This window comes from Aeromonas sp. EERV15, assembly GCF_900079845.1.
Lineage (GTDB): Bacteria > Pseudomonadota > Gammaproteobacteria > Enterobacterales > Aeromonadaceae > Aeromonas > Aeromonas sobria.
Genome location: NZ_FKKY02000019.1, coordinates 1 through 109,657, shown reverse-complemented (window position 1 = coordinate 109,657; position 109,657 = coordinate 1). Strand labels below are relative to the sequence as shown.

Here is a 109,657-nt window from a genome sequence, read left to right as displayed (position 1 = left end):
ATCATCAATGCAGAGGGATGGCCAACCTGCTGGCCCGAGTGAAACACTTCATGGATACCGTGTCTCCTTTCCCGGGGAATGGCTATGGCACAGCGAAGGTGTAGCACTATTAGGATCAGTTATTTAGCTCAGGTAAAATAATGAGATCAACTTGCTTACCTCGTTCATTTCGTTCATCATCATCGGTGCGCTGTGCATCAATGTGTTTACACACTAGAAGGGCGACTTCCGCGACATGACGTCGATGTTTAGATCGAAAACTTGCATTATTTAGCATTAATCCATAGTTATTAAAATCAGAAATTCTCGGTAGTTTAGATTGAACCATAGCGACCGTTAAATTATTTTTACATTCTTTCCAATCAAGAAAAACTTGCTCAACCAAACCAAGCATTTGAGTATTCTGACAGTAGTTTTCTTTAAGAACAGCCAATCGTTCATCAACAAGCTTTTTAACACTATCGACAGACCATATTGTAGGCCATATGTAACCCTGATCATTTACCGATATACCGGGCCAGATTAAAAGCTTTGATAGTAACGTGGTCAGCCAATGGGAAATTTGTGCTGATTCACCACCAATGGATTGTGGCGTATTCATCATGCCTACGGCCCTTTTGTCACCGCTGCTTTTTATTCCACGATAACCTATTTTAGGCTCAATACTAGAGCTAAAACCTGACCAATCAACATTACCTATTAAACTAGAACGTATACATATAGCGACGCGTTGTAAAATTCTTATTTCAATCTGATCGCTATGCAGATGTGTACTGAGTGCAGAAGAGGCACTAAATTTAGGTTTCACTTCTAAATTAGCATCAAATAAATAAAAGCTAGGTGGTGAGGTATATACAGCACCAACTAATTTTACTTTTGTTGCCTCAATATCTATAAACTCATATGAACCACATTTAGCAAGATTAGCTGCGTTGCAGAGAAGCGATCTCATCAACTTTAAGGCCATCAACTCATTATTAAATGGATTATCTGCACGCTGTATTAACCTTAATAAGGATTGTTCACCATCAATCTTATCGAGAGGAGTTCGTAAAGGATTAAGATCTACATTATGTAGCTTTATTAAATCTTTAACTTGCGTCTGTTTTACCCAAGCATATGTAAGTGGACGTGCATGTCTAATAAGTGCTTTGAAAAAGATAATATCTTGTAATGCAATTTTTGATAGAACTATTACACATTTTTCTAAATCTAGCTTTTCAAACAAGCTAGCAATCGCACGATTAAGAGGCTTAACGTCAGTGGTCAACTGCTTTGCCAGCAATATGTTTGCTGCTAGTTGATCGACATCTATAACCTTTTCAATGGCTATATCCCTAAAACCATTAATTAACTTTATAATGAAGTCGAAATTATGATCGCATGACTCTTTTTCTAAAGTACTATCAAGCCTCACAAGCAGCAAAAACCTTGCCTGCTTAGCTAATAACTCAAAGCCTTCCTCACCATCACTTTCAAACCTCTGACATAGCTGTACTGCTTCACGTTGAAGCTCTTCAAAAAAGGTCTCGTGGTCTGCATGTAACGGAATGTACTTAGGATCAAGGCGATGAATTGTTATAGCAGCATGCCTAAATATTTCTGATAGGCAATACTCAGCAACAGCAATGATCTTAGGATTTTCATCCCTGAGCTTCTCATTTAACTGTTCAAGGATAGGGCTTAATATTTTAACACAAGGAAAGAGCTCCAATCCTTTCTTTAATAAAAGTACTAATGATGGGTCTTGGGACCAACAAGCGATAAGTCGCCTTGCTAATCTTTCTTGCTGATAGTCCCAATCGCAGGGGATAGGATGACCATGTTTATCTATAGCATGAGCCGTATAGTTACGAATCACCTTTAATATCCTAGCGATCTTGTTTGTTGCAAATCTTTTTAAAGTATCGCCCCTCACATCCATATGTGGCTGCTCAATCAATGCCAAACGATTTGGTTTACATCTGTCACCTTGTTCGTATCCTTCTACTTCTGAAGACATAAACAAAAGGGCTTCTAGTTGACCAAGATATTCTTGTGAATCATCAAATGGAATTGGACCACTTAAACGTTGTTGAAGTTTATTCAATTCACCAGATATTCCTTTTAGCCTCGGCTTATACGATTCAAGCTTGGTTTTTTTGCTATTTAAACTTATTGCATCGGTAGTATGTTTTTTCAACAACACGTCAACATACTCGGCAATAAATTCCTTTACCTTGTTATGATATGATCTTACAATATTTTCTTTTTTGTATTCATCTGACAATGCGGAGTACTTAGGGGCTGAGATAGTTAAACGCATGTCATCAACATAACGACAATAGTCAATTAATGTTATCTGAACACCTTTATCTTCAGATATTTCTTTGCCAATAATATTGGTCATGGCTTGATCAAAAGACAACAAGTAGATATTAGCAAGAAACCCCCCTGCAACCAACCCCTGCGGTATGCCTCTTGGTGCACTAGGTACGCTATCTGATTTACATAATAACTCATATTCGTTAGAGGCTTGCTCACTCCATTGCCAATTTTCAAACGCAGATAGAAATTGATTGATAAGATTTTTTTCATCTACTTGCGAGGTTGTTTTTTTAGCAAAGTCTCTAATTTTTTCACAAAGTGTTACTCTATCAACTAAATCGAAAAATTTTGACAAATCTAATTCTATCAGGAATATTTCCTGATCATCACTTAACTCCTTTTTGGCAATTTCGGCGAAATAGTATGGGCGTTCCAAGAAGAGACGGTTGTCGGAAAAATACTTGCTATAAATAGTCGTAGCGCCATAGCTATGATCTGCATTACCCTCTTCGTCATAACGGCAATAGAGTCTATTTCCATAATTTACAACTTTTTTTTCATGTACTCGATCAAATTTTGTAGCAGGATCTCCTTGTGCAGTTTCTACATCATTCGCAAGGCACATCATCAGCAATGTCATCATGCTTTGTTCGCGAACAGGTATATGAGCAAGTGGCCTTAGCTGTAGCTTTACTTCTTTAGGCTCTATACATGATTGTTGGCCATACTCTTCAAGTTCTTCCTTATTAGGGTGCCAATATAAACACTCATCACCAGTAGCAGTGTCTGGTTTATTTTTATGAAAGCTCCATTTATATTGTTTAGGTGCTGGCACAAGTTCTAACTCCTTAAATAGGAGATCTCTACTTTTAATATCTTCACACCACTTTTTGACAGTCGTTGATAATGAGAGCGCAGACAAATCCAGCTCAAAATTATCTGCATACCAGTTTGTGGTTCTTACATAGTGATGACTTTTCTTCCAAGCTAGAGTCATCAGCAAACTATCAGTTAAATATTCATCAGTTAATGCTAATTTTTGATACTTTTTCTCGATCATTGTCATACCCTAGCTCCTAGACTGGTGTTATTGGACAGGCGAGACACTCGGTGGAGCACGAGTAGGGTCAGTTTATATCCTAAGATTGAATCGCTCATAGTATCAGTACACATGACGCCACGCTGTCTAAGTTAGACAACAAAAATGTACCACGATGTGCATCAAGAAAGACTTGATTTAGGTCGCACGATTAACCAATTGATTAAAGTTTGGACAGAGCAGGAAATGAACATTACATTTGGATACTGCCTTTCAGAAACACAGCTTGTACGAAGACAAGTCTACAGCCTTCGTGCCAAACCATATTGCCTTTATCTCAGCCATCAATTCCTCGCTCATGGAGAAATGCTAACGACCAGGGTAGATAGTCTCTAAGCTCGACTTCGACACTCCTCTGCTCGGTATGGTAAGGAAAGCATGTCTTGAAACAAACACAAGAGTCCAACAAGCAATACAGTCCAGAAGACGAATTGAGGCTGCTGCTTTCCAGATTGAGCTCACGTCAACCAAGATATTCATTCCACACACCGGATGATACTGGTAAATATGAAGGCACGTTTAAAGACAGCTGGCTCACATCGGCAGCCTTGTTGTGTTGAGACGTATTGACAGTAAAATGAAGTAACTTACCCATGATACTGATGTGAAGTGGTTTTGGTAATCAGAACCTCAATGGCGATAGCGGTTCCGTTTGGAGTGCAATCTTTTCGAGAGTAACGCCATGTATGGTTACATTCTGTTCTGTGTATCGGAGAGAATGACTACCCCATTTTTTTGGCATATGCGTATACGCACACTACAGGGCACTTTAAGTGCGATTAACGACGTAATAATTGATACAAAAACAAGTAGGACCCGAGCATGAGCTACCAGATATTTTCCGCCACCACGGCCAGCATCACCGAATTTAAACGCAACCCAATGGGCACACTCAAGAAAGGAAATGGTTCTACCATTGCCATCCTCAACCGCAACGAACCAGCCTTCTACTGTGTGCCACCCAATCTCTTTGCCTACTATGTAGAGCTGGCCGAAGATGCGGAGCTTAACCAAATAGTGGATGAACGCTTGTCCTCACTAGAGAGGGTCAGCATCTCACTGGATGACCTATGACGCATACCATGCTGTTTGACCGTAGCATTGAAGCTATTGGTATTGGATGGTCTAGTGCCGAGGTCTTGCCCATTGGGATGACGATAGGAGGGTTAGTGTTGAGAGAAAAACCATTCAGAGGTAGATAATGTTGTAACACTCCAGACTTAAATGCCACCCAACAAAAACAACTTTCACACAGCAACTACTTCACCGACCTCAGATGCATATTATGAAAGAGAAAATCACTAACATCGATTACGTACGGTTTTTTAGTTATGAAAACATCCTCCTTCGCTTCAAGCGGGCCAAAAGCGAAGATACACTCGACCTCATGTACCGAGGAGCCGTCAAAAATGTCCATGAGAAACTACAAGGTAAAGAGCTGTACTTGGCGCAAATAGCAATCGAGCGGGCCTTGAATCAGTGCCAACAAGATTTCGATACTTCTCTGCTCGGTATCGCCAGAAAAACAAACCATGCCTTGAAACAAACACAGGATCCATGCAAACAGTACAATCCCGAAGACGAGTTGAGGCGACTACTCTCCAACTTATGCTAACTACGACCAAGATGCTCATTCACTCTCGTATGAACTTGGACTTCTGGCTCTCCTCAGCACTAAAGTGTAAGAAAAACGGGGTCATAATGCCCACTCAGCCATTTTTATTACCATTTCAAAAAAAAACGACAGAAAAATGTCAGATCTTCGCATGCAAAAAAACCAACAAACAACTGAAAGTAATAACAAAAAAAATTTTCACCACTCTATATAACCAGTCATTCATTAAAAATCTTACATGTACTACCGTTCTAAGAACAGAAATATTGAAAAGGCCCTGATAAATCAGGGTCTTTTTTTATGCACTCAAGGCTGAGCCTGTCAGCCAGACAGGAATATGACGTTTTATGGTGGCCTCTCTTATGGTGATGGATATTCTCGACAGGAGCGCTTTGTGAAAGGTGCAATGCAGCTGATCACCACTTTATTGCTACTGCTGGCCAGCTTGCTGCCCGGCCAGTTACTGGCCAAGCCACTCAAGGTTGGGGTCAGCTTTGCCATTCCCCCCTATGTAATCAAAGACGCTCACCGTGGCATCGAGCTGGATCTGCTGAAAGAGGCGTTCGCCGGTAGCGGCTATGAGCCCAGCTTTGAATTTCTGCCGCTGGAGCGAACCTTCCGCCTGTTCGAGTCAGGAAAGCTGGATGCCATCATCAATGTCAGACCCGGCATGGTTGATCCCCACTTTCTGACCCGGCCCGTAATTACGTTCCATAACCGGATCTTCACCCTGCGCAGCACCCATATCAGCACCCTGGACGATCTGCATACAAAGCGAGTCACCGCCTTTCAACGGGCAAGGATCATTCTGGGGGGCGCGTTCGCCACCATGGCCAACCAGAATCCCCACTATGAGGAGGTAGCCAAGCAGCAGGGGCAGGTGCATCAGCTGATGCGCGGCAGGGTCGATGCCGTGGTACTGGAGGAGCGGGTGTTCTACTACTATCTGGACCAGCTGATCGCCGCAGCCCAGACTGGCGAGCGCTACCAGCGCAATCAGGTCAGGCAGGCGGACCTCTTCCCACCCACCGTCTATCACTTTGCCTTCCGTGCGGCCGATGTCCGCAACCTGTTTGATGAACGCCTTGAGGCAATGCGTCAGGATGGTCGCTATCGCCAGATTTTCGCGGCTTACGGCGCCACGCCGTGAGCCACAAACATAAAAGCCAGCCGTTAAGGGCTGGCTTTGTACTGGCTCCGAAGGAACAGCAGTAGAGGAGCGTTACTTCATTGCGCTGCCGTTTTTCAGATCTGCTTTCTGACGTTTGGCTTCGCGTTTCTCTTTCAGTGATAGCTGCGGTTTTTTCTTGGCATCTTTGCCGTTGTGATGTTCTTTGTTACTCATCATCAAACTCCAAAAATGTTATCTAGACAGTTGGAGCCGCGAGGGATCCAGCATGCCATCCGAATCATCAACTTCAGTACGCTTGGTGTGATGGCAGGGGCCATCAACAGAACCAGCATACCCTCCACTCGAATCCGGATCCAGCCTCATTCTCACCAAAAAATAGCTACGAGCAGTCCCTTGGAACATCAAGCCCAATGGGCTCGATACGAAAAACCAAAAAAGAGTGATTTGCATTATTAAATGTTGTCACGCTTATATTAAGGCAGCACTTCCGAGATATTTTCACGGATAAATATAAATCTCTCTCATTATTTATTGCTGTTTAAGCGGCCACCATTTTAATAAGCATTCGCAATATCACCAGAAACATCAGGTTACAACACCTAATAGGTTATTTCCGGTCAGCCAGATATAATGCGCGCCGCACCGAAATATCCGTTTTTATTCAGGAAGCTGTGACATGAACAGAAAAACCAGAGCAGCCATGGTATCCGTCTGCTCCAATATCAGCCTGATCATCATGAAGGTAATGGCAGGTATCGCCAGTGGCTCGGTCAGTATCATCTCGGAAGCCATCCACTCCGCGATGGATCTGGTGGCGGCGCTGATCGCCCTGTTCGCAGTGAAAAAGTCAGACCTTCCTCCCGATGAGCGCCACCCTTATGGCCACGACAAAATTGAAAATGTCTCCGGTGTTATAGAGGCCCTGCTGATCTTGCTGGCCGCAGGATGGATTATTTTCGAGGCGGTCGACAAACTGTTCCACCCTGCAGCCATCGAAAGTATCGGCTGGGGCGTGCTTGTCATGGTGATTTCAGCGGTAGTTAACAGTGGTGTATCCGCCTACTTATATAAGGTGGCGAAAGAAGAGGAGTCTGTCGCGCTGGCTGCAGATGCACTTCATCTGAAGGCTGACGTGCTCACCTCCGCCGGAGTGGCCATCGGTCTTGGCGGTATCTGGCTGGCCAGTCTGTTTGGCCACTCACTCGCCATCCTCGACCCACTGGTGGCAATTGCTGTCGCCATCTTTATTGTCAGGGAGGCGATCAGCATGCTCAATGAAGCCTTCCACCCCCTGCTCGACCATAGCATGAGCCACGAGGAGCTGGAGACGACCAGCCGCATCATCACTAAATGTTGCCCTGCCGCCAGCGGTTTTCACGATTTGCGCAGCCGCCGTGCTGGTCGTCGTCGCCATATTGATTTTCACCTCACCCTGCCAACCGAGATGACTATTGGTGAAGCTCACGATATATGTGACCGCATCGAACATGAGATCATAGAGCAACTACCTCACGCCATTGTGTTGATCCATGTCGAGCCAGACGAGCAGATGGCGCTATCTCCACTGGCCATCACCTGACATGCGGTAAACAAGCGCTAAAGTTGCCGCGAAATCTCGGGAACCTGGCTCTAACTGGTGTTTTTGCCGCTGGAATGCCGATTGCATAAGAAGTGATCGGCACAACTGTGTTAGGGTATCTAACCCCCCTGCCGCAGGAGCGCGCTGTGAAAAAGCTGGAAATGAAAGATCTGACCGAGGCTGAAAAAGCTGAAATAGCCTTGTTATTGCAGAAAGCGCAAGCCAATGCAGACCACCAGCTGACCAACGGAGAGCGGAACAAGATCCGTGAAGAGGGTCGCCTGAAAATTGTGGCAGATCGCGCCGAAGCAGCCAAAGCGGCCTCCAAGCTTGCTCGCGAGAAAGCAAAAGAGCGCGCCAAGAATCAGGTACTGCCAGAAACCTTTAGCTGGATAGATTCAGTCAGCAACAAGTTTCGCAGCAAACGCTAATTCCCTGCTTAGTGAAAATGCCCGCTCGCACTTGGTGCTGAGCGGGCATTTTCATTTATAGCCCCGAGCGCGCACTGCCCACAAGCGTGAAGCATTTCAATCTGATCATGAGCGTCATCTTTACTGCCAAACCTGGCTACATTAGTGATACAAAAAAGCGTAAGCGAGATTCCTTAGAAGCGGTTCCCGTTAAAATGGGACATTCTATACACTTGAAATAAATAGCTTTTACCAAAAAACAACCAACCTCACGTTCGTTACAAAAAATTAATATAGAGATAAGGTTTGCTTTAACAATGAGAGCGTGTTTTAATCTCTCTCGATGGTTCGGCAGTTCAGACCTGATTATGTTAGGCAGTCATTTTAGTAAAGCAGTGATTAGTGTAAGCGTTATCCTAGGATAATTCTTACAAAATAATTCTCCTTCTTTAGTGCTCCCCATACGTATTGCTGACGAAAAATCACCGATTGCTACATTTTGTAGCATTTCAAATACTATTTAAGGAAATTATTATGTCTAACAAAATGACTGGTACCGTTAAGTTCTTCAACGCTGAAAAAGGTTTTGGCTTCATCTCCCCGGCTGACGGCAGCAAAGACGTGTTCGTACACTTCTCCGCTATCCAGTCCACCAGCTTCAAAACCCTGGACGAAGGTCAGCGCGTTGAGTTCACCATCGAGCAAGGCCAGAAAGGCCCGGCTGCAGCCAACGTAGTTGGTCTGTAATTCAAGCTTGAGCACATTGCTTGTGGCTAACGCCATTCGCTAATCGCTCAGCAAGAATTTAAAAAACCCGCCTCAGGCGGGTTTTTTGTTATTCCATTTTCCCACCAATTCCCCTCCTCAGAAACACCTCACACTGACTTTCCTCCCTTTTGAGTCTGCACTTGAACTCCGAATGGGCCCTTTATGCAAAATATTGATGAAAAAGTCAGGTTACCCACTGCATTTTCCGCGAATTCTTGCTATTTTGCGCGCCACAAAAGCAAACGATTTCCTTCACACTTTTAGGATAAGTTATGGCAAAGCAAGATATGGCCGCCAACGGCACCACCGGTGGCTTTTTGGATTCTTATTTTTCCATTTCTGCGCGCGGTAGTAGTGTGCGCCAGGAACTGTTGGCCGGTTTGACCACCTTCCTGGCCATGGTCTACAGCATCATAGTTGTGCCGAATATGCTGGGTGCCGCCGGTTTTGAGCAGGGCCCGGTCTTTGTGGCCACCTGTTTGATCGCCGCCTTCGGCTCCCTGCTGATGGGGCTGTGGGCCAAGCTGCCGATGGCTATCGGTTGTGCTATCTCCCTCACCGCCTTTACTGCGTTCAGTCTGGTACTGGGGCAGGGACTGAGTATTCCGGTCGCCCTCGGCGCCATCTTCCTGATGGGTGTGCTGTTCACCCTGATCAGCATCACTGGCGTGCGCCAGTGGATCCTCGATAACCTCCCCTCCGGCATTGCCCACGGCACCGGCATAGGTATCGGTCTGTTCCTGCTGCTGATCGCCACCAACGGCGTCGGCATGGTGATCAAGAACGAAGGGGCCGGTCTGCCGGTTCAACTGGGTGAAGTGACCTCCTTCCCGGTCATCATGACGGTGCTGGGTCTGGCCGCCATCTTCGGTCTGGAGCGTCGCAAGGTGCCGGGCGGCATCCTGATGGTGATCATCGCCATCTCCATCCTTGGCCTTATCTTCGACCCGAACGTGACCTGGCAGGGCTTCTTCGCCATGCCGAGCCTGACTGGTGCGAACGGTTCGCTGGTGGGCAGCATGGATCTGCTGGGCGCCCTCAATCCGGTGGTGATCCCCACCGTGCTGGCGCTGGTGATGACTGCCGTATTTGACGCTACCGGCACCATCCGTGCCGTGGCCGGTCAGGCGGGCCTCATCAACGAACGTGGCCACATCATCAGCGGCGGCAAGGCCCTGACTGCCGACTCTGTCAGCAGCATGGTGGCGGGTGTAGTAGGTGGTGCCCCAGCGGCCGTCTACATCGAATCTGCCGCAGGCACCGCCGCCGGTGGCAAGACCGGTCTGACCGCGGCGCTGGTCGGCGTGCTGTTCCTGATGATGATTTTCCTGTCGCCACTGAGCTATCTGGTACCGGCCTACGCCACCGCACCGGCCCTGATGTACGTCGGCCTGCTGATGCTGGGCAACGTCACCAAGCTGGACTTCAGTGACTCGGTCGATGCGCTGGCCGGTATGCTGTGCGCCGTCTTCATCGTGCTCACCTGCAACATCGTTACCGGTATCATGCTGGGCTTCGTGGCGCTGGTCGTTGGTCGTCTGTTTGCCGCCGAGTGGAAGAAACTCAACGTCGGTACCGTCATCATCGCCGTGGCACTGGTAGTCTTCTATGCCGGTGGCTGGGCCATCTAACACTCGCGGCTATCAACACGCGCCGGCACTTTAGTTGCTGTTATAAAAATGCCCCACCTTCCGGCGGGGCATTTTTCGTTTGAGGGAGTGACTTACCCACGTCATCCATTACCTCGGTTAAAAGCCCCGTAGCTTACCCCTCCATCAACTCTTCTGCTGTCATGGGCCGCAATACCTTGCAGGGATTACCTACCGCCACCACATTGGCGGGCACGTCTTTGGTCACCACCGAGCCTGCGCCAATCACGCTGTTGTCACCGATAGTGACGCCGGGACAAATCACCGTGCTGCCGCCGATCCAGACGTTGTGACCGATCCGCACCGGCTTGCCAAACTCCACCCCCTTGATGCGCGGTGCGACGGCAACGGGGTGAGCCGCAGTGTAGATCTGCACCCCGGGCGCCAGCAGCACGTTGTCACCGATATGCACCTCGCACACGTCGAGGATGGTGCAGTTAAAGTTGGCGTAAAAATTCTTCCCCACATGGATATTGGTGCCGTAGTCGCAAAAAAATGGCGGGGTAATAAAGCAGCGTTCAGCACGGCTACCGAGCAAACGCGTGAGGCGCTCATCCCACCCTGGGGAATTGGTCGACTCCCGGTTCAGTTCACCCAGCAATGCACGACACTGCTCGCGTGCAGCAACCAGCGCGGGATCCCCCGCATCATAGGGATCACCGGCCACCATCTTCTGCCACTCGGCACCACGCGCATGCTGCTGTTCAGCCGCAACCATTTCCTCGCTCATCCACTACTCCATCAGCCAGATCAGGGATTCATAAGGGCGCAGCATACAAGATTGCGACTTGGCCGGACTATCGGGGTAGTTGCCCAGCAGCAGCCGACCTGCAGCAGCTTGCAGCTCGGCAGGCAAGGTAAATTCAACCGGCTCGCCATAGAAGTTGCTCACCACCAGCAGGGTCTGGCCGTTGGTACTGCGGGTATAGGCCCAGACTTTCTCATGCCCCGCCAGCAGCTCCTGATAATCCCCTTGCGTGAAGATGGGGTAATCCTTACGCAGGCGAATCAAATCCCGATAGTGCCAGAACACCGAGTTCTGGTCGGCCAGCGCCGCCCCGGCATTGATCTCGGGGTAGTTGGCCGCAGGCGTGAGCCAAGGAGTGCCTGCCGTAAAACCGGCGTTAGGCGCGGCGCTCCACTGCATCGGGGTACGGGAGTTATCGCGGGACTTGGCCCCCAGAATCGCCAGGATCTCGGCCTCGTTCATCCCTTCCGCCTGCTTGATGGCGAAAATGTTACGGCTCTCCACATCCTGATAGTCATCGATGCTTTGATAGCCGGGGTTGGTCATGCCTATCTCCTCCCCCTGATAGATGTAGGGAGTGCCTTGCAGGCCGTGCAGGGTGCTGGCCAGCATCTTGGCGGCCACCACCCGATGCTCGCCCTCGTCGCCGAAGCGGGAGACGATGCGCGGCTGATCGTGGTTGCACCAGAACAGCGCCGACCACCCCTTGCCGTGCATGCCGCTCTGCCAGTGGTTGAAGATGCGCTTGAGTTCGAGGAAATCGAACGGCGCCTTGGTCCACTTGTCACCGTTGGGGTAATCCACCTTGAGATGGTGGAAGTTGAACACCATGGAGAGCTCGGAGCCATCCAGTGCACCGTAGCGCTGGCAATGTTCCAGACTGGTCGATGACATCTCCCCCACCGTCATGGCCCCCACCGGGGCGAACACATCGCGGCTCACATCCTGCAAAAATTCGTGGATGCGCGGCCCGTCGGTGTAGAAGCGGCGGCCATCGCCAATCTCGTCGTTGGGGAATGCCTGATCCTTGGAGATAAGGTTGATGACGTCGAGGCGGAAACCGTCCACCCCCTTCTTCGCCCAGAAGTGGATGATATTTTTCACCTCGGCGCGCACCGCCGGGTTCTCCCAGTTGAGGTCCGCCTGCTCGCGGGCAAACAGATGCAGGTAGTACTGACCGGTAATCTCATCCAGCGCCCAGGCGCTGCCGCCAAACTTGGATTGCCAGTTGTTGGGCACACCGCCCGCCACCGGATCCTGCCAGATGTAGTAGTCGCGATAGGGGCTGTTCTTGTCCCCCAGCGCCGACTTGAACCAGGCGTGCTCGGTGGAGGTGTGGTTGACCACGATATCCATCACGATGCGGATGTCCCGCGCGTGAGCGGCGGCCAGCAGCGCCTCAAAATCTTCCATGGTGCCGTAGGCGGGGTCGATGGCGTAGTAGTCGGCGATGTCGTAACCGTTGTCCACCTGCGGGGAAACGTAGACCGGGGTCAGCCAGAGGGCGTCGACGCCGAGGGTCTTGAGGTAGTCGAGGCGGGCCATGATCCCCTTGAGATCACCGGTGCCACGGGCGCCGGAATCCTGAAAGCTCTTGGGGTAGATCTGGTAAATCACGGCACTCTGCCACCAGGGTGTTTGGCTCATGGGTCTTTCTCTTGTCTCGAATAGGAAATGGAGAGGGCGACCCATCGGTCGCCCTGATAATCAGTGTCAGGCGCTGGCTTGGGCCAACTTGCCAGCGGCTTGCTGGCGCTTGTAGACCAGCAGGGTCAGTACCACCGGCACCACGATGGCAACCAGCATGGCGATGGAGTAAACGGCCCAATATTGTGGCTGGATGGAGAGAATGCCCGGCAGGCCGCCCACCCCGATGCCGTTGGCCATCACCCCGGCGAAGCCGCAGATAAGCGCCGCCAGACTGGAGCCCACCATGGCGCACAGCATGGGGAACTTGTACTTGAGGTTGATACCGTACATGGCCGGTTCGGTCACGCCCAAGTAAGCCGAGATGGCGGCAGGCACCGAGATCTCCCGTTCGTTCTCCTTGCGGCTAATCAGGATGATGCCCACCACGGCAGAAGCCTGAGCGATGTTGGAGAGCGCAATGATCGGCCAGATCGGCGTGCCACCCATGCTCTGCATCAGCTGCAGATCCACCGCGTTGGTGGTGTGGTGGATACCGGTAATGACCAGCGGTGCGTAGAGGAAACCGAACAGGGCTGCGCCGATGGGAGCAAAGGAGCCGGTCATGGCGGCCTTGGCAGCGAAGCCGACGCCCTCACCAATCCAGCGACCGAACGGGCCGATAAAGGCGTGGGCCACGATCACCGCCAGCAGCAGCGAGACAAACGGCACAATCACCAGATAGAGGTAGGCCGGAATGATCCGCTTGAGGTTGGTCTCCACCCAGGCCAGGAATACCCCCGCCAACAGCGCCGGAATAACCTGCGCCTGATAACCCACCTTCTGGATGACGAACAGTCCGAAGTCCCACACCTCGGGGGTCTGCTGACCAATGCCGTAGGCGTTCATCAACTGTGGCGACACCAGGGTCACCCCCAGCACGATACCCAGGATCTCTGAGCCACCCATCTTCTTCACCGCAGACCAGCAGACACCGACCGGCAGGAAGTGGAAGATCGCCTCGCCCAGCAGCCAGAGGAAGGCGTGGACCTGAGCCCAGAACTGGCTGATCTCGGTGAGGGTATGCGTGCCATCGTCGAACATCTTGATGTCGCCGATGACGTTGCGAAAGCCCAGGATCAGACCGCCGGTGATGATGGCGGGCAACAAGGGAACGAAGATCTCCGCCAGATGGGAGATGCCCCGCTCCAGCGGATTCATGTTATGACGGGCAGCCTGCTTGGCGGCCTCCTTGCTGCCGCAGCTGACGCCGATCTCTTCGGTCAGCGCCTTGTACCACTGCTCTACCTCGTTGCCGATCACCACCTGGAACTGACCGCCCTGGGTGAAGCTCCCCTTCACTGCCGGGATGGTTTCGATGGCCTTGCTGTCGGCTTTGGCCGGATCGTTCAGGACGAAGCGCAACCGGGTCAGGCAGTGACTGACGGTGGCGATGTTCTCCTTGCCGCCGATCTTGTCGATCAGGGTGGCAAGCTGTTGTGCGTTGATCTTGGACATGGGTCTTCCCTCTGTGACGCCATTGAATAGTGGTCTGTATCGCCCTTTTGAGCCAGTCTGTCGGCTGGAGCGTTTTTGGTATCGTTCCCATTTAGCATGCCGACAATCTGGCCAGATCGAAATGGGAACGTTCCCAATTCGTGGCCAGCGTCACAAAAAGCGCGTTTTTTGTTCAGTCGGAAGTGATGGGGCTCACAGGGTTCGGCAGGGGGCTATGGTCACCAACGGCGGCTGCTCCTGCTCAATCTGACCGAGCAGCTGGCGCGCTGCCTGCTCCCCCGCCCCCTTGTAGCCCAGATCGAGACTAAGGGCGTTGGGGAAGAGGAAGCTGAGCATGGGGTTGTTGCCAAGGCCGGTCACCAGCACCTCGCTACGTCCTTGTTCTTGCAGGTATTTTGCCGCACCGATGGCGAGGGTATCGCTGGCGCAAACTAGCGCCTGGGTGGCGGGAGTAAGCAGCTCGGCAGCCAGCCGGTAGCCACTCTGCAGGCTGAGATCGCCGAGGGCGCTGCGCGGGCTCAACCCCTGCTCTGCGCAGTAAGCGAGATAGGCGTCGAGGCGACGCTGGCCGGTGGTGAGATCCGAGGCATCCACCCCCAGATAGGCGATGTCGCGGGCGCCACGGCTGGCCAGCTGCGCCAGCATGGTGCGCACCGCACCGGCGTCATCGAAGCAGACCGAGGAGAAATCGGGATATTCGCGGGCAACCAGCACCAGCTTATCTTTCAGCGGGGCCATGGCGGCATAGTCCAAATCATTGAAGGCGAACAGGATGATGCCATCCACCCCGCGTCGCTCCAGCACCGACAGATGCTCCTGCACCTTGGCGGGGGAGAACTTGCTCTCCATCAGCACGGCGTCGTAACCGCGCTGGTAGAGGGTCTCCAGCATGCCGCGCACCGCCTGATTCTCCGAGCTGGAGTCGAGCCGCGAGACGATGATCCCCACCACCTGCTGGCTCTGGCTGCGCATCGCCCGGGCCGACTTGCTCGGCACAAAGCCGTGTTCGGCGATGATCTGCTCCACCCGCTCGCGGGTCTCCTGCTTCACCTTGGGATCCTGATTAAGCACCCGGGAGACGGTCGACTTGCCGACGCCACTCAGTCGGGCGATATCGAGGATGGTCAGTTTCTTGTCCATGAATTGGCTCACAGGAGGCTAGGCGGTGGAATTGCCCACATTGTTGTGATTAACCCCTGTGAATACAAGCCCATGGCGTTAGAATGCATTTTTGCCCCGCCACCAGGGCGTGTGGGCACAGCACAGGACGCTATCATGGATCTGCTGGCCAGTCTGCTCTTCTCCCTCTCCATCACAGGCCCCATCTGCGTGGTGCTGTTGCTCGGGATCTGGCTCAAGCGGCTGGGATTGCTGCCGGATCCTTTTATCGAGTCGGCCTCCCGGCTGGTGTTTCAGGTCACCCTGCCCGCCCTGCTCTTTTTGAGCATTCTCGGTACCAATTTCGCCACCATGCCAAGCCTATGGTTTATCGGCTATGGCCTGCTCGCCACCGTTATCAGCTATCTGCTGCTGGAACTGCTGGCGGGGCGTTTTATCACGGCGCAGCGGCTGCGCGGCATCTTCGTGCAGGGCAGCTTTCGCGGCAACAGCGCCATCATAGGGCTCGCCTATGTGCAAAACGCCTACGGCCACGACGGGCTGGGGGCGGCGGCCTTCTATGTCGGTGCGGTGACCGTTCTCTACAACATTCTCGCTGTCATTACCCTCACCCGCAGTCTCGGCGGCGCCACCGGTATCCGCCCCATCCTGCTCGGCATCATCAAGAATCCGCTGATCATCGCCATTGTGGCGGCGCTGCCGTTTACCCTGCTCGGCATCAAGATGCCGCAACTGCTGCTCACCACCGGCAGCTACTTCGCCAACATGACGCTGCCGCTGGCGCTGCTCTGTACCGGCGCCTCCCTCAGCCTCGACGCCCTGCGCGGTGGGGCAGCGCTGGCTGGCTGGGCTGCGGTGATGCGCCTGTGCCTCATCCCGGCCGCCTTCACCATGGGGGCGGCCCTGCTCGGCTTCAGTCATCTGGAGCTGGGCATCCTGTTTCTGATCAGCGCCACCCCGACCGCCGCAGCCAGCTATGTGATGACACGTGCCATGGGGGGCGACAGTGCATTGGCAGCCAATATCATTGCCGTCACGACTCTCGGCTCACTGGTCACCACCAGTCTGGGGGCAACCCTGATGAACTATCTGGGCTTGATGTACTGATATCTTTGCCTTGCCGGAGTCGGCTGCGTGCAGGCACTCTCATCATCGCCACCACGACCCTGGACTCGCAGGTCACTGCAAGTCCAGGGGCAACCCTGATGAACTATCTGGGGTTGACGTACTGACATCTTGACCTTGCCGGAGGCGGCAGCTTTAGGCTGGCGTTCATCAACAGAGGAGATACCCCATGACCATCGAACTCACCGTGTCCGGCATGTCCTGTGGTGGCTGCGCCGCCAGCCTGCAAAAAGCCCTGCTGGCCCAGAGCGCTGTCGCGACGGCTACCGTCGATTTCGCCAGCAGCAAGGCCGTTATCGAAAGTGATCTGAGCAAAGCAGCGCTGATCGCTCTGATCGAAGCCCAGGGCTTTCAGGTAGGTTAATTTATCTCTATAGAGGTATAAAACAGGTTAAAAATCTGTACTCACCTGTCTTTTGGTGAGTTTTATCACAACAAACCGCTACAGAAAGCGCAAAATCGCTGCAATTTCCCCTCTCAGAAGGATTTGCCGCATGACCTTACCGATCCGCAAGACCCTGCTCGCCGCCGTTGTTGGCCTGACCCTATCCCCGATGGCTATGGCCCTGCCCAACGTCCACATTCTGGCCACTGGCGGCACCATCGCCGGTGCGGGTCAGTCTGCCACCCAATCCAACTACGAGGCGGGTAAAGTCGCCATCGAAACCCTGATTGCCGCCGTGCCCGAGATGAAAAACGTGGCCGATGTGCAGGGTGAGCAAGTGGTCAAGATCGGCTCCCAGGACATGAACGACGAGGTGTGGCTCAAGCTGGCCAAGCGGGTCAACGAGCTGCTGGCCAAGGATGACGTGGATGGCATCGTCATCACCCACGGCACCGACACCATGGAAGAGACCGCCTACTTCCTCAACCTGACCGTCAAGAGCGACAAGCCGGTGGTGCTGGTTGGCGCCATGCGCCCCTCCACAGCCATGAGTGCCGATGGCCCGCTCAACCTCTATAACGCCGTGGTGACCGCCTCCGACCCGAGCTCCAAAGGCCGTGGCGTGATGGTAGCGATGAACGATACCGTGCTGGATGCCCGCGACGTCACCAAGACCAACACCACCGGGGTGCAGACCTTCGCCTCCCCCAACTTTGGCCCGCTGGGTTACATCCACAACGGCAAGATCGACTATCAGCGCACCCCGGCCCGCCTGCACACCAGCAAGACCCCGTTCGACGTGAGCAAGCTCGACAAGCTGCCGCAAGTGGGCATCGTCTACAACTATGCCAACGCCACCGATCTGCCGGCCAAGGCAATGGTAGATGCCAAGTTCGACGGCATCGTCAGTGCTGGCGTGGGTAACGGCAACCTCTACCACACCCTGTTCGATACCCTGACCCAGGCGAGCAAGGATGGTATCCGCGTGGTGCGCTCTGCCCGCGTACCAACTGGCGCCACCACCCTGGATGCCGAGATCGACGATGCCAAATACGGCTTTGTGGCCTCTGGCACCCTCAACCCGCAAAAATCCCGCATCCTGCTGATGCTCTCTCTGACCCAGAGCAAGGATCCGGCCCAGATCCAGCGCTGGTTCCAGCAGTTCTGATCAGCTCAGCCTGACAGACCATACCAAGGGCGGGATTTCCCGCCCTTTTGCATCAGCCCACCCCATCCGGATCATCTCTGCCAGCCATGCCAAGCCAACGTCATAAAATGAACCCGCTGCAACACCTGCTTTCACAAGCACATCTGCGCCAAATTCATTACACTGCCCACGATCTTCTCTCTCTCTAAGAGGCACGACTGCAGTATGGAAATCTTGATCCTGTTGGGATTGATTTTGCTTAATGGCATTTTTGCCATGTCAGAAATCGCCATCGTCACCGCTCGCAAAGCGCGCCTTGGCAAGCTTGCCAGTGAAGGCAACCGTTCCGCCGCTATCGCCCTCAAGCTGGGCGAAGATCCAACCAACTTTCTCTCCGCTGTGCAGATCGGCATCACCAGTATCGGCCTGCTCAACGGTATCTATGGCGAGTCCCTGCTGGCTCAGCCCTTCTCGCTCTGGCTGCAGGAGTGGGGACTCTCGGCTAAAAGTAGTGGCCTGCTCGCTACCGTTATCGTCATTGTGGTTGTCACCTACCTCTCCATCGTGGTGGGGGAGTTGGTGCCCAAACGGCTGGGGCAGCTGAATGCCGAGCGCATCGCCTGTCTGGTGGCTCGCCCCATGCACTGGCTCGCCACCCTGACCCGCCCCTTCGTCTGGCTGCTGTCCGCCTCGACCAATGCCGGCCTGCGGCTGCTGCGGGTCAACCAGAATGGCAATAGCAACGTCACCGAGGAGGAGATCCACGCCATGCTGGTGGAAGGGTCGGAAGCCGGGGTAATCGAAGACCACGAGCACACCATGCTGCGCAACGTGTTTCGGCTTGACGAGCGCAGCCTCTCCTCACTGATGGTGCCACGCAGCGATATCCACTATCTGGATCTGGCCCAGCCGCTGGCGGTCAACCTGCAACGACTGGTGGAGTACCGCCACAACTTCTTCCCGGTCTGCAATGGCAGCCTGTCGGAACTGGTTGGGATCATCAACGTGAACACCCTGCTACTGGCCTATATCAAGGGGGAGCCCATCGATCTGGCGGCCCTGACCGAGGAGGGTAGCCTGCTGCCAGAGACCCTGGACGGCCTGGAGCTGCTCAACCATTTTCGTTCCCATGCCGAGCACATGGTGCTGGTGGTTGATGAATATGGCGAGCTGCAAGGTCTGGTCACCCAGCAGGATCTGCTGGAGGCTCTGGCGGGGGATTTCCAGCAGGAGGATGGCTCTGATAACTGGGCATTCCAGCGTGCCGATGGCAGCTGGCTGCTCGACGGCCTGATCCCGCTGCCGGAGTTGAAGGACTGTCTGGAGCTGGTTCGGCTGCCAGAAGAAGAAAAACATCACTATCACACCCTTGGAGGGCTTATCATGCTGCTCCTTGGTCGTGTTCCAAAAACCGGAGATCTGGTGACACTGGAACAGTGGCAACTGGAGATAGTTGACATGGATGGTCTGCGCATCGACAAGGTGCTCGCCATGCCCTTGACCGATCAACCCAGCTAACCTGCGGAGTTTGCAAGATGGAGCAGTTTTACCAACTGGCTCACGCCTTTATGAATCATGATCTGAACACCCTTTCCGATCCCAAGATGGCCTTCATGATCTGTGGTGTGATTTTGACGTTTCTGGTATTGGAAAACGGATTCATCCCTACCGCCTTTCTACCCGGTGACAGCCTGCTGATCCTCACCGGCGTGCTGATTTATCAAGACGTATTGTCCCTCGGGGTGATCCCGCTGTTGATCATGGCCACCTTTGTCGGCACCTGGCTTGGCTATATGCAAGGGCGCGTCCTCGGCCACACCCAGATGTACCATCGGCTGATGTCCCATGTGGAAGAGCGACACCAGCAGAAGGTTTACCACCTGCTGGACAAGTACGGGATCATCACCCTGATCACCGCTCGCTATATCGCCTTCGTGCGCACCGCCTACCCCTATATCGTCGGTGCCACCGAGCTGCCGCAGGGGCGCTTTCTCATTGTCAACCTGATCAGCTCCATCATGTGGATCTGCCCGCTGGTCGGTTTCGGTTATTATCTGAGCCATACCAAGCTGGCGGCGGAATACCAGACCCAGTTCCTCAACATCATCATCTATCTGCCGGTGGTGCTGCTGGTGGGTGGCATGGTGGCACTGGTCTGGCGCTGGATCAGCAAACGCAGGGCAGTACAGCCACGGGATTGATCTGTCACCCAAACCTAAAAGCCCTCACCCGAGGGCTTTTTTGATCGCGCTTTTGCGCAAACAAGATAAATAGTCTCGAAAGGCCCTTGTAAAGCAGGGGCAAAAATGAGTGAATCTAGCGCCTTTTTTGGATGGGAATGGAGTCGGTTGTATGCGGTATCGGATTCGCGCAGTAGCGCTGGTTGTCGGCTTGATGGGAATGCTGGGATTGCCTGGGGTCAACGCCGCCCCCAACCCTGCCAAACTGGATGTTCGCTCCAGCAGCGCGCTGGTTCTTGATGTCAACACGGGCAAGACGCTCTATCAAAAAAATGCCACCAAGGTGCGCCCCATTGCCTCCCTCACCAAGCTGATGACCGCGTTGGTAGTGCTGGATGCCAAACAGAATCTCAGTCAGACCCTGACGGTTGACAAGAACGATCTGGATCGGGTCAAACACACCCATTCACGCATCCGCATGGGCACCAAGGTGACCCGCCGTGATGCGCTGCATCTGGCGTTGATGTCCTCAGAGAACCGGATGGCCTCCGCACTGGCGCGTCACTATCCGGGTGGCCGCAGTGCCTTCGTGCGGGCCATGAACAACAAGGCCAGACAGCTGGGTATGCGTAATACCCACTTCTACGACTCCACCGGCCTCTCCACCCGCAACGTCTCCACCGCCCAGGATCTGGGCAAGCTGGCCGCCGCCGCCTATCGCCAGCCGCTGATCCGTCAGTTCACTCAGGATGAGAACCGGGAGATGCGCTTCAGCGCCCCCGCCTACAGCCTGATGTTCAACAACACCAACCCGCTGGTGAAAAACCCGGATTGGGACGTGCGACTCTCCAAGACCGGTTTTACCGATGAAGCGGGCCGCTGTCTGGTGATGCGCGCCAAGCCCGACCGCCAGGAGCTTGCCATTGTGCTGCTCAACTCGGTGGGCAAACGCACCCCGATCGGCGATGCCAATCGTATTCGCAAGTGGCTGAAAAGCTGAGTTGACCTTCTCACGTCAAAAGGATGCTGCGGCATCCTTTTTTATTACCCGTAAAACACCACTGCTGGTGGTACAAGGGGTTGGCTGTTACGCCCTGAGCGATGACATGGCACGCTATCCCCCGTTGCAGCAACAGACATACAGAGCGCAGGCAGAAGCGGTAATAGAGATAGGGGGTAACCCTGGTCAGAAAACCGGTACCCAATAGCGGGAAGCGAAGCAGAAGAGATGGCAAGAGCAGATCGACAGGACGGTGGACGACCCGTCACCACGGAAGCAGATCCGCACCACAGAGGTGAATTTCGCATATAAAAAAACAGCCCCGACCTGAGTCGAGGCTGTCTATATGGTGCGCCCGGGAGGATTCGAACCTCCGACCACCTGGTTCGTAGCCAGGTACTCTATCCAGCTGAGCTACGGGCGCTCATAAACTTTTTAATACTGCTTTCAAATATGGTGCGCCCGGGAGGATTCGAACCTCCGACCACCTGGTTCGTAGCCAGGTACTCTATCCAGCTGAGCTACGGGCGCTCACAAACTTTTTAGTACTGCTTTCAAAAATGGTGCGCCCGGGAGGATTCGAACCTCCGACCACCTGGTTCGTAGCCAGGTACTCTATCCAGCTGAGCTACGGGCGCTCACAAACTTTTTGATACTGCTTTCAAATATGGTGCGCCCGGGAGGATTCGAACCTCCGACCACCTGGTTCGTAGCCAGGTACTCTATCCAGCTGAGCTACGGGCGCTCTGTTTTAAAACGATAAAAAAAGCTTACTTATCAGTAAGCCTTTTTCAAAGTGCCGACTTGCTGATGGTCAACACATGACTCTTGCTTGAGTCTAAATATGGTGCGCCCGGGAGGATTCGAACCTCCGACCACCTGGTTCGTAGCCAGGTACTCTATCCAGCTGAGCTACGGGCGCAAATGGCGGAGAAGGGGGGATTCGAACCCCCGATGCGGGTATAAGCCGCATACTCCCTTAGCAGGGGAGCGCCTTCAGCCTCTCGGCCACCTCTCCGTTTGCGGGGCTGATAATACTTCACAGGGATTTTTAGTCAAACACTTTTTTGGAGAAAAAAGCGCGTTCGCTCAGCATTTGGTCAAAGCGTGGAATATTCAAGCAATATCACTACTTAGGGCACCGTTTTGCCCGTTGCAGGGCAATGTCAGCTATCAGAAAAACAAAAGGCGACACATAAGGTGTCGCCTTGTCACAGTCATCAACCGCTACTTAGAAGTTAGGTTGTGCCGGCACTTTTTCAGCCTGGATACGCTGGTAAATCTCTTCACGGTGTACAGAGACCTCTTTCGGTGCGTTGACACCGATACGGACCTGGTTACCTTTAACGCCCAATACGGTGACAGTCACTTCATCACCAATCATCAGGGTTTCCCCAACACGACGAGTCAAAATAAGCATTCGCTTGCTCCTGTATCTTGTTTTGTTTTTATATCGATATGCGACATTATCTTACAAAGATACCGATATGGTAAATGGTTGAAACTAAATCAATCAGAGATTGTTAGCCCAAGGGCTGCTCCAGAGGCGCCTGATCCAACCCGAAAGCCGCGTGCAGGGCCCGCACTGCCAGCTCCAGGTACTTCTCGTCAATCACCACAGAGATCTTGATTTCAGAGGTCGAGATCAACTGCATGTTGATCCCCTCCTCGCCCAATACCTTGAACATGGTGCGAGCAACCCCGGGGTGGTTCCACATGCCGACACCGACAATGGAGACTTTGGCTATCTCGCCATTCCCTTGGACACAGGAGGCGCCCAGCGCAGTGGCGGTCTCCTCCAGCAATGCCCGGGCACGACGATAGTCATCACGATTCACCGTAAAGGTGAAGTCGGCAGTGCCATCACCCAGGGTGTTCTGCACAATCATGTCGACATCAATGTTGGCGTCGCTGATCGGATTGAGGATCTGCGCGGCAACGGTTGGTCTGTCAGGCACGCCCAGAATGGTCAGGCTGGCCTCGTTGCGGTTAAAAGCGATCCCGGATACCAGGGGAGCTTCCATCCTTTCACCTCCATATGTGATTAAGGTTCCCTCTCCAGCGATAAAGCTCGACAGCACCCGCAGCGGGACACGGTACTTGCCCGCAAACTCCACCGAGCGGATCTGCAGCACCTTGGCCCCCAGACTGGCCATCTCCAGCATCTCCTCGAAGGTGATGGTATCGAGACGCCGGGCCTTGGGTTCGATGCGCGGATCCGTGGTGTACACCCCATCCACATCGGTAAATATCTGGCACTCATCGGCCTTGATGGCCGCCGCCACCGCAACCGCAGTGGTGTCCGAGCCACCGCGGCCCAGCGTCGTGATGGCGTTATGCTCGTCACGGCCCTGGAAACCGGCGATCACCACCACCTTGCCCGCCCCCAGCTCAGTCTGAACCCGTTCGGTGTCAATGTGGGTGATACGCGCCTTGCCATAGGCGGAATCGGTATGAATACGCACCTGATCACCGGTCATTGAGACCGCCGGGCAACCACGCTGATTCAAGGCGATCGCCAGCAGCGCTATGGTGACCTGCTCACCGGTGGAGACCAGCACATCCATCTCGCGCCGGTTGGCATCAGGGTCCAGCTGCTGGGCCATGCCCAGCAACCGGTTGGTTTCGCCCGACATGGCAGAGACAACCACCACCACATCATGTCCTTGGGCGCGGGTCTGTTGAACCCGCTCCGCTACCGCCGCGATCCGCTCGAGAGTGCCGACCGACGTGCCGCCGTACTTCTGTACATAGAGTGCCACAGATCACCTCACCTGCTTACAGGCGCTCTTCCAGCCAGGAGTGAACAGATTGCAGCGCCGCAGGCACAGCTTCCGGCAGAGTACCACCCGCCTGAGCCATGTCTGGACGGCCACCGCCCTTGCCACCCACCTGCAGGGCAACCAGATTGACCAGCTCACCAGCCTTGACCTTGCTGGTCAAATCGCTGGTGACACCGGCGATCAGGTTGACCTTGTCATCACCGCTGGTTGCCAGTAAGACGACACCGGACTTCATGCGGTTTTTCAGCTCGTCCAGCATGCCACGCAGGGCTTTTGGATCGGCCCCTTCCAGCGCGGCAATCAGTACTTTCTGACCGTTAATCTCGATCACCTGGCTCAGCAAGTCACTACCGGCCTGAGCCGCCAGTTTGGCCTTGAGCTGCTCCAGCTCGCGCTCCATCATCTTGGATTTATCCAACATCTGGCGCACCTTGCTGCCGATGGAGAACTGATCGCCTTTCACCAGCGCGGCAGCCTCTTCAAACTGCTCGGCCAGCTGGTGCATGAAGTCGATAGCGCCCTTACCAGTCACCGCTTCGATACGACGAATGCCTGCCGCGATACCACTCTCGGCGATGATCTTGAAGAAGCCGATATCACCGGTGCGCTTGGCGTGAGTACCACCACACAGCTCGGTGGAGTAGTCGCCCATGCGCACGACACGCACGTCATCTTCGTACTTTTCACCAAACAGCGCCATGGCACCGGCAGACTTGGCTGCATCCAGATCCATCACCTGAGTGTCGATCTCATGGTTGGCACGGATCTGGGCGTTGACCAGCTCTTCGATGCGACGAATGGTCGCCATGGTCAGCCCTTCGAAGTGAGAGAAGTCAAAGCGCATACGCTCGGCCCCCACCAGAGAACCTTTCTGGGTCACGTGATCCCCCAGCGACTGACGCAGGGCGGCGTGCAACAGGTGCGTCACCGAGTGGTTCAACGCCACGTCCTGACGACGAGCATCATCAACCACAGCTTCAACCTCGGCGCCCTTCTCCAGGGTGCCCAGCTCCATGTAACCTTTATGGATGATCGCCTTACCCGCCTTCAGGGTATCGGTCACGGCAAAGATGCCGTCGTCCACTTTCAGGGTACCGCTGTCACCTACCTGACCACCGGATTCGGCGTAGAAGGGGGTCTGCTCCAGCACGATGACGGCTTCGTCACCGGCGATCAGGCCGCTCACCTCTTCGGTGCCCTTGTAGATGCCGAGCACACGGGTGCGCTCGCTCAGGTTCTGGTAACCGGTAAACGGCGTTTCGAAGTCGAGCTTGAGCATCTCGTTGTAGTTCACGCCGAAGCTGGATGCCTCTTTGGCGCGAGCACGCTGCTTCTGCATCTCGACGGTGAAGCCCTCTTCATCGATGCTGATGTCGCGCTCGCGCACTACGTCAGCAGTCAGGTCAGCTGGGAAGCCGTAGGTGTCATACAGCTTGAACACCACCTCACCCGGCACGACTTTGGCGTCGCCCAGGTTGGCCAGCACATCTTCCAGCAGCAGCAGACCACGATCCAGAGTGCGGACAAACTGCTCTTCCTCGATGCGCAGCACGCGCTCGACCAGCGGCAGCTGGGCGATCAACTCACCCGCCACATCCTTCATCTGCACCGCCAGCTCGGCAGCCAGTTTGAAGAAGAAGACGTCGGTAGCGCCCAGCTTGCGACCGTGGCGCACGGCGCGGCGGATGATGCGGCGCAGCACATAGCCACGACCTTCGTTGGACGGCATCACGCCATCTGCGATCAGGAAGGCACAAGAACGAATGTGGTCGGCGATGACGCGCAGAGACTGGTTGCTGAGATCAGTGGTACCGACGATCTCGGCCGCTTTCTTGATCAGCGCCTGGAAGATGTCTATTTCGTAGTTGGAGTGCACACCCTGCATGATGGCGGAGATACGCTCCAGACCCATACCGGTATCCACGGACGGACGGGGCAGCGGCTCCATGGTGCCGTCAGCCTGACGGTTGAACTGCATGAACACCACGTTCCAGATCTCGATGAAACGGTCGCCATCCTCTTCCGGTGAGCCGGGACGGCCACCCCAGATGTGATCGCCGTGGTCATAGAAGATCTCGGTGCAAGGACCGCACGGGCCGGTATCACCCATAGCCCAGAAGTTGTCGGACGCATAAGGAGCGCCTTTGTTGTCACCGATGCGCACGATGCGATCGGCCGGTACACCGACCTCTTTTTCCCAGATATCGAACGCTTCATCGTCAGTCGCGTAGACAGTTACCAACAGGCGCTCTTTCGGCAGCTGCAGCACTTCAGTCAGGAATGCCCAGGCAAACTTGATGGCGTCATGCTTGAAGTAATCGCCGAAGCTGAAGTTACCCAGCATTTCGAAGAAAGTGTGGTGACGGGCGGTATAGCCGACGTTTTCCAGGTCATTGTGTTTACCACCGGCACGGACACAACGCTGGGACGTGGTGGCGCGGTTGTAGGCACGCTTCTCGGCGCCAAGGAACACATCCTTGAACTGGTTCATACCCGCGTTGGTAAACAACAGAGTCGGGTCGTTATGCGGTACCAGCGAGCTGGAGGAGACAACCTGGTGTTCCTGGGAACGGAAATACTCGAGAAACGCCGCGCGTATCTCTGACGTGGACATATACATGGAAAACCCTGCTTGATTCGAATACGGACTTTTAATCGCATTAATGTAAGTTTTCTGCGGGGCAAAGTAAAACGTACCAGCCAGTCACGGGCGAAAAAGCGCGCATAAACGGATACGAAGAGAAAAGAGAGGCAAACAGCGGCTTTTTGAGCCAGAGATCAAGCCAAAAGCAGAGGAAAATAGGCGAGTGACACGGAAGAATCGGCCTTTTGCCATACCCGACACCCAAGCCACTGAATGGGCAGGGAAAATCCTATAAAGGTGAAATAAGGGGTATCACCGAGGGATGCAAGGAAGAGGAAAGATCGCTGCCGGAGCGCAGGAACAACCATACGCGGCATGGACTGCGGATCGCCATCAGCACGAGCCGAAACAACAACACCATCCCGTGCTCAATATGTCTAGCAATAAGGCGGGCACAACATCGCCTCACGACCTTGCATCACGGGACAAGGCACCGGCCCCGTTACTCTGCGGCCGACTCTTGCAGGGCTGAGATCGCATAACGCGCCTGATCCTGGGTAAAGCCACGCCCCAGCAGGTACTTGAGCCACTTCATCCGCAGCTTGAAATCCGCCAGATCAGCCACCCGGGCGCGCCGTTCGAGCAGGGCAAACGCCAGCTCGAACCAATCCAGCTCCGGCTGATCGAAGGCGGCATCGATCTGCATATCGTCGAGCCCCTTGCGACGCAGATCGAAGCGGATCTTGATGGGGCCATGCCCCTTGGCCGCACCGGCCCGCACCGCCATGCCGCCGTAACGTTCGTCGTTGACCCAGTTGTAACCGCGGCAGTAGTCAACCACCGCCGCAATCACCTCTTCCTTGAAGCCCTGCTGGCGCAGCCGATTGGCCAGCTCAGACTCGGCGCTCTCGCGGCGGGCCAGACTGCGCATGGCAAAAGCGCGGGCGGCAGCAAACAGCTCTTCAAAGGAGGGTTCAACGGGTTCAGGGGCGTGACCAGAGGAAGATTCATCGACCATAAATGACAAGGCCGGGTATCAACCCGGCCTCCTTTACCTTATTCGAACTCTTGTTCGCTTTCATCTTCGAGCTCTTCGTCAGCCACTACCGGCTTTTCGGCGGGAACCGCACCGGATAGCAGCAGCTCACGCAAGCGCACCTCGATCTCGGCGGCCATCGTCTTGTTCTCGGCAAACAGCTTCATCACGTTGGCCTTGCCCTGACCAATCTTCTCGCCGTTGTAGCTGTACCAGGCACCGGCTTTGTCGATCAGCTTGTGCTTGACCCCCAGATCCACCAGCTCGCCCTCTTTGGAGATACCGACACCGTAGAAAATCTGGAATTCAGCCTGCTTGAAGGGCGGGGCCACCTTATTCTTGACCACTTTGACACGGGTCTCGTTACCGACCACTTCGTCGCCTTCCTTGATAGCGCCGATACGACGGATATCCAGACGCACGGAGGCGTAGAACTTGAGCGCGTTACCACCAGTGGTGGTCTCCGGGCTACCGAACATGACGCCGATCTTCATCCGGATCTGGTTAATGAAGATGCACAGACAGTTGGCGTTCTTGATATTGGCAGTCAGCTTGCGCAGCGCCTGGGACATCAGACGGGCCTGCAGGCCGACGTGGGAGTCACCCATCTCCCCTTCGATTTCCGCTTTCGGGGTCAAGGCCGCCACGGAGTCAACGATGATGACGTCAACGGCGTTGGAGCGAACCAGCATGTCGCAGATTTCCAGCGCCTGTTCACCGGTATCCGGCTGGGAGATCAGCAGGTCGTCGACGTTGACGCCCAGCTTGGCAGCATAGATAGGGTCGAGGGCGTGTTCCGCATCGATAAAGGCACAGACCTTGCCTTTCTTCTGGGCTTCCGCGATCACCTGCAGAGTGAGGGTGGTTTTACCGGAAGATTCCGGGCCGTAGATCTCGACGATACGGCCACACGGCAGGCCGCCAATGCCCAGCGCCACGTCCAGCGAGAGGGAACCGGTAGAGATGGCTTCGATATCCATGGTCTTGCTGTCGCCCAGACGCATGATGGAACCTTTGCCGAACTGCTTTTCAATCTGACCCAGCGCAGCCGCCAGTGCCTTCTGTTTGTTCTGATCCATGCCAATCTCCGCTGGAAATCGTGAGTAAGAAGTGAAGTTGGGCTAAGTATACTGTCTATTCATACAGTATCAAGCCCAATTTATCTGAGCAGGGCCAACAGACCCGACAAGGCCTGTCTCACCGCCTGCTGGCGCACCTGTCGGCGATCCCCGTCGAAACGGGCGAGCAGGGAGTGGTGACGGCCGTTGCGATCGGCCCAGGCGAACCAGACAGTGCCGACCGGCTTATCCTCAGTGGCGCCACCGGGGCCGGCGATGCCGCTAATGGCAACGCTGATAGAGGCTGACGAATGAGCCAGCGCGCCGCGGGCCATCTCCAGCACCACGGCTTCGCTCACCGCGCCATGCTGTGCAAGAGTCTCGCCGCTCACCCCCAGCATCTGCTGCTTGGCCTCGTTGGTGTAGGTGACAAAACCGCGATCGAACCAGCCGGAGCTGCCCGCGATGTCAGTGATGGCGCTGGCCACCCCGCCGCCAGTACAGGATTCGGCGGTCGCCGCCAACCAGCCCCGCTGACCGAGGGCCTGCCCCAGCTCGATGGCAAGCTGCTCTATCTCTGTATCCAGTTTCATCACGACTCCTGCTGATCCGCTCAAGAGGCACATTATGCGATCCCGCTACCGCCGCCCGCAACCACGGCAGACCGCGCTTGCCTGCTGCAATGGGGTGTCGCTCCGATGTCATGCCTTCAATACTGCAGAGCAGCCGCGCCCGGAACACCCGCTCCCCCGTCGCGGCGCTTATGTGTAGAATGGCGCCATCAAGCTCAAGGCTCATCACCGCAGACACTGGCCCGCAGAGGCCCCTTCTGGAACAGAACATGACCGCACAACACCAAGCCAGCGGCGCCACAGGCTCCGCTTCCGGCGCCAATCTGAGCGCCCACACGCCCATGATGCAGCAGTACCTTTGCCTCAAGGCCGAGAACCCGGAGATCCTGCTGTTTTACCGGATGGGCGACTTCTACGAGCTGTTCTATGACGATGCCCGCAAGGCCTCCCAGCTGCTCGATATCTCCCTGACCAAGCGCGGCCAGTCGGCGGGCAGCCCCATCCCGATGGCGGGGGTGCCCTATCACTCCATTGAGGGCTATCTGGCCAAGCTGGTGCAGCTCGGCGAATCCGCCGCCATCTGCGAGCAGGTGGGGGATCCCGCCACCAGCAAGGGGCCGGTGGAACGCAAGGTGATCCGTATTATCACCCCGGGCACAGTCTCCGACGAGGCGCTGCTCAGCGAGCGGCAAGACAACCTGATCGCCGCCGTCTACCACGATGGCCGCCGCTTCGGCTATGGCACCATGGACATCGGCTCCGGCCGCTTCTTCATCAACCAGTTCGACAAGGAAGAGACGTTACTGGCGGAGCTGCAACGCACCAATCCGGCGGAGCTGCTCTATCCCGAATCGTTCGAGTTCCTGCACCATATCGAGGGTCGTCGTGGCCTGCGTCGCCGCCCCGAGTGGGAGTTTGAGCTCGGCACCGCCCGCAAGCTGCTCTGCCAGCAGTTCGGCACCCAGGATCTGGTGGGCTTTGGCGTCGACAAGAGCGAGACTGCCCTGTGCGCCGCCGGTTGCCTGATGCAATACGTGAAAGACACCCAGCGCACTGCCCTGCCCCACATCCGCAGCGTGCGCCTCGAGCAGCCCGATCACGCCGTCATCATGGATGCCGCCACCCGCCGCAATCTGGAGCTGACCCAGAATCTGGCGGGGGGCTATGAAAATACCCTGGCCGAGGTGCTGGATCGCACCGCCACCCCCATGGGCAGCCGCTTGCTCAAGCGCTGGATCCACCAGCCGATCCGCGATCGGGTGATCCTGAAAGGTCGCCAGAGCACCATCAAGGAGCTCATCGAGCAGAACCTCTACGACGAGTTGGGCGGTCTGCTGCGCCAAGTCGGCGACGTGGAGCGGGTACTGGCTCGTCTGGCCCTGCGTTCGGCCCGTCCGCGCGACCTCACCCGCCTGCGTCAGGCCTTCGCCCAGTTGCCCGAGTTGCAGCGCCTGCTGGCGGACAACCAACACGAAGCGGTGCAGCAACTGGCCGAGCGCGCCAGCACCTTCCCCGAGCTGCTCGACCTGCTGGAGCGCGCGGTGATGGAGGTACCGCCGGTGCTGATCCGCGATGGCGGCGTCATCCGTGACGGCTTTAATCAGGAGCTGGACGAGCTGCGGGATCTGGCCGACGGGGCCACTGCCAGCCTGGCCCGTATCGAGGAGCGGGAGAAGCTGCTGACTGGCATCAACACCCTCAAGGTGGGCTACAACCGGGTACACGGCTTCTACATCGAAGTGAGTCGCGCCAACAGCCATCTGGTGCCAGCCCACTACATCCGCCGCCAGACCCTCAAGAACAACGAACGCTACATCATCGACGAGCTGAAAAAGTACGAGGACAAGGTGCTCACCGCCCAGTCCCAGGCGCTGGCGCTGGAGAAGCGGCTCTACGAAGAACTGCTCGATAGTCTGCTGCCTCACCTCGGCGATCTGCAGGAGTCCGCTGCCGCACTGGCAGAGCTGGATGTGCTGGCCAATCTGGCGGAGCGGGCCGAGAGCCTCGACTACCGCTGCCCGACCCTCATCGACGAGGAGCAGATCCTGATCGAGGCGGGCCGCCATCCAGTGGTGGAGCAGGTGATGAGCGATCCCTTTATCGCCAACCCGATCAATTTGCAGCGTAGCCGCCGCATGCTGATCATCACCGGCCCCAACATGGGTGGTAAATCCACCTACATGCGCCAGACCGCGCTGATCGTGCTGCTGGCCCATATCGGCGCCTTCGTGCCCGCCGACAGCGCCCGCATCGGCCCCATCGACCGCATCTTCACCCGCATCGGGGCGTCGGACGATCTCGCCTCCGGCCGCTCCACCTTTATGGTGGAGATGACCGAGACCGCCAATATCCTCAACAACGCCACCGCCCGCAGTCTGGTGCTGATGGACGAGATTGGCCGTGGCACCAGCACCTACGACGGCCTCTCGCTGGCGTGGGCCTGCGCCGAACAGCTGGCGAGCAAGATTGGCGCCTATACCCTGTTTGCCACCCACTACTTCGAGCTGACCCGGCTGCCGGAGCTGATGGAGGGGCTGGCCAACGTCCATCTGGATGCGGTGGAGCACGGCGACACCATCGCCTTTATGCATGCGGTGCAGGAGGGGGCGGCCAGCCGCTCCTACGGTCTGCAAGTCGCCGCTCTGGCGGGGGTACCGAAATCGGTGATCCAGCAGGCCCGTCACAAACTGCACGAGCTGGAAAGCGCCACCCCGGTGGCCGCCGGTGAAACCCGCCCGGCCCCGGTGACCCTCGCCCCGCAGCCCCATCCGGTGGTGGAAGAGCTGGCAGGGGTGCGCCCGGACGAGCTGACCCCCCGTCAGGCGCTCGACCTGCTCTATCGCCTCAAGCAGATGTTGTAAGCTCTTGCCGCTACTCAGGCATGCAAAAGGGGAACCGTGAGGTTCCCCTTTCTTTGCCTGCTCGCTTAGGGCGTCCCCTTGCCGAATTGCTGACGAATGGGGTCATACTGGTAGGGGGTAAGGTCAACGCCGAGGGGGGTTAATAGTGGATTTTCCAACTCAAACAGCTGACGGGCCGGCAAATTGGCCCGCTCAAGGCCGGCTCTGAAATAACTCGCCCAGAGCTTTTGCAAAGATCCATCAAGCCAGGCTAATTGCAACCCCTTGGTAATACGGATAACCCCCTGCTTGTTATCCTTGTTGGTGTAGAAAAGATGGGGGAAGGGATAATGGATCAGCACCTGCTTGTCGACCCGCAGCCCCAGCTCCGGGCGCTGTTCCAGCTCGGTATACAACTCGTTGGCACCACGGCAAAACAGGTCTATCCGCCCGCGCGACACTAACTTGAACAACCGCTCATAACTGTCTACCTCCTGCACCTGCATACCCGCATGGCGCAAAATAAACACATCCTGCCAGCCACGTCCCTGTCCATGCTGCAGTGCTTGTAACTGCTCCAATCGGGTGATATTGGCGACCTCACGCTCCCGCTGGGGGCTGACAAAACAGATGCGATAACCCAGGATGCCAAGCTCGGCGGGGAAAGGCACATAATCAAGGAATAGCATTTCATCAGGGGTGCGCTGGCTATCGGCCGAGAAGAAGTTGGGATAAGTGCCCAGCCGGACTTCAAGACGAAGTCGAACCCGGTTCATCTGCGGGGCAGGCCGCAACTGGTAGTCACCATGGCTATCGAGGGTTTTCTCCAGCGCCAGCTGCAGCACATCACGGTAGTAGAGTGCCCGTGTATCCTGATCACTTTCAGGGCTGGGATGAGTAAAAATAGCGGCGGCCTGCAGGGCTGGCATTGGTAACAAAACGCCACCCAACAAGCAAAATAGCAAGCGCCAGCAAGGAGTCATAAACAGTATCCATACAACCTGATGATTTGAGTGTAGTGCGCCAGCCGCTATTGGGAATTACCAGAACACCCGCCCCAGCAGGGGCGCCAGCAACACGGTCACCATACCGGCGATCATCATCACCATGCTGGAGACCACCCCCTCTTCGTTACCCATCTGATAGGCCTTGGCGGTACCGGCGCCGTGGGCCGAGGCACCAAAACCCGCCCCCTTGCCGAGACGGCTGCGAATGGCCAACACGGTGAGCACGCTCTCCCCCACTGCCATGCCGATGACGCCGGTCAGCACCACAAACAGCGCAGTGAGATCGCTCTGGCCACCGATGGCACGGGTCGCCTCCACCGCAAAAGGCGTGGTGATGGAGCGCATCGCCAGACTGCGCTGCAGCATGTCGGAGAGATCCAGCCAGCGGGCCAGCAGCACTGTGCTACCGACCGCCATGATGACCGAGGCGACCACCCCCACCGACAGCGACAGCCAGTGACGACGCACCAGCTGGCGGTTCTCGTAGACCGGCACCGCAAAGGCCACGGTGGCCGGGCCCAACAGCCAGAGCAACCAGTGGGACTCGGCCATGTAATCCTGATAGGGGATGTGGAACAGCAACACCACCGCCACCAGCAGGGTCGGCGCCAGCAGCAGGGGCATCAGCGGCAGGATGCGCTTTTTGCCGTAGAGCCACTTGCTGGCGTAGTAGAAGATCAGGGTCAGGGCGAAACAGAGCAGCCCGAGCAGGGTATCAGACATGACGGCGACTCCGGCGGGCCAGTTTCAGTTCAAGGCGATAGACCCGATCCACCACCAGCGCTGTGGTGCCCAGCACTAGCGTGGTGCTCACCAGCAGCACCACCATGATCCGCCACCCCTCCTGCAACAGCAGATCCTGATAGTTGACCACCGCCACCACGGCAGGAACGAAGAACAGCAGCATCTCCGCCAGCAGCCAGCGGGCCCCGGCACGGAACCACTCGACCTTGACCACCCCGAGCAGGATGCAGGCCAGCAGCAACAGCATGCCGGTAAGGTTGGCCGGAAGTGGCAGATGAAGGGTGCGCACCGCGGTATCGGCTAGCAGCCAGATGGCTGCCAGCAACACAATCTGGAAGGGAGTCTGTAACCAGCGCAAGCAGAGGGCTTTCATGAGCATCGTCTTTCTGTGAACCGGCTCACAGTATAGAGATGCGCCAAACCTGCCAGAAATGAATTAAAATTATCGAATTCATGCCAAATAGGCATACTTAATCCCGTACCCGCCAACACGAGTCGAGAGAGTCCATGGATATTCGCGCCCTGCGCTATTTTGTCGAGCTGGTGCGAGAGCAGAGCTTTACCCGCGCCTCTGAAAAACTGTTTGTCACCCAGCCCACCATCAGCAAGATGATCCGCAATATCGAGGAGGAGCTGGGCCAGCCCCTGCTCAACCGGGAGGGGCGCCGCTTCACCCTGACCGACAGCGGCCAGGTACTGTTCAACCGGGCCCAGACCATTCTGGCGGAAATGCAGCAGCTGGAGGCCGAACTGGCGGATCTGCAGAGCCTGCAACACGGTCGCCTCACCCTCGGCATTCCCCCCATGGTCGGCCACGTCTATGCGGATCTGATCCGCGCCTATCGTACCCGCTATCCCAAGGTGGAGCTGACGCTGGTGGAGTACGGCGGTCGCCGCATCGAGCAGGCGGTGCTGGAAGGTGAGCTGGATCTGGCCATCACCATGCTGCCGACCAAAGAGGGGGGCGCCCTCAGCGCGCTGGAGCTGGATCAATACCCGATTAGGGTGGTACTGCCGGATCAACCCCGCTGGCGCGGCGATACGCCGCTGCGACTGGCATCCCTGCAGGAGGAGCCATTCTTGCTCTATACCCAAGCCTTCACCCTGAGCGAGCGACTGGAGCAGGCATGTCAGAACGCGGGCTTTGTGCCGCAGGTGGCAGCCCGCAGCAGTCAGTGGGATTTTCTCACCGCCATGGTGCGCAGCGGCATGGGGATCGCCTTTTTACCGGAGCCGGTCTGCAACCGGCTGACCCCGGACGGGCTGGTACTGCGGCCGCTGGAGCCCGAACTGAGCTGGCAACTCGGGGTGATCTGGCCGAGCGAGCGCTATCTGTCGCGCACCGCCGAAGCCTGGCTGGCCCTCTGCCGCCAGCGGCAGCAGCCTCATTGATCGCCGAAGCGATCGGTTTGCGGATTGTAGAAGTAGGGGCGGTAATCGAAGCTTATTCCCTTGAGAAAGGGGTTTTCCAGCCGAATGAGGCGTCGCTCTGGCAGCTTGGCAAAGGCGATGGCCGGGCCAAAGCTCTTGCGCCACAGCGCCTGGAGCGAGCCATCCTGCCACGCCAACTGCAACCCCTGCTCGACCCGCTTGAGCGCCTCGCGATTGTTGGGGTTGGTGTAGAAGACCCGCGGCAAGGGGTAGTAGAGCATCAGGGCATCATCGACCTTGAGCCCCTCAATCTCCTGATGAGTGAGCTGCTCGCTGCGCAGCTCGCTCACCCCTCGACAGAAGAGATCGAAACGGCCCCGCGCCACCATCTTGAACAGCAGCTCATATCCCTCGATATCCACCACTTCGAGCCCCGCGTGACGCAAGATATCCACATCCAGCCAGCCCCTGCCCTGACCGAAGGTAAACTGACGCAGCCCCTTGAGGTCGGTCACTCTGGCCACTGCCGCCTGTTGCTGCGGGCTGACAAAACAGATCCGGTAACTGACGATGCCCAGATGGATTGGGAAGCGGACATAGGCCAACCCCAACCGCTCGCGGGTCCGGCTGTAGCTGTCCATCACAAAGAAGTTGGGAAAACTATCGAGCTGCATGCTGAGCCGCTCGCGCGCCTTGGTCATGGGCGGCGCAGGCTCCAGCAGATAGTCACCAAACTGATCGCGGGTCTTGTCGAGGGCGAGGCGCAGCAACTCCCGGTCATAGGTGGTGCGCGGATCCCGCTCGCTCTCCGGGCTGACATAGGTGTAACGGGTTGCGGCCAGCAAAACAGAAGGGAACAATAAGAGGCAGAACAGCAGTCGCGACATGTTGGCCAAGCTCACACAACAAGGTCTATCCAGTATAGACCTGCCCGTATCCCCTTGAACACAGTACGATAATGGGAGGGATCAGAGCCCGAGCAGTAGCGTGGCTCTGCTCCTGACTCCTCTTACTGCTCGCCCATCTCACTCTTCACCGATAGGGGCGGCGATCCACTTCATCAGCGTCAGCATATCCTGCGGGGCCACCCCCACCGAGAGGCCGCGCTTGCCGCCGCTCACCAGGATCTCGTCAAACTGCAGGGCCGACTCATCGAGCACGGTGGGCAGCAGCTTCTTCTGAGCCAGCGGGCTGATGCCACCCACCTTGTAACCGGTCAGCTTCTCCGCTTCCGCCGGCTTCATCATCTCCACCTTCTTCAGACCGGTCGCCTTGGCCAGCTGCTTCAGGCTGCACATGCCGGATGAGGGAACGATGGCCACCACCGCCTGCTTGTCGTGATGGGCGACCAGGGTTTTGAACACCTGTGCCTCCGGCAGCCCGAGCTGGGTCGCGGCATGCTTGCCGAAATCGTCGTGGGCTTCGCACTCGTAGGGGTAGAGCTTGTGGGGAATTTTGAGCTTCTTCAGCAGGTTGATGGCAGGAGTCATGATGGATACCTTGAATCGAATCGCATAAAAACAAGGCCAAACAGTCTGCACCTGCATGGCGGGGGATGCAAGCCGGATAGAAAGGGGAAAGGTATATTGGTCACTGGCCTGTATTTAAAATGAGACCAAAACGTCTGAAAAATATCTGATAACAAAGCGAAATAAAAACGACTGCGTCGCATTAAAAATAATTCAGCCTGCTCAAGCAACACGTTCTGACCATATAATCGCAAGGGGATAACAAAGTATAAAAAGCTTACTCAACATAACCACATGAAAAGCCACAATATAGTTACTCAGCTGACACAACTATCAGCCCATTTTATTTTTAATCTGCTTGACCATTGCTATGCCACATCTGTAAATCTGGATGTGAAATAAATTTAAACAAATAGGACTGACATGACTAACCGAAAACAGAGTGGATTATATCGTAAAGATCCTTAAAAACGACCTATTTATGTCTTGAAGTTCACTCAAACATCTTGTGCTTGATCGCATTAATTATATGACGACCATACGACATTTTCTTTATGTAACCAGAAACCACCGTTGAAAAGACCAAAGGAGTTCATTATGAAAAAAAATATTGCCTTTGCAGCAACCCTGCTAGCCCTACTGTTTAACAGCACAGCCTATGCGAACAGTAACGCCTACCTCAAGGCTGGCACTCAAGAGCTCAATGTTCAGGGATTGGTCGATTTTGAAGCGGAAGATAGCTACGCGATAGACCTTAATACCAAGTATGGCTATTTCATAAAAGATAACTGGGAACTTGGCACAAATATCACAACTGATCTGAGTAAAAGCTATAAATCTGGTGGTATCGGCATATTTACAGAATACGACTTTACCAACAGCACCAATTTTGTACCATATGTGGGAGTTACCACAGAGCTGATCCGTGCAAACTATAATAAAACCAATCAGGATGACAGATTAAAAACCAAATCCTTTGATGCAACAGCAGTAAATTTCAAAACTGCACTTGGATTAAAATATTTCATTAGCAGTAATGTCGCACTTTCCGCAGAAGTTAACTACAACATCAGCACGGACAAAATAAAAGTATCAGGTGGCGATGCCAGAGACTCCTTTACCAAGTTTCTCATCGGCACCAGCTTTTACTTCTAGATATTCTGGCTAAACAGCCTTCCCAAAGTCGGTGCGAATAATTTACCGGACACGCAAGACATGCACCTGTCATCGCAGGAACTGAAAGCGACCAACGCTTTCAGTTTCATTGCTGATGTCACTTGTTAGCTCTCTCCCTCACGGGGTACCCAATGAATTTAATAAAGAAGAACCGGAAAGTCATGACACTGCTAAGCACCTCTGCGCTCGCCATCAGCCTGGGCAACTCTGTGGCCCAAGCGAACCAGCCCGGCCCCGTGGAACTGGTTGATGCCCTCAATAACACCTTTGGTCTACATAATGGCATGCGAGCCTCGCATGCCAAGGGATTATGTATTAAGGGCAGTTTTGAGCCAGGATCTGAACTTCGTCGCAGCACGCTTGCAACACTCTTTGCAGGTCCGCAGCTGGATGCTATTGGTCGGTTCTCGATCGGCGGCGGCAATCCTGCTGCGTCCGACAAAAGCCGCACAGTTCGTGGTATGTCTCTTCGTATCGGTGGTCAATACGATCTGGTGCTGATCTCCGAACCGGTCTTCTTTGCCGCTACACCAGAGTCTTTCGTCAGCTTCTTGCAAGCCCGCGTACCCGATCCACAAACCAAGAGACCTGACCCGGACAAGATCGCTGCCCACAATATCCGTTACCCCGATGGTAAAGCCCAGCCACAGTTACTTGCCCAACACCCCGCACCGGCATCCTATGCCACCACCCCCTATTTCTCGACCCATGCATTCCGTTTTGAACCGGCTCAGGGCAATGCTGAATGGATGCGTTTAAGCTTGCAGCCAGAGGCGGGGACCCACTATTTGGATACCGCGGCAGAGGCCAACCTACCGGACAGCTTCCTGACCGATGAGCTTGGCAATCGCCTGCTCTACGCCCCTGTTACCTTTCAGTTAATAGGGCAACTGCGTGGCCCTAAAGATAGCCTTATCGACTCGACTCAGATCTGGCAAAGTCGTGAGCAACGGATACTAGGGCGATTAAGTGTGACAGCCTTAGCTGACAGCTCGGTGTGTGACAGCATCACTTTCCTCCCAACGACACTGCCCCAAGGTATCGAGCCCGCAGACGATCCAATCCTCAAGGCGCGCGCCGCTGCCTATGCCATTTCCTTGGGGAAACGCCAAGAAAAATAAGCACCGCTTTTCTAATGAATCAGTCACGTTTGGCCCCACTCAGCGCAACTTCGACCAACCACACACAGGTTGTGTACTAACGAAGCCGGGCGGTTACCACAAAAAAATGGGGGGGGCTTCCCCCCCCCAAAAAAATCGGACATTACAAAAATAGACGCTACGCTCTGTTCAATCGGCTAACCAACAGCCACGATTTTTGCACTGAAGAAACAAGAATCAGACGGATTGTTATGCCAGCGAAACCATCTCATCTAACCGGATCATGAGTAGCGGCAAGCCATGAGGTCATATGTTCCTCCGACCTGCTTGACTGTGCGGACGATTACGGCTGGCGGCTAATCGCTCCTATGGCGGCATGACTCCGCTGAGCAACAAAAAACAAAGGGCGCCTTGTCGGCGCCCTTTGGCTTGATGGATATTGCTGAAACCTGCTGGCTTAGGCTGACTATCAACCGGTGTTGCGCATACCTGCTGCAATACCGGCGATGGTGACCATCAGCGCCTTGTCCAGCTCGGGGTGCAGGGTCTCCGATTGGTTACGGGAACGGTTGAGCAGCTCGGCCTGCAGCACGTTGAGCGGATCTGTGTAGGGGTTGCGCAGCTTGATGGACTCCTTGATCCACGGCTGATCCTCCAGCAGATCCCCGCGCGGGCTCAGTTTCAGCACTACTTCAATAGATTCGGCGAGCTCCTGACGCAGCTGTTTGCCAAGGCCCCACAGCTCCTGAGGCACCAGACGGGTGTCGTAGTACTCGGCGAGCCAGACGTCCGCTTTGAGGAACACCATCTCCAGCATCTCGAGGCGGGTGCGGAAGAAGGGCCACTTGGCGCTCATCTCTTCCAGCACCGCCAGCTTGCCGGCGTCGATGGCCTGTTGCAGCGCCTTGTGGGCACCGAGCCAAGCCGGCAGCATCAGGCGGTTCTGGGTCCAGGCGAAGATCCACGGAATGGCGCGCAGGCTCTCGACACCGCCGTTGGGTTTGCGCTTGGAGGGACGGGAACCGAGCGGCAGCTTGCCAAGCTCCATCTCCGGGGTGGCTGCACGGAAGTAAGGGACGAAGTCCGGATGACCGCGCACGATACTGCGGTAGTGATCGCAGGAGTCGGCGGCCAGCTGTTCCATCACCTCGCGCCAGCACTCTTTCGGCTTGGGCGGCGGCAAAAGGTTCCCTTCCAGCACGGCGCTGGTGTAGAGCTCCAGACTCTTGATCGCCACTTTCGGCAGGCCAAACTTGAAGCGGATCATCTCCCCCTGTTCGGTGGTACGCAGACCGCCGCGCAGGGATCCCGGCGGCTGGGAAAGGATCGCCTGATGGGCAGGCGCACCACCACGACCGACGGTACCGCCACGGCCATGGAACAGGGTGAGGCGGATATTGTTGGCTTCGGCCAGCCCCACCAGCGACTCCATGGCGGCGTACTGGGCCCAGCCAGCGGCCATCATGCCCGCATCCTTGGCAGAATCCGAGTAACCGATCATCACGTACTGACGGCCCTGAATGTAGCCGCGATACCAGTCCACCGAGAGCAGGCGCTCCATCACGGCGGTGCCTGCCATCAGGTCATCCTGAGTTTCAAACAGCGGGGCGACCGGCATGCGGAACGTGCAGCCTGCCTCCTTGAGCAGCAGTTGCACCGACAGCACATCGGACGGCGCACCGGCCATGGAGATGATGTAGATGCCAAACGCATCGGGGTCGTACTGGGCGATGACCCGGCAGGTATCCAGCGTCTCGCGTACCTCGGCGCTCGGCTCCCAGTCGAGGGGGATCAGCGGGCGGCGGGAGTTGAGCTCATTGAGCAGGAAGGCCTGCTTGTCATCTTCGCTCCACTCGGCATAGTCACCCATGCCCAGATAGCGGGTCAGCTCGGAGAAGACCAGCCCGTGGCGCTCGCCATCCTGACGGATATCGAGCTTGACCAGATGGATGCCGAAACAGGCGACCTTGCGCAGCACGTCCAGCAGCATGCCGTCGGCGATGTTGCCCATGCCGCAGGCGTGCAATGAGTGGTAGCAGAGCTCCAGCGGCTCGCGCAGCTGGGCGGTGGTTTTGACCAGATCCAGGCTCTCGCTCACCTGACCCTGCACCTTGGCGGTGAGGTGCTCCTTGGTTTCGCGCAGCGCTTCACGCAGCTCGCGCACCAGCGCACGGTAGGGCTCAGGGTGATCGCCAACCCGAGCGCGCACGGCGTCGGTACAGTCGGACATGGAGAGCTCGGAGGTGAGCTCCTTGATGTCTTTGTAGAACAGGCTCACCGCCATCCAGCGGCCCAGCTCCAGCACTTCGGCAGTCACCTTGGCGGTGACGAAGGGGTTGCCGTCACGGTCACCGCCCATCCAGGAGGTGAACTTGACCGGCGCGGCATCCAGCGGCAGCCGCACACCCAGATGGTGTTGCAGACGCTCGTCCAGATTGCGCATGAATTCGGGGATAGCAGGCCACAGGCTGTTCTCCACCACGGCGAAGCCCCACTTGGCCTCGTCGACCGGGGTCGGGCGCTGTTCGCGGATCTCGTTGGTGTGCCACGCCTGATTGATCAGCTGCTCGATGCGATTGAGGATCTTGTCCCGCTCGCGGGGCAGCAGGTCGGAAAGTTCCAGCGCCTCGAGGCAGTCGTTGAGCTGCACGTGCTTGTGGATCAGGGTGCGACGGGTCACCTCGGTGGGGTGAGCGGTCAGCACCAGATCGATATCCAGCTCGCGCACGGCCGCAATGATGGCCTCTTGCGACAGGTTGGAGGCTTTCAGTTTGTCGAACATCTGCTCCAGCGGATCCGGGGTGCAGACCTGCTCTTCGCAGCGACGGGAGATGGTGTGGAACTGTTCCGCCACGTTGGCCAGATTGAGGAACTGGCTGAAGGCGCGAGCCACCGGCAGCAGCTCGCTATCACTCAGGGTGCGCAGGGTATCGAGCAGACGTTCCCGGTCTGATTCATTGCCCTTGCGGGAGGACTTGGCCAATTGGCGAATGGTTTCGATCTTGTCGAGAAAGGCCTGACCCTGATGATCCTTGATGGATTTACCCAGCAGCTGACCCAGCATACCTACGTTGGCGCGTAGTGCGGCGTACTTTTCGTTCATTCCACATCCTTATCTTGTTGGTGCCTGACACCCATCCGGGGTGCAAGACGACCTCACTTATTGTTGTGCGATTACAACATATGCTCCGTCATCTTAGGGTGACAATCTACCCAGATTGTCTGCGCAAGGTCAAATAACAGGCCGATTCAGAACATGTATTTCCGTCACTACTCCACAACCGGCTTGTTATGTAACTTACTTACAGTTTTTACGCCCCTTTCATCGCCGCCGCTACAGGCAAAAACGTCTGATCAGGTGCTGCAACACTGAGGTGGTCGGCTTGACGAACGAGAGGTCGAGATACTCATCCGGCTGGTGCGCCTGGGTGATATGGCCGGGGCCCATGACGATGGTCTGGCAGCCAAGCTGCTGGATAAACGGCGCCTCGGTACAGTAGTTGACCGACTCGGCGGCGCGGCCGCTCGCCTTCTCCGCTTCGCGCACCAGCACAGAGTCGTCCGCGCAGGCGTAAGCAGGTATGGGCTCGTGCAGATGTTGCAGATGCAGGCAGCCCGGCTGGTGGATCTCGATGGGTGACAGCGCCTCTTTGAGCATCCCCATCAACTCGTCTGGCCCCACCTGCGGAGTGGGTCGCAGGTCGATATGCAGCTCGCAGCAGCCGCAGATGCGGTTCGGGCTGTCGCCGCCCTGAATGTAACCCAGGTTCAGGGTCGGCTGCGGCACGGCAAAGCGGTGGTCGGCGTAGCGATCTTTCAGATCCTGCTGCAAGCGCAGCACCTGCCCCATCGCCTTGTGCATGATCTCCATGGCGTTGACGCCATTGGCGGGATCCGAGCTGTGGCCGCTCTTGCCGGTAATGCGGATCGCCTCCGACATGTGCCCCTTGTGGGCCACCACCGGCACCAGCCCAGTCGGCTCGCCAATCACCGCGTAGTCGGGTTTCAGCTCGGCCGCCGCAGCGATGGCGCGCGCCCCCGCCATGGTGGTCTCTTCGTCGGCAGTCGCGAGAATGCGCAGCGGCTTGCTGAGCGTCTTGAGGTCAATCTCTTTCAGTGCCTCGACGATAAAGGCGAAGAAGCCCTTCATATCGATGGTGCCGAGACCATAGAGGCGGTTGCCCTCTTCGGTCACCTGGAAGGGATCCTTGCTCCAGCCACCCTCATCGAACGGCACCGTATCGGTGTGGCCCGCCAGCAGCAGACCGCCCTCCCCCTGGCCAATCGTCGCCACCAGATTGAATTTGCCCGGCAGATCAGGCAGCGCCGTCACCTCGCACTGAAAACCGAGCTGACCGAACCAGTCGGCCAGCAGCCGAATCACCCCCTCATTGCTCTGATCCCACTTGGGATCCGTGCTGCTGATAGAGGGAATCGCAATAATATTCTTATAAAGTGAAAAAAAATCCAGATTGGCCATCAGCTCCTCCTTGCGTCCCCGGAATGTTTCTGTTAGAAAATACAAATGCAAAGTGAGTGCATGAATATTCTGTAATTTTACCTGAATATCTGGCTCATCAACAAAGGCTTCTAGTTGTAAGGGAAAGTTAATGTTCTGTCACCTGATCTATAACCGACGACACACACCCGCCTGAATCGCCCCTCCGCACTTGTTTTATCAAGACGGTGCACCGGGGTGAATGAACCCCATGCACTGCAGCGCCATGCTGTGAATCTCGAACTCTGACTTGGAATATTCAACATGCTTAACACCGTTATCGTCGGTGCCAGTGGCTACGCGGGAGCCGAACTGGCCGCACTGGTACAGAACCACCCACAACTCAAACTGTTTGGCCTCTACGTCTCCGCCGGCAGCCAGGATGCCCACAAGCGCTTCTCTTCCCTGCATCCCCAGTGGGTTGGCGCCCTCGATCAGCCGCTGCTGCCGCTGGACGAGGATGGCATGACCCGGATCCTGACCCAGGCCGATCTGGTGCTGCTGGCCACCGCCCACGAGGTGAGCGCCGAGCTGGCGCCCAAGTTTCTCGCCAAGGGGCTGCCGGTGTTCGATCTCTCCGGCGCCTTCCGGGTCAAGGATCAGGGCTTTTACGACAGCTTCTACGGCTTCACCCACGACAGCGAACAGTGGCTGGATCAGGCCGCCTACGGTCTGGCGGAGTGGAACGCCGATGCCATCGCCAGCGCCCAGCTGATCGCCGTGCCCGGTTGCTACCCGACCGCATCGCTGTGCGCCCTCAAGCCGCTGCAGCAGGATGGCCTGATTGCCAAGGGGTGGCAGCCGATCATCAACGCCGTCTCCGGGGTTTCCGGCGCCGGGCGCAAGGCGGCCATCAACACCAGCTTCTGCGAAGTGAGCCTCAACCCTTACGGCACCTTCAATCACAGACACCAGCCGGAGATCAGCCACCACCTCGGCAAGGAGGTGCTGTTCCAGCCCCACCTTGGCAACTATGTGCGCGGCATTCTGGCCACCATCTATGTGCAGCTGGCGGACGGCGTCACCCCCACTCAGGTGGATCAGGCCTTCCTCAAGGCTTACGAAGGCAAGCCGCTGGTGCGCCTCACCGGCCAGATGCCCTCCATTCGCGGCGTCGCGGGCACCCCTTACTGCGATATCGCCTGGCAACAGCAAGGCAACATGCTGGTGGTGGTCTCTGCCATCGACAACCTGCTCAAGGGTGCCGCCTCGCAAGCCATGCAGTGCATAAATATCAAATTTGGATTTGAACCGGCCACCGGCCTGATTTAAGGACTTAAGGAAGGCTCTCGAACATGGACAAACAGACGTTGGTAATCACGTTGAGTTCGGTGCCCTTTCCGGTTGGACATAACAGCGCTATTACGCAGGCCAATGCCTGATTTAAGGAAGGATTGAGAGATATGGACAAACAGACTCTGGTAATCAAGCTGGGCGGCGCCCTTATCGAGAACGACGAGGCGCTGACCGCCCTGTTCGCCACCCTCAAAACCTTTCTCGACGATCAGCACCGTCCGCTGGTGCTGGTGCACGGCGGTGGCTGTCTGGTAGATGACCTGCTCAAGGGGCTGGGTCTCACCTCCACCAAGAAGAATGGCTTGCGGGTGACCCCGTTCGAGCAGATCCCCTTTATTGCCGGGGCGCTGGCGGGCACTGCCAACAAGCAGATGATGGCCAAGGCGATTGCCACCGGCATTCCGGCAGTGGGACTCTGTCTGGCGGATGGCGGCCTGTGTCAGGTGACCCAGCTCGACCCGGATCTCGGTGCGGTCGGCAAGTGCAAGCCGGGCAACCCGGCACTGGTGGCGGGGATCCTCGGTCAGGGCTTCCTGCCGGTGGTGAGCTCCATCGGCATCACCGCTGAGGGGCAGCTGATGAACGTCAACGCGGATCAGGCGGCCACCGCCATTGCCGAAGCCCTCGGTGCCGATCTGGTAATGCTCTCCGACGTGAGCGGCATCCTCGATGGCAAGGGCAAGCTGGTGCCCCAGCTCGACAAATCAACCGCCCTCGATTTGATGGAGAAAGGGGTGATCCGCGACGGCATGGCGGTCAAGGTAGAAGCGGCCCTGCACGCTGCAGAGACACTCGGCAAACCGGTCTGTGTCGCCAGCTGGCGCTACCCGGACCAGTTGCTCAAGCTGCTGGCAGGCGGCGCGGTCGGCACCCAAGTGGCTATTTGATCTCCACCGGAACAAGGAACATCCGATGCAACATCTTCTGAAAGACAGTGATCTGAACAAAGCCCAGATTGAAGCGCTGATTGCGCTGGGCAAAGCGGTCAAGGCCGACCCGAAGAAGTACAGCCAGGCACTGGCAGGCAAGAGCGTGGTCACCCTGTTCGAGAAACCCTCCCTGCGCACCCGGGTCACCTTCGACATCGGCATCGCCAGGCTGGGCGGCCACAGCGTCTATCTGGATCAGCAGAACGGCGCGCTGGGCAAGCGGGAGTCGGTGAAGGATTTCGCCGCCAACCTGTCGCGCTGGTGTGATGCCATTGTCGCCCGGGTGTTCGATCACCAGACCCTGGTCGAGCTGGCAAAGCACGGCACCGTGCCGGTAGTGAACAGCCTGTGCAACCTCTACCACCCCTGTCAGGGGCTGGCCGACTTTATGACCATTGCCGAGCACTACGACGACCTGTCGAAGGTGAAACTCGCCTACCTCGGTGATGGCAACAACGTCAGCCACTCTCTGCTGCTGCTGGGGGCGACTCTGGGCACCGATGTGACTCTCATCTGCCCTAAAGGCCACGGCCCGGATACCCAGATCTTCCTGCAGGCGCAGGCTCTGGCGGCTAAGTCAGGGGCGACCATCTACATCAGCGACGACGTGGCGGATATCGAAGGGTTCGACGTGGCCTACACCGATACCTGGGTCTCCATGGGCGACAGCACCCCGATGGAGCAGGTTACCGAGCTCTTTATGCCTTACCAGATCAATCAGGCCCTGCTCGACCGCACCGGCATTGCGCACGTGCTGCACTGCCAACCGGCTCACCGGGAGCTGGAGATCACCTCGCAGGTGATGGATGGCCCCGCCTCCCTCATCATGGACGAGGCCGAAAACCGGATGCATATCCAGAACGCCGTGTTGCTGACCCTGTTTGGACATAAATAGTCTGGGTGGCAAGTAACGCGGCACTCAACCTGAATCACGACCCTTTTATTGAATCATCATCGAATCATCACGGAGAGAAGTAACATGAGCGGAATCAACAAGATCGTACTGGCTTACTCGGGTGGACTGGATACCTCGGCCATCATTCCCTGGCTCAAAGAGCACTATGACGCCGAAATCATCGCCTTCGTCGCCGATGTCGGTCAGGAGCGCGACGATCTGGAAGGGATTGAGCAGAAGGCCATCGCCTCCGGCGCCACCAAGTGCATCGTCCAAGACCTGCGCGAAGAGTTCGTCAAAGAGTACGTCTACCCGACCCTGAAGACCGGCGCCGTCTACGAAGGCACCTATCTGCTGGGCACCTCCATGGCCCGCCCGATCATCGCCAAGGCGATGGTAGAAGCAGCACTGGCGGAAGGGGCCGATGCCATCTCCCACGGCTGTACCGGCAAGGGTAACGATCAGGTGCGTTTCGAAGGTGCGGTCGCCGCACTGGCGCCCCAGCTGAAAGTGATCGCCCCGTGGCGTCTGTGGGATATGCGCTCCCGGGAAGATCTGCTGACCTATCTGGAGACCCGCGGCATCCCCTGCAAGGCAACCTTGAAGAAGATCTACAGCCGCGATGCCAACGCCTGGCACATCTCCACCGAAGGTGGCGAGCTGGAGAGCACCTGGAACGAGCCCTCCGAAGCGGTCTGGCAGTGGACTGTGCCCGCCGAGCAGGCACCGGATCAACCGGAGTACGTCAAGCTGACCGTGGCGCAGGGTGAAGTGGTGGCCGTAGATGACCAGCCGCTGAGCCCGCACCAGATCCTGATGACCCTGAACGAGCGTGCTGGCAAGCACGGCGTAGGCCGCATCGACATCACCGAAAACCGGATGGTGGGGATGAAGTCCCGTGGTTGCTACGAGACCCCGGGCGGTACCGTGATGGTCGCCGCGCTGCGCGCCGTGGAAGAGCTGGTACTGGATCGCCCGACCCGCGCCTGGCGGGAAAAGCTGGGGGCCGAGTTCTCCCACTTGGTCTATGACGGTCGCTGGTTCACCCCGCTGTGCAAGGCGATCCTCGCCTCTGCCAACGCCATCGCCGAAGATCTCGACGGTGAAGTCATTCTGAAGATGTACAAGGGTCAGGTCACTGCGGTGCAGAAGAAGTCGCCGAACAGCCTCTACTCCGAAGACTTCGCCACCTTCGGTGCCGACGAAGTGTATGACCAGAGCCATGCCGAAGGCTTTATCCGTCTCTACACTCTGGCCAGCCGGATCCGCGCCATGAAGGAGCAGCATCAGGCCATCGGTGGCGACCACACCCACGGCTAAGCCTCGAGGGTTCAAGCCGCAGAAAACCGGTGAGGGGGCTTGGCCCCCTCACTTATAAGCGGCGACCTGATTCCCTCGTCTGTGAGCGGAGAAGGATAACCGATGAGCTGTGACAAGAGCGGCAGCACCCTGGCCGCTTCTGTGAGATAACAGGGGCGGCTTTCAATGAGGGGTGTGCTTTGCCCCCTTCTCCCGCTTACTTGAAAAACAAGGGGAGAAGGGTTGGGGATGAGGGGAATAGCCCTCACCCTAACCCTCTCCCAGAGGGAGAGGGAACCGATCGGGATTAGATGTAACAACAGCTGGCTAACCAGTTAGCGCTGACAGGTTATCCCACGTGGTTCGACAGAACAGCGTTTTGCTCCCTTCTCCCCTTGCGGGAGAAGGGCTGGGGATGAGGGGAATTGCCCTCACCCTAACCCTCTCCCAGAGGGAGAGGGAACCGATCGGGATTAGATGTAACAACAGCTGGCTAACCATTTAGCGCTGACAGGTTATCTCACGTGGTTCGACAGAACAGCATTCCGCTCCCTTCTCCCCTTGCGGGAGAAGGGCTGGGGATGAGGGGGATTGCCCTCACCCTAACCCTCTCCCAAAGGGAGAGGGAACCGGTTCGCAGTTACTTGATGTGACAGCAGCAACATCGATCGCTACCGCACTGTCATGCAGATAAACAGGGCACGATTTCAAGCTCGGGGGCCAGGGCGCCTACCGACAACGCATTCAAGGAGAGCAGTATGGCACTTTGGGGTGGACGCTTCAGTCAGGGAGCCGATAGCCGGTTCAAGCAGTTCAACGATTCACTGCGGTTCGATTACCGCTTGGCGGAGCAGGATATTCAGGGCTCCATGGCCTGGGCCAAAGCGCTGGTGAAAGTGGGCGTGTTGACCGAGGGCGAGCAGGCAAAGCTGCAACAGGCGATGGAGGTGCTGCTCGCCTCGGTGCAGCAGGATCCCCAGCAGATCCTCAACTCGGATGCCGAAGATATCCACTCCTGGGTCGAGAGTGCGCTTATCACCGCCGTCGGCGACCTTGGCAAAAAGCTGCACACCGGCCGCTCGCGCAACGATCAGGTCGCCACCGACCTGAAACTCTGGTGCAAGGCACAGGGCGAACTGCTGCTCGGCTCCATCACAGCACTGCAACAGGGGTTGGTCGCCTCCGCCCGAGCCAACCAGACCGCCGTGCTGCCCGGTTACACCCACCTGCAGCGGGCCCAGCCGGTCACCTTCGCCCACTGGGCACTGGCCTATGTGGAGATGCTGGAGCGGGATTACTCCCGTCTGCAGGATGCCCTCAAGCGGCTCGACACCAGCCCGCTCGGCTGCGGCGCGCTGGCGGGCACTGCCTATGCCATCGACCGCGAAGCGCTGGCACTGGACATGGGCTTTGGCAGTGCCACCCGCAACAGTCTGGATTCGGTCTCCGATCGGGATCACGTGGTGGAGCTGATGCACGTGGCGTCCCTCTCCATGACCCACTTGTCGCGCTTTGCCGAAGATCTGATCTTCTACAACACCGGCGAGGCGGGCTTTGTCGAGCTCTCCGACGCGGTCACTTCCGGCTCCTCCCTGATGCCGCAGAAGAAAAACCCCGATGCGCTGGAGCTGATCCGTGGCAAGACCGGCCGGGTGGTCGGCGCCCAGATGGGCATGCTGATGAGCCTCAAGGCGCTGCCGCTGGCCTACAACAAGGACATGCAGGAAGACAAGGAAGGGCTGTTCGATGCCCTCGACACCTGGCACGACTGCCTCGACATGGCGGCGCTGGTGCTGATCGACTTGAAGGTAAATGGCGAGCGCACCATGGCGGCGGCACAGGGTGGTTATGCCAACGCGACTGAGCTGGCGGACTATCTGGTTGCCAAGGGGATTGTGTTCCGCGAGGCGCACCATATCGTCGGCGAAGTTGTGGTTTATGCCATTGGCGCAAAGAAGCCGCTGGAAGATCTCTCGCTGCCCGAGTTCCAGCGCTTTAGCCCGGTGATTGGGGCAGACGTCTACCCCAATCTGGAACTGGAAGCGACCCTGGCCAAACGGGTCGCTAAAGGCGGCGTTGCCCGCGAGCAGGTAGAAGCAGCCCTCACTGCCGCCGAACAGTGGCTGGCAAAACGGGCGGGTTAAGTCAATCGGCTTGCCATTCGCATAAGAAAGCAAAACGGCAACCTCGGTTGCCGTTTTTTCACAGTTCATTATTCTGGGTAAATATCAATAATGTTACACTCTCGACAGAGTGAAATGTTGACCAGCGAAAAATAATGAGAGCATGATGATACTGAGCAATCAAGGACTGTCTTACGATATAATTGCGGAAGGCTTCGCTGAAATGAGAGATTCTTTTTATACGGAGGAAAAATACATTGATCTGTTAATAAATAATATTCATGCAGGTGCACATATTTTAGATGTCGGTTGTGGCTCCGGGTTTCCGATTGCTAACTATTTGGTTGAAAAAGGTTTTCAGGTCACAGGAATTGATGGTTCACGAGAACTGCTAAATATCGCCAAAAGAAAATGTCCGAAGATGCGTGGTATTTATGGCGATGTGCGCTTCACGCCATTCAATGAACATGTTGATGCTATTGTTGAATGGTGGTGTCTGTTTCACCTCCCTCAGAATGATCATGAACTCATGATTGCACGTTTTGAAAAGTGGTTAAAGCCGGGTGGGGTTGTTCAGTTCACAAGTGGTGACAGTGACTATCAAGGCACCGACAGTAATATGTTAAATCAAGAGCTGCATTTTTATAGCTTGGCTCCAGCAGCTTACGAAGCGCTACTTAAAAAATACGGTTTTAAACTTTTACTAAAAGAAAGTGACCAAGAACATCATCTGGTTTGGCTAGCGAAAAAGGCAACCTGAGATGGCTTATTTCAATAAGAAGACAAAACTCAGAGCACAGCAGAAGCTGGCTGGCTGGCTGGCTGGCTGGCTGGCTGGCTAAGCGAGCGGGTTAACCCACAGAAATTGCCACCGAAATAAAACGCAACATGACAATCATTGGTTGCCGTTTTTTATTGCTCACCGCCGTTCACGCACTGGCATTAAGCAATTTGCCAACCCCCTCCCCCTTGCCATTGGGCAGGGTCTGTTTAAAGGCGCCGAGCAGCTGATCGAGATTGAGTTCGCTGGTACCGAGGGAATCCTTGAGGGTATTGAGCTCGCTTTGCAGGGCATCGAGACGAGTACTCTGGGTGCCGTTGGCCAGCTGGCTACGTGCGCTATCGATGGCAGCAGGGAGGGATTGGCCGCCATTCTCCTGCCCCAGAGTCTGCATCAGCTCCCCCATAAAGTGGTTGATAGCAGCGCGGTTCTGCTCGCTGTCGGCATCCTTGATACCGAGTCGCTGGAACAGGCTCTGGACGGTCGGTGACAGGCGTTCCTCCTGCACGGTTTGCTGCGCCGCGGGCTGGGGTTTGCTACTGCTGCTGAGCAACTGGCTGCCCAGCTTGAGGGCGATAGAGGCAAGGGGAAGCAGGGTACTGATCATGATATCTCTCCGCGACGGCAGCCCTTGGTGGTGATGTGAGAAGGTGTGCATAAGCGGGGCCAGAACGATGAAAAAAACGCCAACCATAGCCAACTCATTGAGCCGTCGAGCGATTTGAATAGCTACCTCGTGCTTGGGCATGACCACTGCGGCTATCAGGAGGGAGCCGGGCGGCCAGCGGCTGCCGCTACGGATCAGCGCGGCAAAGGGACATTGCCGGAGCAAACCGGAAGCGATGGAATTTCCTTATCCTCCACTCCCACCATCCCCTCGATCACGCCATTTTTCATTCAAGAAACTTATGACCATTAAGATCATGTAAATTTTCTTATCTAATATGTTCGCGCATGATGGCTCTCAAACCGGATTTACCGCTGCCGCTATGCTGGCCGACAGCCGCTCTCCCCTTGCCTCTTTCGATTCTGGAGTCGTTATGTCCCTGATCACCCCCCATATCTCCCCCGAAGTCAGCCAACTGGCCCCCGGCTTTCGCGCCCTGAGCATCACGGTGCAGGCCGCGACCGTGGTTGACCCGAACGTGGGGGCGCGTGCCCTTGATGAAGCCTGCAGCGCTATGACGGCCGCCGATGTGCCGTGGGCAGAGGCGCACCTCAGCGCCTGGGGTGAGCTGTTCAGAAAGTTCGGCGCCAAGCCGCAGCGGACCCCCTGCTCCGCCGAGGCCCTGAGAAAACGGGTCGCCCGCGATGGCAACCTGCCCGCCATCGACCCCGTGGTCGATCTCTACAACGCCATCAGCCTTCGCTACGCCATACCGGTCGGGGGTGAAAACCTGCTTGCTTATGAAGGGCAACCGCGACTGGTAGTCGCCGATGGCAGCGAGCAGTTCGATACCATGAGAGGGGGCGAGCCCGCCCACGAACCAGTGGATCCCGGCGAAGTAGTCTGGCGGGATGACAAGGGGATCACCTGTCGGCGCTGGAACTGGCGGCAGGGTGTGCGTACCCGACTAAGTATCGATTCGGGCCAGATGTGGTTCATTCTGGAGAGCCTGCCCGAGATGCCGCTGGCAGCGCTGCATGAGGCGGGGGAAAAGCTGGTCGCCGGACTGCGGGATATGATGCCGGAGGCGGTGATCACGCAGTGCCTCATCGGCCATATTGAATAAACCGGAGACCAGACGAGTTTCGTCAGCAGATAAGGTAGGCCAGCAGATTGGCGACGCTCATGGTGGTTCCCTTGCTGCGCCCTGCAATGGTCAGCTCCCGTACCCGGCTCTCGGGTACGACCTGCAACGCCTTGAACAGCATGCCGAAATTGGTCTCGATAGCGAGCAACAGCTCGGCCTTGTTTTGCGGGCTCCCCACTCCTCTCCCCCGTTCAGGTTTGCTTGCGGCGCATCCGAGGCGATTGCCGCAGCCAAGGCAGCGCGCTAGGCTAGCCCTCTTCCATCCTGTGCAGCTCATCCAGTGCAGGCCAACCATCACGGCAAGATCAGCAATGAATCAACTAATCAGCTATATCAGGGCCATTCATCGACAGGCGAGCCCCGTCACCCTCACCCACCAAGAGAGTGAACACTATAGCGAGCATGATGAGAACGGCACTGTGATCCGGCACCAGATAACGACCAGCTGGTTTGCCAATGGGGTCGTCATCCGCCAGCAAACCGAGCAGGACGAAGCGCCATCGCAACAGCTTTGCGCCGAGTGCTGGATCAGCTATCGGGTCATCGCCAGCCCTATCCCCATCACTCCAGCCAGCAAGCTGTTTCACAACCACTGCCAGGAGCGATTCTGGTTGAAGGTACAGGGCATCACGCCGCAAGGGTGATTGGTGCGCCCATGAACAGGACGCGGCAGGGAGAAATGCAAAGAGGCTCCGAAGAGCCTCTTTTTGTATCCGTATCTGAACCCGACTCAGCCCAGCAGCATATAGAGCTGGTGAGCGGCCACCCCGGCAATCAAGCCGCCGATGGTGTGGGCGACGATGGCGCGGGAGGTGAGGTGGCGATAGCCGAGGGCATCCAGCATGGCGGTGTGGGTGCTCAGGAAGCCGCTCCAGCACATCCCCATGGCGGTAAACACCGCGACCTCGTTACCGGTGATCCACCCTTTGGCGATAAAGGGGGGCACCAGCGACATGGCGGCACCGACCGCGCCGAGCGAGGTAGCAGGGAAGGCGACCAGCTCCGGCTGCTTGAAACCGAACAGCAGGTCAAACAGCCAGCTCACCTTGGCGGCCAGCACCGGCAGCAGGGCAACCCCCTGAAATGCTTCGCCGGTATACCCCTTGTCGCCCGGGCCGAAGGTCAGCAGCATCACGAAGGTACTGATGATCAGCACCCCGGGGATCACCGCCATCCCCAGCTCCACGCCGGATTTGCCGCCATCGAGCAGGGAGTTGAGGATCCGCAGCCAGCCGGGAGCGGCCTCTTTGGTCACTCCCACCTTGGGGCCGTTGCCCGCAGGCTGGTCATCGATCAGCTCTTCACCCACCAGCGGGCGGATCATCCGCTGCATCAGTCGGGTAGAGACTACCGAGCCCACCAGAGCGCCCAGCAGGCCGATCAGCGCCGCGCTGGCGGTGGATTCACCGCTCGGCAACTGCAGGGTGGCCATAAAGGTCACCACGATCAGCCCCATGCCAAAGGCGGTGCCGAAGTTGGTGAGCGACACCAGCTGCCAAGGGGTGAAGCCTTTGCGAAAGCGGCTGTCCTTGGCGAGGCTGATCACCGCCGGGTTGTCGGAGAAGAAGGTCATCAGGGCAGCCAGCGCGGTGCGACCTGGCAGGCGAAACACCGGCTTCATCAGCGGGGCCAGCAGCACCTCCAGCAGGCGGATCACCCCGAACTCGCTGAGCAGCTGGCTCAGGGCACCGGAGAGCACCGTGATCCCCATGATAAAGAGCACGGTATTGAGCAGCAGCTGGTGGGCGGTATTGAACAGGGTGTTGACCATGGCCGAGAGGCCCATCTGGCTGCCGAGGTAACCGAACAGGCTGCCGAGAATAAGCAGCACCAGCACGGGCTCCAGCCAGTCCCGAATGGCGGCAAGTCGCCCCTTTGACTCTATAACTACATGATTTTCCATATCTATCCTGCGGTTCATCTGTGCGTGTGTGGTTGTTTTTATGGTTATAAACGGGCTTGGCCCAATAAAAAAAAGCCCTTGTCTTGCGACAAGGGCTTTTTAAATGGCTCCTCCTACTGGACTTGAACCAGTGACATACGGATTAACAGTCCGCCGTTCTACCGACTGAACTAAGGAGGAATTGTACTTGGTGCCCAGAGACGGAATCGAACCGCCGACACGGGGATTTTCAATCCCCTGCTCTACCGACTGAGCTATCTGGGCAAATCTATAAATGGTGCCGGCTACCGGAATCGAACTGGTGACCTACTGATTACAAGTCAGTTGCTCTGCCTACTGAGCTAAGCCGGCACACTTTAAACTATTGTGCATGAACAAATTTTTATTTCATGGCACCAAATCTTGGTGCCCAGAGACGGAATCGAACCGCCGACACGGGGATTTTCAATCCCCTGCTCTACCGACTGAGCTATCTGGGCGTGGGCGCTATTAAACGGATTTTAAGGCTGATGGTCAACGGGAAATTTCACTTTTTGTTTCGTTCGTCTTTTTTTTGCGCAACATCGCTCATTTTTGCCACTTCCTCGGCGCAGTTGCCGGATTTTCGCCCCCATAGCCGGGGTTCCTCCCCCTTTAGCAGGCGGGAGATGTTCTCGTGATGGCGGATCAGAATGAGGCAAGAGAGCAAAGAGACCGGCAGGGTGTACTCAGGTTTGAGCAGGTAGGTAAATAGAGGAGTCAGCAGCACGGTAATGATCGAGGCCAGCGAGGAGTAGCCGCTGACCAGCAGCACCAGCAGCCAGGTGCCGATAACGGCGCCTCCCATGGTAAAGCCGAGCGGCATCATGGTACCCAGTGCCGTGGCCACCCCCTTGCCGCCGCGAAAGTGAAAGAAGAGGGGATACATATGACCAAGGCAGGCGGCGACCCCGATAAAGCCGAGGTAGACGGGTTTGATTTGCAGATACCAGGCGAGATAGACGGGGGCCGTGCCCTTAAGCACATCGAGCAGCAGCACTACCAGCGCAGCAACTCGACCGCCGAGGCGCAGCACATTGGTTGCCCCCGGATTGTGGGAGCCATGATCCCGCGGGTCGGGCAGACCGCTACAACGGGAGACCAGCACAGCACTGGATAGTGAACCACCCAGGTAGGCCAGAATAATCATCAAAATCGTCAGGGCCGTCATCTTGGTCGTTTTTACCACGATATGAATGGGGTATGATGCCGCCACACACGCTGGCATGGGTCCTTGCCCAACCTGAGCGCGCCGGCAAGCCTGTTGCCCGGCCAGCATCCCTGCGCTGTTATCACAGCCCATCAAGAGTAAAGAAGAAGTACAGTCATGGACAAGGTGTTTATTCGCGGACTCGAGGTTTTGACCACTATCGGTGTATATGAGTGGGAGAAGGGCATTCGCCAGAAGCTTCGCTTTGACCTCGAGATGGGGTTCGACAACCGCCCCGCAGCAGCAACTGACGATATCAAGCTGGCATTGGATTATGCCGACCTCTCCAACAAAATCTGCGCCCATGTCACCGGCAAGGTGGTCGAACTGGTCGAGACCATGGCCGAACAGGTCGCCATGCTGGTGCTGGATGACGAGCGGGTGCAGTGGGTCAAGGTGACCCTGACCAAACCGGGCGCCGTGCCCAATGCCGCCGGGGTCGGCGTCGAAATCCTGCGCCATCGCACGCCGGCCGCGAGCAGCAACTGATGACCACCATCTATATCAGCCTGGGTTCCAACATCGAGCGAGATCGCCATATCCGCGCCGGGCTCGATGCCCTGCACGCCGAATTTGGCGAGCTGCGGGTCTCTCGGGTATTCGAAAGCGAGGCGGTCGGCTTCAACGGCCGCCCCTTCTACAACCTGGTAGCGGCTGCCGAGACCGACCTGCCGCTGGCCACCGTCTGCCAGCGACTGCGGGCCATGGAGTTCGCCCACGGCCGCGAGCCGGATGCCAAGAAGTTCGCCCCGCGTACCCTGGATCTCGATCTGCTGCTCTATGGCGAGCTGGTCTGCGACACCCCGCTGGTGCTACCGCGCGGTGAAGTACTCACCAACGCCTTCGTGCTGTGGCCGCTGGCCGAGCTGGCCCCCGATCTGCGCCACCCCATCGATGGCCGCACCATCGGCGAGCTGTGGCAGGCTTATGACAAAACCTCCCAGCAGTTGTGCCCCATTCCCTTTCATTGGGAAGCGTGTGAATTGCAGCATCACTGATCGACAAGGGCGCCTCACGGCGCCCTTGTCGTTTATAGCGAAATAAGAGGGCCCGGCCCTGCGAGGCTGGCAGGGTAGCGCCCACTACAGGAGAACCCCATGCCACTCGATACCATTCACCATTTCAACTGCCAGCTGCTGGCCGAACTGCCCCACCAGCGCTATGAGCACGAGCCGATCCTCGACTACGCCACCGACGAACGGGTCAAGGTCCGCCTCGGCTGGCAGGCGGAGTTCAGCAAGACCCTGTTTCTCAAGTTCAAGGATGGCCGCTTCGCCCTGCTGCTGACCCACAGGAACGGGCGACTCGACAACAAGGCGGTCAAGGCTGCGCTCGGCGCCAAGCCCTCCATCTGCACCGCCGAGGAGATGCAGACGGCGATCGGCTGTCTGCCGGGGGCGGTCTGTCCCTTTCTGCCCCGCGCCGATATTCCGCTACTGGTGGATCCTCAACTGCTCAGCCACGCCGCCTTCACCTGGACCCCGGGCCACCCGGAGCAGACCTTTCTGCTGGCGACCGAGCATCTGGCGGAAGTGCTGGCGCAGCTCCCCTGCGAAGTCAGCTATCTGCCCGCGCCGACGGCATAGCCCCATCGCGCGCCAGCTGGGCAAAGATCAGCGCCGCCAGCATGGAGAGCAGCCCGACACAGAGGTAGGTAAGGTGGAACCCGGCCAGCCATTGACCGTTGGCAGCTGACGATCCCGCCGAGAAGAGCCCGAGCAGGCTGGCGGCAATCGCCACCCCCAAACTCATGGAGAGCTGCATCACCACCGAGAGCAGACCGTTGCCGCTGCTGGCCAGGGTCGGGCTGAGATCTTGTAGCGTGAGAGTGTTCATGGCGGAGAACTGCAGCGAGTTGATGGCGCCGAAGATCGCCAGCCAGCCCAGCAAGACCCCATAAGGGAGCTGGTTGTCGATAAAGTAGAAACTGGCGATCATCGCCCCCAGCAGCAGGGTGTTGCCGATCAGAATGCGGCGATAACCCACCTTGGGGATAAGCTTGTTCACCAGCGTCTTGGTCAGCATGGCGCCAATCACTGTGGGGATCATGGTCATCCCCGCCTTACTCGGTGAAAAGCCGAGCCCCAGTTGCAAGAAGAGCGGCGTGAGAAATGGCATGGAACCGCTGCCGAGGCGGGCAAACAGGTTGCCCCAGATGCCGATGGCGAAGCTGGATGTTTTGAACAGCTTCAAGCTAAAGAGCGGCTGCTCCGCATTGGCTGCATAGAGCCAGTAACTCGCCATCGCCGCCAGCCCGAAGATCAGCGCAAACAGCGCCCAACCGGTAGCGATGCTGTGCTCCCCCAGCCCTTGCAAACCGACCGACACCAGCACCATACCGACGCTGAACATCACGAACCCTTGCCAGTCGAACCGGGCAGTCTGCTGCCGCAGCTCCGGCATAAAGTGCCAGCTGGCGATAAAGCCGAGCAGCCCCACCGGCAGGTTGATGAGAAACACCCAATGCCAGCTCGCCACTTCCACCAGCCAGCCACCGAGCGCCGGCCCCATCAGCGGGCCGAGCAGCCCCGGGATGGTGACAAACGACATCACCCGCAACAGCTCGTGCTTGTCATAGACCCGCAGCACCGCCAACCGCCCCACCGGCATCAGCAGAGCGCCGCCAATCCCCTGCAACACACGGGCCGCCACCAACATGGGAAGGGAGTTGGAGGCGGCGCAGGCGATTGATCCCAGGGTAAAGAGCGAGATGGCGGCCAGATAGATGCGGCGGGTACCGAACCTGTCCGCCAGCCAGCCGGAGGCCGGGATCAGCAGCGCCACCGTCAGCATGTAGGCGATGATCACCGACTGCATCTGCAGCGGGCTCTCCCCCAACGTCTCGGCCATGCTGGGCAGGGCGGTGTTGAGAATGGTGCCATCCAGCGCCTGCATAAAGAAACCGACCGCTGCCAGCAGGGGCAGCCACTTGCGCTGGGCGGGAGTCACCCTCTGTGAATGTTCTGACATAACCGCCCCCTCCTCTCTCGCATCGCTTGCATAAAAAGAGACCCGCACTCGTTGGGTTACAACGGGGCGGGTCACGTTGGCCTGTCAGGCGTCCGGTTGGCCGAGCATGGCTTTGAGCCGCTCTTCCAGGGTGGGCTCGGGGGCCTTGAGGGTCGCCATAAAGAGTCGCTCTATTCCCGCCTTGTCCTGACTTTTCACGATAAACACCAGCCGGGACTGAGCCTTGCCCTCCGGCCAATCCCCCAATGCCTGCAACGGATAGAGCTGACCGTGGACGCCGTGGATCACCACCGGCTGGCTCTCCCCTTCCAGCTGCAAGATCCCCTTGAGGCGCAGCAGGGCATCGCCATATTGGGCCTGCACCGCATCGATGGCAGCCAGCAGGCGAGAGGGCTTGAGCGGCTCGCCGATGCGCAGGGAGAAGCTTTCGATATTGTTGTGAGCAAAAGCGCTGCCATGCTCGAAATGGGTCGGCGCCGCCGTGCCCACCTTGGCGGCGAACGGCTGCATCTTCGGCTGCATCGGTGAAGCCAATCCCTGCTTGGGGGATTCGGTGCGCAGCCAGGCCAGCAGCTGGCGCACATCGCGCCCCGCTGCTTCGTTGTAGGCGCCCAGCTTCTCCAGCACCTTGGGCGACAGCTCGCCATTGGTCACCTGCTGGATGGGGGCCGCAGGATTGAGAGCCGCCAGTTGGGCTTCGACCCGTGCCAGTTGCTCGCCGTCCACCAGATCCCCCTTGCTCACCACCAGCAGATCCGCCAGCGCCACCTGTTTCACCGCCTCATACTGGACCGCCAACTGCTGCTCGATATGACCGGCATCCACCACTGTGACGGTGCCGTCGAAGCGGTAACGCTGGGCGATAAAGCCCTCTTCGCGCAGGGTAAAGAGCACGGGGGCCGGGTCGGCCAGACCGGTGGTCTCGATAATCAGCCGCTTGAACGGTTTGATCTTGCGCTGGATGGCCTTCATAAACAGCCCCTGCAGCGCCTCCACCAGAGAGCCCTGCACCGAGCAGCAGATGCAGCCCGAATCGAGCAGCATCACCTGCTCGTCCACCTGCTGCACCAGATGGTGATCCAGCCCCACCGAGCCGAACTCGTTGATCAGCACGGCGCACTCGCCGAGCTCGGGCTGCTTGACCCAGTGGTTGAGCAAGGTGGTCTTGCCGCTGCCGAGAAAGCCGGTCAGCAGGGTCACGGGGATCCGGGTGTCTTGCATATCGGTCATATCGATGATTCCCCTCGGTTCGGCAGGGTGATGAGTACGCGGGTATCTTGCATATCGGTCATGTCAGATCCTTACCGGTTGGCAAACAGGTCGCTGAGCCAGCGGTTTTCGAAGCGGCCATGGGGATCGAGCTCGGCTTTCAACGCCACAAAGTCGTTCCAGCGCGGCAGCAGGGCCGGGAAGTCGTAGAGATCCATCGCCAGATGCTTGCCGAAATGGGGGATGCCACCGAGCGGCACCAGCAGTTGCTGCAGCTCGCGCATCTGCTCCATGGAGCCGTTGACGAAGGTACCGTCCGCCGCCAGATAGACCAGGAAACCAACCCAGCAGACCGGCTGGCCATGGGCGGCGCTGAGCCAAGCCTCGGAAGGACCGGTGCAGCGCAGGATAAAGGGATAGTGCAGCACGCCCGGGTTGGCCTGCTGCCACGCTTGCAGAGTCTCCAGCGCCTCGTTCATGCGATGAAGCGGTACCGCCACCTCGCAGTTGATCTGGGGTGCAGGGATCCCCTTGCAGAGGATCTGGTAGACGTTGCCCACCAGATCGGAGGCATCCTTGAAGCGGCGCACCGTCTCGAAGTGCTCCCCCGCCAGCGCCTCATCTTTGGTGTCTTTCGCCATCTTCTGCAAGGTGGCATCAATGGTGGCATTCATGCGGGCGTCGATATCGCCCTCCAGCAGCAGCGGCTCGCTGCCACCGGCCCGGTAACGGGCCACCTCCTCATCGGAGGCGGGATCCACCAGCCAGATGTGGCTCTCGCCAGTCCAGGCAAACCACCAGCTCTTCACAAAGCCGTGCTCGCGGTTGAGCCGCTCGTTGTGTTCCAGCAGGAAGGGGTAGTCGGTGGTGAACTTGGTGCAGCGCATGATGCGATTCGGTACGGTACGCAGGGTGACGTCGAGCAGGATGCCGAGCATCCCCATCCCCATCACGAAGGCGCCGAAGCGCGGGTCAGTGCGATCGACACGGATAATCTCGCCACTGGCCAGCATCACAGTCATGGCCTCCACCGCATCGCAGAGGGCTGACTGGTGCAGCCCCTGACCATGGGTGCCGGTGCTGAGCGCGCCGCCCAGGGTCTGGATGCCGATAACGCCGGGGGATGCAGGCAGCATCCGCTCCATGGCAATCAGCTCGGCATAGACGATGTCGAGCGGCGTCCCCGCCTGATAGGTCACGGTATCGGCGGTTTTCGCCAACTGACCGCGCAGGTGGTGCAAGTCCACCAGCAGCGCCTGACTGCCCTCGGCATAGACGCTGTGAATGGGTTCGAAAGAGAGGCCGGAGCCGATAAGACGCAACTTGCGCTCGGGGTGTTCCCGCAGCAGCGCTTGCAGCTCATCGCGGGTTGTCGGGCGCCATACCTGATCCAGCGCCCCGAGGGGATTGGTTCTCGACCAGTTGAACAGCACCTCCCGATTACCGATCGCCTTGATGCTGTGAAATGCCTGGAACTGAACCGTCATACCGCGCCTCATCTTTTACTGACGTCAAAATGAGCGCCGATTCTACCGAAAAGCGAGCCACAAGGCATGGAAAACAAGCCCCTGCACTCGAGGAGGGATAGGGAGAGAGCACTCCCCTACCCTTCCTGGCGGGAGCTTTGCCGCCCATCTGTCACCGATAGATCAGGTCGCGTTCGAGATGCTCCGCACCCCATCTGGCTGCCGGGTCTGTGCCTCTTCCGGCAGCAGCTCCTCGCAGAACTGGCGCAGCGGCATGGGACGGGCGAACAGGTAGCCCTGCAGATAGTCGACCCCCTTGGCCCTGAGATAATCAGCCTGACGCTCGGTCTCCACCCCTTCCGCCACCAACGCCAGACCGAGCCGGGTCGCCAGATCGATCACGTTGTCCACGATATGTTCCGAGAGGGACTCGGTGCCGATGCGGGCGATAAAGGACTGGTCGATCTTGAGGTAGTCCACATGAAACTGCTGCAGGTAAGCCAGGCTGGAGTGGCCGGTACCAAAGTCGTCGATGGCGAGTTTGACTCCCATCTCATCCAGCTGACGGAACAGGGAGAGGGTCTGGGGATCCGACATCAACAGCTCCCGCTCGGTCAGCTCCAGCACCAGTACCACCTTGCCGGGGACGAAGTGGCCGAGGAAGGCGCGACACTCGGCCAGCAGGGCAAAGTCGTGGCAATGGGCGGCGCTGATGTTGAAGCTGAGATGAAAACCGTCGGGCAGTTGCTCCTGTACCCGGCTTAACTGACTCGCCACTCGTTGTATGATCTGGTTGGTCATGGGAACGATCAGCCCCGACTCTTCCGCTTGCGGGATAAAGAGATCGGGGCGGATCATTCCCTCGGTCGCATGTTGCCAGCGCATCAGAACCTCTGCCCCTGTCATACGGCCGCCATTACTGGCGACCAGCGGTTGCAGATAGGGCACAAACTCCCTGGCCCGCAGGGCTCGGCGCAGCTCGTCACTTGGTGAGCCGGGGCGCCCCAGAATCCACCACACAGCCCAAGACAACAAGAAAGAAGACACCCCCAGCCACAACAGCGCCATACGCCGTGCCTCCCACACCGACTGCCAGTAACGCGGCAGGGAGTAACCGGCATGAATGGTGAAGGGATAGTGCGATGAGCTTAACGCCAAGCCGGTGCTGCGGTGCAGTTTGGGCGGGTCACTCAGATAGCGGCCCGACTCATCAAGGCGGGCCGACCCTACCTGCAAAAACAGCTCGCTGGATTGGCCACTCAGGGAGAGCATAAAACTGAGCTGGGAGCTGTCGATGGCACTCAAGGCCGCATCCCTGCCCTGCTCGGTGCGCACCACCAGCAGCGGATGATTCTGCCGCACCCGATTGCCACTCATCAGCAGCAGCTTGCGACCGGTGTAGATGGAGCCGTCGTCAGCATCATTGGCCTCACCAAACAGCGAGGTGCAGTTGATGATGCCATCGCGAACCAGATTAACCGAACGCAAGAAGGGCTCGAGCGCAACCTTGGTACGCAGAACCAACTTATTCTCGGCACAAGGAGCATTGACCAGCGGCAATACCTCCCGATTGGCCTGCTCCGCATGATCCAGCATGGCCTCCAGCAGAGCTCTGGCCTTGTGGGCCGACGCGCTGGAGTCAGCTTTCAAATCCTGTACATAATTGCTGTTGATGATCCAGCTCCCCGCCAACAGTGGCAGGGCAAACACCAGCAAGGTGGCACCGAAACGTAACCGGGTTTGGGAGAGATCTAGCCTGAACAGAAACATAAAGAACCACGCCGCAATTCGTCAGGCCTGCCCAAAGCAAGCACCCAGTGAACAGATATCCACTTTCCCTCGATAACGATGCCCCATCATTACCGCTCATAACCTAACAAAATAACGCAAAGTGTTTATAAAACGAACCACCAAACAGGTGATTGACCTTCTCGAGCAGGAACCTGTAAGTCCCTCTCAAGAAAGACGACAAATAACACACAAATAAATAATGCCGCGTAAATACGCGGCATTATTGACTTCTTATCGCGTAAATAGCGCAAGAACTCCGTTAAACAGCTTGCTGCAGGATCACCGCATCGGCCTTCTTGGTGTAGGAGGCGATCTCGTTGAAGTTGAGGTAGCGGTAAGTATCTGCCGCTGTGGCATCTAGGGTCTTGGCGTACTGCAGGTACTCTGCCACGGTCGGGATCTTGCCGAGGATAGCGGCAACTGCTGCCAGCTCCGCAGAGGCCAGGTAGACGTTGGCACCTTTACCCAGACGGTTCGGGAAGTTACGAGTGGAAGTGGAAACCACTGTGGCCCCTTCCGCTACTCGTGCCTGGTTGCCCATGCACAGGGAGCAGCCCGGGATCTCGATGCGGGCTCCGACGCGGCCAAAGATGCCGTAGTAGCCCTCTTCGGTCAGCTGATCCTTGTCCATCTTGGTGGGCGGCGCTATCCACATGCGGGTCGGCAGTTCGCCCTGATACTTCTCAAGCAATTTACCCGCTGCGCGGAAGTGGCCGATGTTGGTCATACAGGAACCGAGGAATACCTCGTCGATCTTGTCGCCAGCAACACTACTGAGCAGACGGGCATCGTCCGGATCGTTCGGCGCGCAGAGGATTGGCTCCTTGATGGTGGCCAGATCGATCTCGATAATCTCGGCGTACTCGGCATCCTTGTCCGCTTCCATCAGCACAGGGTTGGCCAGCCACTCTTCCATCCCCTTGATGCGGCGGGTAATGGTGCGCACGTCGCCGTAGCCTTCGGAGAGCATCCATTTCAGCATCACTATGTTGGACTTCAGGTACTCGATGATCGGTGCCTGATCCAGCTTGATGGTGCAACCGGCGGCAGAGCGCTCGGCGCTGGCATCGGCCAGCTCGAATGCCTGCTCTACCTTGAGAGTCGGCAGACCTTCGATTTCGAGGATGCGGCCGGAGAAGATATTCTTCTTGCCCGCTTTCTCGACGGTCAGCAGCCCTTTCTGGATGGCGGCGTAGGGGATGGCATGAACCAGATCACGCAGGGTTATACCCGGTTGCAGCTGGCCCTTGAAGCGCACCAGTACGGACTCCGGCATGTCCAGCGGCATCACGCCGGTGGCTGCAGCGAAAGCCACCAGACCGGAGCCCGCAGGGAAGGAGATGCCGATGGGGAAACGGGTGTGGGAGTCACCACCAGTACCCACGGTATCCGGCAGCAGCATGCGGTTCAGCCAGGAGTGAATGACGCCGTCACCCGGACGCAAGCTCACACCGCCACGGTTCATGATGAAATCCGGCAGGGTGTGATGAGTCTGCACGTCAATGGGCTTGGGATAGGCCGCGGTGTGGCAGAAGGACTGCATGGTCAGGTCGGCGGAGAAGCCGAGACAAGCCAGATCTTTCAGCTCGTCGCGGGTCATCGGGCCCGTGGTGTCCTGGGAGCCGACCGTGGTCATCTTGGGCTCGCAGTAGGTGCCGGGGCGAATGCCCTGCACGCCACACGCCTTGCCCACCATCTTCTGGGCCAGGGTGAAGCCTTTGCCGGTATCGGCCACCGGCTGCGGGCGACGGAATACGGTGGAAAATGGCAGACCCATGGCTTCGCGAGCCTTGTCGGTCAGACCACGACCGATGATCAGCGGGATACGGCCACCAGCGCGCACTTCGTCGATCAGCACCTCGGTTTTCAGTTCAAACTGCGCCAGCACCTGCTCGGTGCCATGTTTGCAGATCTTGCCGGCAAAGGGGTAGATGTCGATCACATCGCCCATTTCCAGCTTGGAGACGTCCACTTCGATGGGCAGGGCGCCGGCATCTTCCATGGTGTTGAAGAAGATCGGGGCAATCTTGCCACCCAGACAGACACCGCCAGCGCGCTTGTTCGGCACGAACGGAATGTCGTCGCCCATAAACCAGAGCACCGAGTTAGTGGCGGATTTACGGGAAGAACCGGTACCGACTACGTCACCCACATAGGCCAACGGGAAACCCTTCTCTTTCAGGGCATCGATGGTCTTGATGGGGCCAACGGCACCATCTTTGTCGGGGGTGATGCCGGGACGGGCGTTTTTCAGCATCGCCAGGGCGTGCAGCGGAATGTCCGGGCGGGACCAGGCGTCCGGTGCCGGAGAGAGGTCGTCAGTGTTGGTTTCGCCAGTTACCTTGAACACGGTGACGGTGATCTTCTCGGCCAACTCGGGGCGGGAGAGGAACCACTGCGCATCAGCCCAGGATTGCATCACCTGCTTGGCGTGGGCATTGCCCGCCTTGGCCTTCTCTTCCACGTCGTGGAAGGAGTCGAACATCAGCAGAGTGTGGGAGAGCCCCTTGGCGGCCAGCGGCGCCAGCGTGGCATGATCCAGCAGATCGATCAGCGGTTGAATGTTGTAGCCACCCTGCATGGTACCCAACAGCGCAACGGCTTCTGCCGCGGTCAGGATCGGAGAGTGGGCTTCGCTCTTGGCGACGGCGGTGAGAAAACCGGCTTTAACATAGGCAGCTTCATCAACTCCGGGGGGAATGCGGGAGGACAACAGCTCTTTGAGAAAGTCTTGTTCGCCAGCGGGCGGGTTCTTGAGAAGCGTTACCAGGGCGGCGACTTGCTCTGCATCCAGAGGCTTGGCGACCACGCCCTCGGCAGCACGTTCTGCGACGTGTTTACGGTATGTTTCAAGCACGACTAATTCCTCTTTGGTCTTTTTTTGGGGTTCGCCCACGCTCGCGGCGATCGTCCTTGCAGGACACCCCGTAGGGTGCTCCCCACTATATAAGTTTTAACGACTAATTAAAATCCAAACCCTGTTTACTTATTCATCACAAAAACGTAACCAACTAACCAGCCTGATATTTTTTGAAAAATTACTGCCCACCACCAACCAGAGTTAACAAATTGGCAGCAATTTGGCATTATTCGAACGTACTGCCCAATTGCAGATAGAAGACATCATTGCCCCCCTCCGCCATGCCGTAGCCAAGGAAAATGGGGCCAAGGAAGCTCTCGACTCCCACATAGACAGAGCCAGCCGTAAACGAGCTCTCCAGGCTGATATCATCGCCTTTGTTCCAGACCCCCCCCTGCTCCAGAGATCCACCCAGATAGAGCGGCACCTTGAGCGCGCCGAAGTCGTTGTCTGCCACCCGATAGATGTAACGCAAGCCGCCAAACAGGCTGTAGCGGCCACTCAGTTGGTAGCGCTGGAAACCGGAGAGGCGGAACAGCCCCCCCAGATCCTGAATGTGCAGCGGCACCACCTCTTCACTGCCTGAGCCGCCCCCTTCGAGGATAAGGTTGAGACTATGGCGGTCCCAGGACCAGGGTTTGATCATCGACAAGTGATAGTTCCACCCCTCACTGCGGGAGCTCTCGGAGGGCTCCCCAGCCAGATCGACGTGGGAATACCCCAGCTTCATATCCCACTTAACCCCTTGGTAAGGGAAGTAGAGACTATCGAGGGTATCGTGCTCGAAACGGGCATAAGGCCCCCATGCATTGGCATCCACCTCCAGGTCATTGATATTTTTTACATCGATTTTGCCAGTCTGCCCCTCCAGCCCCATCGACAAGCGGCTCCATGGCTGGCGATTCCAGCCAACAGCGACATTAGTGCTGAAGAAAGAGTATTCAGAGTCGAGATAACTGAGCTGCACTGACGAGGGGTCAGGGTCGGGGAAGAACAGCCGGCGCTGGGTCTGGTCATAGGCCAGACTTGCCTCACCATAGAAGGTCTGGGAAGGCTCAAGCGGGGTATAGAAGTTGGTCTTTAGGTGCTTGGCGGTGCCCAGCGATGCCTCGGTCAGCCACTCGGCCCCCAAATCGTTGACGTTGGTGAGGGTGTAGGACATGCCAACGTTGTAGTTGGAGGTGTTCTCGAAGTCATCGGTGAAGCCAAACTGAAAGTTGAGGTAACCCGGCCCCCAGTTCTTCTCGCTGGCATCCACCACCAGCACATTCTCCCCATCGCGCTCTTCCACCTCATAGGTGATGCGATCAAACGACTCCAATGCATAGAGGCGACGAATACCTGCTTCCAGACTCTCGTTGGTCTGCACCTTGTCCGGCCGCACTTTGAGCATGGCGCGCACTGTCTCATCAGAGAGGCGCGACTTGTTGATGATCTCCACCTTGTCGATAAAGTAGGCGGGCTGACCACTGCGCTCGGCACGACGGCTCAATTTCTGGTTGCGATAGGCGGCGTACTGCTCCTTGCTGAGGGACAGCGAGTCAAGCTGCAGCGCTGCCTTTTCGGCGACCGCCTCCCCCATCTTGATCCCCTCCGGCATGCGGGCGAAATCGGCGATCCCCATGCCACCAAACTCGGGGACTAGCAGAATATCCTTGGGCCCCAGCAGCGCCTTCTGTTTTTCAGTGCCCACCTGGGTCATGTAGGTGGTGAGCTGATCGATCATCGCCAGACCAGACTTGAGGGACTCCCGGGTGCGTAGCTTGGCGCTGATATCCACCGCGATCACCACATCGGCCCCCATCGCCTTGGCCACATCCACCGGCATGTTGTTGACACTGCCCCCGTCCGCCAGAATATGCCCGTCCCAATCGACGGGCTTGAGTGCCCCCGGGATGGACATGGAGGCCTGCATCGCCTTGGCGAGGCTGCCGCTCCCCAGCACAAAGGGGGTGACCGTCTCCATGTCGGTCGCTACCGCCCGATAGGGGATCGGCAGGTCATCAAAACTGTGCTGCACCGGCAGATTGGAGGTCGCCCCCCGCAGCAGACTGGCCATGGATTGGCCCTGGAAGAAGCCATCCGCTAACTGCACTGCATCGCCATTGACCCCGATATCGGTACGCAGCTGATACTGTTCGTTTTGCTGCTTCTTGCGCAAAGAGAGCTCATCGCGGCCCACTTTGTCCTGATAGCCCTTGTTCCAGTCAATGGCCAGGGTAGCGCGCTCCACCTCTTCGGCGCTGAGCCCCATGGCGTACATGCCCGCCACGTAGGAGCCCATACTGGTACCCACTATGATGTCGACCGGGATACGTTTTTGCTCCAGCACCTTGAGGATGCCGATATGGGCGGATCCCTTGGCGCCGCCGCCGCTGAGCACCAGAGCAATCTTGGGACGCCCACCATCAGCGGCGTGAACCAGCAGAGGGCTGAGCGCCACCAACACCAAAAGCAGACGGGTCCATCCCGCACCAAAGCTGCGCATCATATTTTCCATATTATTCAGGGGGTCAGTCACCAAAGATGGCTTCTACTATAAGGAGCGTGGCGGTTAGCGCAACCGCCAATCCGCATCCCGCGCAGCCAGCATGCCGGAGGGGCGAGCCGCCGCCCCTGTGAGCGCAAACGTAATCCGCAAATAAAGGGCTGCCTACCTCATGGACGGTGCAGCGCTGCCGCTAATATGAGGGTCGTCAACCCTCCACCTTTTGAGCACGTTTATGCTGGCAACCCTCACTCTTAAACAGAAAATACTGGCTACGGTCACCCTGGCCGTGGTCGTCTCCTGCCTGCTGGTAGGCTACTTCAGTCAACGCTCGGCCCAGCAACTGATCGAAAACCGGATGTTCGAGCAGGAGCTGCCCAACCTGACCCAGCGGATCAGCAAGGAGATTGAACAGGATCTCCACGGCATCGCCCAGGCTGCCCGCCAACTGGCCACCGACCGCTTCATCCTCGACTGGGTGGATCGGGGCATGCCCAAAGAGCAGGAGCCTATTCTCATCAACCAGCTCAAGGATGTGGCCAACCAGTATGGTCTGGTGACCGCCTCTTTCGCCGATCGCCAGAGTGCCGCCTACTACAACCAGGATGGCTTCCTGCGCAACCTGACCCCAACGCAGGATGGCTGGTTCTATGACTACACCAAGAGCCAGAAGGAGATGACCCTCAGCATCTTTCGCGAGAGCAACGGCGAGGTGAAGCTGTTCGTCAACTTCCAGCAGCTCAACGGTCGTGGACTGGCCGGCTTTGCCAAATCCCTCGACAGCATGGTGACCATGGTCGCCAACTTCCGGCTGGAAGAGAGCGGCATCGTCTTTATGGTCGATGGCAGCGGCAAGGTGAAGCTGCACCCCGAGGCTAACCGCATCGAACGCGATACCCTTGGCAGCATTGCCAGCGGTGATACCGGCAGCCTGCTGGCCAAACAACCTTTTGCCGTCATCAACGCCGAGGTGAACGGCGAGCCCATGGTACTGGCCAGCAGCTATATCCCGCTGCTCGACTGGTATCTGGTGGCCCAGGTGCCACAAGCCGAGATCTATGCCGAGCTGGATCAGACCCGCAACGAGATCCTGATGATCTCGCTGGTGATTGCGCTGGTCATGGGGCTGATGGGGATGCTGCTGGCAGGCTCGGTCAGTCGTCCGCTCAACGAGCTGGCCCGCCTGTTCAAGGAGCTGGGCAGCGGCGATGGGGATCTCACACAGCGCCTCAAGGTGGAAGGTCGTGACGAGCTGAGTCAGGTCGCCACCGGCTTCAACAACTTCGTCGCCAAGATCCACGCCTCCATCGAGCAGGTGGCAGAGAACTCCCGCCAGCTCGCCGACACCGCCAACGAGGTGGCCAACAAGGCGCAGCTGACCCAGCACAACTGTACCGCCCAGCGCGACCGCACCGTGCAGGTGGCAACCGCCATCCACGAGATGGGGGCCACGGTGAGCGAGATCGCCGGTAACGCCTCGCTGGCAGCGGACGTTGCCAAACAGGCCAACGATCAGGCCGATGCGGGGGCGGTAGTGGTGGCGCAGGCGCGCCACGGCATCGTCGGGCTCTCTGGCGATATTGAGCAGGTGGCAGGGGTTATCGAGTCGCTGGCAAGCCAGACCGACTCCATCGGCAGCATCCTCGAAACCATCCGCAGCATCTCGGAGCAGACCAACCTGCTGGCACTGAACGCCGCCATCGAGGCTGCTCGCGCCGGTGAACAGGGTCGCGGTTTTGCCGTGGTGGCGGATGAGGTGCGCAATCTGGCCAACCGCTCCGCCGCCTCGACCGCCGAGATCCAGGGGATGATCAACCGCTTGCAGGAGCAGAGTGCCCGCGCCGTCAGTGCCATGGCACAAGGGCGTAACCAGAGTCTGGAAGTGGTGAGTCAGGCCGATGCAGCCAACGCTGCCCTCGGCCAGATCACCGCCCACATCACCCAGATCAACGACATGAATATCCAGGTCGCCACCGCCACCGAGGAACAGTCCAGCGTGGTGGGCGAGATCAACCGCAATGTGGAGGATATCAACCAGCTCACCATGGAGACCGCCGATATCGCCCACCAGCTGACCGAGTCCAGCCGCAGCCTGCAGCAGCTCTCCGGCCAGCTGGACAAACTGGTTGGCAACTTCCGGCTCTGACCCACACCCTGACCTGAACCATCAACAACAGAGAGCGCCGCGGCGCTCTCTGTTGTTTCTCGTGGTTGCTCCTTCGGTATAACCGTCAGCGCTTGCTATCCCGCTTGCGCTGATACATCAGCTCATCGGCGCGGGTAAGCAGCTCGGCCAGAGATACACAACTGCGCCCGTCATAGCTGACGATCCCGGTACTGCAGGCCAGTGCATAACCACAACCACTGTGCCGATTGTGCTCGGCCAAGATAGTGTTGAAACGCTCATAAGCCAGTTGCGCCTGCGCCTCCACCACATTGGGTAGCAGGACGGCAAACTCATCGCCCCCCATGCGGGCAAACACATCGGCGCCCCGAAAAGCCTGTTTGAGCAGAGTGGCAAAGACGATCAGGGCCCGATCCCCTTCCGCATGGCCCCAGCGATCATTGATCCCCTTGAAACCATTGAGATCCAGATAGAGCAACGCCAGTGGCATCTGCAAGCGACTGGCCAGCGAGAGACTCTTCTCTGCCAACATCACGAACCCGCGCCGATTGGAGATCCGGGTCAGCTCATCAATGGTGGCCAGTTGTACCGCTTCGAGCTCCCGCACCACCATCGCCGCCAGATCCTTGAGCAGACCCACATCTTCGTCACTCAAGACCCGTGGCACAGTGTCTATGATGCAGAGGGTCCCCAGCTTGCAACCATTGGCGATCTGCAGTGGCTGTCCGGCATAGAAGCGGATGCAAGGCCCGCCCACTACCAGCGGATTGTCGGCAAAACGGGGATCCAGCGAGGCATCGGGTACGATGAAGGTCTCATTACCCATGATGGCGTGGCCGCAGAATGAAATATCCCGCGCGGTCTCGCTGACCTCCAGCCCGATACAGGATTTAAACCACTGGCGATCTTCATCCACCAGACTCACCAGCGCGATCGGGACATCAAACACCCGTCGGGCCATGCGGGTCAGCCGGTCAAACCGCTCCTCTGCTTCGGTATCAAGCAAAGAGAGCCGCCGCAGGGTGTCCAGTCGCAATGCCTCATCGGGTGGAATAGGTGCCTCTAGCATTGGGTATCTCTCGTCCGTGATAAAACCTATCTTTAGCATATTTGGCTTTAGAAAAGTCGGCGCGCTACGGAGAAAACAAAAAGCCGCTCGATTGAGCGGCTTTTTCAGGCAAGCGGGGGAAGAAAATTACTTTTTCTTCTTGGCTTTGGCGTTCGGCAGGTCGGTGATGGAGCCTTCGAACACTTCGGCAGCCAGACCCACTGACTCGTGCAGAGTCGGGTGAGCGTGGATGGTCAGCGCGATATCTTCGGCGTCAGCACCCATCTCGATGGCCAGACCGATTTCGCCCAGCAGTTCACCGCCGTTGGTACCGACGATGGCACCACCGATGACGCGGCCGCTCTCCTTGTCGAAGATCAGCTTGGTCATACCGTCGGAGCAATCAGACGCAATGGCGCGACCAGACGCGGCCCACGGGAAGGTGGCGACTTCGAAGTTCAGCCCTTGTTGCTTGGCTTCCTTCTCGGTCACACCAACCCACGCCATCTCTGGCTCGGTATAGGCGATGGACGGGATCACTTTCGGGTCGAAGTAGTGCTTCTTGCCGGCGATAACTTCGGCGGCAACGTGGCCTTCGTGCACACCCTTGTGGGCCAGCATCGGCTGACCAACGATGTCACCGATGGCGTGGATGTGCGCCACGTTGGTACGCAGCTGCTTGTCCACCTCGATGAAACCGCGCTCGGTCACGGTCACACCGGCCTTCTCGGCATCCATCAGCTTGCCGTTCGGTACACGACCGACGGCAACCAGCACGTTGTCGTAACGTACCGGCTCGGCAGGGGCGTGCTTGCCTTCGTAAGAGACGTACAGGCCATCTTCACGGGCTTCAACTGCGGTGACCTTGGTCTCCAGCATGATGTTGAATTTCTTGGCCACGCGCTTGGTGTAGATCTTGACGATGTCTTTGTCGGCAGCCGGTACCAGCTGGTCGGCAAATTCCACTACGTCGATCTCGGAACCCAGCGAGGAGTAAACGGTACCCATCTCCAGACCTATGATGCCACCACCGATAACCAGCAGTTTGCCGGGTACGGTTGTCAGCTCCAGCGCATCGGTAGAATCCCATACGCGGGGGTCATCATGGGGGATGAACGGCAGCTTCACCGGACGGGAACCGGCGGCGATGATGGCGTTGTCGAAGGTGACTGTGGTCTTGCCATCTTCCCCGGTGACTTCAAGGGTGTTCGGGCCGGTAAATTTACCAAAGCCGTTAACAACCTGAACTTTACGCATCTTGGCCATGCCAGCCAGACCGCCGGTCAGCTGGTTGATGACTTTTTCTTTCCACAGACGGACTTTGTCGATGTCGGTTTGCGGGGCACCGAAGATGATGCCGTGTTCGGCCAGCGCCTTGGCCTCTTCAATCACTTTGGCAACGTGCAACAGCGCCTTGGAGGGAATACAACCCACGTTCAGGCAGACGCCACCCAGGGTGGAGTAACGCTCGACGATAACAGTATCCAGACCCAGGTCAGCCGCACGGAAAGCAGCGGAATAACCGGCAGGGCCAGCACCCAGTACTACGACCTGAGTTTTGATTTCTTTACTCATCATGACCTCTTTGTCGTTCTTATATCCCCGGACGGCGCAGTCTCAAGCCTACTTTTTACTTAAACAAGAGGGCGGCTGCGGCCGTGAAAAAACGGGGCAAGTTTACAATCCTGTTAATGAAATGAGAAGTAAAAAGGGCAGGCTCTGGGCCCGCCCTCTCACTTACAGGACCAGTCGACGAATGTCGGACAGCACACCGTTCATGGTGGTGACGAAGCGGGCACCGTCGGCACCGTCGATCACGCGGTGGTCGTAGCTCAGAGCCAGCGGCAGCATCAGGCGCGGCACAAACTCTTTGCCGTTCCACTTCGGCTTCATCTCGGACTTGGAAACACCGAGGATGGCCACTTCCGGCGCGTTGACGATCGGGGTAAAGCTGGTACCGCCGATGCCACCCAGGCTGGAGATGGTGAAGCAACCGCCCTGCATGTCGGCAGCGGTCAGCTTGCCGGCACGGGCCTTCTTGGAGATCTCGGCCAGATCGCGCGACAGCTCCATGATGCCCTTCTTGTTGACATCACGCACCACCGGAACCACCAGACCGTTGGGGGTATCCACCGCCACACCGATGTTGATGTACTTCTTCATGATAATCCGGCTGCCATCTTCAGACAGGGAGCTGCAAAAACGCGGGTGCGCTTCCAGCGCCTTGGCGGCGGCTTTCAGGATGAACACCAGCGGGGTGATCTTCACGTCCGACTTCTGCTTCTCGAGCATCAGGTTCTGCTCTTTGCGGAACGCTTCCAGCTCGGTGGTATCAGCTTCGTCGAACTGGGTGACATGAGGGATCATGGCCCAATTGCGGTGCAAGGCAGGACCAGAGATCTTCTGGATCCGGGTCAGTTCGACCTCTTCCACTTCACCGAACTTGCTGAAATCGACCTTCGGCCACGGCAGAACGCTCATGCCGTTGCCAGTGCCGGTGCCAGCAGCCGGAGCGGATTCGGCGCGCTTGATGGCATCCTTCACATAGGCTTGCACGTCTTCTTTGACGATGCGGCCTTTGCGACCTGAACCTTTAACCTTGGCCAGATTGACACCGAACTCACGGGCCAGACGACGTACCGCCGGAGAGGCATGCACGTAAGCATCGTTGGCAACGAAATCGGTAGCGGCAGCAGCCTGGGCAACCGGTGCCGGAGCAGCGGCAACTGGTGCAGCAGCGACCGGAGCGGCAGCTTGTGCCACCGGGGCGGCGGCAGGAGCTGCGCCAGCTACTTCGAAGACCATGATCAGGGAACCGGTGGAGACCTTGTCACCCGCCTTCACCTTGATCTCTTTAATGACACCGGCGAACGGCGCAGGCACTTCCATGGAGGCCTTGTCACCTTCAACCGCGATCAGGGACTGGTCAGCTTCAACCTTGTCACCCACGGCAACCATGATCTCGGTGACTTCCACTTCGTCGCCACCGATATCCGGTACGTTGACCTCTTTGGCAGCGGCGGCAACCGGGGCAGCAGCCACGGGAGCGGCGGCTTGAGCCGGAGCAGCAACGGCAGCAGGCGCAGCGCCAGCCACTTCAAACACCATTACCAGGGAACCGGTAGAGACCTTGGCGCCAGTGGCAACCTTGATCTCGACCACGCGACCGGCGAACGGTGCAGGCACTTCCATGGAGGCCTTGTCACCTTCCACAGCAATGATGGACTGGTCAGCTTCAACCATGTCGCCCACGGCAATCATGATCTCGGTCACTTCGACTTCGTCATCACCGATGTCCGGTACGTGTACATCTTTGCACGCGGCAGCGGCAGGAGCGGCGGCCGGTGCAGCAGCTACCGGGGCGGCAACTGCAGCAGGAGCGGCAGCCGCGCCCTCTGCTTCGAAGATCATGATCTGGGAACCGGTGGCAACCTTGTCGCCTACCTTGATCAGGATCTCTTTGACGATACCGGCGGCAGGGGCCGGGACTTCCATGGAGGCTTTATCACCTTCCACAGCGATCAGGGACTGGTCGAGCTCGACCTTATCGCCCACGGCCACCATGATCTCGGTCACTTCCACTTCATCGGCGCCGATATCCGGCACCATAATCTGTTTGGACATTGTGCTTTATCCTCTTGCGTGCATCCGCGTGACTGGCTGACCGCCCTCACGCGTATCGCGCGTTAACCGTTTACTGTAAACCTAGATAGTGTCGCGCCGCAGTGCGGCGCGACACTTGATCCTCTTACGCGTACAGCGGGTTGACCTTGTCGGCATCGATGCCGTACTTGGTGATGGCATCAGCCACAACCTGCTTGTCGATCTCGCCGCGCTTGGCCAGTTCGGTCAGGGCAGCAACCACCACGTAGAATTCGTTCACTTCGAAGTGACGACGCAGGTTGGCGCGGCTGTCGGAACGGCCGTAACCGTCGGTACCCAGCACACGGTAGTGCTCGGTCGGTACGAAGGCGCGAACCTGATCGGCGAAGGACTTCATGTAGTCGGTCGCAGCGATGGTGGCTTCGGAACCCAGTACGGTAGCGATGTACGGTACGCGAGCCTCGGCGGTCGGGTGCAGCATGTTCCAGCGATCCACGTCCTGACCGTCACGGGCCAGTTCGTTGAAGGAGGTAACGCTGAACACGTCGGAACCCACGCCGTACTCGCTCGCCAGGATCTGGGCGGCGGTGCGCACATGACCGAGGATGGAACCACAACCCAGCAGCTGAACCTTGCCCTTGCTGCCAGCAACGGTTTCCAGCTTGTAGATACCCTTGCGAATACCTTCTTCCGCGCCTTGCGGCATGGCTGGCATCGCATAGTTCTCGTTCAGGGTGGTGATGTAGTAGAAGACGTTCTCCGGCTTCTCACCGTACATGCGACGCAGACCGTCTTGTACGATCACTGCCACTTCATAGGCGTAGGACGGATCGTAGGAGACGCAGTTCGGGATGGTGTTGGCCAGGATGTGGCTGTGACCATCTTCGTGCTGCAGACCTTCGCCGTTGAGGGTGGTACGACCGGAGGTCGCGCCCAGCAGGAAGCCACGGGCTTGCTGGTCACCGGCTGCCCACGCCATATCGCCGACACGCTGGAAGCCGAACATGGAGTAGTAGATGTAGAACGGGATCATCGGGCAGTCGTTGGTGCTGTAAGAGGTCGCAGCAGCCAGCCAGGAGGACATGGCGCCCAGCTCGTTGATACCGTCTTGCAGAACCTGACCCTGCTTGTCTTCCTTGTAGTAGGAGACGATGTCACGGTCTTGCGGGGTGTACTGCTGACCGTGCGGGCTGTAGATACCGATCTGGCGGAACAGACCTTCCATACCAAAGGTACGGGCTTCGTCAGCCAGGATCGGTACGATGCGCTTGCCGATAGACTTGTCTTTCAGCATCACGTTCAGGGAACGCACGAACGCCATGGTGGTGGATATTTCGCGCGCCTGCTCACCCAGCAGCGGGCCGAAGGTTTCCAGCGCCGGGATTTCCAGCTTGGTGGTGCTCTCCTGCAGACGGGTCGGCACATAGCCTTTCAGCGCGGTGCGACGGTCGTGCAGGTATTTGTGCTCGGCAGAACCGGCTTCGATCTTCAGGTAAGGCAGATCGGCCAGCTGCTCGTCGGCCACCGGCAGGTTGAAGCGGTCACGCAGGTGACGCACGGAGTCCAGCTCCATCTTCTTGACCTGGTGCGCGATGTTCTTGCCTTCAGCCGCTTCGCCCATGCCGTAACCTTTGATGGTCTTGGCCAGAATAACGGTCGGTTTGCCCTTGGTCTGGGTCGCCTTGTTGAACGCAGCGAACAGTTTGCGAGGATCGTGACCACCGCGGTTCAGGGTAAAGATCTCCTCGTCGGTCATGTCTTTGACCAGCGCGGCCGTTTCCGGGTAACGGTTGAAGAAGTTCTCGCGGATGTAGCCACCGTCGCGGGACTTCATGGTCTGGTAGTCACCGTCCACGGTCTCGTTCATCAGCTGGATCAGCTTGCCGGAAGTATCTTTCTTCAGCAGCTCATCCCACTTGCGACCCCAGATCACCTTGGTGACATCCCAACCGGCGCCAGCAAACAGACCTTCCAGCTCGTTGATCACCTTGCCGTTACCGACCACAGGACCATCCAGACGCTGCAGGTTGCAGTTGACCACGAATACCAGGTTGTCGAGCTTTTCACGCACGGCAACGGTCAGGGCACCCTTGGCTTCCGGCTCGTCCATCTCGCCGTCACCCAGGAAGGCGTAAACGGTCTGCTCGGAGCAATCCTTGAGACCACGGTCGGTCAGGTACTTCAGGAAACGCGCCTGATAGATGGCGGCGATAGGGCCCAGACCCATAGAGACGGTCGGGAACTGCCAGAAGTCCGGCATCAGTTTCGGGTGCGGATAGGAAGGGATACCCTTGCCATCCACTTCCTGACGGAAGTTGTCCAGCTGCTCTGCGGTCAGACGACCTTCAGCAAAGGCGCGGGCATAGATGCCCGGGGAGATGTGACCCTGGAAGTAGACCAGGTCACCACCATCCTTCTCGCTGCGAGCGCGGAAGAAGTGGTTGAAGCAGACATCATAGATGGTCGCAGAAGAGGCGAAGGAAGACATGTGACCACCGAGGTCCAGATCTTTCTTGGAAGCGCGCAGCACGATCATCATGGCGTTCCAGCGGATGATGGCGCGAATGCGGCGTTCCATCTCCAGGTCGCCCGGGTAGTCCGGCTCATCGCTGGACGGGATGGTGTTGATGTAATCGCGATTTGCCTTGGCAGCCACGTCCACACCGCTTGCGCGGGCTTTCTCAGCAAGCTGTTCAAGAATGAACTGAGCGCGTTGCGGACCCTCTTCACGCAGCAAGGATTCCAGAGAGGCAAGCCACTCCAGCGTTTCTATCGGGTCCACATCGTTCTTCAGGATATCAGACATGGCTGGTTCCTATTTTGTTGTGATTGCACGGCATTGCGCGGCGAAGGGCGCAAACATTCGACAATAAAGCCTTGTGGGATTAGTTTTCCTGCTGACGGATCCGACGCATGGATCGCTGGATCCGGGTCTCTTCCCTCTGCATATCCAACAAGGTGTCCTCGATAAAGGCCAGATGCTCATGACAAGCAGTTCTGGCCCGCTCCGGAGCCCCCGAAAGAATAGCCTCGATCAGATTTGCACGATGGCGACGGATCTTGGCTACCACTCCCGGGCGGCGATTCAAAATTTCGTTATTTTGCAGAATGTTCTGCTCAAGCATCGGGCCCATCGCCCGCAGCAGATGCAGCAGCACCACGTTGTGGGACGCCTCCGCCACCGCCAGATAAAACTGGGTCACGGCTGCTGACTCGGCCACCAGCGAGCCCAGCTGGCCCGCCTCTTCAATGGTGATTTGCACCTGACGAATGCGCTCGAAATCGGACTCGGTCCCGCGCAACGCCGCATAGTAGGCACAGATGCCTTCCAGCGCGTGACGAAACTCCAGCAGGTCATACTGGGCTTCCGGGTGAGTACTGAGCAGTTCAAACAGCGGATCAGCGATCCCCTTGTTCAAGGCATTCTGCACATACGTGCCGCCGCCCTGACGGCGATAAAGCAACCCGCGCGCTTCCAGCCGCTGAATGGCTTCGCGCAGGGAGGGGCGCGATACCTGAAACTGGATGGCGAGTTCCCGCTCGGGCAACAATTTCTGCCCGGACTGCAGACTGCCTTCCAGAATCATCTGTTCCAGCTCGGCGACAATGGCGTCGGCCAACTTGGGTTGCGTAATCTTGCGATAGGGCATGAGGCTACTTTGTTAAATTGGTATTACCAATTTCATGGATGGGGCGAAAATTAGCAGAGGCCTTTTGAAAAGTCCACTCAAAAGATGATCTGAATCAAGAACCAACCCCACCACTTAAGGGGTAAAACGGGGTAAACATGATTTAGCTCATAGAAATTGGTCTGACCAATAATTTTGATGGCGCTCACAGATAACATTTGAGCAACTGGCGGTGGCAATGGCCTGCCAGATCGGCAAGCCATTGATTTTAAAATCTAAACTAAATTTTATTATTTGCTTTCAAGGTTGAGTAACTGGCGCAGATGATCCCACTGAAAACTGGCACCAGGATCCGTTTTGCGCCCCGGAGCTATGTCGCAATGACCGACAATTTTTTCGTGGGTAATCGCCGGATAACGGCCTGAGATGGCTCGGGTGAGCCCTGACAGCGCCCGATACTGGGCCTCGGTATAGGGGGTTTCGTCAGTCCCTTCCAACTCGATGCCGATGGAGAAGTCGTTGCACGCCTCCCGCCCCTGCCAACTCGATACCCCCGCATGCCAAGCTCGCGCGCCAAACGGCACATATTGCACCAGCTCGCCATCGCGGCGGATCAGACAGTGGGCCGAGACCCGCAACTGATGGATAGCGGCAAAATAGGGGTGAGCGTCAGGGTCGAGCCGCCCCATAAAGAGATCGTCGATAAAGGGGCCGCCAAACTCCCCCGGCGGCAGGCTGATGCCATGCACCACCAGCAGGGAGATATCGTCCGGCGTGGCCCGTTCGTTGTGATGGGGAGAGGGCACCCGGCGCGCCTGCAGGCACCAGCCTGCGGCATCGATAGCAAAGTGAGGTTGCAAAGCGAGTTGAGTCATCGGCTACTCGAGTTGGCTGATTAATGGCGAAAAGAGGAAGATACGCGATAGGCAACCCGGCACCAACTCACTGAATCAACGGGAAATTGTATGTTAGGCTGAGTCATCTTCCGCTCGATATGGATGGGCTATGCAGCACACGGCACGCTGGATGTGGTTACTGGCCTGGCTCTCTTTGATGGGCCTGCTGACCCTCTATTTTCACTCCCGCAACCAACCGAGCGTCACCGCCAGCGGCGAGCTGTTGCTGCGGGCCGACCAGAGCGGCCACTATCGTCTGGAGGGTGCCATCAACGGCCAGCCGGTGCAACTGCTGCTCGATACCGGCGCCACCCGCGTCACCATACCGCAGCAGGTGGCTGACCGACTCGGCCTTGCCGCCCGGGGCGGCAGCCAGGTCAACACCGCAGCGGGGCAGATCCGCGTTGGCAACGGCACCATCGAAACGCTGGCGATGGGGCCATTGACCTTGTACGATCTGGCCATCTTTATCAATCCGGCGGCAGACGGTGACGAAGTGCTGGTTGGCATGAACGCCCTCGGTCGGCTGGAGCTGGTTCAAAAGGAGCGGCAGTTGCTGCTCAGACCCTTGCAGGAATAAGGCATGTTTCAACAGGATGTCAGCCGCGCCGTGCGCGCCGCACTACTCGAAGATCTGGGCGATGCCCTCACCACGCTGGATCAACCGGATGCCAGCGCCGATATCACCGCCCAGCTGATCCCGGCCGACCGCATGTCCAGCGCCCGGATCATCACCCGCGAAGCCGGGGTGTTCTGCGGCCAACCCTGGGTGGACGAAGTCTTTTTGCAACTCAATGCCCAGTTCGGTGGCGACGTTCAGGTCGAGTGGCAAGTGCAAGATGGCGAGCGGCTCACCCCCAATCAGGAGTTGTTCCGCCTGCACGGCCCTGCCCGCCTGCTGCTGACCGGCGAACGCACCGCACTGAACTTTGTGCAAACCCTCTCCGGCGTTGCCACCCTTACTGCCCGATATGTAGCAGAGCTGGCGGGCACCGACTGCCGCCTGCTCGACACCCGCAAGACCCTGCCGGGGCTGCGCACCGCCCAGAAGTACGCAGTCACCTGTGGCGGCGGCAAAAACCACCGCATCGGCCTCTATGACGCCTACCTCATCAAAGAGAACCATATCCTCGCCTGCGGCGGCATCGCCGAGGCAATTGGCGAAGCGCGCCGCCTCAATCCGGGTAAACCGGTCGAGGTGGAGGTCGAGTCGCTGGCCGAGCTGGAGCAGGCACTGGCGGCCCGCGCCGATATCGTGATGCTCGACAACTTCGATGTAGCCATGATGGGCGAGGCGGTCGCCATCAATCAGGGACGCGCCAAGCTGGAAGTCTCCGGCAATGTCACCCTCGATACTCTGGCCGAGTTTGCCGCCACCGGGGTCGATTTTATCTCGGTAGGGGCACTGACCAAGCATCTGCGGGCGCTCGATCTCTCCATGCGCTTTATCCAGCAGTAAGGCGAACCACCGGAACTGAGCAAATACTCGACCTAACCGGATAAACAACTTGCAAAAGGCGCCATAGGCGCCTTTTCTTTATGCAGGATCCCGCAGCAAAGGAGTGTGATGATGGGCCTTCCCCAACCGCTAAAAAAGAGTCGATAGAAGCCGCTTATTTTATGATTTATATCATATTTTTGGTAAATGATAGAAAAGTGGTTAACAAAGAGAGCAATCTCTGTTGCCACCCCTGATAGCTCGGATAAGATACTGACGTGCGGACGATTTTCTACCGGCACTTCCCAGGAACCAAGGATAAAAGGATATTTTCCATGAACAGCGAAATGAAGAAACAATCGGGTTTTACCCTTATTGAACTGATGATCGTGGTCGCGATCGTGGCCATTCTGGCGGCGGTAGCGTTGCCGGCGTATCAGAACTACACCAAAAAAGCCAAGTTAACTGAATTAGTCAGTGCAACATCAAGCCAGAAGCTGGCTATTGAAGTTTGCGTACAAACAAATGGCGAGGCTGTTTGTTTGAACGATAAGTTCGGAATATTAGGTGCAACACCCTCGAATGCTGCTAGTGCAGCTCAAGTAACCGTAGATAAAGCAAGCGGTGTTTATACAATTAAAGCAAGAGCCACTGCAGCTCAATCGCCCTTGGCAACAGGTGAAACATACGAGCTCAAGAGCTCAGATACTGCTGTAGCAGGTCAGTCTATTACATGGACCGGAAAGTGCTATAAAGCTGATGGTACAAGTCCACAAACTGACTACTGCCCCAATTAATGACCTCTAGCCCTAATAGCGGCCTGGCGTTAAGCCTGGCCGCCTCTTCCCTGATCAGTGAAGAGGACTCCCAGCGCTATCTGAGCCAGGCCAAGGCCCAGCGCAAACCCTTTGTGACATTTCTGATCGAGAACGACATCCTCGACAGCAAGGCGCTCGCCGATTTTTGCGAGCTGGAGTATGGGGTACCTCTGCTGGATCTTGCCGCCTTCGATTTGGCCGAGATCCCGCAGAAGTACCTCAATCAGAAGCTGATTGAGAAACACCATGTGCTGCCCATCTACACCCAGGGCCACACCCTCTATATTGCCATGTCGGACCCGACCAATGTCTCGGCGTTGGAGGACTTTGGCTTCAGCTTCGGCCTGCATACCGAGGCGCTGCTGGTGGAGGAGAACAAACTCACCATCGCCATCGGCAAGCTGCTAGAGAGCGAAAACGACGCTCTCGGCATGGAAGAGATCGACGAATCCGAGATCTCCGAACTCGAGGTCTCTGACGAAAACAGCCGCCTCGATGAGAGCGTCAATACCGCCGATGACGACGCCCCCATCGTCAAGTACATCAACAAGATCCTGATGGATGCCATCAAGCGCGGCGCCTCTGACCTCCACTTCGAGCCCTACGAGTTCAAGTATCGGGTGCGCTTTCGCATCGATGGCATTCTCCATGAAATCGCCACTCCGCCGGTCAACCTCTCCAATCGCTTCTCCGCCCGGCTCAAGGTAATGGCGCGGCTCGATATCGCCGAGCGGCGCTTGCCGCAGGATGGCCGCATCAAGTTGAAGCTGTCGCGCAACAAGTCGATGGATATGCGGGTCAACACCCTGCCCACCATGTGGGGGGAGAAGATAGTTATCCGGCTGCTCGACTCCTCGGCGGCCCGCCTCAATATCGAGCAGCTCGGTTTTGATGACCGGCAGAAGGCGCAATACCTGCGGGCACTGGCCAAGCCGCAGGGGATGATCCTGGTGACTGGCCCCACCGGCTCGGGCAAAACAGTCTCGCTCTATACCGGCCTCAATATTCTCAACACCACAGAGGTCAACATCTCCACCGCCGAAGATCCGGTGGAGATCAACCTGCCCGGGGTCAATCAGGTGCAGGTCAACCCCAAGGCGGGGCTCACCTTCGCCAGCGCCCTGCGCTCCTTCTTGCGGCAAGACCCGGACGTAGTGATGGTGGGGGAGATCCGCGATCTCGAAACCGCAGAAATCGCCATCAAGGCGGCGCAAACCGGCCACCTGGTGCTCTCCACCCTGCACACCAACTCCGCCGCCGAGACCCTGACCCGGATGATGAACATGGGGGTACCCGCCTTTAACATCGCCTCCTCGGTGACTCTGATCATGGCCCAGCGGCTGGCCCGCAAACTGTGCGATCACTGCAAGGCGCCAGAAGTAGTACCGGAAGCCGAACTGCTGGAGCTGGGCTTTACCCCGCAGCAACTGGCAGCTGGCTTGCGGCTGTTCAAGCCGGTGGGTTGCAAAGAGTGCTCAGCGGGCTACAAGGGGCGGGTCGGTATCTACGAAATCATGCTGATGTCAGAGAACATCGCCAAACTGATCATGCAAGGGGCCAACTCGCTGCAGATCGCCGCCATTGCCCAGAAAGAGGGGATGCGCACCCTGCGGATCTCCGGCCTGGAGAAAGCCCGGCTCGGCGTCACCAGTCTGGCTGAAATCAACCGGGTGACCACCAACTAGATCGCGTGACGAAGCGTTTCATCAGTTTGGTTGGCAAAGGATTTCGGTCGTTCACGAATACGGAACGGATGATAGCCACGGCAACAGAGTAATCAGACATTCAAGTTACTGGGCTGGCGCCAAGAAGGTTCCACCCACCCTATCAGTACCCCGCAGGCCTCAAGCCTGCCGGGCACCTTGACCCAGTTGGTGATGCGCAGAGTCCGGCTCTGACAACCAGCCCCATTGCAGGATGCAGTCATGGCTACGCTAGCAAAAAAGAGTAATGCGCCCAAAAAAGTCTTCGCCTTCCGCTGGCACGGGGTCAATCGCAAAGGACAAAAAGTGTCCGGCGAACTGCAGGCTGACAGCATCAGTACCGTCAAGGCCGAGCTGCGCAAGCAAGGGGTCAACGTCACCAAGGTCGCCAAGAAATCCCAGGGACTCTTCTCCAAGGGCGGCGCCAAGATCAAGCCGATGGATATCGCCATCGTGTCACGCCAGATCACCACCATGCTCTCTGCCGGGGTGCCGCTGGTCCAGAGCCTGCAGATCATCGCCCGCAGCCATGAAAAAGCGGCAATGCGCGAGCTGATGGGGCAAATTGCCTCGGATGTCGAGACCGGCACCCCGATGTCAGAGGCGCTGCGCCGCCATCCCCGCCACTTTGACGAACTTTATTGCGATCTGGTGGAAGCCGGTGAGCAATCCGGCGCACTGGAGACCATCTACGACCGTATCGCGACCTACCGGGAAAAATCGGAAGCGCTCAAGTCGAAGATCAAGAAAGCGATGTTTTACCCTGCCATGGTCATGCTGGTGGCCATTGTGGTGACCTCGATCCTGCTGTTGTTCGTGATCCCCCAGTTCGAGGATATCTTCAAGAGCTTTGGTGCCGAGTTACCGGCCTTCACCCAGTTTGTCATCGGCATCTCCCGCTTTATGCAGAACTGGTGGTACCTGATTTTTGGCGGTGTGGGGCTGGGGATCTTCCTCTATGTGCGTGCTTGGCGGGCCTCGCAAACGGTCAAAGACAACACCGACAAGTTTGTACTGACTATTCCGGTGGTCGGAATGATCCTGCACAAAGCGGCGATGGCGCGCTTTGCCCGCACCCTCTCCACCACCTTCTCAGCGGGTATCCCGCTGGTAGATGCGCTGATTTCGGCCGCTGGCGCCTCCGGCAACTATGTCTATCGTACCGCCGTGCTGGCCATTCGTAACGAAGTGGTGGCAGGGATGCAGATCAACGTGGCGATGCGCACGGTCGATCTCTTCCCGGACATGGTGATCCAGATGGTGATGATCGGTGAGGAGTCAGGCGCTATCGATGATATGCTCTCCAAGGTCGCCACCATCTTCGAACAAGAGGTGGATGATCTGGTCGATGGCCTCACCAGCCTGCTCGAACCCCTGATCATGGTGGTGCTCGGGGTGCTGGTTGGTGGCATGGTGGTCGCCATGTACCTGCCGATCTTCAAGCTCGGTGATGTCATTGGCTAAGGATGCGCGATAGACCCGCGTGCCCGAGCCCAGCCATTGCAACGCTCGATTGCTCTGCGCTAACCAGACCGGTTCACACTGGCGATCCAGCCGGTCTGCTTTAACAGACCTTTTTTCACCCATTGTTAGTAACGGTTGTTCTTATGCCTCTATTTATCGAGCTGGCTCACGGCTTGCCCTGGCTCTACCTCTCTCTGGTTTTTCTCTTCTCCCTGATGATCGGCAGCTTTCTCAACGTGGTGATACACCGCTTGCCGATCATGCTGGAGCGGGAGTGGCAGGCGGAATATCGCGGCTACTTCGCTCCCGATGAGGAGGCCGCTTCAGCAGAGCGTTACAACCTGATGGTACCGCGCTCCGCCTGCCCTCACTGTGGCCACGCCATCACCGCACTGGAAAACATCCCGCTGCTGAGCTGGCTCTGGCTCAAGGGACGCTGCCGTGACTGCCAAGCCCCGATCTCGGCCCGTTATCCGCTGGTGGAGCTGTTGACCGCCCTGCTCTCGGTTGCCGTTGCCATGGTGATTACCCCTGGTTGGGGCACGCTGGCAGCCCTGCTGCTGACCTGGATGCTGGTAGCCCTCACCTTTATCGATCTCGACAAGATGCTGCTGCCCGACCAGCTCACCCTGCCGCTGCTGTGGGGTGGCCTGCTATTCAACCTGCTGGGTGGTTTTGTGCCACTAGGGGATGCAGTGATCGGTGCCATGGCCGGGTATCTGGTGCTCTGGAGCCTCTACTGGGCCTTCAAACTGCTCACCGGCAAGGAGGGGATGGGTTATGGCGACTTCAAGTTACTGGCGGCACTGGGCGCCTGGCTGGGCTGGCAGGCGCTGCCTATTATTCTGCTGCTCTCATCCTTGGTCGGCGCCATTATCGGCATCGCCCTGATCGCCTTGCACAAGCACCATCAGGGCAAACCGATCCCCTTCGGCCCCTACCTCGCCATCGCGGGCTGGATCGCTCTGCTGTGGGGCGATACCATCACCCGCTGGTATCTTCAGATGGTGCTCTAACCCATGTATGTAGTCGCAATTACCGGTGGCATTGGCAGCGGCAAGACCACCATCGCCAACCAGTTTGCCGAACTGGGCATCGAGGTAGTGGATGCCGATGTGATCGCCCGCGAGGTAGTGGCACCGGGTAGCCCGGCGCTGGCGGCCATCGCAGCGCATTTTGGCGCTGACCTCATCGATCCGGCCGGTCAGCTCGATCGTCGCCGCCTGCGCGAACAGATCTTTGCCGATCCACAGGCCAAGGGGTGGCTCAATGCCCTGCTCCACCCGCTCATTCGCAATGAAATGCTGCGCCAGTGCGCCGTCGCCCGCCCACCTTACTGCCTGCTGGTGGTGCCACTGCTGGTAGAGAACCAACTCACCACACTGGCCAACCGAGTGCTGGTGATCGATGTGGACGAAGCGACCCAGATTGAGCGTACCTGCCGCCGGGATGGGGTGTCAGCCGAACAGGCCCGTTTGATTATCGCGGCCCAGGCGAGCCGGTCGGAGCGTCTCGCTGCGGCAGATGATGTCATCGAAAACCACAATGGCGGCGAAATGGCGATTAAAACGCGGATTTTGGCGCTGCACGAAACATATCTGGCATTTGCCTCTCAACAAGCCCACCAACTGTGAGTACACTAGGCCGGTTTATGGCTGGCCAGGATTAGGCATGATTTACGATTTTCCTCTCAATGAAAAAAGCCGGACCTATCTTCGTCTGGAGTCTCTGTTTTCCCAGATCCGCGACAATCTGGAGAGCGACCAGCCTTGGGCACATATCGCCTTCTTCAAAGGGTTGTTTGACCTGCAAGAGTTGCTGGAGCGGGGTGACCTGCGCGCCGATCTTATCAAGGATCTGGAGCGCCTCAGTCAGCGCCTGAGCCACTGGGCCAGCTTGCCTGACGTTGATCTGGAGCAGATCAAGCAAATGCAGCAAGAGAGCAGCCAGCTCTCCCGTAATCTGCTCAAGTCCCCTCGCCCCGGCGCACGACTGAAAGAAGATCGCCAGCTTGCGGCGATCCGCCAGCGTTTCTCTATTCCCGGCGGCCTGTGTGCCTTCGATGTACCGCAACTGCACCACTGGCTCGGTACCCCGGCTATTGCCCGTCACCAGCAAATGCAAAGCTGGCTTGCCGACATCAACTTGTTGATGAATTCCATTACCCTGCTACTGGGGCTGTGGCGCGATTCAGGCGCCTTCAGCGAGCAGGTCGCCAGCAACGGCTTCTTCCAGGATACCGCCGAGAGCGCCGAGCTGATCCGCATCAAGCTGCCAGCCAATCTCTCTTGCTACCCGACCCTGAGCGGCCATAAGAATCGCTTTGCCTTGCGGTTTTTGTCCACCTCTGAACAGCTGGTTGGTGATGTGCCGTTCCAGCTCGCTTGCTGTTAAGGAAACATCCAGATGGTCACCAAGGTTAAGTGTCCGACTTGCCAAACTGAACTGGAATGGGGTCCGCAGAGCCCGTTTCGTCCCTTCTGCAGCAAGCGCTGCCAGCTGATCGATCTCGGCGAATGGGCGGATGAAGAGAAGCGGATCCCCGGGGCGATCAACCCGGATCTGTTGCCAGAGCCGGAAGAGGGCGATCAGTGGCTATAAGCCCGTGGTCACTCACCTCTACAACATGAAAAAAGGGCCGAATGGCCCTTTTTCATTTCTTGTTACCAGCTCACGCCAGCGTGGCCTGTAGCCGCTTCACAATCGGGCCATTGGCATCAGGGAACTGATAGTGGTGCAGCTCTGTTACCGACACCCACAAGCACTCCTGCCCCTCCTTGCCGAACGGTTCACCACTGAAGCGGGTTACCTTCCAGATATCCAGCAACACCTGTTTCTCGGGATAGTCGTGCTGCAACTCCATGAAGGGGGCGCAATCCTGCACCCGGATACCGATCTCTTCCCACAGCTCCCGATCCAGCGCACCGAGCAGATCCTCGCCCGACTCCACCTTACCACCGGGAAACTCCCAGCGATCCCCCTGATGGCGATCGGAGGAGCGTCTGGCGATGAAGATATCGCCCTGTTCATTCTCGATGACGCCAACCGCCACCCAGATCCGCTTTTTCTGTTCCATCTTGTTACCTTTGCACCATCTGCTTAATCAAGCTGCTCGATACCGCCAATCCCTGATTAGCGCTCGCATCCGCTGCGGCTGGATATCGACAACTTTGGCTCTCTTCGCTCATTTGATAAAAACAAGGCGGGCACCGGGCCCGCCTTGTTATGGCATTGCAATCGATCAGGTCAACTGACCATGGCAATGCTTGTACTTTTTGCCGGAGCCACAAGGGCATGGATCGTTGCGGCCAACCTTCTGCTCGTCGCGCACGAAGGTGGTGTGACCCTCTTCGCCTGCGGCCTCTTCATCGGCCAGCTGGCTCTCTGCAGCGGCGTGGGTGTAGGTACGGGGAGCCGCTTCTGCCTGCTGGCGCTGCTGCTCTTCCATCACTTCTACATCACGCTCTTGCACCTGAACCCGGCTCAGGATGCTGACTACATCGCGCTTGAGGGTTTCCAGCATCTGGGTAAACAGATCGAAGGATTCACGCTTGTACTCCTGCTTGGGGTTCTTCTGGGCATAACCGCGCAGATGAATACCCTGACGCAGGTGATCCATCGCCGCCAGATGCTCCTTCCACAGGCCATCCAGGGTTTGTAGCATCACCGCCTTCTCGAAATTACGCAGCACTTCGACCCCGACCAGCTCCTGCTTGTGGCTATAGAGCTTGTTGGCCTCGTCCAGAATGCGCTCGCGCAGCTTCTCTTCATACAGCTTGTCATCTTCTGCCAGCCACTGTTGCAGCGGCAGATCCAGCCCGAAGTCAGCCTTCAAGCGCGCTTCCAGACCGGCGACATCCCACATCTCTTCCAGTGACTGGGGCGGAATGTACTCGTCAATCACAGCGCCATAGACATCGTCACGGATGACGTGAATGGTCTCGGAGATGTCGTTGGTATCCAGCAACTCGTTGCGCTGCTCGTAAACCACCTTGCGCTGATCATTGGCCACGTCATCAAATTCAAGCAAGCTCTTGCGGATGTCGAAGTTGCGACCTTCCACCTTGCGCTGGGCGTTTTCGATGGCCTTGGTCACCCAAGGGTGCTCGATGGCTTCGCCCTCTTCCATGCCCAGCTTCTTCATCATGCCGGTCACGCGATCGGAGGCGAAGATCCGCATCAGGGTATCTTCCATGGAGAGGTAGAAACGGGAGGAACCCGGGTCACCCTGACGACCGGAACGGCCGCGCAGCTGGTTGTCGATACGACGGGATTCGTGACGCTCGGTACCGATAATGTGCAGACCACCGGCAACCAGCACCTCATCGTGGCGCACCTGCCAGGCTGCTTTCAACTCGGCAACTTGCTCGCTGGACGGGTTATCCAGGGTGGCAATCTCTGCCTGCCAGTTACCACCCAGCACGATGTCGGTACCACGACCAGCCATGTTGGTCGCGATGGTGACCGCGCCAAGCTGGCCCGCCTGAGCGACAATTTCCGCTTCCATGGCGTGGAACTTGGCGTTCAATACCTTGTGCGGGATCTGCTCTTTGTTCAGGATGCCGGAGAGCAGCTCGGAGTTCTCGATAGAGACGGTACCGACCAGCACTGGTTGACCCTTGGCCACACACTGGCGGATATCTTCAACGATGGCGGCATACTTTTCATTGGCGGTCAGATAGACCAGATCGCCCATGTCCTTGCGCACCATCGGCTGGTTAGTCGGGATAACCACGGTATCCAAACCATAAATCTGCTGGAATTCAAAGGCTTCGGTATCTGCAGTACCGGTCATCCCCGCCAGCTTGTTGTAGAGACGGAAGTAGTTCTGGAAGGTGATCGAGGCCAGAGTCTGGTTCTCGTTCTGGATCTTGGCCCCTTCTTTCGCTTCAACCGCCTGATGCAGACCATCGGACCAGCGACGACCCGGCATGGTGCGACCGGTATGCTCATCGACGATGACGATCTCATCCTTCTGGACGATGTAATCCACGTTGCGCTCAAACAGGGTGTGGGCACGCAGACCGGCGTTGACATGGTGCAGCAGGCTGATATTGGTGGCAGAGAACAGGGAGTCATGCTCATCGAGCAGCCCCTCTTTCTTGAGCAGCTCTTCCACGAAAATCTGACCGTTTTCGGTCAACAGGGCCTGACGGTTCTTTTCGTCAACCGTGTAGTGCCCCTCACCGGTGTACTCCTCGGTGTCTTCTTTGTCCTGCTTGACCAGCAGCGGGATCAGCTTGTTGATCTGGGTATACATGGCAGAGCTGTCTTCAGCCGGGCCAGAGATAATCAGCGGGGTTCGGGCTTCATCGATCAGCACCGAGTCAACCTCATCCACCAGCGCATAGTTGAGCGGGCGCTGCACCCGCTGCTCCGGCGAGAACGCCATGTTGTCGCGCAGGTAGTCGAAACCGAATTCGTTGTTGGTACCGTAAGTGATGTCGGCGGCATAGGCGTCGCGCTTTTGCGACGCATCCATACCTGGCACGTTGCAATCTACTGTCATGCCGAGGAAGGTAAACAGCGGACGGTTCGCTTCCGCATCGCGCTTGGCCAGATAGTCGTTCACTGTCACCACGTGGACGCCACGACCGCTCAGGGCATTGAGGTACGCTGGCAGGGTTGCGGTCAGGGTTTTACCTTCACCGGTCTTCATTTCAGCGATGCGGTTGGAATCCAGCACCATGCCGCCGATCAGCTGCACGTCGAAGTGACGCATGCCGAACACCCGCTTGGAGGCTTCACGCACGGTCGCGAATGCTTCCGGCAACAGCTGCTCCAGGGTCTCACCCTGCTCCAGACGCTGACGGTACTCGGCCGTCTTGGCCTGCAGCTCAGAGTCGGACAGAGCTTCGAACTGAGGCTCCATTGCATTGATTTGTTTTACAATTTTGCGCAAAGCCTTGAGCGTTCTATCGTTCCGGCTGCCAATAATCTTGGTAAGCAGTGTGCTAATCATGGGTACCAACTATTTCTGGTTATAAAAGCGTTCCGTCATGGGAACCTGGAGAAAAAACCTAACCCCGTCCGGCACTCAGAAAGCGTGCGGGGTTGACCTGACGACCGTCTTTCAACACTTCGTAATGCAAATGGACGCCGGTCGCGCGACCGGTGCGCCCCATCAAGGCAATCTTCTGGCCCTGATCAACCAGGGTGCCCACTTCGACCAGCAGCTTGGAGTTGTGGGCGTAACGAGTGACCAGACCATTACCGTGATTAATCTCCACCATATTGCCGAATTCCGGATGACGTCCCGCCCAGCTGATAATGCCGGGACCGGTGGCCAGAATGGGAGTGCCTGGTTTACCGCGGAAATCGACACCTTTATGCATTTTGGCTCGCCCATTGAACGGATCGACCCGTCCACCAAACCCGGACGAGACCCAAACTCGTTCCTGTTTGACTGGCGTGCCAGAAATAAAGCCGGCATCGGTGATATGGTGATTCATGATGAAAGATTCAAGTACCGACAGCTGCTCTTCGCGGCTACTGAGTTGCTGGCTGAGGTGTTTCATCGAGGCTTGCAGCTCGTTGAGGTTCACTTCCAGCTCTTCATCATAAGAAGGGCCGCCCATGGGAGGCAGCTCTTTGAAATTGAACTCGTCAGGATCGAGATCAGCCTGCTCGGTCAGTCGTTCACCGAGGGCATTCAAGCGGCCCAACTGACCCTGCATGGTGCCCACCTGAGCCGCCAGCATTGCCAACTGCTCACGAGCCTCATCGCCACTCTGAGCGACAGACTGCTGCTCGGCAACGGCCAGCGCCACTTCCAGCGCTTCCATTTTCTGGTGCCAGCTCTGCCAGAGCCAACCACCACCAAGAATGGCCAAAGAGAAGAGGATACCGCCGACCCAGGCCAGACGTTGTTTGGGTAAGTGCAACTTGCGTCGCTGCTTGCCGTGGAGGATCAGGGTAATGCTCATAGAAATCTGTCTGCTCGGTCAGGTGCGGCCAACAGCCTGCACAGGAAATAAAACCGGGAGATAATCGGTATTAAAGGATGGAGTCAATAAATGACGGAACGTCGGTGCGGAGAGAGGACCGACGTTCCGTTGCACAGCTATCAGGCCAGAACCAGACCGTTGTCGTAGTAAGCGATAGGCGCTTTGTCGCCCTCACCCTCGAAGGTCACCAGTTCCCAAGCCTCCTGCTCGGCCAGCAAGGCACGCAACAGCTTGTTGTTCAGGGCATGTCCGGTCTTGTAGGCACGGAACTCACCGATGATGCTGCGGTTACACATATAGAGGTCACCGATCGCGTCCAGCATCTTGTGCTTGACGAACTCGTCCTCATAGCGCAAACCGTCTTCGTTCAGCACCCGATAGTCGTCCAGTACCACGGCGTTTTCCAGGCTTCCGCCCAGCGCCAGGTTCTGGGAACGCAGGTACTCGATATCACGCATGAACCCGAAGGTACGGGCGCGGCTGATCTCTTTCACGAAGGAGGCACCGGAGAAATCCAGTACGCAGCGCTGATTGCGCCCTTCAAACACCGGATGCTGGAAATCGATCTCGAGATCCATCTTGAAGCCGTTGCGATAAGGGTGGAATTCCGCCCACTTGTCGCCATCTTCAACCCGGATGCTCTTCTTGATCCGCACAAACTGCTTGGCAGCATTTTGCTCACGGATCCCGACTTCCTGCAGCAGGTAGATAAAGGGATGCGCACTGCCGTCCATCACCGGGATCTCGGGCGCGTCAACCTCGACATAGAGGTTGTCGATCCCCATCCCGGCCAGCGCGGCAGAGAGGTGCTCAATGGTTGAGACACGGACGCCGGCTTCGTTGACCAGTGCAGTACAGAGCACGGTATCGCGCACCTGATCGGCATTGGCTGGCAGCTCTACCACAGGATTCAAGTCGGTACGCAAGTAAACGATTCCTGTGTTAACAGGTGCCGGACGGAACGTCATTGTGACTTTCCGGCCCGAATGCAAGCCGACACCAGTCGCCTGTACACTCGTTTTCAAGGTTCTTTGTCTAATCATGGGTGTACCCTACACAGCTTAAATTCCGGACCAGATGGTCGTTGGCTGGCCATCTTAGCACAATCCTTGAACAACAAACAAACCGGAGCCATAAGAGGCTTAGTCAGCTTGCTTGCGCAGGAATGCCGGAATATCCAGGTAATCCGGTTCACGACGAGCTTGCGGCTCGGCGTTGACCACCTTGGCCGGCGCTTCGTCCATCACGCGGCCTTGCATCATGTCGCTCACCAGCGGCTGACGTACCGGGCGCTCTTGCACCTGGCTGCTCTTGACTAGGGTGATGTCCGGCTTGCGCTCGGCACCAATACCGGTCGCAACCACAGTCACACGCAGTTCGTCGTGCATTTCCGGATCGATTACGGTACCCACTACCACGGTGGCGTTCTCGGAAGCGAAGGCCTTGACCGCGTTACCCACGGTTTCGAACTCTTCGATGGTCATGTCCATACCAGCGGTGATGTTGACCAGGATGCCACGGGCACCGGCCAGATCCACATCTTCCAGCAGCGGGCTGGAGATGGCTTTTTCGGCCGCTTCTTCGGCACGATCATCACCCGAGGCGGAACCGGTACCCATCATGGCAGTACCCATTTCACGCATCACGGTACGCACGTCCGCGAAGTCGACGTTGATCAAGCCCGGACGGGTGATCAGCTCGGCAATGCCCTGTACCGCGCCAAGCAGTACATCGTTGGCAGCCTTGAAGGCGTCCAGCAGGGAAATACCGCGACCCAGCACCTTCAGCAACTTGTCGTTGGGGATGGTGATCAGGGAGTCGACGTTCTTGGAGAGCTCTTCGATACCATGGGCAGCAAACGCCATCCGCTTCTTCCCTTCGAAGGAGAACGGCTTGGTCACCACGGCAACGGTCAGGATGCCCATCTCGCGCGCCACTTCGGCCACGATCGGTGCAGCACCGGTACCGGTACCGCCACCCATACCGGCAGCGATGAACACCATGTCAGAACCGGTCAGCAGCTCACGCAGCGCTTCGCGATCTTCCATGGCCGCATCACGACCCACCTCAGGATTGGCACCCGCCCCCAGACCCTTGGTGATGCCACCACCGATCTGCAAGGTGGTGTTGGCACTGGAATTACGCAGCGCCTGGGCATCGGTGTTGACGGTAATAAACTCAACACCTTCAATATTTTGACGAACCATGTGCTCGACAGCGTTGCCGCCGCCGCCACCTACACCGATCACTTTAATGACGGCTTCGTCAGTGTGGCTATCCATAAATTCAAACATGTTGTCTCTCCGCTTTATTTGCCTGACTCAGCAAAATTCTTAGAACTCGCCACGCAGCCAGTTGCTAACCCGTTTGACCAGGCCACCGACACTTGCCTTGGCGGTATATTCTTTGTTGCTACCTGTGGCTTGATGGGTGCGGCCATATTGCAGCAACCCGACTGCTGTCGAGTACACTGGTGCCTGCACATAATCACTCAAACCACGTATGTTCATGGGTTCTCCCACCCGGACCTGGCATTGGAAGACCTGCTCTGCACACTCCACAATGCCTTCGATCTGGGCTGCGCCGCCGGTCAAGACCACACCGGCTGCCAGCTGATGCTTGACTCCCTGCGCTTTCAGTTCGCTTTGTACCCGCACCAGCTCATCATTCACCATGGAGAGCAACTCGGTGTAACGGGGCTCAATCACTTCAGCCAGTGTCTGCCGTTGCAGGCTACGCGCCGGACGACCGCCGACACTGGGCACTTCAATCGTGTCTTCTTTGCTGACCAGACGGCCGAGGGCGCAACCGTAGCGCACCTTGATCGCTTCTGCGTCGAGCGGCGGAGTGCCAAAGGCGTAGGCGATATCGCTGGTCACTGTGCTGCCAGCGTACGGGATCACCTTGGTGTGGCGCAGGGCACCGCCGGTAAACAGCGACATGTCCATGGTGCCACCACCGATGTCCACGACACAGACACCCAGCTCTTTCTCGTCTTCGGTCAGTACGGCATAGCTGGAGGCCAGCGCGGAGAAGATCAGCTGATCCACCCGCAATCCCACCTTCTCCACACATTTTTCAATGTTGCGGGCCATGTCGTTATGGCAGGTGATCAGGTGCACCTTGGCGGCCATCCGCACACCGGACAGGCCAACCGGATTCTTGATCCCTTCCTGATAGTCGATGGCGAACTCCTGAGGCAGCACATGCAGCACCCGCAGCTCGTCGGAGAGACGGACCGACTTGGCGGTATGGATGACGTTGTCCACGTCCTCCTGGGTCACCTCCTCATCGGAGATGGGCACCATACCGGTCTCATTGCGACAGTCAATATGCTTGCCGGACAATCCCAGATAAACCGAGCTGATCTGGCAATCGGCCATCATTTCGGCCTCTTCTACCGCACGACGCAGTGACTTGACCACGGAGTCGAGATCATTGACCCCGCCCTTCTCCATTCCGCGGGAAGCGTGACTACCCATGCCGATGACATTCAGCTCACCATCCGGCAATACTTCCCCGACCAGAACCGCCACCTTGGTTGTGCCGATATCCAGTCCGACAATCAAATTCCTATCTGCGGTGTTGGTCATGCACTTTCTCTTCGCTCTTCTTCCAGCCAACTGCCACTCCGGTGTCGTATCGAAGATCCACGTAGGCAACCTGCGCACGGGGTTCGATCACCGGGAAGGCATCGATAAACCGCTGTAACCGGAGCGCAATATCATTGCGCCCGAGGAACAGCTTGATGTTGCCATCCAGGGTCAGTTCCCAGGCATGGCGCGAGGTCAAATTAACCCCTTGCAACGTATATCCTTTGGCAGCCAGCTGCGACTGGTACTGCCGACTCTCTTTTAACACCCGGGCAGCCTGGTCATCCGGCCCTGACAGTTGCAGCAGCGGCGTCTTGACTCTGTCCGGGGCACTGAACACCTTGCCCTTGGCATTGACGAAGCGATTACCATTCCAGCGCGCCGCCACATCCTGTTCAGTGAGGTAGATCTTGATCTTGTTCGGCCACTTTTTTCGTACCGAGACCTGAGCTACCCATGGCAGGGCATTGAGCCGTGCCTGTAATTCGTTGACATCCAACTCGAAGAAGTTGCGCAGCTCGGCGCCATCCAGCACGGCCAGCCGCAACTCCTCGGTTTCCAAATACTGGTGTTGCCCCTGTAGCAACAGCTCGCTCATGGGCAACCGGTTGGCATCTGTCAGCCAACCTTTAACATCCAGCGCAGTCTGATAGCAGCCCCATAACACCAGCAGGAAAAACACTACGCCTGCGATGAAGCCACCCTTGGTGCGCCCTTCTGCCCTTGCCTCCACCCGACGATCCCCGTGTAACGCGCTAAACCGGCCTTTTGACAGACCGGTTCGCCATTATATAGGCCCCGGCTTGGCGGTCAAAATACTCATTGGGCCCTCAGGCGCCAGATTTCATGCTATCTATGCTCAATTTCATCTCTCCGAGACGACGGGCAAGCGCCCCGACGTTGCCGGCACCTTGAGTCAGCACCAAATCGCCCTCGCCGATCAGGTCGGCCAGCACGGCTGGCACGTCATCCGGGGTGGCAACAAAGATGGGTTCGAGGTTGCCGCGGGAGCGAATGGAGCGGCACAGTGCCCGTCCATCGGCACCCGGGATCGGCTCCTCACCGGCAGCATAAACCTCCAGCATCACCAGCACGTCTACCTTGGAGAGCACGTCAGCGAAGTCCTCGTAGAGATCGCGGGTGCGGGTATAGCGGTGTGGCTGGAATACCATCACCAACCGTTTGTCGGGCCAACCGGCACGGGCGGCGTTGATGGTGACCTTCACTTCGCTTGGGTGGTGACCGTAGTCGTCCACCAGCATCGCCTTGCCACGACCGGTTTCGAACTCGCCATATTGCTGGAAACGGCGCCCCACCCCTTCAAACTTGGCCAGCGCAGAGATGATCGCATCATCGCTGACACCGTCCTCGGTCGCGACAGCTATCGCCGCTGCAGCGTTCAATGCGTTGTGAATACCCGGCAAATTGAGGGTGACCTGCAACTCACCGGCATCTTTACGACGCACCCGGAAGCAGCTGTGGTTGGTGGTCTGGACAAAATCCAGCACCTGCACGTCGGCATCGTCAGCGAGACCGTAAGTCAGGGTCGGGCGGGCAATCTCGGGCAACATGCCACGGATCACCGGATCATCGACGCAGACCACCGCCAGCCCATAAAAAGGCAGGTTGTGCAAAAACTCGATAAAGGTGGCTTTCAGTTTGGCGAAATCGCCACCGTAGGTTTCCATGTGATCCGCTTCGATGTTGGTCACGATAGAGACCATCGGCTGCAGATGCAGGAAGGAGGCATCGCTCTCGTCCGCTTCGGCGATCAGATAACGGCTGCTACCCAGGCGGGCATTGGTACCGGCGCTGTTAAGCAGACCACCGATGACGAAAGTCGGGTCACGGTCAGCTTCGGCATAGATGCTCGCCACCAGACTGGTGGTGGTGGTCTTGCCGTGAGTACCGGCGATGGCGATGCCATGACGGAAACGCATCAGCTCGGCCAGCATCTCGGCACGACGCACCACCGGGATCCGCAATTCACGGGCGGCCAGCAGCTCGGGGTTATCCTGCTTGATGGCGGTAGAGACCACCACCACGCTGGCTCCTTCGATATGCTCGGCACTGTGACCCACGAAGATGTGAGCGCCCAACCCAGCCAACCGCTCGGTCACTGCATTACGGGCCAAGTCAGACCCTGTTACCTGATACCCTTCGTTGGCAAGCACTTCAGCGATCCCGCCCATACCGGCACCGCCTATGCCGATAAAGTGAATGCGACGCACGCGGCGCATTTCGGGGATCACAGTACGCAGTTTTGCCAATTCAACCTTGGTCATAATCGTCTCGCTAGTCTGCCGCTGGCCGTGTGCTGTCACACGGCGGCATCAATATAGTCAGGTACAAGGCTGCACGGTGTCGCCGCTGCAACCTTGCTCATCAATCTTTACCACTCTGCCCGATTGCGAGTCGCTTGCACTCGTCCGCTACCCGCTCGGCCGCATCCGTAATAGCAACGCGACGGGCCGCTTTCGCCATGTTAAACAGGGTCTCCCGGCGACCAGCCAGCCAGGTCAGACGCGCCGCCAGCGAAACGGTATTCAACTCGGATTGGGGCAGGAACTCGGCCGCACCACCGTCGACCAGCGTCAGGGCGTTACGGGTCTGGTGATCATCCACCGCATGAGGCAATGGCACGAAAATGGCGGCCACACCGGCGGCAGCCACTTCGGAGACCGTCAGGGCCCCCGCTCGGCAAACCACCAGATCGGCCCAGGCATAGGCACCGGCCATATCCTTGATAAATTCGCTCACCTCGGCATTGATGCCGTGTTGGGTGTAGGCGGCGGAGACTATCTCGCCATTGCCCTTGCCACACTGATGACGTACAGCAATCGGCACACCGGCCGCCGCCACTGCAGCAGGAACCTGCTCGTTGAGCACCCGGGCCCCCAGACTGCCACCGACGATCAGCAGATTCAGCGGTTCGCTGCTGCTGCGCAGTTGGGGATCCGGCAAGGCCACCACTTCCGGGCGCACCGGATTACCCACCACAGCGGTGCGACGGCTCGGGGCGAAGGCCCCCGGAAATGCCATCAACACCCGCTTGGCGATGCGCGCCAACAATTTGTTGGTCATGCCGGCAGCGGCATTCTGTTCATGGAGCAGCAACGGGATGCCGGAGAACCAAGCCGCTACCCCACCCGGCCCGGAGGCAAAGCCGCCCATGCCGAGCACCACGTCTGGGCGAACTGTCTTGAGCACCTGACGCGCCTGCAGGATCGACTTGACGATACGGTAGGGTGCCACCAGCAACCGCTTGATGCCGTTGCCACGCACCCCCTGAATATCGATAAAGGAGATGGGATAGCCATGGGCAGGCACCAATTCAGCCTCCATCCGGTCGGCAGTGCCGAGCCAGTGGACATTCCAGCCCTGGGCCTTCAGGCGATCAGCCACGGCCAGACCGGGGAACACATGTCCACCGGTACCACCTGCCATCACCAACAGAGTCTTGCTCACTAAACCTCCCGCACGCGCGCCTGGGCTGTCGCCTGACGCAACTCAAAATCAATTCGAATCAACATACTCACCGCCACCGTCATGATGATGAGACTGGAACCGCCATAACTGACCAGCGGCAGGGTCAAGCCCTTGGTCGGCATCATGCCACTGGCCGCCCCGACGTTAACGAAGGTCTGAAAGCTGAACCAGATGCCGATGCCGATGGCCAGATAGCCGTCATAGAGCCGATCTGCCACCAGCGCCCGATGACCCAGCTTGAGAGCCTTGATCGCCAGCGCAAAAATCAGGAACAGGGCGCCCAGCACCCCGACATAACCGAGCTCTTCACCGAGGATCGCAAACACGAAGTCGGTGTGCGCTTCCGGCAGGTACTCCATCTTCTGGATAGAATTGCCAAGCCCCTCACCAAACCAGCTGCCGCGGCCAAATGCCATCAGCGACTGGGTCAACTGGTAGCCACTGCCAAACGGATCGGCCCAGGGGTCCATAAAAGAGGTGACCCGTCTCATCCGGTACGGTGCTGCAATAATCAGCATCACAACCACCCCCAGCCCGGCACCGATCAGGGTGATAAATTGCCCCAGCTTTGCCCCCGCCAGAAACAGCATGCCAAACGAGGTGACGAACATTACCACTGTGGAACCCAGATCCGGCTGCAGCAGCAGTAAACTTGCCAGTACGCCGAATACCGCCAACGGCTTGAGGAAGCCGAACCAGGCTTCCCGCACTTCACTCTGACGGCGCACCAGATAACCGGCCAGATAGACAAACAGCGCCAGCTTGCCAAATTCCGCAGGCTGCAGGTTGAAGGGACCGAGCGGCAACCAGCGCACCGCACCGTTGACGTTGCGACCCACCAGTAGCACCAGCACCAACATCAGGATCGCCAGCACCAGCATAGGGCCGTTGTACTGTTGCCAGCGGGCCATCGGCACCTGCAGCACAAACCAGGAGATCCCCAGCGCCATCACCAGAAACAGACCATGCCGCTTGACGAACATGAAGGGGTCATCCCCCAGCGCAATCCCTTCCGGGATCGACGCCGAGGCAACGATGACCACCCCCACTGCCATCAGGGAGAGCGCCAGCAGTACCAGCTGCCGATCGTAAAGACCGGCAGGACGCGCCGGTAACAACCAGCGCTGGAAAAGACCTGCTGCTGCGCGAAGGGCGTTCATAGCGCCAGCACCAGTTCAGCGGTAAGGCGATCACCGCGAACGTCGAAAGATGTAAAGAGGTAAAGCCCGTCCAGGCTGGCAAGGAGTGCGTTCATAGCATCTGTACCATCTCGGTGAAGCGATCGCCGCGTACCTCGAATGACTTGAACTGATCGAGGCTGGCACAGGCCGGCGCCAGCAGCACCAAGTCACCGGGCTTGGCATCCGCCGCCGCCTTGGCGACCGCGGCCGCCAGATCGGCGACCAGCTCAGTCTGCTCGCCCAGCGCCAGCAGTACCTCGGCATCCTGACCGAAGCAGTACATATGATCGATCTGGTTGCCCAGCAGCGCCTGGATCGGGCCAAAATCCTGCCCCTTGCCCTGACCACCGGCCAGCAGCAACAGGCGTCCCTTGACCGACTCGCGCACACCGGCAACGGCAGCCAGAGTGGCCCCCACGTTGGTGGCCTTGGAGTCGTTGATCCAGCGCACCCCGTTTACCTCTCGCACGAAGCGGGCACGGTGAGGCAAGCCTTCAAAGCGGCGCAGCACGGTGAGCTGGGCGGCACGGGGAATACCAACCGCATCGCACAGCGCCATGGCGGCGAGGGCGTTGGCCTGATTGTGGGCGCCGACGATCTTCATCTCGTCCACCGCCAGCAGCGGTTCGCCATGCAGGGTCAGCCAGTAGCGGCCATCCAGCAGGCAGCGGCCATAGCCATTGCAATCGAGGCCAAAGCTCTGCCACACCTGACCCACATCGGGCAGGGTCTGGGCATCGTCGCGATTGACCAGAATGTGTTTGGAGTGCTGATGGATCTCCATCTTGGCGGCGCGATAGTCAGCCATGCCCTGATAGCGATCCATGTGATCTTCGGAGAGATTGAGCACCACGGAGGCCGCAGCACGCAGACTGTAGGTGGTCTCGAGCTGGAAGCTCGATAGCTCCAGCACACAGAGATCCATCGGCTGCTTGAGCAACTCCAGCGCCGGGATGCCGATATTGCCACCGACGCCAACCTTGAGCCCGGCTTCGGCAATCATCTCGCCCACCAGGGTGGTGACTGTGCTCTTGCCGTTGGACCCGGTGATGGCGATGACCGGGGTCTGGGTCTCGCGGACAAACAGCTCGATGTCGCCAATGATCTGCACACCACGCTCGGCGGCGGCTTTCAACTCGGGAGTTGCCAGCGCAATACCGGGGCTCGCTACTATCATGTGCGCCTGCTTGAGTAGTGCCTCGTCAAGCCCGTGGATCAACTCCACCTCCGGCTGCAGTTGATCCTTGCCGGGCGGGTTGGCGCGGGTATCCATCACCAGCGGCGTTACGCCACGGCTGAGGAAATAATCGACGCAGGAGAGTCCGGTTTTGCCCAATCCGATGATGATGACCATGGTCTTATCGCACCTTCAGGGTGGCAAGACCCAGCAAGACGAGAACGAGGGTGATGATCCAGAAGCGCACGATGACGCGCGGCTCCGGCCAGCCCTTCTTCTCATAGTGGTGATGGATCGGCGCCATGCGGAAGATCCGCACGCCGCGCAACTTGTAAGAGCCCACCTGCAGGATCACCGACAGCGTTTCCATTACAAACACGCCACCCATGATCACCAACAGGAACTCCTGACGAACCAGCACGGCGATGGTACCCAGCGCGCCGCCAAGGGCCAGGGAACCAACGTCCCCCATGAAGACCTGGGCCGGATAGGTGTTAAACCAGAGGAAGCCCAGACCCGCCCCGACGATGGCGGTACAGACGATCACCAGCTCGGAGGTATAGGGTACATAGGGAATATGCAGGTAGTTGGCAAAATTGACGTTACCGGTGGCCCAGGCGATCAGGGCAAAGCCCCCCGCCACCATCACGGTCGGCATGATGGCCAGACCATCGAGACCATCGGTCAGGTTAACCGCATTGGAGGTGCCGACGATGACGAAGTAGGTCAGGACGATAAACATCAACCCCAGTTGCGGCATCACATCCTTGAAAAAAGGCACTACCAGCTGAGTCTGGCCATCGTGGGTCGCTGTGCAGTAGAGGATAACCGCTACCACCAGTGCCACCGCGGACTGCCAGAAGTACTTCCAGCGGGCAATCAGACCGTCGGTATTCTTGCGTACCACCTTGAGGTAATCATCGGCAAAGCCGATGGCACCGTAAGCACCGAGTACGAACAGCACCAGCCAGACGTAGCCGTTGTCGAGACGGCCCCACAGCAGCACCGAGATAAAGATGGACGCAATGATCATCAGCCCCCCCATGGTCGGGGTGCCTCGCTTGCTGAGGTGAGACTCGGGGCCATCGTTGCGGATCACCTGGCCGAATTTGAGGATCTGCAGGCGGCGGATCAGCCGTGGTCCCATCCAGAGGGCAACCCCCAGACCGGTGATGATCGACAGGATGGCGCGAAACGTCAGATAGGAGAAGACGTTGAAGAAGGTGAAGTGCGGGGTGAGCAATTCCGCCAGCCAGACTAGCATGTGGCTGACTCCTGATGGCCTTTGACCATCTCGACGATATCTTCCATACGGGAGCCACGGGCACCCTTGACCAGAATCGAAATTTCCTGATGTGTATTTATCATTTGCGCAAGCACTTCAAACAACGACGCCTTGTTATCGAAATGTCGGCCAGCCGCGGCATCTGCGGTGTGGCGACTCTCTTCCCCTACTGTCAGCACGGCGTCCAGACCGCACTCGCGGGCATGACGGCCAACCCGGGCATGTTGCTCGGCAGACTCCTCACCCAGTTCCCGCATATCACCGAACACCAACACCTTGAAGCCGCCCATGGCGGTCAGGGCATCGATGCCAGCCAGCACGGATTCCACGCTGGCGTTGTAGGTATCATCCACCAGAGTCAGGCCGCCCCAGCGCTGGACGCAGAAACGCCCCTTGACCGGCGCCATCTGCTCAAGCCCCGCCTTGACGGAGTCGAGGGATGCGCCGAGGGCCAGACAGCCCGCGGCGGCGGCCAGTGCGTTGGCCACGTTGTGGCGACCCGGGATCGCCAGAGTCAGGCTCAGCTCGCCCTGCGGGGTCACCATCACAAACTCGGCGCAGCCTTGCTTGTTAAGCACCATGTCGCGCGCGTGGAACGGCTGGCTCTGATCCTCAATAGAGAAAGCGCAGCCAATGCCGCGTTCCCGCCACTTCGGCCAGAACTCGTTGTCGGCGTTGACGATGGCGGTGCCGCCTTCGCTCAGACCTTCAAAAATTTCGCTTTTGGCGTAATAAATGCCTTCGAGCGAGCCGAAACCCTCCAGATGGGCCGCCGCCACGTTATTGATGATGGCGGCATCAGGTTTGGCCAATGAAGTGGTCCAGGCGATTTCGCCCGGATGGTTGGCACCCAGCTCCATCACTGCAAACTGGTGCTGCGGCTCAAGGCGCAGCAGGGTGAGTGGCACCCCCACCTCGTTGTTGAAGTTGCCAGCGGTGGCCAGCACTTCCCCTTCGTTGCGAAGGATAGCGGTTGCCATCTCCTTCACCGTGGTCTTGCCGCAGCTGCCGGTAATGGCCAGCACTTTCGGGTTAATGCGCTCACGCACCAGTTTGCCGAGACGGCCCAGCCCCTTGAGGCTGTCGGTCACCACAAGTTGGGGAATGGCCAGCGGCAGTTCACGCTCGACCAGCAGGGCAGAGGCCCCTGCCTGAACGGCCTGCTCGCAAAAATCGTGGGCATCGAAGCGCTCGCCGCGCAGGGCAACGAACAAGGCACCGGCACCCAGGGTGCGGGTGTCGGTACTGACTGCGGTGATCTCGCCATCGTCACCAATCAGACGGGCACCGAGTACCTGCGCCAGCTCGGCAAGCTTGAGGGTCATCATGTGAATGACTCCAGTAATGTGTGCAAGGCGGCTGCGACGGTTTCCCGATCGCTGTAGTGCCGCTTGTCTATGCCAATGATCTGATAATCCTCGTGACCCTTACCGGCCACCAGGATGATGTCCTGTTTGCTCGCCTGACCGATGGCCAGCGCAATCGCCTTGACCCGGTCGTGCTCCACCAGCACCGCAGCAGGATCGCGAAAACCCGCCACCATGTCGGCCATGATCCGGGCCGGCTCCTCGGTACGGGGATTGTCGTCGGTCAGGATCACGCGATCCGCATACTGCTCGGCCATCGCCGCCATCATGGGGCGCTTGCCACGATCGCGGTCGCCGCCGCAGCCAACCAGACACCAGAGCTGGCCTTGGCAGTGCACCCGCAGGGCCTGCAATGCCTTCTCCAGCGCATCCGGGGTATGGGCATAATCGACCACCGCCAGCGGCGTATCGCCACCGCCGAAACACTCCATGCGACCGGTCACCGGTTGCAATTGGGGGGCCGTCGCCAGCAGCTCGTTGAAGTCGTAACCGAGCACCAGCATCACCCCCATCGCCGCCAGCACATTGCTGACGTTGAAGCGCCCGAGCAAGGGGGCGGATAATACACCATTCCCCCAGCTGGAGTTAATCTGCGCGCGAAAACCTTGCTGGTGAAAATCGAGCTGCTGCGCCGTTAATTGACGGCCAGCATGGTATTCAATCGGGCCATCCACACTGAAGGCCACCGCAGCCGGGTATTTTTCGAGCCACTTGGCACCCAACTCGTCATCGCGGTTGATCACCGCATTTGACTCATCGACCAGTTGCAGCAGCTGCTCCTTGGCCGCGCCATAGGCTTCCATGGTGCCGTGATAGTCGAGGTGATCCCGGCTCAGGTTGGTGAAAACGGCTGCGGCAAACGGCAATGCGGCAACACGGTGCTGCACCAGACCGTGGCTGGAGACCTCCATCGCCACCAGATCCGCCCCCAGCTCTTGCAGCTCAGCCAGCGTGGACTGCACCTGCACGGCGCTGCCGGTGGTGTTTTCCGCTTCGATCAGCTTGCCAAACAGGCCGTTGCCTATGGTGCCCATCACGCCAGCCTTGCCACCCAGCAGGGTGCGCCAGTTGGCGACCAGCAGCGCTGTGGTGCTCTTGCCGTTGGTACCGGTGATCCCCACCAGTTCAAGTTTTTTGGCTGGCTGGTCGTAGAAATACCCTGAGAGAGCAGAAAGATGAGCGGGCAGCTCCCGCATCCCGATACAGGGAACCGGAGTCGATGGTGGGATAAATTCACCATCCTCCTCAAACACAACAGCGGTCGCTCCCTGAGCCACCGCCTGTTCGATAAACCGTCTGCCATCCACCTGATGACCACGAATGGCCACGAAGAGAGAGCCGGGGCCGACCCGCCGACTATCCAGCTGGATATCGGTCAGGGTGAGCGCCGGCGCCTGGATACCGAAGGGGCGCAGTAATGCATCAAGTGCGCGGGACAAGAGAGGCCTCCGTACGGGCAAGTTTGGTGGGCACCGCTGTGGGCACCGCATCAGGACGAATATTGAAGAGCTGCAGCACCCCGCCCATGGCCTCTGCAAACGGTGGGGTCGCCACGGCGCCGCCATAATAGGCGCTGCCTTTCGGCTCGTTGATCACCACCACCATGACGAAACGGGGGTCACTGGCTGGGGCAAAACCGGCAAACCAGGCCATGTAATCCTTGCCATAGCCACCAGCGACGGCGACCTTGGCAGTACCACTCTTGCCGCCGACCCGATAGCCCGGGATCTTGGCCTTGGGAATGGCGTTGTCGACCACATATTCCAGCGCCTGCAACATGGCAGAGGCGTTGTTGTGGTCGATCACTTGCTCACCCTTGGGCGGCGTGGTGACCTTGACGATGGAGAGCGGCACCCGCTTACCCTTGTTGGCCAAGGTGGCGTAGGCAGAAGCCAGCTGCAGCGGGGTGACCCGCAAGCCATAGCCGAATGAGAGGGTCGCCCGCTCGATATCGGACCAACGACGACGCTGGGGCAGCATGCCGCTGCTCTCGCCCATCAGCCCGCTGCCGGTATCCATGCCGAAACCAAACATGCTGAGGGTGTTGATCATCTCCTGGGCCGGCATCCGCAGCGCGATGCGTGACATACCGATGTTGGAGGAGTAACGCAGAATGTCGTAGAGGTTGGTCGCCTTGTGAATACTGACGTCCTTGATCTGTTTGGCGCCGATAAACAGCGGCCCACCCGGAATGGTGTCTCTCCAGCTGGTCACCCCTGCCTGCAGCCCACTTAACAAAATCAATGGCTTAATGGTGGAGCCAGGCTCATAGGTATCGGTTACTACCCGGTTGCGCACCCGGAAGCTCTGATACTGGCCACGGTTATTGGGGTTGTAAGAGGGGGTGTTGACCATGGCGAGCACTTCGCCGGTCTTGATATCCAGCATCACCATGGAGCCGGAGGTCGCCTTGTTCTCGTCGGTTGCCCGCTTGAGGGCGCGGTAGGCCAGAGCCTGCACCCGCTGATCGATACTGAGTTGCAGATCGTTGGCGTTCTTGCCCTCTTTGACGACACCAAGGCGTTCAATTACGCGACCCTGACGGTCCTTGCGCACCCGCATCTCGCCAGAGGTGGCCGTCAACCACTCGTTGTAGCTACGCTCGATACCCTCTATGCCGTTGTCATCGATGTTGGTCACCCCCACCAGATGGGCGCTGATCTCGCCGGTCGGGTAGAAACGGCGCGCTTCAGGGCGCAGGTAGACCCCACCCAGCTTCAACCCCTTGATATACTCGGCAACAGCAGGCGTCACCTGACGCTGCAGGTAGACGAACCGCTTGCTGGGGTTGGCAAGGCGGTGCTTGAGCGTATTGATATCGAGTTTCAGCACTGCTGATAATGCCAGCCAGGCCCGCTCGTTATTGATGGCGCCGGACTCATGGACTGTTTTGGGATCGGCCCAGACCGCCTCGACCGGCACAGAAACCGCCAGCTGCTCGCCATTGCGATCGGTGATCATGCCGCGCACCGCCTGGGTGGACGTCGTCCGCAGCGAACGCATGTCCCCCTCCTGACGCAGACGATCCGGGTTGATCACCTGGATCCACGCTAGGCGCAGGATCAGACCCACAAACGCGATGCCGATAAATACCACCAGCGTGCGAAAGCGCCACGGATAGATCGATGGCGCTTTGACAGTCGCTTTGGCAGCTTTGGCTGTAGCCTTGCGTTTCATGGTTGGGTAATTACCTTCTCGGTGGTCACCAGCGGACGTCCCATCTGTAACTTGTCCATCGCCAGACTCGCCACCCGGGAATGTTCAGCCAAGGTGCCCTGCTCCAGCAGCAGATGGCGCCATTCGATATTGAGGCGATCTTCTTCCGCCATCAGATCGTTCTGCTTGGCAGTCAGACCCCGGGTCATGTTGGTCACCAAAATCACCGCAAAGGCGGTGACCAGCACGGCAACTGACAGCAAAATCTGCAGCTTGTGGCGCCAGAGATCACGGAGGATCTCCTTGGCCAGATGAACACGCACCTCGCTCATCGCTTACTCCGCCAGCCGTTCGGCAACCCGCAGCACCGAGCTGCGCGAGCGGCTATTTTCAGAAACTTCAGAGTCAGATGGCTTGAGGGCCTTACCCACCGACTTCAATTTGCGACCGCCAGCCAGCTGGGCCTCGGTCAACGGAATACCGTAAGGCACTTCCGGCCCTTTTTCATGCTTGCGGATGAAGTGCTTCACCAGCCGATCTTCCAATGAGTGGAAGCTGATCACCGACAGACGCCCCTGGGGTGCCAGCACCTCCAGCGCACCGTTAAGCGCAGTTTCAATCTCGTCCAGCTCGCTGTTGATATAGATGCGGATGGCCTGGAAGCTGCGGGTTGCAGCATGCTTGCCTTTTTCCTTGCTCGGGTTGACCCGGGCAATCATCTCCGCCAGCTGACGGGTACGCACATAAGGTTCGGTCACGCGATCGTGGACGATGGCGCGGGCGATCTTCTTGGCAAAGCGCTCCTCACCGAAGGTCTTCAGCACCCAGGCGATGTCATCCACATCAGCCTTGGCCAGCCACTGGGCAGCACTTTGGCCTGAGGTGGGGTCCATCCGCATATCGAGCGGGCCATCTTTCATAAAGCTGAATCCGCGCTCGGCATCATCCAGCTGGGGAGACGAGACCCCCAGATCCAGCAAAAAGCCATCCACCTTGCCCAGCAAGCCACGCTCATCAAGATAAGAGGCGATACCGGAGAAGGGACCATGGACGATTTCGAAACGGGGATCCTGGATCTTGGCCGCCTCGGCAATCGCCTGCGGATCGCGGTCGATGGCGATCAACCGGCCATTGGGGCCAAGGTGCTGCAGGATCAGACGAGAATGACCACCACGGCCAAAAGTACCATCGACGTAAACGCCGTCCGGCTTGATGTCCAGACCTGCGACGGCTTCGTGCAACAGCACTGTGATGTGTTCAGCGGCTTGGGTCATTTATAAAGAGAAATCCTGTAGTCGTGGTGAGCTTGCCCAATCGTCCCCGGGCAGACCCAAGATGTCGTCATTGACCTGTTGTTGCCAGCGGGCTTCATCCCACAGCTCAAATTTGTTGAGCTGGCCCACCAACATGATTTTCTTGTCCAGCCCCGCATGGTTGCGCAGTGGCTGGCTGAGCAGCAGACGGCCATTGCCATCCAGCTCGCATTCGGTTGCATGTCCCAGCAACAGCCGCTGCAAACGGCGCTCTTGCGTATTCATGCTGGAAAGGGTCTTGAGCTTGCGCTCAACCTCTTCCCATTCGTTCAGGGGATAAAGCAGCAGACAGGGATGGGCAATATCGATGGTGCAGACCAGCTGGCCGTCGCGCTCAGAGCGCAGCCAATCACGGAATTTGGTCGGAATAGCCAGCCGCCCTTTAGTGTCCAGGCTGATGGCATGAGCGCCACGCAACAAATTGCAGTCCCTGAAGGTGAGTGAGCGAGCTGATTGCCCCTCTAAAAACCACTTTGATCCACTTTTCCCCACCATGAAGTTTAAGGACGTGGAAGGGGCTTTTCAAGCAAGGAGATGGGACAGAGAGAACATATTGACGCAGCATGTGGACACTGCTGGTTGAGTGGGTTGATTTTCCAAGAGTTATTGCTGAAAAAACAGCAAACGATTAATTAACTACGGGGTGGTAGGCGGTCACTATCTAAATAACTGTTCCGAATAGTAGATCACTGGAGGAAGGGAACTCAGTCCAGTTTGTGCGATCTGATTAGTCGCCAAACAAAACAAGCCACACCCAAAGGACTGAGTTGATGCCTATCCTACCACCC

At 57.8% G+C, this 109,657-nt stretch carries 91 protein-coding genes and 10 tRNA genes; 38 read left to right on the top strand and 63 right to left on the bottom strand.

The window, feature by feature from the left end; genetic code table 11:
• Positions 1–115 precede the first annotated feature (115 nt).
• Complete coding sequence (locus BN4575_RS16435) at positions 116–3,373, bottom strand: RNA-directed DNA polymerase (protein WP_068978997.1); 3,258 nt, start codon at positions 3,371–3,373, stop codon at positions 116–118.
• Positions 3,374–4,228: 855 nt separating this feature from the next.
• Here BN4575_RS16435 and BN4575_RS16430 point away from each other — a divergent pair.
• From BN4575_RS16430 to BN4575_RS16420, 3 genes are all read left to right on the top strand, one after another.
• On the top strand, positions 4,229–4,480 hold the full coding sequence (locus tag BN4575_RS16430; protein WP_068978996.1) for a type II toxin-antitoxin system Phd/YefM family antitoxin: 252 nt from the start codon (positions 4,229–4,231) through the stop codon (positions 4,478–4,480).
• A 211-nt stretch (positions 4,481–4,691) separates the two neighbouring features.
• Entirely contained in the window at positions 4,692–5,021 is a 330-nt protein-coding gene (locus BN4575_RS16425; protein ID WP_141689837.1) for a hypothetical protein, read from the top strand.
• 406 nt (positions 5,022–5,427) lie between these two features.
• The gene (locus tag BN4575_RS16420) at positions 5,428–6,171 is read left to right on the top strand and encodes a substrate-binding periplasmic protein (protein ID WP_068978994.1); all 744 of its coding nucleotides are present in this window, start codon (positions 5,428–5,430) and stop codon (positions 6,169–6,171) included.
• A 72-nt stretch (positions 6,172–6,243) separates the two neighbouring features.
• Here the strand turns inward: BN4575_RS16420 and BN4575_RS22465 are convergent, their stop codons facing one another.
• Entirely contained in the window at positions 6,244–6,366 is a 123-nt protein-coding gene (locus BN4575_RS22465; protein ID WP_098970803.1) for a hypothetical protein, read from the bottom strand.
• 463 nt (positions 6,367–6,829) lie between these two features.
• Between BN4575_RS22465 and BN4575_RS16415 the strand changes: the two genes are divergently transcribed.
• The 4 genes from BN4575_RS16415 (at position 6,830) to BN4575_RS16400 (ending at position 10,541) form a co-directional block, all read left to right on the top strand.
• Positions 6,830–7,732, top strand: coding sequence for a cation diffusion facilitator family transporter (locus tag BN4575_RS16415; RefSeq protein WP_068978993.1), 903 nt, complete (start codon positions 6,830–6,832; stop codon positions 7,730–7,732).
• 146 nt (positions 7,733–7,878) lie between these two features.
• Positions 7,879–8,163: a DUF3811 domain-containing protein gene (yjbD, locus tag BN4575_RS16410; protein WP_005340165.1), complete on the top strand. Its 285-nt coding sequence runs from the start codon at positions 7,879–7,881 to the stop codon at positions 8,161–8,163.
• A gap of 513 nt (positions 8,164–8,676) precedes the next feature.
• The gene (gene cspA, locus BN4575_RS16405; protein WP_005316548.1) at positions 8,677–8,889 is read left to right on the top strand and encodes a transcription antiterminator/RNA stability regulator CspE; all 213 of its coding nucleotides are present in this window, start codon (positions 8,677–8,679) and stop codon (positions 8,887–8,889) included.
• Between the two features lie 293 nt (positions 8,890–9,182).
• Complete coding sequence (locus tag BN4575_RS16400) at positions 9,183–10,541, top strand: NCS2 family permease (protein ID WP_068978992.1); 1,359 nt, start codon at positions 9,183–9,185, stop codon at positions 10,539–10,541.
• A gap of 133 nt (positions 10,542–10,674) precedes the next feature.
• Here the strand turns inward: BN4575_RS16400 and BN4575_RS16395 are convergent, their stop codons facing one another.
• From BN4575_RS16395 to treR, 4 genes are all read right to left on the bottom strand, one after another.
• Positions 10,675–11,289 carry a sugar O-acetyltransferase gene (locus BN4575_RS16395; protein ID WP_068978991.1) on the bottom strand — a complete coding sequence of 205 codons (615 nt, stop codon included), beginning with the start codon at positions 11,287–11,289 and terminating at the stop codon, positions 10,675–10,677.
• A gap of 3 nt (positions 11,290–11,292) precedes the next feature.
• A complete protein-coding gene (treC, locus tag BN4575_RS16390) occupies positions 11,293–12,954 on the bottom strand; it encodes an alpha,alpha-phosphotrehalase (protein ID WP_068978990.1) in 1,662 nt (553 codons plus the stop codon).
• 66 nt (positions 12,955–13,020) lie between these two features.
• Positions 13,021–14,451 (bottom strand): PTS trehalose transporter subunit IIBC, encoded by a 1,431-nt coding sequence (gene treB, locus BN4575_RS16385; protein ID WP_068978989.1) that lies wholly within the window; start codon positions 14,449–14,451, stop codon positions 13,021–13,023.
• A 192-nt stretch (positions 14,452–14,643) separates the two neighbouring features.
• A complete protein-coding gene (treR, locus tag BN4575_RS16380) occupies positions 14,644–15,591 on the bottom strand; it encodes a trehalose operon repressor TreR (protein ID WP_068978988.1) in 948 nt (315 codons plus the stop codon).
• Positions 15,592–15,726: 135 nt separating this feature from the next.
• Here treR and BN4575_RS16375 point away from each other — a divergent pair, with 135 nt between their 5' ends.
• The 6 genes from BN4575_RS16375 to pbpG all read left to right on the top strand — a co-directional run bounded on the left by BN4575_RS16375 (position 15,727) and on the right by pbpG (position 21,407).
• On the top strand, positions 15,727–16,677 hold the full coding sequence (locus BN4575_RS16375; RefSeq protein ID WP_042021523.1) for an AEC family transporter: 951 nt from the start codon (positions 15,727–15,729) through the stop codon (positions 16,675–16,677).
• Positions 16,678–16,864: 187 nt separating this feature from the next.
• Positions 16,865–17,059, top strand: a complete 195-nt coding sequence (locus tag BN4575_RS16370) for a heavy-metal-associated domain-containing protein (RefSeq protein ID WP_068978987.1) — start codon at positions 16,865–16,867, stop codon at positions 17,057–17,059.
• 130 nt (positions 17,060–17,189) lie between these two features.
• Positions 17,190–18,248: an L-asparaginase 2 gene (ansB, locus tag BN4575_RS16365; RefSeq protein ID WP_068978986.1), complete on the top strand. Its 1,059-nt coding sequence runs from the start codon at positions 17,190–17,192 to the stop codon at positions 18,246–18,248.
• 204 nt (positions 18,249–18,452) lie between these two features.
• A complete protein-coding gene (locus BN4575_RS16360) occupies positions 18,453–19,745 on the top strand; it encodes a hemolysin family protein (protein WP_042021520.1) in 1,293 nt (430 codons plus the stop codon).
• A gap of 17 nt (positions 19,746–19,762) precedes the next feature.
• Entirely contained in the window at positions 19,763–20,428 is a 666-nt protein-coding gene (locus BN4575_RS16355; protein ID WP_042021519.1) for a DedA family protein, read from the top strand.
• Between the two features lie 151 nt (positions 20,429–20,579).
• Positions 20,580–21,407, top strand: coding sequence for a D-alanyl-D-alanine endopeptidase (gene pbpG, locus BN4575_RS16350; protein WP_068978985.1), 828 nt, complete (start codon positions 20,580–20,582; stop codon positions 21,405–21,407).
• Between the two features lie 347 nt (positions 21,408–21,754).
• Here the strand turns inward: pbpG and BN4575_RS16345 are convergent.
• From BN4575_RS16345 to pncC, 12 genes are all read right to left on the bottom strand, one after another.
• Positions 21,755–21,831, bottom strand: a tRNA-Arg gene (locus tag BN4575_RS16345).
• A gap of 30 nt (positions 21,832–21,861) precedes the next feature.
• Positions 21,862–21,938 (bottom strand) — tRNA-Arg (locus BN4575_RS16340).
• Between the two features lie 30 nt (positions 21,939–21,968).
• Positions 21,969–22,045: transfer RNA gene (locus BN4575_RS16335), tRNA-Arg, on the bottom strand.
• Between the two features lie 30 nt (positions 22,046–22,075).
• A tRNA-Arg gene (locus tag BN4575_RS16330) sits at positions 22,076–22,152 on the bottom strand.
• A gap of 100 nt (positions 22,153–22,252) precedes the next feature.
• Positions 22,253–22,329: transfer RNA gene (locus BN4575_RS16325), tRNA-Arg, on the bottom strand.
• A 3-nt stretch (positions 22,330–22,332) separates the two neighbouring features.
• Positions 22,333–22,425: transfer RNA gene (locus tag BN4575_RS16320), tRNA-Ser, on the bottom strand.
• Positions 22,426–22,638: 213 nt separating this feature from the next.
• On the bottom strand, positions 22,639–22,827 hold the full coding sequence (gene csrA, locus BN4575_RS16315) for a carbon storage regulator CsrA (RefSeq protein ID WP_042021513.1): 189 nt from the start codon (positions 22,825–22,827) through the stop codon (positions 22,639–22,641).
• Between the two features lie 103 nt (positions 22,828–22,930).
• Positions 22,931–24,169, bottom strand: a complete 1,239-nt coding sequence (locus BN4575_RS16310) for an aspartate kinase (protein ID WP_068978984.1) — start codon at positions 24,167–24,169, stop codon at positions 22,931–22,933.
• 16 nt (positions 24,170–24,185) lie between these two features.
• Entirely contained in the window at positions 24,186–26,810 is a 2,625-nt protein-coding gene (gene alaS / locus BN4575_RS16305) for an alanine--tRNA ligase (RefSeq protein ID WP_068978983.1), read from the bottom strand.
• Between the two features lie 466 nt (positions 26,811–27,276).
• Positions 27,277–27,792 carry a regulatory protein RecX gene (locus tag BN4575_RS16300; protein ID WP_068978982.1) on the bottom strand — a complete coding sequence of 172 codons (516 nt, stop codon included), beginning with the start codon at positions 27,790–27,792 and terminating at the stop codon, positions 27,277–27,279.
• Between the two features lie 38 nt (positions 27,793–27,830).
• Complete coding sequence (gene recA, locus BN4575_RS16295) at positions 27,831–28,889, bottom strand: recombinase RecA (RefSeq protein ID WP_068978981.1); 1,059 nt, start codon at positions 28,887–28,889, stop codon at positions 27,831–27,833.
• A gap of 80 nt (positions 28,890–28,969) precedes the next feature.
• The gene (gene pncC / locus BN4575_RS16290) at positions 28,970–29,461 is read right to left on the bottom strand and encodes a nicotinamide-nucleotide amidase (RefSeq protein WP_068978980.1); all 492 of its coding nucleotides are present in this window, start codon (positions 29,459–29,461) and stop codon (positions 28,970–28,972) included.
• Positions 29,462–29,781: 320 nt separating this feature from the next.
• Between pncC and mutS the strand changes: the two genes are divergently transcribed.
• Entirely contained in the window at positions 29,782–32,301 is a 2,520-nt protein-coding gene (mutS, locus tag BN4575_RS16285; protein WP_176716448.1) for a DNA mismatch repair protein MutS, read from the top strand.
• Between the two features lie 65 nt (positions 32,302–32,366).
• On the opposite strand, the gene BN4575_RS16280 is transcribed toward mutS, so the two are convergent.
• The 3 genes from BN4575_RS16280 to BN4575_RS16270 all read right to left on the bottom strand — a co-directional run bounded on the left by BN4575_RS16280 (position 32,367) and on the right by BN4575_RS16270 (position 34,404).
• Entirely contained in the window at positions 32,367–33,209 is an 843-nt protein-coding gene (locus tag BN4575_RS16280) for a transporter substrate-binding domain-containing protein (protein ID WP_256028994.1), read from the bottom strand.
• Positions 33,210–33,320: 111 nt separating this feature from the next.
• Positions 33,321–34,010 (bottom strand): LrgB family protein, encoded by a 690-nt coding sequence (locus BN4575_RS16275; protein ID WP_068978977.1) that lies wholly within the window; start codon positions 34,008–34,010, stop codon positions 33,321–33,323.
• On the bottom strand, positions 34,003–34,404 hold the full coding sequence (locus BN4575_RS16270) for a CidA/LrgA family protein (protein ID WP_033135641.1): 402 nt from the start codon (positions 34,402–34,404) through the stop codon (positions 34,003–34,005). Before BN4575_RS16270 ends, BN4575_RS16275 begins: the two co-directional genes overlap by 8 nt.
• Before the next feature lie 134 nt (positions 34,405–34,538).
• Between BN4575_RS16270 and BN4575_RS16265 the strand changes: the two genes are divergently transcribed.
• Positions 34,539–35,423: a LysR family transcriptional regulator gene (locus BN4575_RS16265; RefSeq protein WP_068978976.1), complete on the top strand. Its 885-nt coding sequence runs from the start codon at positions 34,539–34,541 to the stop codon at positions 35,421–35,423.
• Here the strand turns inward: BN4575_RS16265 and BN4575_RS16260 are convergent.
• A complete protein-coding gene (locus BN4575_RS16260) occupies positions 35,417–36,289 on the bottom strand; it encodes an ABC transporter substrate-binding protein (RefSeq protein ID WP_068978975.1) in 873 nt (290 codons plus the stop codon). The two genes, BN4575_RS16265 and BN4575_RS16260, sit on opposite strands and share 7 nt — an antisense overlap.
• Positions 36,290–36,427: 138 nt before the next feature.
• Positions 36,428–36,892, bottom strand: coding sequence for a Cys-tRNA(Pro) deacylase (gene ybaK / locus BN4575_RS16255; RefSeq protein WP_005336092.1), 465 nt, complete (start codon positions 36,890–36,892; stop codon positions 36,428–36,430).
• Positions 36,893–37,468: 576 nt separating this feature from the next.
• Here ybaK and BN4575_RS16250 point away from each other — a divergent pair.
• Together BN4575_RS16250 and BN4575_RS16245 are read left to right on the top strand one after the other, a co-directional pair.
• Positions 37,469–38,026 (top strand): outer membrane beta-barrel protein, encoded by a 558-nt coding sequence (locus BN4575_RS16250; RefSeq protein WP_068978974.1) that lies wholly within the window; start codon positions 37,469–37,471, stop codon positions 38,024–38,026.
• Positions 38,027–38,208: 182 nt separating this feature from the next.
• Positions 38,209–39,168 (top strand): catalase family peroxidase, encoded by a 960-nt coding sequence (locus tag BN4575_RS16245; protein WP_176716447.1) that lies wholly within the window; start codon positions 38,209–38,211, stop codon positions 39,166–39,168.
• Between the two features lie 448 nt (positions 39,169–39,616).
• Here the strand turns inward: BN4575_RS16245 and ppc are convergent, their stop codons facing one another.
• Together ppc and argE are read right to left on the bottom strand one after the other, a co-directional pair.
• A complete protein-coding gene (gene ppc, locus BN4575_RS16240) occupies positions 39,617–42,250 on the bottom strand; it encodes a phosphoenolpyruvate carboxylase (RefSeq protein WP_068978972.1) in 2,634 nt (877 codons plus the stop codon).
• Between the two features lie 231 nt (positions 42,251–42,481).
• Positions 42,482–43,627 (bottom strand): acetylornithine deacetylase, encoded by a 1,146-nt coding sequence (argE, locus tag BN4575_RS16235; protein WP_068978971.1) that lies wholly within the window; start codon positions 43,625–43,627, stop codon positions 42,482–42,484.
• A 282-nt stretch (positions 43,628–43,909) separates the two neighbouring features.
• Here argE and argC point away from each other — a divergent pair, with 282 nt between their 5' ends.
• The 6 genes from argC (at position 43,910) to BN4575_RS16205 (ending at position 50,947) form a co-directional block, all read left to right on the top strand.
• Entirely contained in the window at positions 43,910–44,917 is a 1,008-nt protein-coding gene (gene argC, locus BN4575_RS16230) for an N-acetyl-gamma-glutamyl-phosphate reductase (protein ID WP_068978970.1), read from the top strand.
• Between the two features lie 131 nt (positions 44,918–45,048).
• The gene (argB, locus tag BN4575_RS16225; RefSeq protein ID WP_068978969.1) at positions 45,049–45,828 is read left to right on the top strand and encodes an acetylglutamate kinase; all 780 of its coding nucleotides are present in this window, start codon (positions 45,049–45,051) and stop codon (positions 45,826–45,828) included.
• Positions 45,829–45,853: 25 nt separating this feature from the next.
• Complete coding sequence (locus BN4575_RS16220; RefSeq protein ID WP_068978968.1) at positions 45,854–46,765, top strand: ornithine carbamoyltransferase; 912 nt, start codon at positions 45,854–45,856, stop codon at positions 46,763–46,765.
• A gap of 84 nt (positions 46,766–46,849) precedes the next feature.
• Positions 46,850–48,085, top strand: a complete 1,236-nt coding sequence (locus BN4575_RS16215) for an argininosuccinate synthase (protein WP_068978967.1) — start codon at positions 46,850–46,852, stop codon at positions 48,083–48,085.
• 737 nt (positions 48,086–48,822) lie between these two features.
• Complete coding sequence (argH, locus tag BN4575_RS16210) at positions 48,823–50,208, top strand: argininosuccinate lyase (protein ID WP_068978966.1); 1,386 nt, start codon at positions 48,823–48,825, stop codon at positions 50,206–50,208.
• A 142-nt stretch (positions 50,209–50,350) separates the two neighbouring features.
• Positions 50,351–50,947 carry a class I SAM-dependent methyltransferase gene (locus tag BN4575_RS16205; RefSeq protein ID WP_083221067.1) on the top strand — a complete coding sequence of 199 codons (597 nt, stop codon included), beginning with the start codon at positions 50,351–50,353 and terminating at the stop codon, positions 50,945–50,947.
• A 169-nt stretch (positions 50,948–51,116) separates the two neighbouring features.
• Here the strand turns inward: BN4575_RS16205 and BN4575_RS16200 are convergent, their stop codons facing one another.
• The gene (locus BN4575_RS16200) at positions 51,117–51,575 is read right to left on the bottom strand and encodes a hypothetical protein (protein WP_068979000.1); all 459 of its coding nucleotides are present in this window, start codon (positions 51,573–51,575) and stop codon (positions 51,117–51,119) included.
• A 433-nt stretch (positions 51,576–52,008) separates the two neighbouring features.
• Between BN4575_RS16200 and BN4575_RS16195 the strand changes: the two genes are divergently transcribed.
• A complete protein-coding gene (locus BN4575_RS16195; RefSeq protein WP_068978964.1) occupies positions 52,009–52,701 on the top strand; it encodes a B3/B4 domain-containing protein in 693 nt (230 codons plus the stop codon).
• A 22-nt stretch (positions 52,702–52,723) separates the two neighbouring features.
• Here BN4575_RS16195 and BN4575_RS21335 read toward each other — a convergent pair whose 3' ends face one another.
• The gene (locus BN4575_RS21335; protein ID WP_256028992.1) at positions 52,724–52,900 is read right to left on the bottom strand and encodes a ClbS/DfsB family four-helix bundle protein; all 177 of its coding nucleotides are present in this window, start codon (positions 52,898–52,900) and stop codon (positions 52,724–52,726) included.
• Between the two features lie 133 nt (positions 52,901–53,033).
• Here BN4575_RS21335 and BN4575_RS16190 point away from each other — a divergent pair, with 133 nt between their 5' ends.
• Positions 53,034–53,366 carry a hypothetical protein gene (locus BN4575_RS16190; protein WP_068978963.1) on the top strand — a complete coding sequence of 111 codons (333 nt, stop codon included), beginning with the start codon at positions 53,034–53,036 and terminating at the stop codon, positions 53,364–53,366.
• Positions 53,367–53,452: 86 nt separating this feature from the next.
• On the opposite strand, the gene BN4575_RS16185 is transcribed toward BN4575_RS16190, so the two are convergent.
• The 6 genes from BN4575_RS16185 to plsY form a co-directional block, all read right to left on the bottom strand.
• On the bottom strand, positions 53,453–54,625 hold the full coding sequence (locus BN4575_RS16185; protein ID WP_068978962.1) for a CD0519/CD1768 family membrane protein: 1,173 nt from the start codon (positions 54,623–54,625) through the stop codon (positions 53,453–53,455).
• A 104-nt stretch (positions 54,626–54,729) separates the two neighbouring features.
• Positions 54,730–54,805: transfer RNA gene (locus BN4575_RS16180), tRNA-Asn, on the bottom strand.
• An 8-nt stretch (positions 54,806–54,813) separates the two neighbouring features.
• A tRNA-Phe gene (locus BN4575_RS16175) sits at positions 54,814–54,889 on the bottom strand.
• Between the two features lie 11 nt (positions 54,890–54,900).
• A tRNA-Thr gene (locus tag BN4575_RS16170) sits at positions 54,901–54,976 on the bottom strand.
• A gap of 52 nt (positions 54,977–55,028) precedes the next feature.
• Positions 55,029–55,104, bottom strand: a tRNA-Phe gene (locus tag BN4575_RS16165).
• Between the two features lie 47 nt (positions 55,105–55,151).
• The gene (gene plsY / locus BN4575_RS16160; protein WP_068978961.1) at positions 55,152–55,814 is read right to left on the bottom strand and encodes a glycerol-3-phosphate 1-O-acyltransferase PlsY; all 663 of its coding nucleotides are present in this window, start codon (positions 55,812–55,814) and stop codon (positions 55,152–55,154) included.
• Positions 55,815–55,970: 156 nt separating this feature from the next.
• Here plsY and folB point away from each other — a divergent pair, with 156 nt between their 5' ends.
• From folB to BN4575_RS16145, 3 genes are all read left to right on the top strand, one after another.
• Positions 55,971–56,342 carry a dihydroneopterin aldolase gene (folB, locus tag BN4575_RS16155; protein ID WP_068978960.1) on the top strand — a complete coding sequence of 124 codons (372 nt, stop codon included), beginning with the start codon at positions 55,971–55,973 and terminating at the stop codon, positions 56,340–56,342.
• A complete protein-coding gene (folK, locus tag BN4575_RS16150) occupies positions 56,342–56,851 on the top strand; it encodes a 2-amino-4-hydroxy-6-hydroxymethyldihydropteridine diphosphokinase (protein ID WP_068978959.1) in 510 nt (169 codons plus the stop codon). Before folB ends, folK begins: the two co-directional genes overlap by 1 nt.
• 99 nt (positions 56,852–56,950) lie before the next feature.
• The gene (locus BN4575_RS16145; protein WP_068978958.1) at positions 56,951–57,439 is read left to right on the top strand and encodes a YbaK/EbsC family protein; all 489 of its coding nucleotides are present in this window, start codon (positions 56,951–56,953) and stop codon (positions 57,437–57,439) included.
• On the opposite strand, the gene mdtD is transcribed toward BN4575_RS16145, so the two are convergent.
• From mdtD to BN4575_RS16115, 6 genes are all read right to left on the bottom strand, one after another.
• Positions 57,411–58,823, bottom strand: coding sequence for a multidrug transporter subunit MdtD (gene mdtD, locus BN4575_RS16140; protein ID WP_068978957.1), 1,413 nt, complete (start codon positions 58,821–58,823; stop codon positions 57,411–57,413). The two genes, BN4575_RS16145 and mdtD, sit on opposite strands and share 29 nt — an antisense overlap.
• Positions 58,824–58,907: 84 nt before the next feature.
• Positions 58,908–60,053: a CobW family GTP-binding protein gene (locus BN4575_RS16135; RefSeq protein WP_068978956.1), complete on the bottom strand. Its 1,146-nt coding sequence runs from the start codon at positions 60,051–60,053 to the stop codon at positions 58,908–58,910.
• A 71-nt stretch (positions 60,054–60,124) separates the two neighbouring features.
• The gene (locus BN4575_RS16130; RefSeq protein WP_068978955.1) at positions 60,125–61,519 is read right to left on the bottom strand and encodes a D-arabinono-1,4-lactone oxidase; all 1,395 of its coding nucleotides are present in this window, start codon (positions 61,517–61,519) and stop codon (positions 60,125–60,127) included.
• Positions 61,520–61,681: 162 nt separating this feature from the next.
• Positions 61,682–63,268, bottom strand: a complete 1,587-nt coding sequence (locus BN4575_RS16125; protein ID WP_068978954.1) for an EAL domain-containing protein — start codon at positions 63,266–63,268, stop codon at positions 61,682–61,684.
• A gap of 280 nt (positions 63,269–63,548) precedes the next feature.
• A complete protein-coding gene (gene acnB / locus BN4575_RS16120; protein WP_068978999.1) occupies positions 63,549–66,146 on the bottom strand; it encodes a bifunctional aconitate hydratase 2/2-methylisocitrate dehydratase in 2,598 nt (865 codons plus the stop codon).
• Between the two features lie 229 nt (positions 66,147–66,375).
• Positions 66,376–68,637, bottom strand: a complete 2,262-nt coding sequence (locus BN4575_RS16115) for a patatin-like phospholipase family protein (protein ID WP_068978953.1) — start codon at positions 68,635–68,637, stop codon at positions 66,376–66,378.
• Between the two features lie 235 nt (positions 68,638–68,872).
• Here BN4575_RS16115 and BN4575_RS16110 point away from each other — a divergent pair, with 235 nt between their 5' ends.
• The gene (locus tag BN4575_RS16110) at positions 68,873–70,783 is read left to right on the top strand and encodes a methyl-accepting chemotaxis protein (RefSeq protein WP_068978952.1); all 1,911 of its coding nucleotides are present in this window, start codon (positions 68,873–68,875) and stop codon (positions 70,781–70,783) included.
• Positions 70,784–70,868: 85 nt separating this feature from the next.
• On the opposite strand, the gene BN4575_RS16105 is transcribed toward BN4575_RS16110, so the two are convergent.
• From BN4575_RS16105 to ampD, 6 genes are all read right to left on the bottom strand, one after another.
• On the bottom strand, positions 70,869–71,831 hold the full coding sequence (locus tag BN4575_RS16105; RefSeq protein ID WP_068978951.1) for a GGDEF domain-containing protein: 963 nt from the start codon (positions 71,829–71,831) through the stop codon (positions 70,869–70,871).
• Between the two features lie 126 nt (positions 71,832–71,957).
• Positions 71,958–73,385: a dihydrolipoyl dehydrogenase gene (gene lpdA, locus BN4575_RS16100; RefSeq protein WP_042019549.1), complete on the bottom strand. Its 1,428-nt coding sequence runs from the start codon at positions 73,383–73,385 to the stop codon at positions 71,958–71,960.
• A gap of 162 nt (positions 73,386–73,547) precedes the next feature.
• Complete coding sequence (gene aceF, locus BN4575_RS16095) at positions 73,548–75,434, bottom strand: pyruvate dehydrogenase complex dihydrolipoyllysine-residue acetyltransferase (RefSeq protein ID WP_068978950.1); 1,887 nt, start codon at positions 75,432–75,434, stop codon at positions 73,548–73,550.
• A gap of 124 nt (positions 75,435–75,558) precedes the next feature.
• The gene (aceE, locus tag BN4575_RS16090; RefSeq protein ID WP_042019551.1) at positions 75,559–78,219 is read right to left on the bottom strand and encodes a pyruvate dehydrogenase (acetyl-transferring), homodimeric type; all 2,661 of its coding nucleotides are present in this window, start codon (positions 78,217–78,219) and stop codon (positions 75,559–75,561) included.
• Between the two features lie 79 nt (positions 78,220–78,298).
• Positions 78,299–79,063, bottom strand: a complete 765-nt coding sequence (gene pdhR, locus BN4575_RS16085) for a pyruvate dehydrogenase complex transcriptional repressor PdhR (protein ID WP_042019553.1) — start codon at positions 79,061–79,063, stop codon at positions 78,299–78,301.
• 269 nt (positions 79,064–79,332) lie between these two features.
• Complete coding sequence (gene ampD, locus BN4575_RS16080) at positions 79,333–79,917, bottom strand: 1,6-anhydro-N-acetylmuramyl-L-alanine amidase AmpD (protein ID WP_068978949.1); 585 nt, start codon at positions 79,915–79,917, stop codon at positions 79,333–79,335.
• A gap of 130 nt (positions 79,918–80,047) precedes the next feature.
• Here ampD and BN4575_RS16075 point away from each other — a divergent pair, with 130 nt between their 5' ends.
• The 9 genes from BN4575_RS16075 (at position 80,048) to yacG (ending at position 87,962) form a co-directional block, all read left to right on the top strand.
• On the top strand, positions 80,048–80,518 hold the full coding sequence (locus BN4575_RS16075; protein ID WP_068978948.1) for a retropepsin-like aspartic protease family protein: 471 nt from the start codon (positions 80,048–80,050) through the stop codon (positions 80,516–80,518).
• A gap of 3 nt (positions 80,519–80,521) precedes the next feature.
• Positions 80,522–81,397 (top strand): carboxylating nicotinate-nucleotide diphosphorylase, encoded by an 876-nt coding sequence (gene nadC / locus BN4575_RS16070; RefSeq protein WP_068978947.1) that lies wholly within the window; start codon positions 80,522–80,524, stop codon positions 81,395–81,397.
• Positions 81,398–81,723: 326 nt separating this feature from the next.
• Complete coding sequence (locus tag BN4575_RS16065; protein ID WP_068978998.1) at positions 81,724–82,173, top strand: pilin; 450 nt, start codon at positions 81,724–81,726, stop codon at positions 82,171–82,173.
• Positions 82,173–83,879, top strand: coding sequence for a PilB family type IVa pilus assembly ATPase TapB (gene tapB / locus BN4575_RS16060; RefSeq protein ID WP_068978946.1), 1,707 nt, complete (start codon positions 82,173–82,175; stop codon positions 83,877–83,879). Before BN4575_RS16065 ends, tapB begins: the two co-directional genes overlap by 1 nt.
• Positions 83,880–84,119: 240 nt before the next feature.
• Positions 84,120–85,361: a type II secretion system F family protein gene (locus BN4575_RS16055; protein ID WP_068978945.1), complete on the top strand. Its 1,242-nt coding sequence runs from the start codon at positions 84,120–84,122 to the stop codon at positions 85,359–85,361.
• A 143-nt stretch (positions 85,362–85,504) separates the two neighbouring features.
• Positions 85,505–86,377 carry a prepilin peptidase gene (locus BN4575_RS16050; protein WP_068978944.1) on the top strand — a complete coding sequence of 291 codons (873 nt, stop codon included), beginning with the start codon at positions 85,505–85,507 and terminating at the stop codon, positions 86,375–86,377.
• Positions 86,378–86,380: 3 nt separating this feature from the next.
• Complete coding sequence (gene coaE / locus BN4575_RS16045; RefSeq protein WP_068978943.1) at positions 86,381–86,995, top strand: dephospho-CoA kinase; 615 nt, start codon at positions 86,381–86,383, stop codon at positions 86,993–86,995.
• 37 nt (positions 86,996–87,032) lie between these two features.
• Positions 87,033–87,755: a cell division protein ZapD gene (gene zapD, locus BN4575_RS16040; RefSeq protein ID WP_068978942.1), complete on the top strand. Its 723-nt coding sequence runs from the start codon at positions 87,033–87,035 to the stop codon at positions 87,753–87,755.
• A gap of 12 nt (positions 87,756–87,767) precedes the next feature.
• Positions 87,768–87,962, top strand: coding sequence for a DNA gyrase inhibitor YacG (gene yacG / locus BN4575_RS16035; RefSeq protein ID WP_042019568.1), 195 nt, complete (start codon positions 87,768–87,770; stop codon positions 87,960–87,962).
• Between the two features lie 70 nt (positions 87,963–88,032).
• Here the strand turns inward: yacG and mutT are convergent, their stop codons facing one another.
• The 18 genes from mutT to mraZ form a co-directional block, all read right to left on the bottom strand.
• Complete coding sequence (gene mutT, locus BN4575_RS16030; RefSeq protein ID WP_068978941.1) at positions 88,033–88,437, bottom strand: 8-oxo-dGTP diphosphatase MutT; 405 nt, start codon at positions 88,435–88,437, stop codon at positions 88,033–88,035.
• Between the two features lie 165 nt (positions 88,438–88,602).
• Entirely contained in the window at positions 88,603–91,323 is a 2,721-nt protein-coding gene (gene secA / locus BN4575_RS16025; RefSeq protein WP_068978940.1) for a preprotein translocase subunit SecA, read from the bottom strand.
• A 58-nt stretch (positions 91,324–91,381) separates the two neighbouring features.
• A complete protein-coding gene (locus tag BN4575_RS16020) occupies positions 91,382–92,287 on the bottom strand; it encodes a M23 family metallopeptidase (protein ID WP_068978939.1) in 906 nt (301 codons plus the stop codon).
• A 140-nt stretch (positions 92,288–92,427) separates the two neighbouring features.
• Positions 92,428–93,351 carry a UDP-3-O-acyl-N-acetylglucosamine deacetylase gene (lpxC, locus tag BN4575_RS16015; RefSeq protein ID WP_005336146.1) on the bottom strand — a complete coding sequence of 308 codons (924 nt, stop codon included), beginning with the start codon at positions 93,349–93,351 and terminating at the stop codon, positions 92,428–92,430.
• A 99-nt stretch (positions 93,352–93,450) separates the two neighbouring features.
• Entirely contained in the window at positions 93,451–94,602 is a 1,152-nt protein-coding gene (gene ftsZ / locus BN4575_RS16010) for a cell division protein FtsZ (protein ID WP_042019576.1), read from the bottom strand.
• Between the two features lie 39 nt (positions 94,603–94,641).
• Entirely contained in the window at positions 94,642–95,901 is a 1,260-nt protein-coding gene (gene ftsA, locus BN4575_RS16005) for a cell division protein FtsA (protein WP_042019577.1), read from the bottom strand.
• A complete protein-coding gene (locus tag BN4575_RS16000; protein ID WP_042019579.1) occupies positions 95,882–96,634 on the bottom strand; it encodes a cell division protein FtsQ/DivIB in 753 nt (250 codons plus the stop codon). The genes ftsA and BN4575_RS16000 overlap by 20 nt, the downstream gene beginning before the upstream one ends.
• 97 nt (positions 96,635–96,731) lie before the next feature.
• The gene (gene murC, locus BN4575_RS15995; protein WP_068978938.1) at positions 96,732–98,186 is read right to left on the bottom strand and encodes a UDP-N-acetylmuramate--L-alanine ligase; all 1,455 of its coding nucleotides are present in this window, start codon (positions 98,184–98,186) and stop codon (positions 96,732–96,734) included.
• A 100-nt stretch (positions 98,187–98,286) separates the two neighbouring features.
• Positions 98,287–99,369 (bottom strand): undecaprenyldiphospho-muramoylpentapeptide beta-N-acetylglucosaminyltransferase, encoded by a 1,083-nt coding sequence (gene murG, locus BN4575_RS15990; RefSeq protein WP_068978937.1) that lies wholly within the window; start codon positions 99,367–99,369, stop codon positions 98,287–98,289.
• A complete protein-coding gene (ftsW, locus tag BN4575_RS15985) occupies positions 99,369–100,550 on the bottom strand; it encodes a cell division protein FtsW (protein ID WP_042019584.1) in 1,182 nt (393 codons plus the stop codon). Before ftsW ends, murG begins: the two co-directional genes overlap by 1 nt.
• Before the next feature lie 91 nt (positions 100,551–100,641).
• Positions 100,642–101,925, bottom strand: a complete 1,284-nt coding sequence (gene murD / locus BN4575_RS15980; RefSeq protein WP_068978936.1) for a UDP-N-acetylmuramoyl-L-alanine--D-glutamate ligase — start codon at positions 101,923–101,925, stop codon at positions 100,642–100,644.
• A 4-nt stretch (positions 101,926–101,929) separates the two neighbouring features.
• Positions 101,930–103,012 carry a phospho-N-acetylmuramoyl-pentapeptide-transferase gene (gene mraY / locus BN4575_RS15975; RefSeq protein WP_042019586.1) on the bottom strand — a complete coding sequence of 361 codons (1,083 nt, stop codon included), beginning with the start codon at positions 103,010–103,012 and terminating at the stop codon, positions 101,930–101,932.
• The gene (gene murF, locus BN4575_RS15970; protein ID WP_068978935.1) at positions 103,006–104,361 is read right to left on the bottom strand and encodes a UDP-N-acetylmuramoyl-tripeptide--D-alanyl-D-alanine ligase; all 1,356 of its coding nucleotides are present in this window, start codon (positions 104,359–104,361) and stop codon (positions 103,006–103,008) included. The genes mraY and murF overlap by 7 nt, the downstream gene beginning before the upstream one ends.
• Entirely contained in the window at positions 104,358–105,890 is a 1,533-nt protein-coding gene (gene murE, locus BN4575_RS15965; RefSeq protein ID WP_068978934.1) for a UDP-N-acetylmuramoyl-L-alanyl-D-glutamate--2,6-diaminopimelate ligase, read from the bottom strand. The genes murF and murE overlap by 4 nt, the downstream gene beginning before the upstream one ends.
• Positions 105,823–107,577 carry a penicillin-binding transpeptidase domain-containing protein gene (locus BN4575_RS15960; protein WP_042019589.1) on the bottom strand — a complete coding sequence of 585 codons (1,755 nt, stop codon included), beginning with the start codon at positions 107,575–107,577 and terminating at the stop codon, positions 105,823–105,825. The genes murE and BN4575_RS15960 overlap by 68 nt, the downstream gene beginning before the upstream one ends.
• Positions 107,574–107,888, bottom strand: a complete 315-nt coding sequence (gene ftsL, locus BN4575_RS15955; protein ID WP_042019590.1) for a cell division protein FtsL — start codon at positions 107,886–107,888, stop codon at positions 107,574–107,576. Before ftsL ends, BN4575_RS15960 begins: the two co-directional genes overlap by 4 nt.
• 3 nt (positions 107,889–107,891) lie before the next feature.
• Entirely contained in the window at positions 107,892–108,830 is a 939-nt protein-coding gene (rsmH, locus tag BN4575_RS15950; RefSeq protein ID WP_068978933.1) for a 16S rRNA (cytosine(1402)-N(4))-methyltransferase RsmH, read from the bottom strand.
• Entirely contained in the window at positions 108,831–109,289 is a 459-nt protein-coding gene (gene mraZ / locus BN4575_RS15945) for a division/cell wall cluster transcriptional repressor MraZ (RefSeq protein ID WP_068978932.1), read from the bottom strand. It abuts the gene before it with no gap.
• Between the last annotated feature and the right edge of the window lie 368 nt (positions 109,290–109,657).

Excerpts from the sequence above, each read along its gene's own strand:
- BN4575_RS16435 (WP_068978997.1), bottom strand. The coding sequence starts at position 3,373 with ATGACAATGATCGAGAAAAAGTATCAAAAATTAGCATTAACTGATGAA.
- BN4575_RS16430 (WP_068978996.1), top strand. The coding sequence starts at position 4,229 with ATGAGCTACCAGATATTTTCCGCCACCACGGCCAGCATCACCGAATTT.
- BN4575_RS16425 (WP_141689837.1), top strand. The coding sequence starts at position 4,692 with ATGAAAGAGAAAATCACTAACATCGATTACGTACGGTTTTTTAGTTAT.
- BN4575_RS16420 (WP_068978994.1), top strand. The coding sequence starts at position 5,428 with ATGCAGCTGATCACCACTTTATTGCTACTGCTGGCCAGCTTGCTGCCC.
- BN4575_RS22465 (WP_098970803.1), bottom strand. The coding sequence starts at position 6,366 with ATGAGTAACAAAGAACATCACAACGGCAAAGATGCCAAGAAAAAACCG.
- BN4575_RS16415 (WP_068978993.1), top strand. The coding sequence starts at position 6,830 with ATGAACAGAAAAACCAGAGCAGCCATGGTATCCGTCTGCTCCAATATC.
- cspA (WP_005316548.1), top strand. The coding sequence starts at position 8,677 with ATGTCTAACAAAATGACTGGTACCGTTAAGTTCTTCAACGCTGAAAAA.
- BN4575_RS16400 (WP_068978992.1), top strand. The coding sequence starts at position 9,183 with ATGGCAAAGCAAGATATGGCCGCCAACGGCACCACCGGTGGCTTTTTG.
- BN4575_RS16395 (WP_068978991.1), bottom strand. The coding sequence starts at position 11,289 with ATGAGCGAGGAAATGGTTGCGGCTGAACAGCAGCATGCGCGTGGTGCC.
- treC (WP_068978990.1), bottom strand. The coding sequence starts at position 12,954 with ATGAGCCAAACACCCTGGTGGCAGAGTGCCGTGATTTACCAGATCTAC.
- treB (WP_068978989.1), bottom strand. The coding sequence starts at position 14,451 with ATGTCCAAGATCAACGCACAACAGCTTGCCACCCTGATCGACAAGATC.
- treR (WP_068978988.1), bottom strand. The coding sequence starts at position 15,591 with ATGGACAAGAAACTGACCATCCTCGATATCGCCCGACTGAGTGGCGTC.
- BN4575_RS16375 (WP_042021523.1), top strand. The coding sequence starts at position 15,727 with ATGGATCTGCTGGCCAGTCTGCTCTTCTCCCTCTCCATCACAGGCCCC.
- BN4575_RS16370 (WP_068978987.1), top strand. The coding sequence starts at position 16,865 with ATGACCATCGAACTCACCGTGTCCGGCATGTCCTGTGGTGGCTGCGCC.
- ansB (WP_068978986.1), top strand. The coding sequence starts at position 17,190 with ATGACCTTACCGATCCGCAAGACCCTGCTCGCCGCCGTTGTTGGCCTG.
- BN4575_RS16360 (WP_042021520.1), top strand. The coding sequence starts at position 18,453 with ATGGAAATCTTGATCCTGTTGGGATTGATTTTGCTTAATGGCATTTTT.
- BN4575_RS16355 (WP_042021519.1), top strand. The coding sequence starts at position 19,763 with ATGGAGCAGTTTTACCAACTGGCTCACGCCTTTATGAATCATGATCTG.
- pbpG (WP_068978985.1), top strand. The coding sequence starts at position 20,580 with ATGCGGTATCGGATTCGCGCAGTAGCGCTGGTTGTCGGCTTGATGGGA.
- csrA (WP_042021513.1), bottom strand. The coding sequence starts at position 22,827 with ATGCTTATTTTGACTCGTCGTGTTGGGGAAACCCTGATGATTGGTGAT.
- alaS (WP_068978983.1), bottom strand. The coding sequence starts at position 26,810 with ATGTATATGTCCACGTCAGAGATACGCGCGGCGTTTCTCGAGTATTTC.
- BN4575_RS16300 (WP_068978982.1), bottom strand. The coding sequence starts at position 27,792 with ATGGTCGATGAATCTTCCTCTGGTCACGCCCCTGAACCCGTTGAACCC.
- recA (WP_068978981.1), bottom strand. The coding sequence starts at position 28,889 with ATGGATCAGAACAAACAGAAGGCACTGGCGGCTGCGCTGGGTCAGATT.
- pncC (WP_068978980.1), bottom strand. The coding sequence starts at position 29,461 with ATGAAACTGGATACAGAGATAGAGCAGCTTGCCATCGAGCTGGGGCAG.
- mutS (WP_176716448.1), top strand. The coding sequence starts at position 29,782 with ATGATGCAGCAGTACCTTTGCCTCAAGGCCGAGAACCCGGAGATCCTG.
- BN4575_RS16280 (WP_256028994.1), bottom strand. The coding sequence starts at position 33,209 with ATGCCAGCCCTGCAGGCCGCCGCTATTTTTACTCATCCCAGCCCTGAA.
- BN4575_RS16275 (WP_068978977.1), bottom strand. The coding sequence starts at position 34,010 with ATGTCTGATACCCTGCTCGGGCTGCTCTGTTTCGCCCTGACCCTGATC.
- BN4575_RS16270 (WP_033135641.1), bottom strand. The coding sequence starts at position 34,404 with ATGAAAGCCCTCTGCTTGCGCTGGTTACAGACTCCCTTCCAGATTGTG.
- BN4575_RS16265 (WP_068978976.1), top strand. The coding sequence starts at position 34,539 with ATGGATATTCGCGCCCTGCGCTATTTTGTCGAGCTGGTGCGAGAGCAG.
- BN4575_RS16260 (WP_068978975.1), bottom strand. The coding sequence starts at position 36,289 with ATGTCGCGACTGCTGTTCTGCCTCTTATTGTTCCCTTCTGTTTTGCTG.
- ybaK (WP_005336092.1), bottom strand. The coding sequence starts at position 36,892 with ATGACTCCTGCCATCAACCTGCTGAAGAAGCTCAAAATTCCCCACAAG.
- BN4575_RS16250 (WP_068978974.1), top strand. The coding sequence starts at position 37,469 with ATGAAAAAAAATATTGCCTTTGCAGCAACCCTGCTAGCCCTACTGTTT.
- BN4575_RS16245 (WP_176716447.1), top strand. The coding sequence starts at position 38,209 with ATGACACTGCTAAGCACCTCTGCGCTCGCCATCAGCCTGGGCAACTCT.
- ppc (WP_068978972.1), bottom strand. The coding sequence starts at position 42,250 with ATGAACGAAAAGTACGCCGCACTACGCGCCAACGTAGGTATGCTGGGT.
- argE (WP_068978971.1), bottom strand. The coding sequence starts at position 43,627 with ATGGCCAATCTGGATTTTTTTTCACTTTATAAGAATATTATTGCGATT.
- argC (WP_068978970.1), top strand. The coding sequence starts at position 43,910 with ATGCTTAACACCGTTATCGTCGGTGCCAGTGGCTACGCGGGAGCCGAA.
- argB (WP_068978969.1), top strand. The coding sequence starts at position 45,049 with ATGGACAAACAGACTCTGGTAATCAAGCTGGGCGGCGCCCTTATCGAG.
- BN4575_RS16220 (WP_068978968.1), top strand. The coding sequence starts at position 45,854 with ATGCAACATCTTCTGAAAGACAGTGATCTGAACAAAGCCCAGATTGAA.
- BN4575_RS16215 (WP_068978967.1), top strand. The coding sequence starts at position 46,850 with ATGAGCGGAATCAACAAGATCGTACTGGCTTACTCGGGTGGACTGGAT.
- argH (WP_068978966.1), top strand. The coding sequence starts at position 48,823 with ATGGCACTTTGGGGTGGACGCTTCAGTCAGGGAGCCGATAGCCGGTTC.
- BN4575_RS16205 (WP_083221067.1), top strand. The coding sequence starts at position 50,351 with ATGATGATACTGAGCAATCAAGGACTGTCTTACGATATAATTGCGGAA.
- BN4575_RS16200 (WP_068979000.1), bottom strand. The coding sequence starts at position 51,575 with ATGATCAGTACCCTGCTTCCCCTTGCCTCTATCGCCCTCAAGCTGGGC.
- BN4575_RS16195 (WP_068978964.1), top strand. The coding sequence starts at position 52,009 with ATGTCCCTGATCACCCCCCATATCTCCCCCGAAGTCAGCCAACTGGCC.
- BN4575_RS16190 (WP_068978963.1), top strand. The coding sequence starts at position 53,034 with ATGAATCAACTAATCAGCTATATCAGGGCCATTCATCGACAGGCGAGC.
- BN4575_RS16185 (WP_068978962.1), bottom strand. The coding sequence starts at position 54,625 with ATGGAAAATCATGTAGTTATAGAGTCAAAGGGGCGACTTGCCGCCATT.
- plsY (WP_068978961.1), bottom strand. The coding sequence starts at position 55,814 with ATGACGGCCCTGACGATTTTGATGATTATTCTGGCCTACCTGGGTGGT.
- folB (WP_068978960.1), top strand. The coding sequence starts at position 55,971 with ATGGACAAGGTGTTTATTCGCGGACTCGAGGTTTTGACCACTATCGGT.
- folK (WP_068978959.1), top strand. The coding sequence starts at position 56,342 with ATGACCACCATCTATATCAGCCTGGGTTCCAACATCGAGCGAGATCGC.
- BN4575_RS16145 (WP_068978958.1), top strand. The coding sequence starts at position 56,951 with ATGCCACTCGATACCATTCACCATTTCAACTGCCAGCTGCTGGCCGAA.
- mdtD (WP_068978957.1), bottom strand. The coding sequence starts at position 58,823 with ATGTCAGAACATTCACAGAGGGTGACTCCCGCCCAGCGCAAGTGGCTG.
- BN4575_RS16135 (WP_068978956.1), bottom strand. The coding sequence starts at position 60,053 with ATGACCGATATGCAAGACACCCGGATCCCCGTGACCCTGCTGACCGGC.
- BN4575_RS16130 (WP_068978955.1), bottom strand. The coding sequence starts at position 61,519 with ATGACGGTTCAGTTCCAGGCATTTCACAGCATCAAGGCGATCGGTAAT.
- BN4575_RS16125 (WP_068978954.1), bottom strand. The coding sequence starts at position 63,268 with ATGTTTCTGTTCAGGCTAGATCTCTCCCAAACCCGGTTACGTTTCGGT.
- BN4575_RS16115 (WP_068978953.1), bottom strand. The coding sequence starts at position 68,637 with ATGCGCAGCTTTGGTGCGGGATGGACCCGTCTGCTTTTGGTGTTGGTG.
- BN4575_RS16110 (WP_068978952.1), top strand. The coding sequence starts at position 68,873 with ATGCTGGCAACCCTCACTCTTAAACAGAAAATACTGGCTACGGTCACC.
- BN4575_RS16105 (WP_068978951.1), bottom strand. The coding sequence starts at position 71,831 with ATGCTAGAGGCACCTATTCCACCCGATGAGGCATTGCGACTGGACACC.
- lpdA (WP_042019549.1), bottom strand. The coding sequence starts at position 73,385 with ATGAGTAAAGAAATCAAAACTCAGGTCGTAGTACTGGGTGCTGGCCCT.
- aceF (WP_068978950.1), bottom strand. The coding sequence starts at position 75,434 with ATGTCCAAACAGATTATGGTGCCGGATATCGGCGCCGATGAAGTGGAA.
- aceE (WP_042019551.1), bottom strand. The coding sequence starts at position 78,219 with ATGTCTGATATCCTGAAGAACGATGTGGACCCGATAGAAACGCTGGAG.
- pdhR (WP_042019553.1), bottom strand. The coding sequence starts at position 79,063 with ATGCCCTATCGCAAGATTACGCAACCCAAGTTGGCCGACGCCATTGTC.
- ampD (WP_068978949.1), bottom strand. The coding sequence starts at position 79,917 with ATGACTCAACTCGCTTTGCAACCTCACTTTGCTATCGATGCCGCAGGC.
- BN4575_RS16075 (WP_068978948.1), top strand. The coding sequence starts at position 80,048 with ATGCAGCACACGGCACGCTGGATGTGGTTACTGGCCTGGCTCTCTTTG.
- nadC (WP_068978947.1), top strand. The coding sequence starts at position 80,522 with ATGTTTCAACAGGATGTCAGCCGCGCCGTGCGCGCCGCACTACTCGAA.
- BN4575_RS16065 (WP_068978998.1), top strand. The coding sequence starts at position 81,724 with ATGAAGAAACAATCGGGTTTTACCCTTATTGAACTGATGATCGTGGTC.
- tapB (WP_068978946.1), top strand. The coding sequence starts at position 82,173 with ATGACCTCTAGCCCTAATAGCGGCCTGGCGTTAAGCCTGGCCGCCTCT.
- BN4575_RS16055 (WP_068978945.1), top strand. The coding sequence starts at position 84,120 with ATGGCTACGCTAGCAAAAAAGAGTAATGCGCCCAAAAAAGTCTTCGCC.
- BN4575_RS16050 (WP_068978944.1), top strand. The coding sequence starts at position 85,505 with ATGCCTCTATTTATCGAGCTGGCTCACGGCTTGCCCTGGCTCTACCTC.
- coaE (WP_068978943.1), top strand. The coding sequence starts at position 86,381 with ATGTATGTAGTCGCAATTACCGGTGGCATTGGCAGCGGCAAGACCACC.
- zapD (WP_068978942.1), top strand. The coding sequence starts at position 87,033 with ATGATTTACGATTTTCCTCTCAATGAAAAAAGCCGGACCTATCTTCGT.
- yacG (WP_042019568.1), top strand. The coding sequence starts at position 87,768 with ATGGTCACCAAGGTTAAGTGTCCGACTTGCCAAACTGAACTGGAATGG.
- mutT (WP_068978941.1), bottom strand. The coding sequence starts at position 88,437 with ATGGAACAGAAAAAGCGGATCTGGGTGGCGGTTGGCGTCATCGAGAAT.
- secA (WP_068978940.1), bottom strand. The coding sequence starts at position 91,323 with ATGATTAGCACACTGCTTACCAAGATTATTGGCAGCCGGAACGATAGA.
- BN4575_RS16020 (WP_068978939.1), bottom strand. The coding sequence starts at position 92,287 with ATGAGCATTACCCTGATCCTCCACGGCAAGCAGCGACGCAAGTTGCAC.
- lpxC (WP_005336146.1), bottom strand. The coding sequence starts at position 93,351 with ATGATTAGACAAAGAACCTTGAAAACGAGTGTACAGGCGACTGGTGTC.
- ftsZ (WP_042019576.1), bottom strand. The coding sequence starts at position 94,602 with ATGTTTGAATTTATGGATAGCCACACTGACGAAGCCGTCATTAAAGTG.
- ftsA (WP_042019577.1), bottom strand. The coding sequence starts at position 95,901 with ATGACCAACACCGCAGATAGGAATTTGATTGTCGGACTGGATATCGGC.
- murC (WP_068978938.1), bottom strand. The coding sequence starts at position 98,186 with ATGACCAAGGTTGAATTGGCAAAACTGCGTACTGTGATCCCCGAAATG.
- ftsW (WP_042019584.1), bottom strand. The coding sequence starts at position 100,550 with ATGAACGCCCTTCGCGCAGCAGCAGGTCTTTTCCAGCGCTGGTTGTTA.
- murD (WP_068978936.1), bottom strand. The coding sequence starts at position 101,925 with ATGGTCATCATCATCGGATTGGGCAAAACCGGACTCTCCTGCGTCGAT.
- mraY (WP_042019586.1), bottom strand. The coding sequence starts at position 103,012 with ATGCTAGTCTGGCTGGCGGAATTGCTCACCCCGCACTTCACCTTCTTC.
- murF (WP_068978935.1), bottom strand. The coding sequence starts at position 104,361 with ATGATGACCCTCAAGCTTGCCGAGCTGGCGCAGGTACTCGGTGCCCGT.
- murE (WP_068978934.1), bottom strand. The coding sequence starts at position 105,890 with ATGCGGTGCCCACAGCGGTGCCCACCAAACTTGCCCGTACGGAGGCCT.
- BN4575_RS15960 (WP_042019589.1), bottom strand. The coding sequence starts at position 107,577 with ATGAAACGCAAGGCTACAGCCAAAGCTGCCAAAGCGACTGTCAAAGCG.
- ftsL (WP_042019590.1), bottom strand. The coding sequence starts at position 107,888 with ATGAGCGAGGTGCGTGTTCATCTGGCCAAGGAGATCCTCCGTGATCTC.
- rsmH (WP_068978933.1), bottom strand. The coding sequence starts at position 108,830 with ATGACCCAAGCCGCTGAACACATCACAGTGCTGTTGCACGAAGCCGTC.